106 protein-coding genes, 1 other RNA gene and 1 other annotated feature (2 of these 108 running past the window's edge) are annotated in these 114,978 nt (G+C 55.6%); of the genes, 49 read left to right on the plus strand and 58 right to left on the minus strand.

Features of this window, described 5'->3' with window-relative positions; all coding sequences use genetic code 11:
- The 4 genes from ACOTY5_RS00565 to panE form a co-directional block, all read right to left on the minus strand.
- Positions 1–1,200, minus strand: the 5' portion of a protein-coding gene (locus ACOTY5_RS00565; protein WP_015571289.1) for a 6-phospho-beta-glucosidase. It extends 126 nt beyond the left edge of the window; the window shows 1,200 of its 1,326 coding nt (coding positions 1–1,200); it begins with the start codon at positions 1,198–1,200; its stop codon lies beyond the left edge, outside the window.
- Positions 1,201–1,212: 12 nt separating this feature from the next.
- Complete coding sequence (locus ACOTY5_RS00570; protein WP_062933925.1) at positions 1,213–2,481, minus strand: PTS sugar transporter subunit IIC; 1,269 nt, start codon at positions 2,479–2,481, stop codon at positions 1,213–1,215.
- Positions 2,482–2,781: 300 nt separating this feature from the next.
- Positions 2,782–3,375, minus strand: a complete 594-nt coding sequence (gene yajL, locus ACOTY5_RS00575) for a protein deglycase YajL (RefSeq protein WP_023296019.1) — start codon at positions 3,373–3,375, stop codon at positions 2,782–2,784.
- Entirely contained in the window at positions 3,338–4,249 is a 912-nt protein-coding gene (gene panE / locus ACOTY5_RS00580; protein WP_033486684.1) for a 2-dehydropantoate 2-reductase, read from the minus strand. The genes yajL and panE overlap by 38 nt, the downstream gene beginning before the upstream one ends.
- 125 nt (positions 4,250–4,374) lie before the next feature.
- On the opposite strand from panE, the gene ACOTY5_RS00585 reads away from it, so the two are divergent.
- Positions 4,375–4,866: a YajQ family cyclic di-GMP-binding protein gene (locus ACOTY5_RS00585; RefSeq protein ID WP_017383179.1), complete on the plus strand. Its 492-nt coding sequence runs from the start codon at positions 4,375–4,377 to the stop codon at positions 4,864–4,866.
- Between the two features lie 32 nt (positions 4,867–4,898).
- Here ACOTY5_RS00585 and ACOTY5_RS00590 read toward each other — a convergent pair whose 3' ends face one another.
- The 7 genes from ACOTY5_RS00590 to ACOTY5_RS00620 form a co-directional block, all read right to left on the minus strand.
- Positions 4,899–6,260 (minus strand): MFS transporter, encoded by a 1,362-nt coding sequence (locus ACOTY5_RS00590; protein ID WP_017694418.1) that lies wholly within the window; start codon positions 6,258–6,260, stop codon positions 4,899–4,901.
- Between the two features lie 114 nt (positions 6,261–6,374).
- The gene (gene fucA, locus ACOTY5_RS00595; RefSeq protein WP_017383181.1) at positions 6,375–7,022 is read right to left on the minus strand and encodes an L-fuculose-phosphate aldolase; all 648 of its coding nucleotides are present in this window, start codon (positions 7,020–7,022) and stop codon (positions 6,375–6,377) included.
- A gap of 28 nt (positions 7,023–7,050) precedes the next feature.
- Positions 7,051–8,046 (minus strand): LacI family DNA-binding transcriptional regulator, encoded by a 996-nt coding sequence (locus ACOTY5_RS00600; protein ID WP_015571284.1) that lies wholly within the window; start codon positions 8,044–8,046, stop codon positions 7,051–7,053.
- Between the two features lie 61 nt (positions 8,047–8,107).
- A complete protein-coding gene (locus tag ACOTY5_RS00605; protein WP_017383182.1) occupies positions 8,108–9,697 on the minus strand; it encodes an FGGY-family carbohydrate kinase in 1,590 nt (529 codons plus the stop codon).
- Positions 9,698–9,708: 11 nt separating this feature from the next.
- Entirely contained in the window at positions 9,709–10,659 is a 951-nt protein-coding gene (locus tag ACOTY5_RS00610) for an ABC transporter substrate-binding protein (protein ID WP_000858088.1), read from the minus strand.
- Positions 10,660–10,705: 46 nt separating this feature from the next.
- The gene (locus ACOTY5_RS00615; protein WP_017383183.1) at positions 10,706–11,689 is read right to left on the minus strand and encodes an ABC transporter permease; all 984 of its coding nucleotides are present in this window, start codon (positions 11,687–11,689) and stop codon (positions 10,706–10,708) included.
- Positions 11,690–11,691: 2 nt separating this feature from the next.
- Positions 11,692–13,191 carry a sugar ABC transporter ATP-binding protein gene (locus ACOTY5_RS00620; protein ID WP_045142047.1) on the minus strand — a complete coding sequence of 500 codons (1,500 nt, stop codon included), beginning with the start codon at positions 13,189–13,191 and terminating at the stop codon, positions 11,692–11,694.
- A gap of 407 nt (positions 13,192–13,598) precedes the next feature.
- Here ACOTY5_RS00620 and fucI point away from each other — a divergent pair, with 407 nt between their 5' ends.
- From fucI to fucU, 3 genes are read left to right on the plus strand one after another with little or no spacing between them, the layout of a single operon-like run.
- Positions 13,599–15,377, plus strand: coding sequence for an L-fucose isomerase (fucI, locus tag ACOTY5_RS00625; RefSeq protein ID WP_045142048.1), 1,779 nt, complete (start codon positions 13,599–13,601; stop codon positions 15,375–15,377).
- A gap of 49 nt (positions 15,378–15,426) precedes the next feature.
- Complete coding sequence (gene fucK / locus ACOTY5_RS00630) at positions 15,427–16,830, plus strand: L-fuculokinase (protein ID WP_045142087.1); 1,404 nt, start codon at positions 15,427–15,429, stop codon at positions 16,828–16,830.
- Positions 16,823–17,251, plus strand: coding sequence for an L-fucose mutarotase (gene fucU / locus ACOTY5_RS00635; protein ID WP_022647241.1), 429 nt, complete (start codon positions 16,823–16,825; stop codon positions 17,249–17,251). The genes fucK and fucU overlap by 8 nt, the downstream gene beginning before the upstream one ends.
- 40 nt (positions 17,252–17,291) lie before the next feature.
- Here fucU and cyoE read toward each other — a convergent pair whose 3' ends face one another.
- The 7 genes from cyoE to ACOTY5_RS00670 form a co-directional block, all read right to left on the minus strand.
- On the minus strand, positions 17,292–18,179 hold the full coding sequence (gene cyoE, locus ACOTY5_RS00640; RefSeq protein ID WP_017383188.1) for a heme o synthase: 888 nt from the start codon (positions 18,177–18,179) through the stop codon (positions 17,292–17,294).
- A gap of 11 nt (positions 18,180–18,190) precedes the next feature.
- Positions 18,191–18,517 carry a cytochrome o ubiquinol oxidase subunit IV gene (locus ACOTY5_RS00645; protein WP_006809888.1) on the minus strand — a complete coding sequence of 109 codons (327 nt, stop codon included), beginning with the start codon at positions 18,515–18,517 and terminating at the stop codon, positions 18,191–18,193.
- Positions 18,517–19,131: a cytochrome o ubiquinol oxidase subunit III gene (locus ACOTY5_RS00650; RefSeq protein WP_003859057.1), complete on the minus strand. Its 615-nt coding sequence runs from the start codon at positions 19,129–19,131 to the stop codon at positions 18,517–18,519. The genes ACOTY5_RS00645 and ACOTY5_RS00650 overlap by 1 nt, the downstream gene beginning before the upstream one ends.
- A complete protein-coding gene (cyoB, locus tag ACOTY5_RS00655) occupies positions 19,121–21,112 on the minus strand; it encodes a cytochrome o ubiquinol oxidase subunit I (RefSeq protein WP_017383189.1) in 1,992 nt (663 codons plus the stop codon). Before cyoB ends, ACOTY5_RS00650 begins: the two co-directional genes overlap by 11 nt.
- A 16-nt stretch (positions 21,113–21,128) precedes the next feature.
- Positions 21,129–22,076 carry a cytochrome o ubiquinol oxidase subunit II gene (cyoA, locus tag ACOTY5_RS00660; RefSeq protein WP_006809886.1) on the minus strand — a complete coding sequence of 316 codons (948 nt, stop codon included), beginning with the start codon at positions 22,074–22,076 and terminating at the stop codon, positions 21,129–21,131.
- Positions 22,077–22,554: 478 nt separating this feature from the next.
- Complete coding sequence (gene ampG / locus ACOTY5_RS00665; RefSeq protein WP_017383190.1) at positions 22,555–24,030, minus strand: muropeptide MFS transporter AmpG; 1,476 nt, start codon at positions 24,028–24,030, stop codon at positions 22,555–22,557.
- Positions 24,031–24,075: 45 nt separating this feature from the next.
- Positions 24,076–24,654, minus strand: coding sequence for a lipoprotein (locus ACOTY5_RS00670; protein WP_003859052.1), 579 nt, complete (start codon positions 24,652–24,654; stop codon positions 24,076–24,078).
- A 303-nt stretch (positions 24,655–24,957) separates the two neighbouring features.
- On the opposite strand from ACOTY5_RS00670, the gene bolA reads away from it, so the two are divergent.
- The 9 genes from bolA (at position 24,958) to ACOTY5_RS00715 (ending at position 35,322) form a co-directional block, all read left to right on the plus strand.
- The gene (bolA, locus tag ACOTY5_RS00675) at positions 24,958–25,275 is read left to right on the plus strand and encodes a transcriptional regulator BolA (protein ID WP_003859051.1); all 318 of its coding nucleotides are present in this window, start codon (positions 24,958–24,960) and stop codon (positions 25,273–25,275) included.
- Positions 25,276–25,606: 331 nt separating this feature from the next.
- Positions 25,607–26,905, plus strand: coding sequence for a trigger factor (gene tig, locus ACOTY5_RS00680; protein ID WP_015571277.1), 1,299 nt, complete (start codon positions 25,607–25,609; stop codon positions 26,903–26,905).
- Between the two features lie 260 nt (positions 26,906–27,165).
- On the plus strand, positions 27,166–27,789 hold the full coding sequence (gene clpP / locus ACOTY5_RS00685) for an ATP-dependent Clp endopeptidase proteolytic subunit ClpP (protein WP_006809880.1): 624 nt from the start codon (positions 27,166–27,168) through the stop codon (positions 27,787–27,789).
- Between the two features lie 127 nt (positions 27,790–27,916).
- On the plus strand, positions 27,917–29,191 hold the full coding sequence (gene clpX, locus ACOTY5_RS00690) for an ATP-dependent protease ATP-binding subunit ClpX (protein ID WP_015571275.1): 1,275 nt from the start codon (positions 27,917–27,919) through the stop codon (positions 29,189–29,191).
- 184 nt (positions 29,192–29,375) lie between these two features.
- Positions 29,376–31,730 (plus strand): endopeptidase La, encoded by a 2,355-nt coding sequence (gene lon, locus ACOTY5_RS00695; protein WP_045142050.1) that lies wholly within the window; start codon positions 29,376–29,378, stop codon positions 31,728–31,730.
- A gap of 210 nt (positions 31,731–31,940) precedes the next feature.
- The gene (hupB, locus tag ACOTY5_RS00700; protein ID WP_002444653.1) at positions 31,941–32,213 is read left to right on the plus strand and encodes a nucleoid-associated protein HU-beta; all 273 of its coding nucleotides are present in this window, start codon (positions 31,941–31,943) and stop codon (positions 32,211–32,213) included.
- A gap of 212 nt (positions 32,214–32,425) precedes the next feature.
- Entirely contained in the window at positions 32,426–34,297 is a 1,872-nt protein-coding gene (gene ppiD / locus ACOTY5_RS00705) for a peptidylprolyl isomerase (RefSeq protein ID WP_045142051.1), read from the plus strand.
- A 148-nt stretch (positions 34,298–34,445) separates the two neighbouring features.
- A complete protein-coding gene (locus tag ACOTY5_RS00710; RefSeq protein WP_045142052.1) occupies positions 34,446–34,826 on the plus strand; it encodes a helix-hairpin-helix domain-containing protein in 381 nt (126 codons plus the stop codon).
- A gap of 97 nt (positions 34,827–34,923) precedes the next feature.
- Positions 34,924–35,322: a YbgC/FadM family acyl-CoA thioesterase gene (locus tag ACOTY5_RS00715; RefSeq protein ID WP_017694410.1), complete on the plus strand. Its 399-nt coding sequence runs from the start codon at positions 34,924–34,926 to the stop codon at positions 35,320–35,322.
- Between the two features lie 62 nt (positions 35,323–35,384).
- Here ACOTY5_RS00715 and queC read toward each other — a convergent pair whose 3' ends face one another.
- Together queC and ACOTY5_RS00725 are read right to left on the minus strand one after the other, a co-directional pair.
- Entirely contained in the window at positions 35,385–36,080 is a 696-nt protein-coding gene (gene queC, locus ACOTY5_RS00720) for a 7-cyano-7-deazaguanine synthase QueC (protein ID WP_045142053.1), read from the minus strand.
- Between the two features lie 66 nt (positions 36,081–36,146).
- Entirely contained in the window at positions 36,147–37,847 is a 1,701-nt protein-coding gene (locus tag ACOTY5_RS00725) for an SgrR family transcriptional regulator (protein ID WP_017694409.1), read from the minus strand.
- 100 nt (positions 37,848–37,947) lie between these two features.
- Between ACOTY5_RS00725 and cof the strand changes: the two genes are divergently transcribed.
- Complete coding sequence (gene cof, locus ACOTY5_RS00730; RefSeq protein WP_045142054.1) at positions 37,948–38,766, plus strand: HMP-PP phosphatase; 819 nt, start codon at positions 37,948–37,950, stop codon at positions 38,764–38,766.
- 41 nt (positions 38,767–38,807) lie between these two features.
- On the opposite strand, the gene ACOTY5_RS00735 is transcribed toward cof, so the two are convergent.
- Positions 38,808–39,854, minus strand: coding sequence for a PLP-dependent cysteine synthase family protein (locus tag ACOTY5_RS00735; protein WP_045142055.1), 1,047 nt, complete (start codon positions 39,852–39,854; stop codon positions 38,808–38,810).
- A 115-nt stretch (positions 39,855–39,969) separates the two neighbouring features.
- Here ACOTY5_RS00735 and ACOTY5_RS00740 point away from each other — a divergent pair, with 115 nt between their 5' ends.
- The 5 genes from ACOTY5_RS00740 (at position 39,970) to amtB (ending at position 45,859) form a co-directional block, all read left to right on the plus strand.
- Complete coding sequence (locus ACOTY5_RS00740; RefSeq protein WP_015571267.1) at positions 39,970–40,428, plus strand: Lrp/AsnC family transcriptional regulator; 459 nt, start codon at positions 39,970–39,972, stop codon at positions 40,426–40,428.
- Between the two features lie 30 nt (positions 40,429–40,458).
- The gene (locus ACOTY5_RS00745; protein ID WP_045142056.1) at positions 40,459–42,213 is read left to right on the plus strand and encodes a SmdA family multidrug ABC transporter permease/ATP-binding protein; all 1,755 of its coding nucleotides are present in this window, start codon (positions 40,459–40,461) and stop codon (positions 42,211–42,213) included.
- Positions 42,206–43,987 carry a SmdB family multidrug efflux ABC transporter permease/ATP-binding protein gene (locus tag ACOTY5_RS00750; RefSeq protein WP_045142057.1) on the plus strand — a complete coding sequence of 594 codons (1,782 nt, stop codon included), beginning with the start codon at positions 42,206–42,208 and terminating at the stop codon, positions 43,985–43,987. The genes ACOTY5_RS00745 and ACOTY5_RS00750 overlap by 8 nt, the downstream gene beginning before the upstream one ends.
- A 211-nt stretch (positions 43,988–44,198) precedes the next feature.
- Complete coding sequence (gene glnK, locus ACOTY5_RS00755; protein ID WP_006809867.1) at positions 44,199–44,537, plus strand: P-II family nitrogen regulator; 339 nt, start codon at positions 44,199–44,201, stop codon at positions 44,535–44,537.
- 35 nt (positions 44,538–44,572) lie between these two features.
- Positions 44,573–45,859: an ammonium transporter AmtB gene (amtB, locus tag ACOTY5_RS00760; protein ID WP_022650485.1), complete on the plus strand. Its 1,287-nt coding sequence runs from the start codon at positions 44,573–44,575 to the stop codon at positions 45,857–45,859.
- Positions 45,860–45,955: 96 nt separating this feature from the next.
- Here the strand turns inward: amtB and tesB are convergent, their stop codons facing one another.
- Positions 45,956–46,816, minus strand: coding sequence for an acyl-CoA thioesterase II (gene tesB, locus ACOTY5_RS00765; protein ID WP_015571264.1), 861 nt, complete (start codon positions 46,814–46,816; stop codon positions 45,956–45,958).
- A 203-nt stretch (positions 46,817–47,019) separates the two neighbouring features.
- Between tesB and ACOTY5_RS00770 the strand changes: the two genes are divergently transcribed.
- Positions 47,020–47,547, plus strand: a complete 528-nt coding sequence (locus ACOTY5_RS00770; RefSeq protein WP_023296032.1) for a YbaY family lipoprotein — start codon at positions 47,020–47,022, stop codon at positions 47,545–47,547.
- Positions 47,548–47,584: 37 nt separating this feature from the next.
- Here ACOTY5_RS00770 and ACOTY5_RS00775 read toward each other — a convergent pair whose 3' ends face one another.
- A complete protein-coding gene (locus ACOTY5_RS00775; protein WP_003859016.1) occupies positions 47,585–47,896 on the minus strand; it encodes an MGMT family protein in 312 nt (103 codons plus the stop codon).
- A gap of 170 nt (positions 47,897–48,066) precedes the next feature.
- Between ACOTY5_RS00775 and ffs the strand changes: the two genes are divergently transcribed.
- The 3 genes from ffs (at position 48,067) to ACOTY5_RS00790 (ending at position 48,874) form a co-directional block, all read left to right on the plus strand.
- Positions 48,067–48,163: signal recognition particle sRNA small type (gene ffs, locus ACOTY5_RS00780), an RNA gene on the plus strand.
- 247 nt (positions 48,164–48,410) lie between these two features.
- Positions 48,411–48,662 (plus strand): hypothetical protein, encoded by a 252-nt coding sequence (locus ACOTY5_RS00785; protein ID WP_006809862.1) that lies wholly within the window; start codon positions 48,411–48,413, stop codon positions 48,660–48,662.
- Positions 48,659–48,874, plus strand: coding sequence for a hypothetical protein (locus ACOTY5_RS00790; protein ID WP_015571263.1), 216 nt, complete (start codon positions 48,659–48,661; stop codon positions 48,872–48,874). The genes ACOTY5_RS00785 and ACOTY5_RS00790 overlap by 4 nt, the downstream gene beginning before the upstream one ends.
- A 70-nt stretch (positions 48,875–48,944) precedes the next feature.
- Here ACOTY5_RS00790 and ACOTY5_RS00795 read toward each other — a convergent pair whose 3' ends face one another.
- Positions 48,945–50,366 (minus strand): PLP-dependent aminotransferase family protein, encoded by a 1,422-nt coding sequence (locus ACOTY5_RS00795; RefSeq protein WP_045142058.1) that lies wholly within the window; start codon positions 50,364–50,366, stop codon positions 48,945–48,947.
- Between the two features lie 84 nt (positions 50,367–50,450).
- Between ACOTY5_RS00795 and ACOTY5_RS00800 the strand changes: the two genes are divergently transcribed.
- From ACOTY5_RS00800 to ACOTY5_RS00810, 3 genes are all read left to right on the plus strand, one after another.
- Complete coding sequence (locus ACOTY5_RS00800) at positions 50,451–51,062, plus strand: YczE/YyaS/YitT family protein (RefSeq protein ID WP_045142059.1); 612 nt, start codon at positions 50,451–50,453, stop codon at positions 51,060–51,062.
- Between the two features lie 77 nt (positions 51,063–51,139).
- Complete coding sequence (locus ACOTY5_RS00805; RefSeq protein ID WP_045142060.1) at positions 51,140–52,210, plus strand: LacI family DNA-binding transcriptional regulator; 1,071 nt, start codon at positions 51,140–51,142, stop codon at positions 52,208–52,210.
- A gap of 103 nt (positions 52,211–52,313) precedes the next feature.
- The gene (locus ACOTY5_RS00810) at positions 52,314–55,403 is read left to right on the plus strand and encodes a beta-galactosidase (RefSeq protein ID WP_045142061.1); all 3,090 of its coding nucleotides are present in this window, start codon (positions 52,314–52,316) and stop codon (positions 55,401–55,403) included.
- A gap of 35 nt (positions 55,404–55,438) precedes the next feature.
- On the opposite strand, the gene ACOTY5_RS00815 is transcribed toward ACOTY5_RS00810, so the two are convergent.
- Positions 55,439–56,254, minus strand: coding sequence for a nickel/cobalt efflux protein RcnA (locus ACOTY5_RS00815; RefSeq protein WP_045142062.1), 816 nt, complete (start codon positions 56,252–56,254; stop codon positions 55,439–55,441).
- Positions 56,255–56,388: 134 nt separating this feature from the next.
- Between ACOTY5_RS00815 and ACOTY5_RS00820 the strand changes: the two genes are divergently transcribed.
- Positions 56,389–56,661: a metal-sensing transcriptional repressor gene (locus tag ACOTY5_RS00820; protein WP_015571258.1), complete on the plus strand. Its 273-nt coding sequence runs from the start codon at positions 56,389–56,391 to the stop codon at positions 56,659–56,661.
- On the opposite strand, the gene ACOTY5_RS00825 is transcribed toward ACOTY5_RS00820, so the two are convergent.
- Positions 56,654–58,222 carry an EAL domain-containing protein gene (locus tag ACOTY5_RS00825; RefSeq protein ID WP_015571257.1) on the minus strand — a complete coding sequence of 523 codons (1,569 nt, stop codon included), beginning with the start codon at positions 58,220–58,222 and terminating at the stop codon, positions 56,654–56,656. The two genes, ACOTY5_RS00820 and ACOTY5_RS00825, sit on opposite strands and share 8 nt — an antisense overlap.
- Positions 58,223–58,439: 217 nt before the next feature.
- Here ACOTY5_RS00825 and ACOTY5_RS00830 point away from each other — a divergent pair, with 217 nt between their 5' ends.
- The gene (locus ACOTY5_RS00830) at positions 58,440–58,700 is read left to right on the plus strand and encodes a type B 50S ribosomal protein L31 (protein WP_015571255.1); all 261 of its coding nucleotides are present in this window, start codon (positions 58,440–58,442) and stop codon (positions 58,698–58,700) included.
- A 2-nt stretch (positions 58,701–58,702) separates the two neighbouring features.
- Complete coding sequence (gene ykgO, locus ACOTY5_RS00835) at positions 58,703–58,843, plus strand: type B 50S ribosomal protein L36 (RefSeq protein ID WP_003859006.1); 141 nt, start codon at positions 58,703–58,705, stop codon at positions 58,841–58,843.
- On the opposite strand, the gene ACOTY5_RS00840 is transcribed toward ykgO, so the two are convergent.
- Positions 58,840–59,550 carry a GNAT family N-acetyltransferase gene (locus ACOTY5_RS00840; protein ID WP_032670463.1) on the minus strand — a complete coding sequence of 237 codons (711 nt, stop codon included), beginning with the start codon at positions 59,548–59,550 and terminating at the stop codon, positions 58,840–58,842. The two genes, ykgO and ACOTY5_RS00840, sit on opposite strands and share 4 nt — an antisense overlap.
- A gap of 101 nt (positions 59,551–59,651) precedes the next feature.
- On the opposite strand from ACOTY5_RS00840, the gene ACOTY5_RS00845 reads away from it, so the two are divergent.
- On the plus strand, positions 59,652–61,112 hold the full coding sequence (locus ACOTY5_RS00845) for a PLP-dependent aminotransferase family protein (RefSeq protein WP_045142063.1): 1,461 nt from the start codon (positions 59,652–59,654) through the stop codon (positions 61,110–61,112).
- Here ACOTY5_RS00845 and ACOTY5_RS00850 read toward each other — a convergent pair.
- The 6 genes from ACOTY5_RS00850 to acrA all read right to left on the minus strand — a co-directional run bounded on the left by ACOTY5_RS00850 (position 61,084) and on the right by acrA (position 67,921).
- A complete protein-coding gene (locus ACOTY5_RS00850) occupies positions 61,084–61,551 on the minus strand; it encodes a YlaC family protein (RefSeq protein WP_015571252.1) in 468 nt (155 codons plus the stop codon). The genes ACOTY5_RS00845 and ACOTY5_RS00850 overlap by 29 nt on opposite strands.
- Positions 61,552–61,667: 116 nt before the next feature.
- On the minus strand, positions 61,668–62,219 hold the full coding sequence (gene maa, locus ACOTY5_RS00855) for a maltose O-acetyltransferase (RefSeq protein ID WP_015571251.1): 552 nt from the start codon (positions 62,217–62,219) through the stop codon (positions 61,668–61,670).
- A 208-nt stretch (positions 62,220–62,427) separates the two neighbouring features.
- Entirely contained in the window at positions 62,428–62,646 is a 219-nt protein-coding gene (locus ACOTY5_RS00860) for an HHA domain-containing protein (RefSeq protein WP_015571250.1), read from the minus strand.
- Positions 62,647–62,673: 27 nt separating this feature from the next.
- Positions 62,674–63,048, minus strand: coding sequence for an Hha toxicity modulator TomB (gene tomB / locus ACOTY5_RS00865; protein WP_006809850.1), 375 nt, complete (start codon positions 63,046–63,048; stop codon positions 62,674–62,676).
- A 510-nt stretch (positions 63,049–63,558) separates the two neighbouring features.
- Entirely contained in the window at positions 63,559–66,705 is a 3,147-nt protein-coding gene (gene acrB / locus ACOTY5_RS00870) for a multidrug efflux RND transporter permease subunit AcrB (RefSeq protein WP_015571248.1), read from the minus strand.
- Positions 66,706–66,727: 22 nt separating this feature from the next.
- Positions 66,728–67,921 carry a multidrug efflux RND transporter periplasmic adaptor subunit AcrA gene (gene acrA, locus ACOTY5_RS00875; RefSeq protein ID WP_017694395.1) on the minus strand — a complete coding sequence of 398 codons (1,194 nt, stop codon included), beginning with the start codon at positions 67,919–67,921 and terminating at the stop codon, positions 66,728–66,730.
- A gap of 141 nt (positions 67,922–68,062) precedes the next feature.
- Here acrA and acrR point away from each other — a divergent pair, with 141 nt between their 5' ends.
- On the plus strand, positions 68,063–68,716 hold the full coding sequence (gene acrR / locus ACOTY5_RS00880; RefSeq protein WP_015571247.1) for a multidrug efflux transporter transcriptional repressor AcrR: 654 nt from the start codon (positions 68,063–68,065) through the stop codon (positions 68,714–68,716).
- Positions 68,717–68,829: 113 nt separating this feature from the next.
- Entirely contained in the window at positions 68,830–72,177 is a 3,348-nt protein-coding gene (mscK, locus tag ACOTY5_RS00885) for a mechanosensitive channel MscK (protein WP_045327629.1), read from the plus strand.
- Between the two features lies 1 nt (position 72,178).
- On the opposite strand, the gene rsmS is transcribed toward mscK, so the two are convergent.
- Positions 72,179–72,355 carry a pleiotropic regulatory protein RsmS gene (gene rsmS, locus ACOTY5_RS00890; protein ID WP_017383212.1) on the minus strand — a complete coding sequence of 59 codons (177 nt, stop codon included), beginning with the start codon at positions 72,353–72,355 and terminating at the stop codon, positions 72,179–72,181.
- 12 nt (positions 72,356–72,367) lie between these two features.
- Entirely contained in the window at positions 72,368–72,895 is a 528-nt protein-coding gene (priC, locus tag ACOTY5_RS00895) for a primosomal replication protein N'' (RefSeq protein ID WP_017383213.1), read from the minus strand.
- Positions 72,896–72,945: 50 nt separating this feature from the next.
- Here priC and ACOTY5_RS00900 point away from each other — a divergent pair, with 50 nt between their 5' ends.
- From ACOTY5_RS00900 to ACOTY5_RS00940, 9 genes are all read left to right on the plus strand, one after another.
- Positions 72,946–73,323, plus strand: a complete 378-nt coding sequence (locus ACOTY5_RS00900) for a DUF454 family protein (protein ID WP_015571246.1) — start codon at positions 72,946–72,948, stop codon at positions 73,321–73,323.
- A 151-nt stretch (positions 73,324–73,474) separates the two neighbouring features.
- Positions 73,475–74,026, plus strand: a complete 552-nt coding sequence (apt, locus tag ACOTY5_RS00905; protein WP_000127359.1) for an adenine phosphoribosyltransferase — start codon at positions 73,475–73,477, stop codon at positions 74,024–74,026.
- An 88-nt stretch (positions 74,027–74,114) separates the two neighbouring features.
- Positions 74,115–76,043, plus strand: coding sequence for a DNA polymerase III subunit gamma/tau (gene dnaX / locus ACOTY5_RS00910; RefSeq protein ID WP_017383214.1), 1,929 nt, complete (start codon positions 74,115–74,117; stop codon positions 76,041–76,043).
- Positions 75,373–75,437 (plus strand) — a sequence feature (DnaX frameshifting element). (Overlaps the previous gene by 65 nt.)
- Positions 76,044–76,096: 53 nt before the next feature.
- Positions 76,097–76,429, plus strand: a complete 333-nt coding sequence (locus ACOTY5_RS00915) for a YbaB/EbfC family nucleoid-associated protein (RefSeq protein WP_003858972.1) — start codon at positions 76,097–76,099, stop codon at positions 76,427–76,429.
- Entirely contained in the window at positions 76,429–77,034 is a 606-nt protein-coding gene (gene recR / locus ACOTY5_RS00920; protein ID WP_006809843.1) for a recombination mediator RecR, read from the plus strand. Before ACOTY5_RS00915 ends, recR begins: the two co-directional genes overlap by 1 nt.
- A gap of 110 nt (positions 77,035–77,144) precedes the next feature.
- The gene (gene htpG / locus ACOTY5_RS00925) at positions 77,145–79,019 is read left to right on the plus strand and encodes a molecular chaperone HtpG (protein ID WP_015571245.1); all 1,875 of its coding nucleotides are present in this window, start codon (positions 77,145–77,147) and stop codon (positions 79,017–79,019) included.
- A gap of 218 nt (positions 79,020–79,237) precedes the next feature.
- Positions 79,238–79,882 carry an adenylate kinase gene (gene adk / locus ACOTY5_RS00930; protein WP_006809841.1) on the plus strand — a complete coding sequence of 215 codons (645 nt, stop codon included), beginning with the start codon at positions 79,238–79,240 and terminating at the stop codon, positions 79,880–79,882.
- Between the two features lie 124 nt (positions 79,883–80,006).
- The gene (hemH, locus tag ACOTY5_RS00935; RefSeq protein WP_017383216.1) at positions 80,007–80,969 is read left to right on the plus strand and encodes a ferrochelatase; all 963 of its coding nucleotides are present in this window, start codon (positions 80,007–80,009) and stop codon (positions 80,967–80,969) included.
- A gap of 62 nt (positions 80,970–81,031) precedes the next feature.
- Positions 81,032–82,336 carry an inosine/guanosine kinase gene (locus tag ACOTY5_RS00940; RefSeq protein ID WP_023303206.1) on the plus strand — a complete coding sequence of 435 codons (1,305 nt, stop codon included), beginning with the start codon at positions 81,032–81,034 and terminating at the stop codon, positions 82,334–82,336.
- A gap of 93 nt (positions 82,337–82,429) precedes the next feature.
- Here ACOTY5_RS00940 and ybaL read toward each other — a convergent pair whose 3' ends face one another.
- Entirely contained in the window at positions 82,430–84,106 is a 1,677-nt protein-coding gene (gene ybaL / locus ACOTY5_RS00945; RefSeq protein WP_017383218.1) for a YbaL family putative K(+) efflux transporter, read from the minus strand.
- Between the two features lie 232 nt (positions 84,107–84,338).
- Positions 84,339–85,559, minus strand: coding sequence for an MFS transporter (locus tag ACOTY5_RS00950; RefSeq protein ID WP_015571242.1), 1,221 nt, complete (start codon positions 85,557–85,559; stop codon positions 84,339–84,341).
- 164 nt (positions 85,560–85,723) lie between these two features.
- Between ACOTY5_RS00950 and ushA the strand changes: the two genes are divergently transcribed.
- Positions 85,724–87,376, plus strand: coding sequence for a bifunctional UDP-sugar hydrolase/5'-nucleotidase UshA (gene ushA / locus ACOTY5_RS00955; RefSeq protein WP_032670451.1), 1,653 nt, complete (start codon positions 85,724–85,726; stop codon positions 87,374–87,376).
- Between the two features lie 89 nt (positions 87,377–87,465).
- Here ushA and ybaK read toward each other — a convergent pair whose 3' ends face one another.
- From ybaK to copA, 3 genes are all read right to left on the minus strand, one after another.
- Positions 87,466–87,945 carry a Cys-tRNA(Pro)/Cys-tRNA(Cys) deacylase YbaK gene (gene ybaK / locus ACOTY5_RS00960; protein WP_010428207.1) on the minus strand — a complete coding sequence of 160 codons (480 nt, stop codon included), beginning with the start codon at positions 87,943–87,945 and terminating at the stop codon, positions 87,466–87,468.
- Positions 87,946–88,143: 198 nt separating this feature from the next.
- A complete protein-coding gene (locus ACOTY5_RS00965; protein WP_017383220.1) occupies positions 88,144–88,938 on the minus strand; it encodes a TraB/GumN family protein in 795 nt (264 codons plus the stop codon).
- A gap of 50 nt (positions 88,939–88,988) precedes the next feature.
- Positions 88,989–91,487, minus strand: coding sequence for a copper-exporting P-type ATPase CopA (gene copA / locus ACOTY5_RS00970; protein ID WP_045142065.1), 2,499 nt, complete (start codon positions 91,485–91,487; stop codon positions 88,989–88,991).
- Between the two features lie 108 nt (positions 91,488–91,595).
- Between copA and cueR the strand changes: the two genes are divergently transcribed.
- The gene (cueR, locus tag ACOTY5_RS00975) at positions 91,596–92,006 is read left to right on the plus strand and encodes a Cu(I)-responsive transcriptional regulator (protein ID WP_017383222.1); all 411 of its coding nucleotides are present in this window, start codon (positions 91,596–91,598) and stop codon (positions 92,004–92,006) included.
- Here cueR and ACOTY5_RS00980 read toward each other — a convergent pair.
- From ACOTY5_RS00980 to ACOTY5_RS00990, 3 genes are all read right to left on the minus strand, one after another.
- Positions 92,003–92,455: an NfeD family protein gene (locus tag ACOTY5_RS00980; RefSeq protein WP_015571238.1), complete on the minus strand. Its 453-nt coding sequence runs from the start codon at positions 92,453–92,455 to the stop codon at positions 92,003–92,005. The two genes, cueR and ACOTY5_RS00980, sit on opposite strands and share 4 nt — an antisense overlap.
- On the minus strand, positions 92,452–93,366 hold the full coding sequence (locus tag ACOTY5_RS00985; RefSeq protein WP_003858941.1) for an SPFH domain-containing protein: 915 nt from the start codon (positions 93,364–93,366) through the stop codon (positions 92,452–92,454). Before ACOTY5_RS00985 ends, ACOTY5_RS00980 begins: the two co-directional genes overlap by 4 nt.
- A 154-nt stretch (positions 93,367–93,520) precedes the next feature.
- Positions 93,521–94,375, minus strand: coding sequence for a hypothetical protein (locus tag ACOTY5_RS00990; RefSeq protein WP_015571236.1), 855 nt, complete (start codon positions 94,373–94,375; stop codon positions 93,521–93,523).
- A 142-nt stretch (positions 94,376–94,517) separates the two neighbouring features.
- Between ACOTY5_RS00990 and fetA the strand changes: the two genes are divergently transcribed.
- Positions 94,518–95,189 (plus strand): iron efflux ABC transporter ATP-binding subunit FetA, encoded by a 672-nt coding sequence (gene fetA / locus ACOTY5_RS00995; protein WP_015571235.1) that lies wholly within the window; start codon positions 94,518–94,520, stop codon positions 95,187–95,189.
- Positions 95,182–95,964, plus strand: a complete 783-nt coding sequence (gene fetB / locus ACOTY5_RS01000; RefSeq protein WP_017383223.1) for an iron efflux ABC transporter permease subunit FetB — start codon at positions 95,182–95,184, stop codon at positions 95,962–95,964. The genes fetA and fetB overlap by 8 nt, the downstream gene beginning before the upstream one ends.
- A gap of 51 nt (positions 95,965–96,015) precedes the next feature.
- On the opposite strand, the gene ACOTY5_RS01005 is transcribed toward fetB, so the two are convergent.
- From ACOTY5_RS01005 to tesA, 3 genes are read right to left on the minus strand one after another with little or no spacing between them, the layout of a single operon-like run.
- Positions 96,016–96,870, minus strand: a complete 855-nt coding sequence (locus ACOTY5_RS01005) for a co-chaperone YbbN (protein WP_003858935.1) — start codon at positions 96,868–96,870, stop codon at positions 96,016–96,018.
- Between the two features lie 58 nt (positions 96,871–96,928).
- Entirely contained in the window at positions 96,929–97,738 is an 810-nt protein-coding gene (locus tag ACOTY5_RS01010; RefSeq protein ID WP_006809829.1) for an SDR family oxidoreductase, read from the minus strand.
- Entirely contained in the window at positions 97,719–98,351 is a 633-nt protein-coding gene (gene tesA, locus ACOTY5_RS01015) for a multifunctional acyl-CoA thioesterase I/protease I/lysophospholipase L1 (RefSeq protein WP_003858933.1), read from the minus strand. The genes ACOTY5_RS01010 and tesA overlap by 20 nt, the downstream gene beginning before the upstream one ends.
- Here tesA and ybbA point away from each other — a divergent pair.
- The 3 genes from ybbA to ACOTY5_RS01030 all read left to right on the plus strand — a co-directional run bounded on the left by ybbA (position 98,322) and on the right by ACOTY5_RS01030 (position 102,747).
- A complete protein-coding gene (gene ybbA, locus ACOTY5_RS01020) occupies positions 98,322–99,008 on the plus strand; it encodes a putative ABC transporter ATP-binding protein YbbA (RefSeq protein WP_045142066.1) in 687 nt (228 codons plus the stop codon). The genes tesA and ybbA overlap by 30 nt on opposite strands.
- Entirely contained in the window at positions 99,005–101,419 is a 2,415-nt protein-coding gene (ybbP, locus tag ACOTY5_RS01025; protein WP_045142067.1) for a putative ABC transporter permease subunit YbbP, read from the plus strand. Before ybbA ends, ybbP begins: the two co-directional genes overlap by 4 nt.
- 182 nt (positions 101,420–101,601) lie before the next feature.
- The gene (locus ACOTY5_RS01030) at positions 101,602–102,747 is read left to right on the plus strand and encodes a porin (RefSeq protein WP_045142068.1); all 1,146 of its coding nucleotides are present in this window, start codon (positions 101,602–101,604) and stop codon (positions 102,745–102,747) included.
- An 87-nt stretch (positions 102,748–102,834) separates the two neighbouring features.
- Here ACOTY5_RS01030 and mnmH read toward each other — a convergent pair whose 3' ends face one another.
- From mnmH to ppiB, 5 genes are all read right to left on the minus strand, one after another.
- Positions 102,835–103,905, minus strand: a complete 1,071-nt coding sequence (gene mnmH, locus ACOTY5_RS01035) for a tRNA 2-selenouridine(34) synthase MnmH (RefSeq protein WP_032671351.1) — start codon at positions 103,903–103,905, stop codon at positions 102,835–102,837.
- Between the two features lie 84 nt (positions 103,906–103,989).
- On the minus strand, positions 103,990–105,057 hold the full coding sequence (gene purK / locus ACOTY5_RS01040) for a 5-(carboxyamino)imidazole ribonucleotide synthase (RefSeq protein WP_003858922.1): 1,068 nt from the start codon (positions 105,055–105,057) through the stop codon (positions 103,990–103,992).
- On the minus strand, positions 105,054–105,563 hold the full coding sequence (gene purE / locus ACOTY5_RS01045; RefSeq protein WP_006809824.1) for a 5-(carboxyamino)imidazole ribonucleotide mutase: 510 nt from the start codon (positions 105,561–105,563) through the stop codon (positions 105,054–105,056). Before purE ends, purK begins: the two co-directional genes overlap by 4 nt.
- A gap of 119 nt (positions 105,564–105,682) precedes the next feature.
- Positions 105,683–106,405 (minus strand): UDP-2,3-diacylglucosamine diphosphatase, encoded by a 723-nt coding sequence (gene lpxH, locus ACOTY5_RS01050; protein ID WP_017694382.1) that lies wholly within the window; start codon positions 106,403–106,405, stop codon positions 105,683–105,685.
- 3 nt (positions 106,406–106,408) lie between these two features.
- Positions 106,409–106,903 carry a peptidylprolyl isomerase B gene (gene ppiB / locus ACOTY5_RS01055; RefSeq protein ID WP_000256009.1) on the minus strand — a complete coding sequence of 165 codons (495 nt, stop codon included), beginning with the start codon at positions 106,901–106,903 and terminating at the stop codon, positions 106,409–106,411.
- A 175-nt stretch (positions 106,904–107,078) separates the two neighbouring features.
- Here ppiB and cysS point away from each other — a divergent pair, with 175 nt between their 5' ends.
- Positions 107,079–108,464 (plus strand): cysteine--tRNA ligase, encoded by a 1,386-nt coding sequence (gene cysS / locus ACOTY5_RS01060; protein WP_032647477.1) that lies wholly within the window; start codon positions 107,079–107,081, stop codon positions 108,462–108,464.
- Between the two features lie 119 nt (positions 108,465–108,583).
- Here the strand turns inward: cysS and ACOTY5_RS01065 are convergent, their stop codons facing one another.
- From ACOTY5_RS01065 to folD, 7 genes are all read right to left on the minus strand, one after another.
- Positions 108,584–109,450, minus strand: a complete 867-nt coding sequence (locus ACOTY5_RS01065) for an SIR2 family protein (RefSeq protein WP_045142069.1) — start codon at positions 109,448–109,450, stop codon at positions 108,584–108,586.
- Positions 109,443–110,450, minus strand: coding sequence for a ParA family protein (locus ACOTY5_RS01070; protein ID WP_045142070.1), 1,008 nt, complete (start codon positions 110,448–110,450; stop codon positions 109,443–109,445). Before ACOTY5_RS01070 ends, ACOTY5_RS01065 begins: the two co-directional genes overlap by 8 nt.
- Positions 110,451–110,738: 288 nt before the next feature.
- Positions 110,739–111,260, minus strand: a complete 522-nt coding sequence (locus ACOTY5_RS01075; RefSeq protein WP_015571226.1) for a metal-dependent hydrolase — start codon at positions 111,258–111,260, stop codon at positions 110,739–110,741.
- Positions 111,261–111,333: 73 nt separating this feature from the next.
- Positions 111,334–112,350 carry a Mal regulon transcriptional regulator MalI gene (malI, locus tag ACOTY5_RS01080; RefSeq protein WP_017383234.1) on the minus strand — a complete coding sequence of 339 codons (1,017 nt, stop codon included), beginning with the start codon at positions 112,348–112,350 and terminating at the stop codon, positions 111,334–111,336.
- Between the two features lie 83 nt (positions 112,351–112,433).
- Positions 112,434–113,933: a PTS transporter subunit EIIC gene (locus tag ACOTY5_RS01085; protein WP_003858916.1), complete on the minus strand. Its 1,500-nt coding sequence runs from the start codon at positions 113,931–113,933 to the stop codon at positions 112,434–112,436.
- 282 nt (positions 113,934–114,215) lie between these two features.
- The gene (gene ybcJ, locus ACOTY5_RS01090; protein WP_015571224.1) at positions 114,216–114,428 is read right to left on the minus strand and encodes a ribosome-associated protein YbcJ; all 213 of its coding nucleotides are present in this window, start codon (positions 114,426–114,428) and stop codon (positions 114,216–114,218) included.
- 2 nt (positions 114,429–114,430) lie between these two features.
- Positions 114,431–114,978 carry the 3' portion of a bifunctional methylenetetrahydrofolate dehydrogenase/methenyltetrahydrofolate cyclohydrolase FolD gene (gene folD, locus ACOTY5_RS01095; RefSeq protein ID WP_006809817.1) on the minus strand. It continues 319 nt past the right edge of the window, so the window shows 548 of its 867 coding nt (coding positions 320–867); its start codon lies beyond the right edge, outside the window — the gene reads right to left on this strand; it ends in the stop codon at positions 114,431–114,433.

A 114,978-nucleotide genomic window follows, 5' to 3' on the forward strand; every position in this document is an offset into this window, starting at 1 on the left:
CGCCGTGTCGTAATTTCCAGTGACAGCGGCCTCAACGGTGAGCTCTTCATAGGCCTTCACGCTCTGGATCAGGCCGCGGATCTTCACGGGCAGCCTGCCATAGGCGAGGGGATGCGCGCCGTTTCGGTCGATCATGGCGTTGGTTTCCAGCGTAACGTGATCCGGCAGATCGGGTGTTGTGCCCCTGTTAGGAACATTTACGACGTGGATCTCTTTTTTATCGTTATAAATAGCGCTGATGATCGAGCATGCAGTATCGGAGTACCATGCGCCTCCGCGCTGCTCCAGCTCTTTCGGCTTGTGCGCGAGATGGGGATCCTGATAAAGCGTAAAAAGCCGTTGCTCAATTTCGCGCGTCTGCTCGCCGCGGGTTCCCTTAGTATTTGCATCGCGCAGCGCGGCGTCGGTCATCTCGCGGGTCAAAAAATAGTATTTGAGGTAGGAGATAGGGTACATGTGGAGTGCCCTGGCAAAGCGGGCACTAAACCCAATGTCCGGTATATTTTTCAGGGAGTTATTTGCGCTGCCCTCGGCCAGTTTTTCAATAAAGTCGTCGGTATAATCCTCTCCCTTGAGGAAAATTTGGTCGGCAAAAATAAGATGGTTCAGACCAATAATGCGTGCGTAAACGTCCGACTTCTGCACGCCGTAGGCTTTGGCGATGTCCATCATCATGCTGTTTGCGCCACTGCAAATGCCTATGGTCCGAATGGCCGAGTGGCGGGTGATTGCCTCGGTGACAATCCCGGCCGGGTTGGTGAAGTTAATCAGCCAGCCGTTCGGGCACCATCTTTCCATGTCCTTACAGATATCCAGCAGGACCGGGATCGTGCGTTGAGCTTTCATAAACCCGCCGGGACCTGTCGTCTCTTGCCCCAGAACGCCGTATTTTAGCGGGATTTTTTCATCGTTGATGCGGGCATCAAGAAAGCCGACACGCAGCTGCGTGGTGACAAAATCGGCATCTTTCAGCGCCTCTTCCCGATCGAGCGTCAGGTGGATATTCATTGGGAGCCCGGCTTCAGCTACCATGCGCTGGGCCAGCTTTCCGACAATCTCCAGCTTCTCTTTTCCCTCTTCAATATCCAGCAAATAATAATCGGTGACCGGCAGCTCTGCGTAGCGTTTGATAAAACCGTCGATCAATTCTGGCGTGTAGCTGGAGCCGCCGCCAATAGTGACAACCTTGAGCTTTTTCATCGTGGTTCCTTTTTACAAGATGGGGTCGGAAAGCGTGTCCGCGTTGCGGCGGGCATTCTCTTCGGCCGCTTCGGTTTCAAGTTGTTTGCGCTCGGCCAGTTTGAAAAACGGCAGCCAGACCAGGGCGGAAATAACCAGCGTGCAGACGGACCAGATCACGGCAGGGATATTGCCGCCGGTCACGAACCATGCGGCGAAAATCGGCGGCATGGTCCAGGGGATCTGTAAGACGGGGCGACCAATGATGTCGAAGTACATCAGCGACCAGGTTGAGATGCACAGGATCATCGGCGTCAGGGTAAACGGGATCATCAGCAGTGGGTTGAAGACTATCGGGCAACCGAAAATGACAGGTTCGTTAATACAAAATATCGCGGAGGGCAGGGAGAGCTTGCCCACTGATTTGTACAGCCGACTGCGGGAACGCAGCATGGCAATGACCAGCCCCATGGTCGCGCCCGTTCCGCCCAGGCACATAAAGACGATATAAAACCCGTCGGCGGTAATATGGGGAATGGGCTGATGATGCAGATAGGCCTGAGTATTTTCAGCGATGTATTTCAGGAAAATGGGACTGGTGATGCCGGAAAGCACGTTGTCGCCATGTATGCCGCAGCACCACAGCAGCGAAATCAGAAAAATAAGCACCAGCATGCCCGGCAGCGAACCGAGGCCGGAGACGAGCGGGCTGAGCAGCAGGGTGAAGAAGTGGTTGATATCAAAATTCAGGATGACCCTAATCAGCCAGATCAGAGTGATTGCTACCGCGGCGGGGATCAGGCTCGCAAAAGATTGCGCCACGGCAGGAGGCACGCCCTCCGGCAGGGTGATCACGACGTTGTGCCGGATAAAAAATCGCATGATGTGCACCGTCAAAATCGCCAGGATTATGGCAGAAAACAGCCCCGCCGCACCAAGATTGTCAACGTTGAGCTGATAGCTGTCGTTGAGTTGCGCCAGTAAGAACACCACCAGCGTGACTATGCAGCAGGTGATAGCGTTGAGGTTGTACTCCTTCGCGAGGTTGTAGCTGATACCCACCGCAGAAATCAGCCCTATCGCACCAAAGGTAACGCCCACCGGGGCGCTGAGCTTTTCGGCAAACGGGCCAAGCCATTCACTCCAGCCGGGTATCGGTAGATTGGCGAGAATGAGAAACAGGCTACCGGTGATGGTGAAGGGTAAGGTCAGCGCAATACCGTTGCGCACGGCGACCAGTATTTTATTTTCGCCTACGCGAATCAGTACAGGAATGACTCTGTGCTCAAGAAATGTAATCACATTGCTTACTCCAGAAGAGATTTCTGCTCTCCCGCCGCTGTTGATGTCATCAGGCTTTGCTGGCGGATTTTTAAACTGGTATATACCAGTTGAATGCAGTTTTTCACGGTTCTTTTAGCCTGTCAAACAGGCATGCAATGCGGTGCAGATTTGATTATTTGTCTGAAAATAAAGGGTTTTTGAAAGGGTAAAACGGTGGGGAGACGCTTCAGGGCAGGAAAATGAATCACAGAACTGTGACGCTGGCTGCACTATTTCTGTAGGGCAGACGGGCCAGCGCGTTGCCAGCCCGGGAGGACATCAGGCTTCGTAGAAATTATAAATCCCCGCCGCCATCACCAGCGATGACGCCACTTCGTACGCTTTTTCGCGCCCAACCAGCAGGTCAATTATCTTCAGGCCAAAATCAATGGCAGTGCCCGGCCCCTGGCTGGTGAGCAGGTTAACGCGCGGATCCCAGACCACGCGTTTATCCACCCACTGGTCTTCCGGAATTGTGTCCTTCAGGCCAGGGAAGCCTGTCATATTGCCGATGGGGAAAATGTCGTGCGGAACCAGCACCGTACCCGCGGCCGCACAGATTGCCGCGACGATACGCCCGGAAAGATGAAACTGACGAACGGTTTCAACCAGCAGCGGGCTGTCGCGGAAACACTCTGCACCCTTCAGCCCACCCGGCAAAACGATAATGTCGTAATCACCGTCCGCCACCTGTACAAGCGGTGCATCCGCCAGGATCTTCACCCCACGCGAGCAGGTAATCGCCAGACTTCCGTCGCTGGCGACGCTGGCGGTAGTAACCTTAATACCACCACGCACCATCAAATCAATGGTGGTGACCGCTTCTGTCTCTTCGCTACCAGGGGCGAGGCATACCAGTGCCGATGCGCTCATACTCACTCTCCTTTCGTTTTACTAACTCAAACAGACGACTGTTTTCCGCAACGGTAATACCGTGTGCCCGGGCGCGTTTTAACAGATAACCGGTAATGTAATCAATTTCGGTATGCCGCATAGCCCGGATATCCTGCAACATTGAGGAGATATTTTCTGCCGTACTCTCAATGACCTGGTCGACATAATAACGTAAATCGGACTCTGAGGTGTGGTAGCCTTCGCGTTCAATGACGGCGGCAACTTCCCGGCAAATCAGCGCTACCCGATCGGGATGCTGACGCAGTTCACCGTTAGGGCAATCCAGCAGGGCGGTCAGCGGATTGATCGCGCAGTTCACCGCCAGTTTGCGCCACAGTTCCGCGCGAATGTTATTGTGCCAGGCGACGTCAGGCAGCGTGCTTTGCAGGGTATCCGCAAGATAGCTGTAATCGCCGGTCTGTTCACGCGCAGGACCGATATGGGTGATACCACTGGCAACATGGATAATGACGTTACCGTCGCGACGTGCCGCGTGGGTGGTTGTCCCCATCAGCAGCGGTTGCCGGACAGATTTTAGCTCTTCAATGGTACCCATACCGTTGTGAATCAGCAGGATTGGCGTGCTTTCAGGTAACTGGGCGGCCAGGCTTTTCACCGCATCGGAGACCTGCCAGGCCTTCAGCGTGACCAGCAGCAAATCGCTGGTGGCAAGAAATTCCGGATCGTTTGCCGTCAAAGACTCGTTGAAAATTGAACCGTCTGTACCAATTACGTTCACACTGCAATAGGGCTGGGGAATTCGCAGCCAGCCCTGAACGTCGTGTCCCTGTTTGCATAGCGCTGTAAGCCAGAGTTGGCCAAGGGCTCCGCATCCAAGCACTGTTACTTTCATCGTTCCTCCTCACCTGCAACGGCGCCAGGTGCTATGACGCTAAGTATAGCGCCATCAGCTAAGCTTCTCGTTATGCCTCGTTGCGGGTATTATGCAACGCAACAAAAATGAAGGGAGAAGAAAAGATGCCATCTTTCGATATTGTTTCTGAAGTTGATTTGCAGGAAGCGCGTAACGGCGTAGAAAATGCTGTCCGTGAGGTTGAGTCACGTTTCGATTTTCGTGGCGTTGAGGCGACCATTGAACTGAACGACGCGAACAAGACGATCAAAGTCCTGAGCGAGTCTGATTTCCAGGTCAACCAGCTGCTGGATATCCTGCGCGCCAAGCTGCTCAAGCGCGGCATTGAAGGGACCTCACTCGATGTACCGGAAGATTTTGTTCACAGCGGCAAAACCTGGTTTGTGGAAGCGAAGCTGAAGCAGGGGATTGAGAGCGCGGTACAGAAAAAAATCGTTAAGCTTATCAAAGACAGTAAGCTCAAAGTGCAGGCGCAGATCCAGGGTGAAGAGATCCGCGTGACCGGAAAATCCCGTGATGACCTGCAATCCGTGATGGCGCTGGTGCGTGGCGGCGATCTCGGTCAGCCATTCCAGTTTAAAAACTTCCGCGATTAAGACAATCATGCCCGGCTAAACCGGGCATTTTTTCAGGCCTTCAGCGCCTGCTCCACCTCAAAGCGGTTAGTCACTTTGCTGTCAATTTTGACATACGCACTGCGCTCTTCCGGGACAATCAGCACTTCGCTCACGCCCTCTGTCGCTTCCAGACGCTGTTTTAACGCGTCACCGATTGCCACGTCATCGGGAATTTCTACCCGCAGGCTACTTACATAGCGCGGCTCTTTCATGGTACTGGCAACAAACAGCCAGAGCATCGCCAGCAGCGCACCGGCGAGGAAAACGGTCTGGGAGTCAAACAGACCGTCCACCCAGCCGCCGAGCGACCCGCCGATCGCCACGCCGAGAAACTGGCTGGTGGAGTAAATGCCCATCGCGGTGCCTTTGTATCCTGCCGGAGACTCTTTGCTGATAAGCGACGGCAGCAGGGCTTCCATCAGATTAAACGCCAGGAAGAACAGCTGTACGCCGGCGATCAGTTCCCAGAAATGCGGGCCAGCGCCCCACAGCACAATCTCGGCAATCAGCAATAACGCCACGCAGCCCACGAAGACGCGTTTCATTTTGCGCTTCACTTCGGCGTAAATAATGAAGGGCACAACGGAGACAAACGAGATCAGCATTGTGACCAGATAAATTTTCCAGTGCTCTGCCGCCGGGAAACCTGCTGCGGCAAGTTGACCGGGCAGGGCGACGAAGGTGGACATCAGCAGAATGTGCAGGCACATAATGCCGAAGTTCAGCTTAAGCAGGCGCGGCTCGGCGATGACTTTGCTGAAGCAGCCTTTCACCATCCCGGATTCACGGTTGAGGACGTGGTTTTTACTGTCAGGCACAACCCACAGCGTGAGTGCGATCCCGATGGTCGCCAGCACCGCAATCATCCAGAACAGGGCGTGCAGGCCGAGCGCATGAGTGATGACAGGCCCCAGCACCATGGCAATGGCAAACGTGACGCCGAAGCTGACGCCGATAAACGCCATGGCTTTGGTGCGGTTTTGCTCGCGGGTTAAGTCTGACAGCAGCGCCATCACGGCGGCGGCAATCGCCCCGGAACCTTGCAGGGCGCGCCCAAGAATAATTCCCCAGATGGAGTGGGAGAGGGCGGCGATGATGCTGCCAAGTACAAACACCAGCAGCCCGCCGACAATCAGCGGTTTGCGACCCACGCGGTCGGAGAGCAGGCCAAAGGGGATCTGGAATATCGCCTGCGCCAGGCCGTAGATACCAATCGCCAGACCAATCAGCGCTTCGCTGGCACCCTGTAACGCCATGCCATATGTGGTCAGAACGGGCAGGACCATAAACATGCCAAGCATCCGCAGCGAGAAAACAGTCCCTAAACCCCAGGTCGCACGCAGTTCGCCTGGCGTCATTTTATAATCGTTCATTACCACCTCTACCAAAAAGCAGGCCATAGTTTAGGCGGGGTGATAAGTGCGGTAAATAGGTGTTTGTTTAAGAGATATTACGAGGGTGTGATAAAAGCACCCCCGGACAAAAAATTACGCCTCGACGCGCAATCCGTAGCTTTTGAATTTCTCAAGAACAATGGCAATTTCATCGTCACTGAGTACCGGAACGGGATCTACTATCGCCAGCGTGGCCAGGTAGAGTTTTGCCAGCACCTCTACCTCCTGCGCCAGCCACAGTGCCTTTTCAAGATTTTCTTCGCAGGTTATCAGGCCGTGGTGCTGTAAGAGCGTCGCTTTGCGATCGCGTAATGCGACCGCGACATGCTCTGACAGCGCGCGCGTCCCGAAGGTCGCGTAAGGGGCGCAGGGAATGGAGTTTCCCCCGGCGGCGGCAATCATATAGTGAATAGCAGGAATGGGGCGGTTGAGTATCGAGACGGCGGTACAGTTAACCGCATGGTTATGGACGACGGCGTTAGCATCCGGGCGGGTCTGATACACAACCTGATGAAAACGCCATTCGCTGGAGGGCAGTTTATCTTCTTCGTGTCGCCCCTGTGCATCTACATAGACGATACTCTCTTCGGTCAGATGCTCGTAGGGAATTCCGGTCGGCGTAATCAGCATGCCGTCGCGATAGCGAACGCTGATATTGCCGGCGGTGCCCTGATTTAACCCCATGCGGGTCATCTCAAGGCAGGTGTCGATAATGTCTCTGGCTAATCGGGCTCGTTCCATTTTTTATTCTCCGGGTACAGTTTTATTTTTACTGGCGGGAACGTTTGACCAGCTTCATATCGACTTTCGCCGTCTCGTTAACCGCTTCGCCGTCGATGGCTCGCTGCATCAGTTCAAACGCTTTTTCCGCCCAGGTATCTTCATCCTGCTGCATGGACCAGACGCTGTTAGGCAGGAACCCCAGCATGGGGTGCTCATCGAAGGTGCCGATATTGATGTGTTGGGGCACGGTGCCGGTACGCGTCCGCAGGGCTTCGATTGCCCCTTCCAGAACGGGTAACGATGAGGCGATAAACGCCTGCGGAACACCCTGGCTGTCGATAAGCGAATCCATCAGGGCATATCCGCCCTCCGGCGTATTGTCCGGCCCTTCGATGACCCACTCGCGATGGTGAATACCGGCTGTTTTCAGGGCCTGTAAGTAGCCGTTCAGACGGTCCGTAATACTGGGCAGTGCGGTATCGCCCACAAGGAACCAGAGCGGCGTTTTTCTCTCTGCCAGCATGTTGCGGGCCAGTTCATCCCCCCCGGCCTCGTTATGACTCTCAACCAGCGCGTTGTCAGTAAAGCCAAAATCCCGGTCGAGGAGCACCAGTGGTTTTTGGATCTGCCGCAAATGATGCTGCTGGTTTTCCAGCGTCGAGGGAACGATAAACAAGCCGTCCACGTTGCGCGCCATCAGGGCTTTGACCAGCTTGTTTTCGTAATCCACATCGTTGTAAGTACAGCTGATCATCAGCTGGTAGCCCGAACGGCGGCAGCGCAGTTCGAGTTTCTCGGCGAGCGTTGCAAAGAACACGTTCGAGATGTTGGGTACGATGAGTCCCAGCGTCTCGGTTTTGTTTAGCTTAAGACTGCGCGCCGAATGGTTGAGGGTATAGCCGAAGCGCTCGACGTGTTCATTAATTCGGGACTGTGTTTTCACGCTGATCCGATACTGTTCGGCTTTCCCGCTCAGTACCAGCCGCACGGTGGTGACGGATAAATTCAGATCCTTCGCTATCTGTTCAACTGTTTTGGCCATCGCTACGCCTCAATCCTTAACGTACGTAAAAAACTGTTGATAAAGCATACGCATCCTGCCATTACATTTCCTGCTGCATCAGGAGATTAAGCGCCTGCTGCTGGGTCCACAGCATCAGGTACGCCTCATATTTTTGCCTGTGGAAAGCCGCGGTTTCCGGCCGACGGGTGATGATGTCGCCGGCTTTGACCATTTCCCGGGTGGCATCGGTGAGCGTTGCCCATGCACCGCTCGCCACAGCGCCGCAAATGGCCGCGCCGAGAGTGACGGCATCTTCTTCGGCTAAGAGATGAATATCGCAGCCCGTGGCATCGGCATACTCCCGCAGCCAGAGCCGGTTATGGGTGGCTCCTCCACAAATGACAATGCGCGACAAGGTGTGCCCGTGATGTTTCAGGGTATCCATAATATGTCGTGTGCCATAGGCTATGGCCTGTAGCGTGGCCAGATAGAGCCTCGCCAGCGCACGTTCACCGGTTTCTAATGTCAGACCGACCACGCTGCCCCGCGCATCCGGACGCGAACGCGGCGAGCGGTTGCCGTGGTGATCGGCCAGAATGTGCAGGTTGCGGGTGGGATATTTTTCTTCCTGTTCAAGCGCGGCTACCCAGTCGTTGAGCAGCGCCACCGGATGGCGTTGCGCCGCTTCTGCTTTTGCAAACAGGTCTGCGCTGGCTCCGTGCTCGCGCAACGTCCAGTCGACCAGCGCCCCGGCAGCACTTTGCCCGCCTTCCGTCAGCCAGTAGCCCGGCAGCATGGCGCTCCAGTAAGGCCCCCAGACGCCGGGCGTATGGATCTCCGTCTGACTGGCAAGCATATGGCAGTTCGAGGTTCCGCTAATGAGCGCCAGCGTGCCCTCCGGGTGTGAGCCCGTCAGCGCCACGCCACCCGCGTGGGCATCGATCATGCCGCTTGCCACAACCACCTCTTCGGGCAACCCCAGAGCTTGCGCTGCCTGTGGGCTGAGTTTCCCGACGCATTCAGCGACGTCCAGAATAGTATCGGGAATTTTTGTCAGTAAGGTCTCCAGCCCCACCTCCCTGAGCAGCGATTCGCTGAACTGCGCCTCATGCGCAAGGTAGTTCCATTTGCAGGTGAGGGTGCACAGGCTGGCGGCGTCCTGGCCCGTCGCTTTCCAGACCAGAAAATCGGCAAGGTCGAAAAAGCGCCAGGCCTGATTCCATGTTTCAGGATGATGTCGCTGCAACCACAGCAGTTTTGGCAGTTCCATTTCAATACTCACCTCGCCGCCCACGTAGCACAGGGCCGGATCGCGTGTGGCATTGATGCGAACAGTTTCTTCGTGAGCACGATGATCCATCCACATAATGATGTCCTGCGATGCCGGACTGTCGGGGGACACGCTCAGGCCGTTACCCTCAGCATCCAGCGCGACCAGCGAGCACGTGGCGTCGAAGCCAATCGAACAAATGGCGTCGGGTGAGATCCCAGAGGAGTCGACGGCTTCCCGCACCACCGCGCAAACCTGCTGCCAGATCTCCGCGGAGGACTGTTCCACGCGCGCGTTGCTGGCGTGAAACTGCGAAATCGGACGGGTCGCGAAGCTCAAACGCTCGCCTTGCGCAGAGTAAAGCCCAGCACGAACGCTGGCTGAACCCACATCGACCCCGAGGAAATAGCCGTCACTCATCATAAACTTCCTTATTTTTTACCAAACGGATGTAACAGTTTATCAATTTCAGGGGTGTTGATATTCTGCGCATTGACATATTTCACTGGAATATCAATTTCTTTAGCCACCGTCTGTCCGGAAATTACCGCGTTCAGCGCCTTTATGCCCTGATAACCAATCTGGTACGCGTCCTGCACCACGAAGCCTTGAATCACGCCGTTTTTGAGGAAGTTAATGATGGCTTCGGTGCTGTCAAAACCGATGACTTTCACTTTGCCCTTCAGATTCTGGCTGTCGATAGCGTTCGCAACGCCCAGGGTTGAGCCTTCGTTGGTGGCATAAATACCGGCGATATCCGGGTTGGCCTGAACCATATCAATGGTTTTATCCATCGCCTTTTGCGGGTCGCCATCGCTATATTGCACCGGCAGTACCTGAATATTCGGGTACTTCTCTTTCATTCGCTCGCTGAATCCTTCAGAGCGCTCAATGGCGGACGTCGTTCCGGCTACGTGGGCGATAATACCCACTTTCCCCTTCTGACCTACCTGCTCCGCCAGCGCATCCGCAGCCTGTGCGCCCGCCTTACGGTTATTGGTGGCGACAAAGCTGGCCGGGATATCGGAGTTCACGCCCGAGTCGAAGGTCACCACTTTGATCCCCCGGCTGTTGGCGGTTTCGACCAGCGGGGCAAGGGCGTTTGCATCAAGCGCGGCCAGCAACAGGCCGTTTGGCTTTTGTGCCATGGTGTTTTCGACTAACTGGATCTGCTCGGCGATTTGCGTTTCATCGGCAGGGCCAACGTAGCTGGTTTTGTCACCCAACTCTTTTGCGGCAGCTTCCGTCCCCATTTTGACCGTCTGCCAGAATTCGTGCTGGTAACCTTTACTGACTACCGGCAGGTTCAAATCTTTTGCCAGCGCGCTGCTGGACAGGATGGCAACGAGCGACAGGGCGCTCAGGATATGGCTGGTTTTCATTATTTTGCTCCGTTGTAGGGTTGGCAGGGCTTGTTGTATCGAGTACCTAACGCATTCTTTTACGTAACGTGTCCAGGTAGACGGCGGCAACGACGACCACGCCCATCGCCACCATCTGCCAGAACTGGGACACGCCCATGAGATTGAGGCCGTTTTTCAGCACGCTCATAATGAACGCGCCTATGATGGTGCCGCCAATCGTGCCCACGCCGCCCATCAGACTGGTACCGCCAATCACTACCGCCGCAATGGCTTCCAGCTCATAACCCACGCCTACGGTTGGCTGGCCTGAATTGAGACGAGAGGCGAGGATCACCCCGGCCACGCCGGTTAACAGGCCGCATAAGGCGTAAACGAAAATTTTCACTCGCTGGACTTTGATCCCGGAAAGATGTGCCGCCGTTTCATTGCTGCCGACAGCGTAGATATAGCGGCCCATCACCGTTTTCTTCAGGATCCACATGGCGATCAGTGCCACGATGACCAGGTAGAACACCGGGTAAGGCAGGACGTCGAACAGGCGACCCTGCGCTAGCAGCTTGAACTGCGGGTAGTCAGAAAAATAAATCGCGCGGCCATCGGTCATCACCATATTGATGCCGCGTACCGACATCATTAAGCCGAGGGTGGCAATAAACGGTGGTATGGTCATTTTGGTGACCAGAAACGCGTTCACATAGCCGCAAAGCCCGCCGGCGAGCACGCCTGCCAGAATACAGACCGGCAGCGGCATACCAAACCCGGCGGCGATGCCCACCGCAACCCCTGAGAACGCCACCACCGATCCGAGCGACAGGTCGATCCCGGCGGTAATAATCACAAAGGTTACGCCAATGGCCATGATGCCAATCACCGCCGTTTGCAGGGCGATAGTCATGATATTTTCAGTATTAAAGAAGAACGGTGAGCTGAAGCTGAAAAACAGAACCAGCAATACCAGGCTAAAAAGAGGCGCCAGACGCATCAGGAGCGCTTTATTTATTTTCATCGTATGACTTCCGCTTTGCGGCGATGGAACGGTAACGGACATGATTAATCCTCCAGCGTGGCGTATTGCATGATTTTTTCCTGGGTGGCGTGCTCAGCCTCTATTTCGCCGGCAATGTGGCCGCTGCGCATCACAAGTATGCGGTCGCACATTCCTAATACTTCCGGCAGTTCGGATGAAATCATGATGATCGATTTACCTTTAGCGACAAGGCGGTTCATTAGTTCATAAATTTCCAGCTTGGCGCCAACATCAATTCCCCGGGTTGGCTCATCAAAAATTAAAATATCGGTATCTTTACAGACCCAGCGGGCAATAATGATCTTCTGTTGATTACCGCCGCTTAAATTCAGTGCCGCCTGTTCCAGATGCGGCGTTTTTATTCGCAGCGCATCCACCAGTTTCTGGCTGGACTCCCGGCAGCGTTTTTCATCGACATTACCCGCGGCGCCGGCGTAGTCCGGGTAATTGCCGAGCATAATGTTCATCTCAACGGAAAGGCCGAGGGCGAGTCCCTCTTTTTTGCGGTCTTCTGTTAAATAGCTGATGCCTTTCTCAATGGCGTCAGCCACGTCTTTAATCTGTGTGGGGGTGCCGTTCAGCGTCAGGGTACCGGCGTCGATCGCATCGGCGCCAAACAGGGCCCGGCCCAGTTCCGTTCGGCCTGCGCCCATTAAGCCAGCGAGGCCGAGGATCTCACCGCGCCAGAGGGTAAAGTTGATGTCGTGCAGTACACCATTTCGCGTCAGGCCATTCACCTCCAGCACTTTTTCTCTGCGCTGATGCGGCGGGCGTTTTGGGTAGATGTTATCGAGATTGCGGCCAACCATCATGGCGATAAGCTCGCCGATCTGAACCGTTTCATAATCTACGGTGGCGATGTATTGTCCGTCGCGCATGACGGTCGCGCGATCGGCGATCAGCGCCAATTCTTCCAGGCGGTGCGAGATGTAGACAATCCCCGTGCCCTGAGCCTTGAGCATCCGCGTGACGTCAAACAAACTCTCGATTTCACTTTCGGTCAGCGCGGCGGTGGGTTCATCCATGATTAGCACTTTGGCATTGACCGAAATCGCTTTGGCAATTTCCACCATCTGCTGCTGGGCTACGGTTAATTCACTGACGCGGGCGTCCGGAGCGATTTTTAAATTCAGCGTGTGCAGTATTTTCTCAACCGCCTGTCGCTGGGCGCGTTTATCTAACTGCCAGTGGCTATTTTTGCAGAATTCACGGCCAATAAAGATATTCTCTTCCACGGTTAAATCGGGAAAGAGATTAAATTCCTGATGGATAATCGTAATACCTGCGTGCTGAGCACTTAGCGGATCGCTGAATGATACGGATTGTCCTTCAAAGCGAATTTCACCGGAATCGGGTTGGTAAACACCGGATAATATTTTCATCAGCGTCGATTTGCCGGCACCGTTTTCACCTAACAGGGCATGAACTTCGCCGCGGCGTAAATCGAAATCAACCTGATTCAGCGCCAGCACGCCGGGAAAGCGTTTGGTGATGCGCGTCATCTGAATAAGAGTCTCTGACATTGCAAAATTCCTGTGTTGGAAAGGCAATGAATCACAAGCCACAGTGATTTAGTTATTAAGCTAACTCGACTTAGCTTTCGTCCTTAAAAGCTATTTTAGGGTCATAATTTAGCCAAATCATTTGTATTCAAATTGTGACGTCGTGCAAAGGTATTTTGTTATTTGATTGAATTTAAAAGATATGTTTAGATTTTGCTGAATCGTAATACCTGACACTGATCGAATTTTGACCTCTCATCGTGAAACTGCTCACAGATCCTGCACATTTATCTTGTCTCATTTTTAGTGAGAACCCTAAGCTAATTCGAGTTAGCAAATTTCACCGCTTTCCGTTCACGGTGCTGCCCGGGCGCTTTTTCGCGGCTATGCCCCTGAGACGGATAGGTTAACCAACGTGAGGAAGGGCTATGAAAACGATAAAAGCGTTACCCCGGATTGGCATTCGACCTGTTATTGATGGCCGCCGAATGGGCGTACGCGAGTCTCTGGAAGAGCAGACCATGAACATGGCGAAAGCCACGGCGGCGCTACTCAGTGAAAAATTACGCCACCCCTGCGGTACGCCCGTAGAGTGCGTAATTGCCGACAGCTGCATTGCCGGAATGGCGGAATCCGCCGCTTGCGAAGAGAAGTTCAGCACGTGCCACGTTGGTCTGACGATCACCATCACCCCCTGCTGGTGTTACGGGAGTGAAACCATTGATATGGATCCGCTGCGCCCGAAAGCGATCTGGGGCTTTAATGGCACCGAGCGTCCGGGGGCGGTATACCTCGCAGCGGCGCTGGCAGCGCATAACCAGAAAGGGATCCCGGCGTTTTCCATTTACGGCCACGATGTACAGGATGCGGGCGACGAGACCATCCCGGCAGACGTTGAGGAAAAATTGTTGCGCTTCGCCCGGGCGGGCCTGGCGGTCGCCAGCATGAAGGGGAAAAGTTATCTGTCGGTGGGCGGTGTCTCAATGGGGATTGCGGGCTCGATTGTCGATCACAACTTCTTTGAATCCTGGCTGGGGATGAAGGTGCAGGCGGTGGATATGACCGAACTGCGTCGCCGCATCGATCATAAGATTTACGACGAGCAAGAACTTGAGCTGGCCCTGAGCTGGGCGAAGGCACATTTCCGTTTCGGCGAGGATAAAAACGCAGAGCAGTATCGTCGCAATGAACAGGAAAATGCCGCGATCCTGCGGGAGAGCCTGCTAATGGCGATGTGCATCCGCGACATGATGCAGGGCAACCCTAAACTCGCTGCGATGGGCCGCGTGGAGGAATCGCTGGGCTATAACGCCATTGCGTCCGGTTTCCAGGGGCAGCGCCACTGGACGGATCAGTATCCAAATGGCGATACCGCAGAGGCGCTGCTGAACAGCTCTTTCGACTGGAACGGTATTCGCCAGCCGTTGGTAGTGGCGACGGAAAATGACAGCCTTAACGGGGTAGCGATGCTGTTTGGGCATCTGATGACCGGCACCGCGCAGATTTTTGCTGATGTACGCACCTACTGGTCGCCGGAGTCGGTTGAGCGTGTTACAGGCCAGAAGCTCACTGGACGGGCTGAGCACGGCATTATTCATCTGATCAACTCCGGCTCGGCGGCGCTGGACGGTACAGCGGAGCAGAAAGACGCCGAGGGGAAACCGACCCTGAAACCACACTGGGACATTACTGAGCAGGAAGCCAGCGCGTGCCTGGCCGCAACCCACTGGTGTCCGGCGGTGCATGAATACTTCCGCGGGGGCGGTTTCTCATCAAACTTCCTCACCCGGGGTGGCGTGCCATTTACCATGACCCGCGTAAACCTCATCAAGGGTGTGGGTCCGATATTACAGATAGCGGAAGGCTGGAGTGTTGAGCTGCCGGAACACGTACATGACATTCTGAATAAGCGCACCGATTCAACCTGGCCCACCACCTGGTTTGCCCCACGCCTGACCGGTAAAGGCCCGTTTAGCGACGTCTATTCAGTGATGGCGAACTGGGGCGCTAACCACGGGGTATTAACCGTCGGGCACGTCGGCGCTGATTTCATCACCCTGGCGTCCATGCTACGCATCCCTGTATGCATGCATAACGTACCGGAGGCGCTGATTTATCGGCCGACGGCCTGGGGCGCTCACGGTATGGATCCGGAAGGGCAGGATTACCGCGCCTGTGAAAATTACGGACCGTTATACAAACATTAATCCGGCCTGCCAGCCTGCTCCGGCGGGCTGGCAGCCTGTGGGGACCGCGATGAAAAAATGTTTTCTGGTTCTCGATTGTGGCGCGACGAACGTGCGCGCCATTGCGCTGGATCCCGAAGGGAATATTGTGGCGCGCGCCGCGGTGGCGAACGAAAGCGAAAGCGCCGCTGAAAATCCGGCCTGGCACCAGTGGTCGCTCGACGCCATCATGCAACGGTTTGCCGTCTGTTGTCAGAAAATCAGCGCAGCGCTGAGCGAGCATCAACTGTGCGGAATGAGTGTGACGACCTTTGGCGTGGATGGCGCACTGGTAGATGAGCGGGGAGAACTGCTTTACCCGATCATCAGCTGGAAGTGCCCGCGAACCGTGCCGGTGATGGAAGCGGTTGCCCGTTCATGCTCCCCGGCAGAACTACAGCAGATCACCGGCGTTGGGCAGTTTAGTTTTAACACGTTGTATAAGCTAGGCTGGCTTCAGGACAACCATTCCGATCTGTTACAGCGTGCTCACGCCTGGCTTTTTATCTCCTCGCTAATCAACCATCGCCTGACCGGAAAGATGACGACCGATCTCACGATGGCCGGTACCAGTCAGATGTTCGATCTGCATCAGCAGCGCTTCAGTGAAACGATCTTAAGCAAGATCGGCGTGCCTCATTCCCTTTTCCCGCCGCTGGTTTCCCCCGGAGAAAGGATTGGTGAATTGCGGCCCGACGCTGCATCCAGGCTCGGATTGCCTTGCGGTGTGCCGGTGATCTCCGCCGGGCACGACACGCAGTTTGCCCTTTTTGGCGCCGGGGCGGGAATTAATGAGCCAGTTCTCTCTTCGGGTACCTGGGAGATTTTAATGGCGCGCACCACGCAGGTTGATACCGCTTTGCTGGGGCAATACCCGGGCGCAACCTGCGAACTGGATAGCCGGACGGGGCTCTATAATCCGGGAATGCAATATCTGGCGTCTGGCGTACTGGAGTGGATCCGCGCGCTGTTCTGGTCGCCTGGTACCGACTGGGACACTATTCTGGCTCAGGCGGCGGCAATTCCGAACGGCGCGGATGGCGTCACGATGAATACCCAACTGCTCGATTCTCCACTCGCCGGCTGGCAGGGCGTTACGCTCACCACAACGCCAGCCCATTTTTACCGCGCAGCCCTGGAAGGACTCACGGTGCATCTGCAAGAAAAATGCCTGGCGCTGGAGGCGATCGCGCAATTTAAGGCGCGTGAACTCCTGCTGGTGGGGGGAGGTAGCCGCAATATGCTGTGGAATCAGCTCAAGTCCAATGCGCTTGGGATCCCGGTGAAGGTTCTTGAAGAGGCTGATACGACCGTGCTGGGGGCGTCTTTGTACGGATGGTGGGGCGTCGGAGAAACGGCCAGCGCTGAGGCTGCTCGCGATCGGGTCCACTATCGTTACCGTTATTTCTATCCTGAGGAGCAACCTTGTGCTTAAAACGATATCCCCTCTGATTTCACCCGAGCTGCTGAAAACGCTGGCAGAAATGGGTCATGGTGACGAGATTATTTTTGCAGATGCTCACTTTCCCGCGCACAGCCTGGGGCCAAAGACGATCCGCGCAGATGGCCTGCTCATCAGCGATTTGCTGGCCGCGGTGATACCGCTGTTTGAACTGGACAGCTATGCGCCACCGCTGGTGATGATGGCCCCTGTCGACGGGGATACGCTCGATATACAGGTAGAAGCGCGCTATCGCAACGCACTCTTTGGTGAGGCGGAAGGGGAGGGGATTACGCGTATTGACCGTTATGCGTTTTATGCGCGGGCACAGAAAGCGTACGCCATCGTGGTGACGGGCGAGACCGCGAAATACGGCAATATACTGTTAAAGAAAGGGGTTACGCCGTACCAATAAAAAACGCCGGGCTAAACCCGGCGTTTTTACATCAGTCTTCTTACCAGACGTAAGTCAGCAGGTGTTGTGAATCTGGCACCATGAAGTCTACGGACATCATCACGGACAGGGAGGTGATGGCGACAATCGAGAACACAAACAGCTTGCGTGCCCAGACCTTGTCATCTTCCACTTTATAACCGCGCAGGGCCATGCCGAGCCACCATACGCTCACCGCAGCTGCTACCACCAGATATTTATATCCGGCGTAACCGCCCAGAGAGAGCATCAGCGTTGCCACGGCAAAAGCGATGATGTAGAGCGTGATGTGGTTCTTGGCAACCGAAATGCCTTTCACGACCGGCAGAACCGGAATGTTCGCCGCCTGATAATCCTTAAAGCGGAAAATCGCGATGGCGTAGGAGTGCGGCATCTGCCACAGGCTAAAGATAGCCAGCAAGATGAGCGCACCGCTGTCGAACTCGTTCGTGACGGCGCAGTAGCCAATCACCGGCGGCGCCGCGCCGGAGAGAGAACCAATCAGCGTGCCGTAGACGGAGTGACGTTTCATATACAGGCTGTAGACGCCCACATATACCACGAACCCCATCACCCCCAGCCAGCAGGCCAGCGGGTTAGCACCAAACCACAGCAGCATAAAGCCAGCAATACCCAGCAAGGTGGCGTACACCAGCGAGACGGAAGGAGCAATCAGGCCTTTAACCAGCACCCGATTTTTGGTCCTTTCCATCTTCTTGTCGATATCCATGTCGATGTAGTTGTTAAATACACAACCGGACGCAACCACCAGTGACACACCGACCAGCGTGTAAATAAAGAGGGTGTAATCAATGCTGCCTTTAGAGGCCAGCAGGAACCCTCCGATTACGGAGATCAGGTTGCCAAAGATGATGCCTGGTTTCGTGACTTGCAGGTATTGCTTAAACATACTCGCCGCTCTTAGTGAACCATCATGTTGTAGTTAAGGTTCCACATAATCCAGATGGAACCGACTACCAGGATAGCGATGATAATCACGGTAAAGATAAAGGCCGTCATGTTCCAGCCTTCATCGGACTTGGTGTTCATGTGCAGGAAGCAAACCAGATGCACCAGAATCTGAATCACCGCGGTCACCAGGATTGCGCCCAGGATAACCGGCTTAGATGCAGAACCGTTCATCACCATCCAGAACGGGATCACCGTCAGAATGATCGACAGGATGAAACCTGTCATGTAGGTTTTTACGCTGCCGTGGGAAGCGCCATGATCGTTAGAATGACTCATTACATCGCCCCCATCAGATAGACAACAGAGAACACACAGATCCATACCACGTCCAGGAAGTGCCAGAACAGGCTCAGGCACATAATACGGGTACGGTTAGTACTGGTCAGGCCGCGACGGGAGATCTGGAACATCAGCACCGCCATCCAGATCAGACCCGAGGTCACGTGCAGACCGTGGGTGCCTACCAGCGCGAAGAACGCTGACAGGAAGCCGCTACGATCCGGGCCGAAACCTTCCATGATCAGGTGATGGAATTCATAGATTTCCATCCCGATAAAGCCAGCACCAAACAGCCAGGTCAACGCCAGCCAGGAGACAACCTGGCTCTTGTTGTTTTTGTACATGGCGATAGCCGCCATGCCGTAGGTGATGGAGCTGAATAACAGCAGTGCGGTTTCAACCAGAACGAACGGCAGTTCAAAGATGTCCTTACCGGTCGGGCCGCCCGCTGTGCCGTTCACCAGAACGGCATAGGTTGCGAACAGACAGCAGAACAGGATGCAGTCGCTCATCAGGTAGATCCAGAAACCGAAGACTTTCGTCGGTCCTGTATCATGGTGCGCATGTTCATGCGCGTGGGCAGTTGAGTGCGCCAGAGTATCAGTTGCCATTTTTCAGCCCCGCTTTAGAAATCTCGTCAAAATGCTGGTTTTCCAGCTTTTCAACTTCACGGACTGGTACGTAGTAGTCCACGTCCTCGTCAAAGCTCTTCACAATCCAGCTGATTACGATGCCAGCGAAGCCAACAATCGCCATCCACCAGATGTGCCAGATCATTGCGAAACCAAATACCGTTGCGAAAGCGGCAATGACCATGCCCGCGGCGCTGTTTTTCGGCATATGGATCTCTTCGTAATGCTCAGGTTGCTTGTACGCTTCACCTTTTTCTTTCATTTCCCAGAATGCATCACGCTCGTGAATGTGCGGCACTACGGCAAAGTTATAGAACGGAGGCGGAGAAGAGGTCGCCCACTCCAGCGTACGGCCACCCCATGGGTCACCGGTCAGGTCGCGGTTCAGGTTACGGTCACGGATAGACACGTAGTACTGAATCAGCTGGCACAGAATACCGCAGGCAATCAGCGCTGCGCCGCCCGCTGCAACCATCAGCATTGGGTGGAACTGCGGATCGATCTGCTGGCTCAGACGACGGGTCATCCCCATGAAGCCCAGCACGTACAGCGGCATAAACGCCACGAAGAAGCCGATGATCCAGAACCAGAACGCGCGTTTACCCCATTTTTCGTTCAGGGTGAAACCGAACGCTTTTGGCCACCAGTAGGTCACACCAGCGAAGCAGCCGAAGACCACGCCACCGATGATAACGTTATGGAAGTGCGCAATCAGGAACAGACTGTTGTGCAGAACGAAGTCAGCACCTGGTACCGCCAGCAGTACGCCGGTCATCCCACCTACGGAGAAGGTCACGATGAAGCCGATGGTCCACAGCATAGCTGAGTGGAACACGATACGACCCTGGTACATGGTGAACAGCCAGTTGAAGATCTTAACCCCGGTCGGGATCGCGATAATCATGGTGGTAATACCGAAGAAGGCGTTTACGTTGGCACCCGCACCCATGGTGAAGAAGTGGTGCAGCCAGACGATGAACGACAGGACGGTAATACATACGGTTGCCCACACCAGAGAGGTGTAACCAAACAGGCGTTTGCGCGAGAAGGTTGCCGCGATTTCGGAGAACACACCGAACACCGGCAGAACCAGGATGTACACTTCCGGGTGACCCCAGGCCCAAATCAGGTTGATGTACATCATCATGTTGCCACCCATATCATTCGTGAAGAAATGGGTACCCAGATAGCGATCCAGGGTCAGCAGCGCGATGGTGACGGTCAGAATTGGGAACGACGCGATAATCAGGACGTTGGCGCACAGAGATGCCCAGGTAAATACTGGCATCTTGAACATCGTCATACCTGGTGCACGCATCTTCAGGATGGTCACGAAGAAGTTAATACCGGTCAGGGTGGTACCGACACCGGAGAGCTGAAGCGCCCAAATCCAGTAGTCAACGCCCACGCCCGGACTGTACTCAATTCCCGACAGCGGCGGGTAGGCCAGCCAGCCAGTCTGAGCAAATTCGCCCACACCCAGTGACAGGTTAACCAGGATAACGCCGACAACCGTGAACCAGAAGCTCAGGTTGTTCAGGAACGGGAACGCAACGTCGCGCGCGCCGATTTGCAGCGGAACGACCACGTTCATCAGACCGATTACCAGCGGCATCGCCACGAAGAAGATCATGATAACGCCGTGGGCGGTAAAGATCTGATCGTAGTGGTGCGGTGGCAGGAAGCCGGCTTCGCCCGCAGACGCAAGCGCCTGCTGGCTACGCATCATGATTGCATCCGCAAAGCCACGAATTAACATGACGATACCGACGATGCAGTACATGATACCGAGTTTTTTGTGGTCAACCGAAGTCAGCCACTCATTCCACAGGTAGCTCCACTTACCGAAGTAAGTGATCAGGCCAACTAAGGCCGCGCCACCAATGATAATTGCAGCCACCGTAACCATAATAATCGGTTCATGGTAGGGCACTGCATCCAGTGTCAATTTTCCGAACATTTTCTTCCTCGGCCCCTTAGTGAGCGGTTTCCGCGTGGCTCATGTCCATGCCTTCCATACCCTGGTGCGTATTGTGCTCGCCTTCAGGCTGGGTCATGTCCATGCTCATGCCGTGATCCATAAATTTGCCAATAACATCTTTGAACAGATTCGGTTTCACGTTAGAGAAGTACTCCACCTTGTTGTATTCGCTAGGTGCAGCCACTTTTTCGAACGCCGCCATGTCAGACATGGTGTTTGGAGACTGCTTCGCTTTTGCAACCCACTGGTCGAAAGTCGCGCGGTCTGGCGTAGCGATAGCTTTGAACTTCATACCCGAGAAGCCCGGGCCACTATAGCTGGCGGAGATACCGTCGTAGGTGCCTGCTTCATTCGCGATCAGGTGCAGGTTAGTCTGCATACCGGCCATCGCGTAAATCTGGCTGCCCAGACGTGGGATGAAGAAGGAGTTCATTACGGAGTTGGAGGTCACTTTGAACTGAACCGGAGTGTTCGCCGGGAAGGCGATTTCATTCACGGTAGCAATGCCCTGTTCTGGATAGATGAAGAACCATTTCCAGTCCATGGAGACCACTTCAATGGTAATAGGTTTTTCATCGTGAACCAGCGGTTTGCTCGGCTCAAGTGCGTGAGTGGTTTTCCAGGTCAGTACAGCAAGGAACAGGATGATCAGAATAGGTACCGTCCAGACCACAGCTTCCACTTTATTGGAGTGTGACCAGTTAGGGCTATACTTCGCATCTTTATTGCTCGCACGATACTTCCAGGCGAAACCAACAGCCATCAAGATGGCAGGAATAACCACAATCAACATCAGGCCAAAAGCCGTCAGTATCAATGAACGTTGTTCCAGTCCAATCTGTCCTTTGGGGTCTAGTAGTGCAGAATCGCAGCCACTGAGTAATACAGTGCCTGCGAATAATGACAACCATCCCAAACTTTTATTGTATTTCCTGAGTCTCATTTAACGACCTCAATTCCACGGGAGTCTGGTGGCGTTTAAAGTGTGGGGGCATTTTACGGGAAGGTTACATTACTGTAAACATCATTAGCCCTGTGTCAGGAAGGTGTTACCGGGTTCTGCCGCACATGTCACAAGTGTTGCAAATTATGTCGCGTTTTCCGGGGGAAGCCGCACGGAGCGGGCGTTATAACGAAAGGGTGCCCCAGCATACCGCAAAAGGGACAATTGGTATAACCATTGTGAAAAATACACAAATAATTAACAATTAATTATCAATAAAAAGACAACTAAAAAACGAAAATTCAATCTTTCGAATGCTGAATCGTTTAACGGAAAATAGCGTAGCGAAATAAGCTCCAATAATTTCCGAATGCTATCCCGCACAAAACAACAAATATTTTTTTTGCCGATGGCGGTTATTTCGCCGTTATAATTTCGTGTCGTTATTACAACGGGAAATAACCTTTCGCTTTTTACTTCATGTCATCTGCGTTTTCCGCAATGACATGAAATCCAGCATCCCACCGGTCAGGATACCCACGATGGCGAGTAACACCCCTGCATCAAGCAGCTGGGTTTCAAACGGAAGCGACAAGGTGGTCGTCGCATTCAAGATGAGTACCGCGAGCCACACTACCAGCGCAAGACAACCAGCCATCAGCAGACGCAGGGCAAACCGATAGGCAGCCTGATATTCCGTGCGCGGCATGAAGTGTTCCGTCCGCTGGGTATATTCCAGCGTCTGGCGACAGACCAGCAGCAATAAAATCCCCGGCACCGCCGCCACCACCGAGAAGAGATAAAACGTCGGCCAGCCGTGAGCTTCAACAAACCAGCCCGCGACGGGGCCAACGTATACGCGCCCGACGGCAGAAAGGGCAGACAGTAGCGCAAATTGGGTGGCGGAAAATGACTTATTACACAGCGTCATCAGCAGGGCGACAAATGCCGCAGTGCCCATACCGCCACACAGGTTTTCAAAGAATACCGCCGTCGCCATGCTGATCATATGCTTGTCGGTGATCGACAGCAGCCAGTAACCGGCATTCGATGCGCCCTGAAGGATGCCGAAGATCAGCAGAGCGCGGAACAGCGTCAGGCGCTGCATCAATACACCGCCGTACAGCGCGCCGACGATCGTGGCAAACAGCCCCAGGGTTTTGTTCACCACGCCGACTTCGCCCGCATCAAACCCGACGCCGCGGATCAGGAAGGTGGTGGTCAGACTCATGGCGAAAGCGTCGCCAAGCTTATAAAGGACAATCAGCAGCAGGATCAGCCAGGCATTATTGCGACCAAAGAAATCGCGGAGCGGTGCGGCGACGGCCTGCTCCAGCGAGCGGGGGACCGGAATCACATCGCTCGGTTCAGGCGCGAATAGCGTGGCAATAATGCAGGGGATCAGCAGAGCGGCCATCAGCCAGTACATTCCCTGCCAGCCGAGATAGCGGTCGGCAAGCCAGAGGGCCAGCCCGCCGGAAACAAGCATACCCAGGCGGTAGCCAAGCACGCTGATTGCCGCACCGGCGCCACGCTCTTCTGCTGGCAGGACGTCCGTCTTCCAGGCGTCAAAAACAATGTCCTGCGAAGCGGAGCAGAAGGCGATGACCACCGCAAGCGCGGCCATCCAGCGCAGCTGTGTTGACGGCTCAAGGAAACCCATTGCGGCAATGGCCAGCAACAGCAGCACCTGCGTCATCACTAACCAGCCGCGACGGCGCCCGAGGAACGGTGGGGTATAGCGATCCATCACCGGCGACCACAGGAACTTAAAGACGTAAGCCTGGCCGACGAGCGAGAAGAAACCAATGGTTTTAAGATCGATGTTCTCAACCGTCATCCACGCCTGTAACGTGCCGGAGGTGAGCGCAAGGGGTAAACCGGAGGCGAAACCAAGGATCAGCAGAATAGCTGATTTCGGTTGCTGGAAAATACGTAAGTAGTGACTGGACATGTTCTTATGAACTGACCCGGTGAAGCACCGGGTCAGTCAGCAGGATTAACGGGCGTTCTGCTTGATGAAGTCGTGAATGCTGGTGTCCTGTGCCATGTCGGCAATGGTGTCAGTCAGCACACTGTTAACCGCGTCAGCGATATTTTTGTTGGAGGCCTGGAATGCGCCTTCAACGGAATAGCTTGCACGGTAGTTTTTGTTCATTTTATTGCCGTTCTTCGCGGTAGCAATGATGGCGATATCGGCTTTGGTCGCAATGTTGTAGCGAACGTTACCCTGGGAGACGTCAGCGTACAGGTTGTTCACGATGATTTGCAGATCAACCGCGCCGCTTGGGCCAATCATGTAGCCACGGGAGGTCATCTGTTTTTCCAGCACTTCCTGCAACAGGAAGCGCAGGTCGCGGGAGGCGGTCAGCGTGACCTGCTGGTTGTCGCGAGTCACTTTCGCCAGCGCCTGGTCCTGACGCTGATCGGCGCCATTAATGCTGACTGTGACGCCCATCAGGCTTGGATCCTGCTGAGGCAGGGTAATTTTTGGTGAAACGTCAATGGTCGTCGGCGGAGTCGCGCAGCCGGCGAGCATAAAGAGTGCTACCAACGGAAAGAAGAGTTTTTTTAACATTTTCGGGTTCTCAACGAATCGTAAGCAAAGAGAGAAAAATTGCCGCCATCATAACATCGCTAACGGCCAGGGGAAGTGGTCAACGCATGTAAATTCATCGCCTTGTCCGAAAATTGACCACCTTTCCGCTTTTCTCTCCCTGTAAGTGACAAAACGTATGAACCTCATAGTGAACTTCATTCGTTTGGATGAGAAAATCAGACGAAAGCTAAATATTTGTTGTCAAGGTGTAATGGAACCGGTAAAAGCGGCTAATATTTAAAGGGATGGGTGACACCTTAGCGTTGTCGGAGGAGTGATTTCATGATGATACGTGAACAGATAGAAGAAAAATTAAGGGCAGCGTTCAACCCTGTGTTTCTCGAAGTTGTCGACGAAAGCTATCGTCATAACGTGCCGGCAGGTTCTGAAAGCCACTTTAAAGTGGTTCTGGTCAGCGATCGCTTCACGGGAGAACGTTTCCTGAACCGACACCGCTTGATCTACAGCACCTTGACGGAAGAACTCTCCACAACCGTACATGCGCTGGCGCTGCATACCTACACCATTAAGGAATGGGAAGGGCTACAGGATACGGTATTCGCATCACCGCCTTGTCGGGGTGCAGGCACCATCGCCTGATAAATCGGATTTGCAACCGCCGGAGTTTTTCCAGTATGTTGCTTACAGATTTCGTCAAAACGGCCTTCAGGCCGTTTTGTTTTGTCTGAGTTTTGAGCGGATGGCGCGTTTTTAAGGCTAAAAATAGCCTTAAAGTGTGAAAAAAGCCGCAGCAACATGCTCCAACCGTTCTCGACTCACCTAAGTGATGCCGCTATAATGCCGCGTCTTATTGAATGTCTTCGGGATGATTCTGGCGACAGGGAATGTGAATCTGCACATAAGAGAGCATCCCGGTATAACAGACAGATTCAGAGTTGACCGAGCACTGTGATTTTTTTGAGGTAACAAGATGCAAGTTTCAGTTGAAACCACTCAAGGCCTTGGCCGCCGTGTAACGATTACTATCGCTGCTGACAGCATCGAAACTGCTGTGAAAAGCGAGCTGGTCAACGTAGCAAAAAAAGTACGTATTGACGGCTTCCGCAAGGGCAAAGTACCAATGAATGTTGTTGCTCAGCGTTATGGCGCTTCCGTGCGTCAAGATGTGCTGGGTGAACTGATGAGCCGCAACTTTATCGACGCGATCATCAAAGAAAAAATCAATCCAGCCGGCGCGCCGAACTACGTTCCAGGTGAATACAAGCAGGGCGAAGACTTCACCTACTCCGTAGAGTTCGAAGTGTACCCGGAAGTTGAGCTGAAAGGTCTGGAATCTATCGAAGTTGAAAAACCGATCGTTTCCGTGACTGACGAAGACGTTGACGGCATGCTGGATACCCTGCGCAAGCAGCAGGCGAACTGGAAAGAGAAAGAAGGCGCTGTTGACGCGGAAGACCGCGTAACCATCGACTTCACCGGTTCTGTAGACGGCGAAGAGTTCGAAGGCGGTAAAGCGTCTGACTTCGTACTGGCGATGGGCCAGGGTCGTATGATCCCAGGCTTCGAAGACGGTATCAAAGGCCACAAAGCGGGCGAAGAGTTCACCATTGACGTGACCTTCCCTGAAGAATACCACGCTGAAAACCTGAAAGGTAAAGCAGCGAAGTTCGTTATCAACCTGAAGAAAGTGGAAGAGCGCGAACTGCCAGAACTGACTGAAGAATTCATCAAGCGTTTCGGCGTGGAAGATGGTTCTGTTGCGGGCCTGCGTACCGAAGTGCGTAAAAACATGGAGCGCGAGCTGAACGGCGCTGTACGTAACCGCGTGAAGTCTCAGGCGATTGAAGGTCTGGTGAAAGCGAACGACATCGACGTTCCTGCTGCCCTGATCGACAGCGAAATCGACGTTCTGCGCCGTCAGGCTGCACAGCGCTTCGGTGGCAACCAGCAGCAAGCGATGGAACTGCCACGCGAGCTGTTCGAAGAGCAAGCGAAACGTCGCGTTGTTGTCGGCCTGCTGCTGGGCGAAGTGATTCGTACCCACGAGCTGAAAGCTGACGAAGAGCGTGTGAAAGGCCTGATCGAAGAGATGGCTTCTGCATACGAAGACCCATCAGAAGTGATCGAGTTCTACGGTAAGAACAAAGAGCTGATGGACAACATGCGCAACGTCGCACTGGAAGAGCAGGCTGTTGAAGCGGTACTGGCGAAAGCGAAAGTGACCGAAAAAGAGACCTCTTTCACCGAACTGATGAACCAGCAGGCGTAATTTCGCCCCGACGGTTTAAAGTTTGAACAAAAAACCCGTTGCCCTCCGGCGACGGGTTTTTTTTATCACAGCTTTAGTCCTGGAAGGGTGCTAAAACGCCCTTTCAGTGTTAGCGTTACAACAAAACGTTGTTATGCTTGAAATAGGGCATGACGACCCCCATTAGTATGTAATCACGATGATTGAGACTGGCTGATAATCCGTCCATAAGGTTACAATCAGTACAGCAGGTGTTTTCAATTTTGAACCAGGAGACGGAAATGTCATACAGTGGCGAACGAGATAACTTTGCACCCCATATGGCGCTGGTGCCAATGGTTATTGAACAGACCTCACGCGGTGAGCGTTCTTTCGATATCTATTCCCGTCTGCTCAAGGAACGCGTTATCTTTCTGACCGGCCAGGTGGAAGACCATATGGCTAACCTGATCGTGGCGCAGATGCTGTTCCTGGAAGCGGAAAACCCGGAAAAAGACATTTACCTGTACATCAACTCGCCAGGCGGTGTGATTACGGCGGGCATGTCAATTTATGACACCATGCAATTCATCAAGCCGGATGTCAGTACCATCTGTATGGGGCAGGCGGCATCCATGGGTGCTTTCCTGTTAACCGCAGGGGCGAAAGGTAAGCGTTTCTGCCTGCCTAACTCCCGCGTGATGATTCACCAGCCGCTGGGTGGTTACCAGGGCCAGGCGACGGATATTGAAATCCACGCCCGAGAAATTCTGAAAGTAAAAGCGCGCATGAATGAACTTATGGCGCAGCATACGGGTCAACCTCTCGAGCAGATCGAGCGCGATACCGAGCGCGATCGCTTCCTCTCTGCACCAGAGGCAGTTGAGTACGGCTTAGTCGACTCCATTTTGACCCATCGTAATTGATGCCCGCGACGCGAGTGTGCCGCTATACTAAGGTAGGGCGGAACGTTGCCTGTAAGCAGCTTGCGTCTGAGAATGGCATTTGCGTCGTCATGTGCGGCACATAGAACTTAAAAAGAGGTTTGGACTCATGACAGATAAACGCAAAGATGGTTCGGGCAAACTGCTGTACTGCTCTTTTTGCGGCAAAAGCCAGCATGAAGTGCGTAAACTGATTGCCGGGCCGTCCGTGTATATCTGCGACGAATGCGTCGATTTATGTAACGACATCATTCGCGAAGAGATTAAAGAAGTCGCGCCGCACCGTGAGCGCAGCGCGTTACCAACGCCACACGAGATTCGCCACCACCTGGACGACTATGTCATTGGTCAGGAGCAGGCGAAAAAAGTGCTGGCGGTGGCGGTATACAACCACTACAAACGTCTGCGTAACGGCGATACCAGCAATGGCGTAGAGCTGGGCAAAAGTAACATTCTGCTGATCGGGCCTACGGGTTCTGGTAAAACCCTGCTGGCGGAAACGCTGGCGCGCCTGCTGGATGTTCCGTTCACCATGGCGGATGCCACCACCCTGACCGAAGCCGGTTATGTGGGTGAAGACGTTGAAAATATTATCCAGAAGCTTCTCCAGAAGTGCGATTACGACGTACAGAAAGCCCAGCGCGGGATCGTCTATATCGATGAGATCGACAAAATCTCCCGTAAATCAGACAACCCGTCGATCACCCGTGACGTCTCGGGCGAGGGCGTGCAGCAGGCGCTGCTGAAGCTGATTGAAGGTACGGTTGCGGCTGTTCCACCGCAGGGTGGACGTAAACATCCGCAGCAGGAATTCTTGCAGGTTGATACCTCCAAGATCCTGTTTATCTGTGGTGGTGCGTTTGCAGGCCTGGATAAAGTGATCTCTCACCGTGTGGAAACCGGCTCCGGCATTGGTTTTGGCGCAACGGTGAAAGCCACGTCTGAAAAACCAAACGAAGGCCAGCTGCTGGCGCAGGTTGAACCGGAAGATCTGATCAAATTCGGTTTGATTCCGGAATTTATCGGCCGTCTGCCGGTTGTGGCGACCCTGAACGAACTGAGCGAAGACGCGCTGATTCAGATCCTGAAAGAGCCGAAAAACGCGCTGACCAAGCAGTATCAGGCGCTGTTTAATCTGGAAGGCGTTGAGCTGGAATTCCGTGACGAAGCACTGGACGCGATTGCCAAGAAAGCGATGGCGCGTAAAACCGGTGCCCGTGGCCTGCGTTCTATCGTAGAAGCAGCATTGCTCGACACGATGTACGATCTTCCTTCTATGGAAGACGTTGAAAAAGTCGTGATCGACGAGTCCGTCATTGGTGGCCAGTCCAAGCCGTTACTGATTTACGGTAAACCGGAAGCGCAGCAGGCATCTGGCGAATAATTCACCATTTCATACAATCAGTTAATCAAAAAGGGGGGATTTTATCTCCCCTTTACTTTTTCCGTATTCATGGCGTTGAATGTATGGGAAACATCCCCATATACTGGATTACATGTTAATGGTTGTGTGAAGCACAGTTACATGACCAGTTTACCTGGCGGACACTAAACTAAGAGAGAGCTCTATGAATCCTGAGCGTTCTGAACGCATTGAAATCCCCGTATTGCCGTTGCGCGATGTGGTGGTTTATCCGCACATGGTCATACCCTTATTTGTAGGGCGGGAAAAATCTATCCGTTGCCTCGAAGCCGCCATGGATCATGATAAAAAAATCATGTTGGTCGCGCAGAAGGAAGCATCAACGGATGAGCCGGGTGTAAACGATCTTTTCACCGTCGGGACCGTGGCCTCTATTTTGCAGATGCTGAAGCTGCCAGACGGCACCGTGAAGGTGCTGGTGGAAGGCTTACAGCGTGCGCGTATTACCACTCTGTCAGACGATGGCGAGCACTTCTCTGCGAAGGCAGAGTACCTTGATTCACCGGAACTTGATGAGCGCGAACAGGAAGTGCTGGTACGCACCGCGATCAGCCAGTTCGAAGGCTACATCAAGCTGAATAAGAAAATCCCACCTGAAGTGCTGACGTCGCTGAACAGCATCGACGATCCTGCACGTCTGGCGGATACCATCGCTGCGCACATGCCGCTGAAGCTTGCCGACAAACAGTCCGTGCTGGAAATGTCCGACGTTAATGAACGTCTGGAATACCTGATGGCGATGATGGAGTCTGAGATCGATCTGCTCCAGGTTGAGAAGCGCATTCGCAACCGCGTCAAAAAGCAGATGGAAAAATCGCAGCGTGAGTACTATCTGAACGAGCAAATGAAAGCCATTCAGAAAGAGCTCGGCGAGATGGACGATGCGCCGGATGAAAACGAAGCGCTGAAGCGTAAGATCGACGCGGCGAAGATGCCGAAAGAGGCGAAAGAGAAAGCCGAAGCTGAGTTGCAGAAGCTGAAAATGATGTCTCCGATGTCGGCAGAGGCGACCGTCGTGCGCGGCTATATTGAGTGGATGGTGCAGGTTCCGTGGAATGCCCGCAGCAAGGTCAAAAAAGACCTGCGTCAGGCGCAGGAAATCCTCGATACCGACCACTACGGCCTGGAACGCGTGAAAGACCGCATTCTTGAGTACCTCGCGGTACAGAGCCGTGTGAACAAAATCAAAGGCCCAATTCTGTGCCTGGTAGGGCCTCCAGGCGTGGGTAAAACCTCTCTGGGCCAGTCCATCGCCAAAGCGACCGGACGTAAGTATATCCGTATGGCGCTGGGCGGCGTACGCGATGAAGCGGAAATCCGCGGTCACCGCCGTACCTACATCGGTTCTATGCCGGGCAAGCTGATCCAGAAGATGGCGAAAGTGGGGGTTAAAAACCCGCTGTTCCTGCTCGATGAGATCGACAAAATGTCTTCGGACATGCGTGGCGATCCGGCGTCGGCGCTGCTGGAAGTGCTTGATCCAGAACAGAACGTGGCGTTTAGCGATCACTACCTGGAAGTGGACTACGACCTGAGCGATGTGATGTTCGTGGCGACCTCCAACTCCATGAACATTCCGGCCCCGCTGCTGGACCGTATGGAAGTGATCCGTCTCTCCGGTTATACCGAAGATGAGAAGCTGAACATTGCTAAGCAGCACCTGCTGCCGAAACAGATTGAGCGTAACGCGCTGAAAGCCAACGAGCTGACCGTCGAGGACAGCGCGATTATCGGCATCATTCGCTATTACACCCGTGAAGCGGGCGTGCGTAGCCTTGAGCGTGAAATCTCCAAACTGTGTCGTAAAGCGGTGAAACAACTGCTGCTGGATAAGAGCCTGAAGCACATTGTGATTAACGGCGACAATCTGCATGCGTACCTTGGCGTTCAGCGCTTCGACTACGGTCGTGCAGACAACGAAAACCGCGTTGGTCAGGTGACCGGTCTGGCATGGACGGAAGTGGGCGGCGATCTGCTGACCATCGAAACCGCCTGTGTCCCGGGCAAAGGCAAGCTGACCTACACCGGTTCACTGGGTGAAGTGATGCAGGAGTCCATCCAGGCGGCGCTGACCGTGGTGCGCGCGCGCGCGGAAAAACTGGGTATCAACCCGGATTTCTACGAAAAACGCGACGTTCACGTTCACGTTCCGGAAGGGGCGACGCCGAAAGATGGCCCAAGCGCGGGTATTGCCATGTGTACGGCGCTGGTTTCCTGCCTGACAGGGAACCCGGTTCGTGCTGATGTGGCCATGACCGGTGAAATTACGCTGCGTGGTCAGGTACTGCCTATCGGCGGGTTAAAAGAAAAACTGCTGGCGGCACACCGCGGTGGGATCAAAACCGTATTGATCCCTTACGAAAATAAACGCGATCTGGAAGAGATTCCGGACAACGTTATTGCCGATTTGCAGATCCATCCGGTGAAACGCATTGAGGAAGTTCTGACTCTCGCACTGCAAAATGAACCGTCCGGAATGCAGGTTGTAACCGCAAAATAGTGACCTCGCGCAAAGAGCGCCAATAAAAACAAGGCTGGTAAGTCATTTCGTACTTGCCAGCCTTTTTTTGTATAGCTAATTTAGATTGCTGATTGGGTTAGCCATCAACAACGGGTGTTGTAAGGTCATAGCAGGACTGATATAACTGCTGCGCGGTCGCGCTGTGAAGGATTCAGGTGCGATATAAATTATAAAGAGAGGAAGAGAACAGTGAATAAATCTCAACTGATTGACAAAATTGCTGCGGGTGCTGATATTTCTAAAGCTGCAGCGGGACGTGCTTTAGATGCTTTAATTGCTTCTGTTACTGAATCTCTGCAAGCTGGGGACGACGTTGCACTGGTAGGCTTCGGTACTTTTGCGGTTAAAGAGCGTGCAGCCCGTACTGGCCGCAACCCTCAGACCGGCAAAGAGATCACCATTGCTGCCGCTAAAGTGCCGGGTTTCCGTGCAGGTAAAGCGCTGAAAGACGCAGTAAACTGATTGCTTTCCCGCTCCAGGGAAGCTGAAAAGTACAAGGGCGCATCGTTTGATGTGCCTTTTTTGTTTGTCCAGACCTGATTTGTGCGAGTTTATGCGAGTTGTGGGCTGACAATTGCCCTGTTTTCTTGTCACAATACGCCTTTACGCGCGACGGTCAGGATTTTCCGTCAGCGTCAGGTAACCAGTCACCTACAGCGGAGTGTTGTTACACCATGATGGACAGCTTACGCACGGCTGCTAACAGTCTCGTGCTCAAGATTATTTTCGGTATCATTATCGTGTCGTTCATATTGACCGGTGTGAGTAGTTACCTCATCGGCGGTGGCGCGAACTACGCCGCAAAAGTGAATGGCCAGGAAATTAGCCGTGGGCAGTTCGAGAACGCTTTTGCTGGTGAACGTAACCGCATGCAGCAGCAACTGGGCGACCAATACTCTGAACTTGCAGCCAACGAAGGCTATATGAAAAACCTGCGTCAGCAGACGCTGAACCGCCTTATTGACGAGGCGCTGCTGGATCAGTACGCGAAAAGCCTCGGTCTGGGCATCAGCGATGAGCAGGTTAAAAAAGCCATCTTCTCAACGCAGGCTTTCCAGTCTAATGGGAAGTTCGACAACGCGCGTTACAACAGCATTGTTAACCAGATGGGTATGACGGCTGACCAGTACGCTCAGGCGCTGCGTAACCAGTTGACCACGCAACAGCTGATCAACGCGGTGGTGGGCACCGATTTCATGCTGAAAGGTGAAACTGAAGAGCTGGCGGCACTGGTGGCGCAGCAACGCGTGGTGCGTGAAGCGACAATTGATGTCAACGCACTGGCAGCGAAACAGCAGGTTAGCGACGCTGAAGTTAATGCTTACTACGAGCAAAACAAGAACAACTTCATCTCTCCGGAACAGTTCCGCGTAAGCTATATCAAGCTGGATGCAGCTGCGATGCAGGAAAACGCGACTGACGCCGAGATCCAGTCTTATTACGACCAGCATCAGGATCAGTTCACTCAGCCGCAGCGTAACCGTTACAGCGTGATCCAGACCAAAACGGAAGCAGAAGCGAAAGCCGTGCTGGACGAGCTGAACAAAGGCGCTGATTTCGCCACCTTAGCGAAAGCAAAATCCACCGATATTATTTCTGCCAAAAACGGCGGTGATATGGGCTGGCTGGAAGAGTCCACTACCCCGGATGAGCTGAAAAATGCAGGCCTGAAAGAGAAAGGCCAACTGTCTGGTGTAATCAAATCCTCCGTTGGTTTCCTGGTGGCGCGTCTGGACGATGTTGTGGCGGCGAAAACCAAGCCGCTGGCTGACGTTCGTGATGATATCGCTGCGAAAGTGAAGCAGGAGAAAGCGCTGGACGCCTTCTATGCTCTGCAACAGAAAGTGAGCGATGCCGCAAGCAACGACAACGAATCACTGGCGGGCGCTGAGCAGGCTGCTGGCGTGAAGGCGGTTGAGACGGGCTGGTTCAGCCATGAAAACCTGCCGGAAGAACTGAACTTCAAACCGGTTTCAGATGCTATTTTCAATGGTGGTCTGGTCGGTGAGAACGGTACGCCGGGCAGCAACTCAGACATCATTACCGTTGACGGTGACCGTGCGTTCGTACTGCGCGTCAGCGAGCACAAAGCTGAGGCAGTGAAGCCCCTGGCGGAAGTGAAAGATCAGGTGGTGGCGCTGGTCAAACATAACAAAGCGGCACAGCAGGCAAAACTGGATGCAGAGAAAATTCTGGCCGACCTGAAAGCCGGTAAGAACGATGCGCTGAAAGCGGCTGGCCTGAGCTTTGGCGAAGCAAAAACGCTGAGCCGTACCGGTCAGGATCCTGTCAGCCAGGCGGCGTTTGGCCTGAGCCTGCCGGCGAAAGACAAACCTGTCTTTGGCACCACGACCGATATGCAGGGTAACGTGGTGGTTCTGGCCCTGGATGAAGTGAAAGCCGGCACGCTGCCAGACGCGCAGAAGAAGGCCATGGTTCAGGGAATTACCCAGAACAATGCCCAGATTGCTTTCGAAGCGTTGATGAGCAACCTGCGTAAAGAAGCCAAAATCAAGCTGGGTGATGTGGTCACTCAGGAGCAATAATTACGTATCTGCTCGCAGATTTTCGTAACGCTCTGCAAAAACTAAAGGCCGCTTTCGCGGCCTTTTCCATTTCTGCAATCTGCTGTTTGTCCCTGTTTTCCCGCGCGGTTATCGTGGCGTGGCTGTCAACAAACAAGGAGAAAACAGCATGAAATGTGGAATCAAAGCACTGTTAATTACCCTGGCGATTGCCACTTCCGGGATGAGTGCGGGCGCGCTGGCGGCGTCCCCTTCGGCTAAAGCCCAGGCTGCACAAACTCAGGCCGATGCAACGTCACAAGGTCAGGTTAAAGCCAACGCGACGGCCAGCACGAAAGCCATTGAGGGCGAGGATACGCGGGTCAGTATCAATACTGCCTCTGCGGACGTTCTTGCCCGCGTAATGAATGGCGTGGGCCTCAAAAAAGCGCAGGCCATCGTCAGCTATCGTGAAGAGTATGGTCCTTTCAAAACCCTTGACGATCTCAAGCAGGTGCCGGGTATGGGCAGCGCGCTGGTTGAGCGCAATCTCGCACACCTGACGCTGTAATCGCGTAATCACTTGCACTGCGGCAAAAATTTGCCAGGATAAAGAGGTCATACCAGTTATGACCTCTGAACCTATAACAACGAAAGGCTATTGCGCTATGCAGACACAAATCAAAGTCCGTGGTTATCACCTCGATGTTTACCAGCACGTCAATAACGCCCGCTACCTTGAATTTCTTGAAGAGGCGCGCTGGGACGGCCTGGAGAACAGCGAAAGCTTCCAGTGGCTGACCGCACACAACATCGCGTTTGTGGTCGTCAATATCAACATTAACTACCGCCGCCCGGCTGTGCTGGGGGATGTGCTCACCGTGACCAGTGAGGTCCAACAACTGAATGGCAAAAGTGGTGTATTGAGCCAGGTCGTTACGCTGGAGCCAGAAGGGCAGGTGGTGGCCGATGCGCTGATCACCTTTGTCTGTATCGATCTCAAAACCCAGAAAGCGTTGCCGCTGGAAGGGGAGTTGCGCGAAAAGCTGGAGCTGATGATCGCGTAAGAAATGTTCAGGAATAACTGTGCTGTCGACACTTACCGTTCGACAGCACGGTCAGGTAGCCCTTATTTCAGCCCGGTCTTTTTCTGCATCGCGGCCATCACGCCCGCTTTATCCGCAAGGTAATGATTCAGACCGTTCGCGCGCAGGTTACAGGCGGCACACTGCCCGCAGCCGTCCCCTTTAATGCCGTTGTAGCAGGTCAGGGTCTCGTTGCGAACAACATCCAGCTTGCCCCAGTAGTCGGCCAGGGCCCAGGTTTCAGCCTTATCCAGCCACATCAGCGGCGTTTCGAAGCGGGTCTCTTTTGCCATTCCCAGATCGACGGCGTGATTGAGTGCTTTCACGAATTCATCCCGGCAGTCCGGGTAGCCAGAGAAGTCGGTCTCACATACGCCCGTGATCACCGCTTCGGCTTTCACCTGGTAGGCATAGATCGCCGTCAGGGTCAGGAAGAGAATGTTGCGGCCCGGTACGAAGGTGTTCGGAATGCCGCTGGCATCCGGTTCGTAATCAGGCACCGGAATGCTGTCGCGGGTGAGGCTGCTGACGGCCAGTTCATTTAACAGCGTCACGTCCAGCACTTTATGAGCGCGGGCGCCCAGTTTGAGGGCCAGTTCACGAGCGACATCGATTTCAGCGCGATGACGCTGACCATAATCAAAAGTGACGCAGTGCACTTCATCATACTGGTGAAGCGCCTGAATCAGGCAGGTTGTGGAATCTTGTCCTCCGCTGAACACGACGACGGCACGTTTCATAGATCATCTCGACAGTTACAGTAAAAGCGTCATGTTAACGCCTGGCTAAAGCGGCGACCAGCTTCTTCACGCGTTTGGGGGAGGAAGCCAGGCTTCGGTGAAGTCAAACCAGCCGCGAGTGTTAAGGCGTATGCCGTTGACGCCCGGAGGCGCGCTGATTTGATACTGGTAGTTAAAGAGTGGCGTCAGGACGGCTGTCTCCATTAACCGGCTGAAGATAGCCTGAAGTCCTGCGTGTCGGTCACGTTCGTCGGCCTGCGTCTGCACCGCATCCAGCGTGGCCTGCAAATGGGCGTATGCCGGTGCGCTCAGCAGATGCGGCCAGAGCGCATCGCAGCGGAGCCACTGCTCAAGCGTGTACGCTGGCGCTTCGCCAATCAGTCTGTCTCCCATCATGATGTCTGCATCGGCAAGCTGCTGGCACCCGTCCCACGTTTTGGCGTCGTGAAAGATGACGGTCAGTTCACAACCCTGCCGCGCAAGGTATGCTTTTAACTGGCTGGCCATGGTGTGAAGCTCAACCGGCAGGTGGTAGACGAGCGTCAATGCCTCTGGCAGCGCAACGTCGGTTAAATCAGGCCATTGGGGGATCGCCCAGCCGGGAAGCAGTTCCTCGGTAGGGGTGATGAGCCCTTCGTTCAGGGGAAGCGTGTGCAGCAGCGTTGAGAGATGAATGATATTAATCAGCCGCTTTGCCTGAAGTTCGCTCAGACGTGGGCTCTGTTTCAGCGTGAGGTAGCAGAAACCCAGACTGGTGCTGTTACTCACCAGCCGCAGGCTGGCCAGCTCGTCGGCCTCGCCAATGGCGATTTGCACCGGGTGGCGACAGCTGGTGCCCAGACTGTAGTCAAAAAGCTGGGGCGTGATCCAGTACTCGATAGCCTTAAGCAACGGATGGCCAAGGTGATACTGCTCGTGGCTTTCCAGACGCACCAGTTCAGGCTCAAAAACGCTCAGTCGAAAGGGACCGCTGCCCACCACGGGGTAATCGGGATGCGCCAGACGGCTACAGTAGGTTGCCAGCCTGTGCGCCAGCCAGTAGTCAGGTTGATGGAGAATAAACGTCAGGCACTGCGGATGCGTGGTTTCGATACGTAAGACGCTGCGGAAAAGCGTGCCCATGCCGGGCTGCGATAACAGCGCCGTCAGGCTTTTCCGGAGCTGTGCCGTCTCTATTTTATCGCCGTTATGCCAGTGCAGGGTGGAGCGAATGTAGAAATGCCAGCGCAGGCCGTCAGCGGAGATTTCCCAGTGATGCGCCAGATCGCCCGTGGGTTCACTGCTGGTACCATTAAAACGCGTCAAACCTGAGAATACCTGTCCCGCCAGATGCTGCTCCGCCCGGCCAGGGAGAAACCCCGGCTGAAGCGGCTCCAGCGAGCGATAGTAGGGAATACGCAGCGTCGGCGTATCGTTCTGCCACTGCCCGCCCATAAACGGATGCAGCAGCGATCGCAAATCTTCAGGCGCGAGCTGGGCCAGCTCCAGCGCGTTGTGCTGCTGTCCACTTTTCAGGGCCTCTTCCATCATCGTATTACGCAACGAGTCCGGGGTGACGTGAAAGCGTAATTCCCCACGCTTACCTCGTCCGGAGCGGGCGTGCCAGCTTAGCCAGCCCGCCTCCTGCGCCTGGCGCAGCAGGGTGCGAACATGTCGCTCGCTGCAAAAGCAGCGGCTGGCAAGTTCACTGATGGTAACCTGCTGCGGTGCGCCGGCGGAGGGGTGCCACAGACGCTGATACTGGTTAAGACGATTAAGCTGGCGCATGAAAACCCGGAACAATAATTATCATCTATTCACTATTACTTCCGTATATCTCACGTAATACTGATGCACAAGTTAACCGCATCACATTTCGGGAGTAATTATGGCTCGGCTCGCTGCATTTGATATGGACGGCACGCTGTTAATGCCGGATCACCGTTTAGGGGAGAAAACCCTGAACACACTTAAGCGCCTGCGCGAGCGTGAAGTAACCCTGACGTTTGCCACTGGTCGTCATGTTCTCGAGATGCGCCATCTGCTGGGAACATTTGCCCTCGATGCGTTCCTGATCACCGGCAACGGGACGCGCATTCACTCCGTCGACGGCGATGTGCTGCACCGTCAGGATCTGAACCCGGAAGTGGCGGACATTGTCCTGCACAGCACCTGGGATACGCAGGCCAGCGTGCATGTTTTCAACGATGAAGGCTGGTTTACCGGGCGTGAGATCCCGGCCTTGCTGCACGCACACGTTTACAGCGGCTTTAAATATCAGCTTATCGATTTGCGCCGCATTCCGGCACACAAGGTGACCAAGATCTGCTTCTGTGGCGATCACGACGATCTCTGCCGTCTGCGCATTCAGCTTAACGAGGCGCTGGGCGACCGGGCGCACCTGACCTTCTCGGCGGTGGACTGCCTTGAAGTGCTGCCGGTGGGCTGTAACAAAGGATCTGCGCTGGCGGTGCTGAGCGATCATCTGGGGCTGACGATGCAGGACTGTATGGCCTTTGGTGACGCCATGAACGACCACGAGATGCTGAGCAGCGTGGGTCGTGGGCTGATTATGGGGAACGCGATGCCGCAACTTATCGCCGCGCTCCCGCATTTACCGGTTATCGGACACTGTCGTAACGAAGCGGTGTCCCATTTTTTGACGCATTGGCTGGACAAAAATAACCTCCCATATTCCCCCGAATAGTGAGACCCTTCCAGCAAGCCAGGCTAAAGCCTGGCTTTTTTTTATTTCACCAGCTGCGAAATCTGCGCTTTCCACGGTTCGACATCGCCAATATTGGCCTGTACCCATTCTGCGTTGTAATAGGTGTCCAGGTAGCGCTCCCCGCTGTCGCACAGCAGCGTGACGACAGAGCCGGTACGGCCTTCGTCGCGCATCCTCGCGGCCAGCTGTAGCGCGCCCCACATATTGGTGCCGGTAGAGGCCCCGACTTTACGACCAAGCTGTGTCTCCAGCCAGTGCGCCGTCGCGACGCTGGCGGCGTCCGGCACGCGGAGCATCTCATCCACAACGTCCGGAATGAACGAGGGTTCGACGCGCGGGCGACCAATCCCTTCGATCTTGCTCCCCACGGGGCTGCGCAGGCTGGCATCGCGGGATTGCCAGTAATCGAGGAACACCGAGTTTTGCGGGTCAACCACCATCAGCTGCGTATCATAACCCTGACAGCGGATATAACGTCCGATGGTGGCGGAGGTTCCGCCCGTGCCCGCGCTCATGACAATGTAAGAGGGGACAGGATGCGGCTCGTGGGTCATCTGGCGGTAAATGCTGTCCGCAATGTTATTATTGCCGCGCCAGTCGGTGGCGCGCTCGGCGAAGGTAAACTGGTCCATATAGTGACCATTTAGTTCGCGAGCCAGCATTTCGGAGGCCGCATAGATTTCGCAGGCGCTTTCCACAAAGTGGCAGCGTCCGCCGTAAAATTCGATCTGTTCGACTTTACGTTTCGCCGTGCAGGAAGGCATCACGGCGATAAACGGCAGACCCAACAGGCGGGCAAAGTAGGCTTCGGAGACGGCAGTTGATCCGGACGACGATTCAATAATCGTGGTGCCTTCTTTAATCCAGCCGTTACATAAACCGTATAAAAAGAGTGAACGCGCCAGGCGATGCTTCAGGCTGCCGGTAGGATGGGTGCTTTCATCCTTCAGGTAAAGCTGAATGCCGGGAAATCCGGGCAGAGGCAGGCGGATCAAGTGGGTGTCTGCCGAGCGCTGATAGTCGGCATTTATTTCGCTGATGGCATGTTTAACCCAGGTGCTATTCATCGTAGTTATCCGTTTGTCATTTTGTGCCCAGCATAGCGAAAAGCACAGAAAAAATTGTTGCTATCTGACCTTTAAAATAGAATGTAAGGAGAATAATTTTCTCTTCGAGGTGGCTATGTTAGATAAAATTGACCGTAAGCTGCTTTCTTTGCTGCAAAGCGACTGCACCCTCTCTTTGCAGGCGCTGGCAGATGCCGTTAATCTGACCACCACACCGTGCTGGAAGCGCCTCAAGAAGCTGGAAGATGATGGCATTCTGCTGGGACGTGTGGCGTTGCTGGATCCCGAAAAACTGGGGCTTGGACTGACCGCCTTCGTCCTGATAAAAACGCAGCATCACAGTAGCGAATGGTACTGCCGCTTCGTCACGCAGGTTTCCGACATGCCTGAGGTGCTCGGCTTCTGGCGCATGGCGGGGGAATACGACTATCTGATGCGCGTTCAGGTGGCAGATATGAAGCGCTACGATGATTTTTACAAGCGGCTGGTCAATAGCGTACCGGGCTTGTCCGATGTCACCTCCAGTTTCGCCATGGAACAGATTAAATACACCACAGCGTTACCCATTGAATAACTTCTTAAAATACCTTCAGGAAAAGACCGCGTGCGATTATTTGCCCAATTAAGCTGGTACTTTCGTCGGGAGTGGCAACGCTACCTCGGCGCGGTGGCCCTGCTTATTATCATTGCCATTCTGCAACTGATCCCGCCCAAAGTGGTGGGCTACGTCGTGGATGGCGTTACGGAACAACATTACACCGCCGCACGGGTGATGATGTGGGTCGGTACGCTGGTGCTGACGGCCGTGGTGGTTTACCTGCTGCGTTATGTCTGGCGCGTGCTGCTGTTCGGCGCGTCCTATCAGCTTGCCGTTGAGTTGCGCGAGGACTTTTATCGCCAGCTGAGCCGCCAGCACCCTGAGTTTTATCTGCGTCACCGTACCGGGGATCTCATCGCCCGCGCCACTAACGATGTAGACCGCGTGGTGTTTGCCGCCGGTGAAGGGGTGTTAACGCTGGTGGATTCCCTGGTGATGGGCTGTGCAGTATTGATTGTGATGTCTACGCAAATTAGCTGGGAGCTCACGCTGCTGGCGCTGCTGCCGATGCCGCTGATGGCGCTGGCAATTAACCGCTACGGCGAGCAGCTCCATGAACGCTTCAAGCTGGCGCAGGCGGCGTTCTCGTCGCTGAACGATCGCACCCAGGAGAGCATGACCAGCATCCGCATGATCAAAGCGTTTGGTCTGGAAGACCGCCAGTCCGCGCTGTTTGCCGCCGACGCCGCCGATACCGGCGCGAAAAACATGCGCGTGGCGCGTATTGATGCCCGTTTCGATCCAACAATTTATGTTGCGATTGGCATGGCGAACCTGCTGGCGGTGGGCGGCGGCAGCTGGATGGTGGTGCAAGGCACGATGACTCTCGGGCAGTTAACCAGCTTTGCGATGTACCTTGGGCTGATGATCTGGCCGATGCTGGCGCTGGCCTGGATGTTTAATATCGTTGAACGCGGGAGCGCCGCTTACAGCCGTATCCGCGCCATGCTGGCGGAAGTGCCGGTCGTGAACGATGGCAGCGAGCCGGTACCGGAAGGTCCGGGCATTCTGAAGGCGGATATCCGCGCCTTTATCTACCCGCAAACGGAACATCCGGTGCTTGAGAACGTCAGTTTCACGCTGCGTCCCGGTCAGATGCTGGGCATCTGCGGCCCGACGGGTTCCGGTAAAAGCACCATTCTGTCACTGATTCAGCGCCATTTTGACGTGAGCGAAGGCGATATCCGTTTCCACGACGTCCCTCTGCCGCGTCTGCTGCTGGATGACTGGCGCAGCCGCCTGGCGGTTGTCAGCCAGACGCCGTTTTTGTTTTCAGACACCATTGCCAACAATATCGCGCTCGGGTGCCCGACGGCGACACAGGACCAGATCGAGCACGTGGCGCGCCTGGCCAGCGTCCACGAGGATATTTTACGCCTGCCGCAGGGCTACGACACGGAAGTGGGGGAGCGGGGCGTTATGCTCTCCGGCGGACAAAAACAGCGTATCTCTATTGCCCGCGCGCTGCTGCTGGACGCTGAGATCCTGATACTGGATGATGCGCTGTCCGCGGTTGACGGGCGTACTGAACATCAAATTTTGCATAACCTTCGCCAGTGGGGAGAGGGGCGCACGGTCATCATCAGCGCACACCGTCTGTCGGCCCTTACCGAAGCCAGCGAAATTCTGGTGCTTCAGCATGGGCATATTGCCCAGCGTGGTCAGCATGAGCAGCTTGCCGGGCAGACCGGATGGTATCGGGATATGTACCGCTATCAACAGCTGGAAGCCGCGCTGGATGAGGAGGTCGCCGATGCGTAAGTTTGGACAGATGTGGCCGACGTTAAAACGGCTGCTGGCCTATGGCTCACCGTGGCGCAAACCGCTTTCCATCGCCGTGCTGTTGCTGTGGATCGCCGCGATTGCGGAGGTGATCGGTCCGCTGCTTATCAGCTATTTCATCGATAACATGGTGGCGAAAAGCTATCTGCCGCTGGGGCTGGTGGCGGGACTGGGCGTGGCGTATGTCGGGCTACAGCTGACGGCGGCGGGGCTGCACTATGCGCAGTCGCTGCTGTTTAACCGGGCCGCCGTGGGCGTGGTCCAGCAGCTTCGCACGGATGTGATGGATGCCGCGCTGCGCCAGCCGCTGAGCGAGTTTGATACTCAGCCGGTCGGGCAGGTTATTTCGCGCGTCACCAATGACACCGAGGTGATCCGCGACCTCTATGTAACCGTTGTCGCAACGGTTCTGCGCAGTGCCGCGTTGATTGGCGCGATGCTGGTGGCGATGTTCAGCCTGGACTGGCGTATGGCGCTGGTGGCGATCGCTATTTTCCCGGCGGTGCTGATTGTGATGGTCATTTACCAGCGCTACAGCACGCCGATTGTTCGTCGCGTGCGCGCTTACCTCGCAGATATCAATGATGGCTTCAACGAAGTGATCAACGGCATGAGCGTTATTCAGCAGTTTCGCCAGCAGGCGCGTTTTGGCGAGCGAATGGGGGAAGCCAGCCGCTCGCACTATATGGCGCGGATGCAGACGTTACGGCTGGATGGCTTCCTGTTACGCCCGCTGTTGAGCCTCTTCTCAGCGCTGGTACTGTGCGGGCTGTTGATGCTGTTTGGCCTGACGACGCGCGGAACCATCGAGGTGGGGGTGCTGTACGCATTTATCAGCTACCTTGGACGCCTTAACGAACCGCTGATTGAACTCACCACGCAGCAATCGATGCTGCAACAGGCGGTGGTTGCGGGCGAGCGTGTGTTCGAGCTGATGGACAGGCCGCGTCAGACCTATGGCGATGACGAACGCCCGCTGGAAAGTGGATCCATAGCGTTTGATCATGTCTCGTTTGCCTACCGCGACGACCAGCTTGTCTTGCAGGATATCAACCTCGAGGTACCGTCGCGCGGTTTTGTCGCCCTGGTTGGGCATACCGGCAGCGGCAAAAGCACGCTCGCCAGTTTGCTGATGGGCTACTATCCGTTGACGCAAGGGGAGATCCGTCTGGACGGACGGCCGCTTGCCGCGCTTAGCCACAACGCGTTACGTAAGGGCGTCGCGATGGTGCAGCAGGATCCGGTGGTACTGGCGGATACCTTTTATGCCAACGTGACGCTGGGACGACCTTTCACGCCTGAGCAGGTATGGGAGGTGCTGGAAACGGTGCAGCTTGCGGATCTGGCGCGCGGGTTAAGCGAGGGGATCCATACCCGGCTGGGTGAGCAGGGCAATAATCTCTCGGTCGGGCAAAAGCAACTTCTTGCGCTGGCGCGCGTGCTGATTGAGACGCCACAGGTGTTAATTCTGGATGAAGCGACAGCAAGCATTGACTCCGGTACCGAGCAGGCGATCCAGCAGGCGCTGGCTGCCGTGCGGGATCGCACTACGCTGGTGGTGATCGCCCACCGCCTGTCAACGATCGTCGATGCCGATACCATTCTGGTGCTGCACCGTGGTCAGGCCGTTGAACGGGGGACGCACAGAGCGCTGCTTGAGGCAAAAGGACGCTACTGGCAGATGTATCAGTTGCAGCTGGCAGGCGACGAGCTGGCCGCCAGCGTGCGCGAGGAAGAGTCACTCAGCGCCTGATGCACCATAACAAGGCAATGCGCTAACAGTCTTAACCGTTGGTGCAAAACTGAAACGCACCCTGCACTGCCATGGTGCGTTTTTTTTCACCTCTTCCCGGCGCATGCGCGTCGCGGCGCTTTCCTCCTCACCTTTCACTTCTGGCACACCCTTTGCAATATCCCTCTCGTGTTAGCTGCGGCCATTACCGAATTCTGACTGGAGGGGATATATGAAGCTGGTTACGGTGGTAATCAAACCATTCAAACTCGAAGACGTGCGTGAAGCGCTGTCTTCCATGGGTATTCAGGGACTGACTGTCACCGAAGTGAAAGGCTTTGGGCGTCAGAAAGGTCATGCCGAGCTTTATCGCGGGGCGGAATACAGCGTTAACTTCCTGCCAAAAGTGAAGATTGATGTGGCGATTGCCGACGATCAGCTTGATGAGGTGATTGATGTCGTCAGCAAAGCAGCCTACACCGGAAAAATTGGCGACGGCAAAATTTTCGTTGCTGAACTACAGCGCGTCATTCGCATCCGTACCGGCGAATCTGACGAAGCGGCGTTGTAAGTAACTCCTGGCACACAGTGATAGGGATCGAGAAAATGAAGAAAGCAACAATGAAAACAGGTCTGGGTTCGCTGGCACTGCTGCCGGGCCTGGCAATGGCTGCACCTGCTGTGGCAGACAAAGCCGATAACGCCTTTATGATGATTTGCACCGCGCTGGTGCTGTTCATGACGATTCCGGGGATCGCGCTGTTTTACGGCGGCCTGATCCGCGGCAAGAACGTACTCTCCATGCTGACGCAGGTTGCCGTCACGTTCGCGCTGGTGTGTGTGCTGTGGGTGGTTTACGGTTACTCGCTGGCCTTCGGGGAGGGCAACGCCTTCTTCGGCAACGTTAATTGGGCGATGCTGAAAAATATCGAACTGACCGCGGTGATGGGCAGCTTTTATCAGTATATTCATGTCGCGTTCCAGGGCTCATTCGCCTGCATCACCGTGGGGCTGATTGTGGGCGCGCTGGCTGAGCGTATCCGCTTCTCTGCGGTACTGATTTTCGTGGTGGTCTGGCTGACGCTCTCCTATATCCCGATTGCGCATATGGTCTGGGGCGGTGGTCTATTGGCTTCCCATGGCGCGCTGGACTTTGCGGGCGGTACCGTTGTGCACATCAACGCCGCGGTAGCAGGCCTGGTAGGCGCCTACCTGATTGGCAAGCGCGTGGGCTTCGGGAAGGAAGCATTCAAGCCGCACAACCTGCCGATGGTCTTTACCGGCACCGCCATCCTCTATTTTGGCTGGTTCGGCTTCAACGCAGGTTCAGCCAGCGCCGCTAACGAAATCGCCGCGCTGGCCTTCGTGAATACCGTTGTGGCAACCGCCGGCGCTATCCTCTCATGGGTATTTGGCGAGTGGGCCGTTCGCGGCAAGCCATCACTGCTGGGTGCCTGTTCCGGCGCGATTGCCGGTCTGGTAGGTATTACACCAGCGTGCGGTTATGTGGGCGTAGGCGGTGCGCTGCTGATCGGTATCGTCGCAGGTCTGGCGGGGCTGTGGGGCGTTACCGCACTGAAACGTGTTCTGCGCGTTGACGATCCCTGTGACGTATTCGGCGTGCACGGTGTGTGCGGCATCGTCGGCTGTATCATGACCGGTATCTTTGCTGCCCAATCTCTGGGCGGTGTGGGTTACGCAGAAGGCGTGACCATGGGACATCAGGTGCTGGTGCAGCTGGAAAGTATCGCGATCACCGTTGTCTGGTCGGGCGTTGTGGCCTTTATCGGCTACAAGCTGGCCGATATGACCGTTGGACTGCGCGTACCGGAAGAGCAGGAGCGCGAAGGTCTGGACGTCAACAGCCACGGCGAGAATGCGTACAACGCATAATTTGAGTGCTTTTGCCGGGCGGCGGCTTCGCCTTACCCGGCCTGAAAAAGCATAATTCGCAGGCCCGGTAAGCGCAGCGCTACCGGGCTTTTTACATCACCCGCGATTGCGCATCACACCTTCCTGAACGGTAGAAGCCACCAGCACGCCATCCTGAGTGTAAAACTCCCCGCGTACAAAGCCGCGCGCGCTGGACGCAGAGGTACTTTCCACGCTGTAAAGCAGCCATTCATTCATATCGAACGGACGGTGGAACCACATGGAATGGTCAATTGTGGCTACCTGCATCCCTTTTTCGAGGAAGCCCACACCGTGCGGCTGTAGCGCAACCGGCAGGAAGTTGAAATCCGACGCATACCCCAGCAGGTACTGATGCACGCGTAAATCTGCGGGTACGCTGCCGTTGGCGCGGATCCACACCTGGCGGGCGGGCTCAGCGGTATGCCCCTTCATTGGGTTATGAAATTCGACCGGGCGGATCTCCAGCGGTTTATCGCACAGAAACTTCTCTTTTACCTGCGGCGGCAGCAGATGCGCGAGAGCGCGGGCAATTTCGGTTTCCGATTTCAGATCGTCCGGCGACGGGGCAGACGGCATCTTTTTTTGATGCTCATAGCCCGGCTCTGGCGCCTGGAACGAGGCGGTCATGTAGAAGATGGGTTTGCCATGCTGGATGGCCGCCACGCGACGGGCGCTGAAGCTTTGACCGTCACGCAGAACTTCCACGTCGTAAACAATCGGTTTAGCGCTGTCACCGGGGCGTAAAAAGTAGCTGTGAAACGAGTGCACCAGACGGTCTGCCGGGACGGTCTCCTTGGCGGCATACAGCGCTTGCCCCACGACCTGGCCGCCAAAAACCTGGCGTAAGCCTAAATCTTCGCTCTGTCCGCGAAATAGCCCTTCTTCTATTTTTTCCAGGTTCAGTAATGTCAGCAGATTGTTCAGTGCCTGACTCATAGTGGTCCTCAATAAACGCCGTGGCGAAAGATACGCTGAGTATAACCCAGAAATGAAAGTGGTCCGATGGGTAGAATAATCTTAATATCCGGACGAAATTAGGCATAAATCCGTGATTTGTGCCACACTTGTATTCGTTATGTGAATAAAACGACATCAGATGGGATCGATCCCGCTGGTGCATTGATGATAAGGAGACTTCAATGAAACTCGTGCCTATGCTCAGTGGTGTAGCAATTGCGGTAGCGTTGTCCGCCTGTGCTGGTAAGAGTGCCGATGTACCGGTGCCAACAGCAAGCGCAAACGGGATTAACACCCTTTCACAGCAAGCTATTCAGCAGCCAAATGTTTCCGGTACGATCTGGATCAAACAGAAGGTTGCGCTGCCGCCGGATGCGGTTTTAACGGTCACGCTGTCTGATGCTTCCCTGGCGGATGCGCCGTCTAAAGTGCTTGCGCAGCGCGCGGTTCGTACAGAGGGTAAACAGGCGCCGTTCAGCTTTGTGCTGCCGTACAACCCGTCTGACGTGCAACCCAATGCGCGTATCCTCCTGAGCGCGGCGGTAACGATCAACGATAAGCTGGTCTTTATCACCGATACCGTGCAGGAAGCGGTCAACAAAGGCGGCACCAAAATCGACCTGACCCTGGTACCGGTGCAGCAAACTGAAGTACCTGTTGCAACGCAGACCAATCAGCCGACTCTGCCTACACCGCCAACACAGCTGTAATTCTCTTTCGCCCTCTCCATGTTGAAGGGAGAGGGCGTCAGTACTCCCAGCGATACTTCTGCATATCAATTTGTCCTGCCCCGGACACCTGCACCCCTTCTGAAAGTAATGCCTGACGCTGGCGCTGCAAGTCTGGCCCGGTGAGGGAAATGGCGCCATGGCGATTGACGACCCGGTGCCACGGTAACGTGCTTCCTTCTGGTAGCCTCCTTAGCACGCCGCCTACCTGACGCGCCGCGCGCGGAGAACCCGCCAGCCGGGCGACTTCCCCATAGGTCGTGACACAGCCTTCCGGGATCGAGGCTACGATTTGCCACACTCGCTGTGGGAAAGTGTCATGTTCGTCCATTGTTACTCCTGCGGGAAATCAGCGAAGGGTAATGTTATACGAAGATAAAGAAGATTGTCGGGGCAGTTTGCGCAATAATCCAGCATCCGGTTGCCAGCGGCTTGCAATTGAGGTGCTCCACAGGGATAATGCGCCAGCGCGTTGGTTATCAACGCTCTCAATGGGGGCTCTGTTGGTTCTCCCGCAACGCTACTCTGTTCACCAGGTCAGGTCCGGAAGGAAGCAGCCAGGGCAGACGACGTGGGTGCCGGGATGTAGCTGGCAGGGCCCCCACCCATTTGTGCTCCTCTCCAGTCGTTCCCCTGAATAAACCTTCTAAATTATGTGACTATTGTATTTTTTGTAATGCAACCTTCATTTAACTGAAATAATAATGTCATAAACCTGTAATAATAGACTGTCATTTTATTTTTCGATGCCTTTATTCTGTCATAAGCTAAAAAATATATATCTGGATAACAAACTTATCTTCGTGTATTAAATTAAACACGTGTTCCGAAAGGATGTGACAATCATGGTTACTGCGGTTTTAAACGTTAAAATTGATGAAGCGCTAAAAGAAAGACTTCGCCACTATGCGGAAGACAATAATGAGAATTTAAGCGTGACCACAGAGAAACTGCTGCTGCTGGCATTTGAAGCAGTAGAAGAGGCGGGAGTATCGGAAGAGGATGTTGATAATCAGCATACGGAAGAAGAGAGCGTAACTCCATTTACTCCTAAAGAAATCAAAGCACTACGTAAACTTCTGAAGAAGAGAAAATGAAACAACAACTATCGACTGCCAGTGACTACAACGAGGCCTGCAATCTGTTACGTTCCGGCTACGTGAAACATGTTCGTCTTGGCTGGAATGTAGGAAGTGATGAGTTCTTTCGTATTGCGTCTGACTGGTGTGATACCGGTGCAAAAATAAAGAAAGAAGGGGATAATTTCATTATTTCGCTGAAAGGCTTCCCGATTCCACCTCAACATTAAGTTGTTCTTCATGAAAACTGCTGACTGCATGCGATACAGTCAGCAGTTTTTATTGTTTCTGGCGAATAATTTACACCAGGCTCCGTTTTACTGACGCTACACTTTTATTTAATGCATGCCACAGCGGTTTGATCCGCAATAATGCCTCTTCAAGTTCTGGTGAACTGAGTGAGAAGGGCATACGCAGGTAGCGGTCAAACGCGCCTGATAGTCCAAAACGCGTGCCGGTGCCCATAATGATGCCTGTCGTTTCGGCGCGTGCCGCCAGCTGTGTCGCCAGCATGCCGGGTAATTCAATCCAGTATGAAAGCCCTCCCTCCGCTTCCTGAAACCGCCATTCGGGGAAATGTTCCCGCAGCATCTGGCCGCAGCGGTCGCGCCGTTCTGCCAGCATTTGCCGCCGGGCAGGCAGGAAGGTTGCACTGTTTTCGATAAGCCACAGCGTGGCCAGCTGTTCCAGCACCGGAGAGCCCAGATCCAGCGTGTCGCGCGTTTGCGCGAGGGTGGCGATAGTGCGTGACGAGGCGCGGATCCAGCCGAGACGCAGCCCACCCCAGAAGCTTTTACCTGCGGAACCCAGCGTCATCACCGTGGCCTCCGGGTTAAAGGCGGCCAGCGGCGGCGGCGGGGGAACATCGAACCAGAGATCGACCATGGTTTCATCCACCACCAGCGTGGTGCGGGTTTGCGCGGCGATGTCGGTTATGGTCTGGCGCGTCGCGGCATCCATGCAACGTCCGGTCGGATTATGAAAATCCGGCATCAGATAGGCCAGACGCGGGGCTGTCTGGGCAAGCGTTGCGGCAAAACCGTCGGTATCCCAGCCCGTTTCAGGCAGCGAGACGCCCACGGGCCGGCATAGCGCCCCCTGAATAGCGGCTATCGCCAGCGGGTAGGTGGGATGATCCACCACCACGCGATCCCCGGGACCGGTCATCATTCTTAAGATCAGGGCGAAGCCGCTGACGGCGCCGTTCACCACCATCACTTCGTCTGCCCGGGTGGGCAGACCGCGTGCGGTGTAGCGGGCGGCGATAGCTTCACGCAGCGCCGGAAGCCCAAGCTGATCGTACCCGGTCAGCGCCAGATTCGGCGTGATGGCCGTCAGCGCGTGGGCGTAGGCCTGGTGGATCTCTGGTCCCGCGTTGAGTGCGGCGGTTGAGAGATCCAGCGCCGCGCTGGCAGTAGAAAGCGTGGGCACGGCGCGGCGGTCTGGCAGGATCGCCCGCGAACCGCTGCCGTGACGGCTCTCCAGATAACCCTCTTCCCGCAGATGCGCCAGCGCGCTGCTGATGGTGGTGCGGCTTACGCTCAGAGCGGCGGCCAGTTCCCGCTCTCCGGGCAGGCGCGTGTTTAACGCCAGCCTGCCATCCAGAATTAACAGGCGTAACGCGTCAGCCAGCTGGCGCCACAGCGGGGTGCGGGAAGAGGCTTGCTGCCAGTGCCCTAACAGGCGTACCAGAGACTGGCTTCCAAAACGACGTGATGACATATGCAGTCCACTATTTGAAAACTGGACATTAATCATAGTGCCATTTTCACCGAAGATGGAACCTGGTTCTTCGGAGAAGAGAAAATGGTACGTCGTCTGGTACAACTTTATGTCGGTTTAGGCCTGTACGGGCTTTCAACCGCGATGTTTATTCGTTCGGATCTGGGTGTCGACCCGTGGGATGTCTTTCACCTTGGCGTCGCCATCCAGATCGGGATGAGCATCGGCACGGTGATTATTTTAACCGGGGCCGCGGTGCTGCTGCTGTGGATCCCGCTGCGTCAGCTGCCGGGACTGGGTACTATCAGTAATGTGATTTGTATTGGTCTGGCGGCCGATGCGTCAATGGCGCTGATCCCTGAGCTCACCTCGCTGCCCGTGCGCATCACCCTGCTGGTTTCCGGCATTGTGGTTAACGCCCTTGCCACCGGGATGTATATCGGCGCGGGTTTTGGCGCAGGCCCGCGCGACGGTCTGATGACCGGCATACATGCCCGGCTGGGCTGGTCGATCCGCAGCGTGCGTACCGCGATCGAGGTGACCGTGTTGATCGTCGGCTACCTCCTCGGGGGAGCGTTTGGCGTTGGAACCGTACTGTATGCATTAACCATCGGCCCGCTGATCCAGCTCTGTTTGCCGTGGTTTCGTCAGGGACCGCGCATTCAGAAAGCCGCGCGGCCGGAGCGGATTGTTTAATTTTGCGAAGCGCTCACAGGCTATGATGGCGTAACTGTGTCAGAATAGAGACTTCTCTTTTTACGACGCCAGAATGTATGAAAGCGATCACTCTTTATGACGTTGCCCGCGTGGCGGGCGTTTCTTATCAGACCGTTTCTCGGGTGATTAACGACGCGGAACACGTTTCTGCCCGTACGCGGGAAAAGGTCCGGCAGGCCATGGCGGCGCTACACTATGTGCCCAACCGTGGCGCGCAGCAGCTGGCCGGGAAACGTACCCGCACGCTGGGGCTGATGACCAGCGATCTGGCGCTGCATGCGCCGTCGCAAATCGCCTCAGCTGTAAAATCCCGGGCAGTGGAGCAGGGGGCTGGCGTACTCATCTCCATGGTGGAGCATCCCGCGCAGTGTCAGGCTGCTTTGCAGGAGTTACTGGCGCAGCGCGTGGAGGCGCTGCTGGTGAACGTTCCGCTGGAAGATACCCAGGCAGAAATGCTTCAGGAAATGGCCTCGCCGACCCCGGTTCTTTTTCTCGATGTTTCCCCCACAGCTCGGGTTAACAGCCTTGTTTTCGATGCCGAACAGGGCGCTGGCCTGGGGGCAGAGCATCTGCTTTCGCTGGGGCACCAGCGAATTGCGCTGCTCGCCGGGCCGGAAAGTTCTGTCTCTGCCCGGGCTCGTCTGGCGGGATGGAAAACCACGCTGGCTCAGGCCGGTGTGGAGGCGTTTGCGGTGGCGCAGGGCGACTGGAGCGCAGCTTCGGGTTATGAGAAAGGGCATCAGCTCCTGGCGGGCGCGCAGCTGCCGGAGGCGATCCTCGTCGCTAACGATCAGATGGCGCTTGGCGTTTTACGCGCCTGTGCGGAAAAAGGCGTTGCGGTACCGGGGCAGATCTCGGTTGTCGGGTTTGATGATACGGCTGACAGCGCGTGGTTTTCACCTCCGCTCACCACCGTTCGGCAGGCGTTCCGCGAGGCCGGTGAGCGCAGCGTGGAGCGGCTGATGGCACCTGCCCATCACGACGAATGCTGGCAGGAACAACTTCCCGTTACGTTGATCGTGCGTCATTCCACCGCGCCGCGCGCCGCACAGCAGGCCTATCGTGAAGATCTGGCGCAACAGCTCAGAACTCTGGCGCTGCTGGCGGAGAAGCTGGCGCGCAGCTAGCACTTTTGTGATCGTGCTCGCCTGGTGACGATCAAAGTCTTTACCGCCACCGTTTACCAGGGCATGTTGGCTAAAATTGTGAGCGCTTCGCAAAGAGGTTGATATGTCTTCTACATTGCCGCTGACCCTCAGCGCACTTCTGGCGCGTCGTGACTGGGAAAACCCGGGCGTGACGCAGTGGAATCGTCTGGCCGCACACGCGCCTTTTCATAGCTGGCGCGATGATACCTTCGCCCGCGAGGATAAGCCTTCGCTGAGCAAGCGTCTGCTTAACGGCGTCTGGCGATTCAGCTTTTTCCCGGCGCCAGAGCAGGTTCCCGATACATGGTTAACGGACGATCTGGCTGACGCCGTTGAGATGCCCGTGCCGTCGAACTGGCAGATGGAGGGATTTGATACTCCCATCTATACCAACGTCACCTATCCGATAAATGTGAACCCGCCGTATGTTCCGGCTGAAAACCCAACCGGTTGTTACTCGCTCACATTTGATATGGATGACGCCTGGCTGTGCAGCGGGCAAACCCGCATTATTTTTGACGGGGTGAATTCAGCTTTTCATCTGTGGTGTAACGGCCAGTGGGTGGGTTATTCGCAGGACAGCCGTCTGCCTGCGGAGTTCGATCTCAGCGCGGTGCTGCGACCGGGGCAGAACCGTCTGGCGGTGATGGTGTTACGCTGGTGCGACGGAAGCTACTTGGAAGATCAGGACATGTGGCGGATGAGCGGCATTTTCCGCGACGTCTCGCTGCTGCACAAGCCGGAAACGCGAATTGCCGATTATCAGATCGTGACCGATCTGAATGCCGAATGCGATCGGGCGATACTCCGGGTTGACGTTGCGCTGGAAGGCTCACGCTACGCCGAATGCGAGGTGGCGTTTACCCTGTGGCGTAACGGCGAAGCCTGCGCGCAAACCACGCAGCAGCCCGGATCGGCCATCGTGGACGAACGCGGCAGTTGGGCAGAACGGCTCACGGTGGCGATCCCCGTGAACGCTCCCGCGCTGTGGAGCGCTGAAACACCGGAATGCTATCGGCTGACAATGTCGCTTCGGGATGCGCAGGGTAACGTGCTGGAGACTGAAGCCTGCGATGTCGGTTTCAGACGCGTCGAAATCAGCAACGGCCTGCTGAAGCTTAACGGCAAACCGCTGCTGATCCGCGGCGTGAACCGTCACGAACATCATCCTGAGAAGGGGCAGGTGATGGATGAGGCGACCATGCGCCGCGACATCGAACTGATGAAGCAGCATAACTTCAACGCTGTGCGCTGCTCGCATTATCCGAACCATCCTCTGTGGTACACGCTTTGCGATCGCTACGGCCTGTACGTGGTCGATGAGGCGAATATTGAAACCCATGGCATGGTGCCGATGAGCCGCCTGGCGGACGATCCGCGCTGGCTGCCTGCCATGAGCGAACGCGTTACGCGTATGGTGCAGCGGGACCGGAATCATCCGTCCATCATCATCTGGTCCCTGGGGAATGAGTCCGGGCATGGGGCGAACCACGATGCGCTGTACCGCTGGCTGAAAACCACCGATCCCACGCGGCCGGTGCAGTACGAAGGCGGCGGCGCCAGTACAGCCGCTACCGATATTGTCTGCCCGATGTACGCCCGCGTCGATCAGGATCAGCCGTTCCCGGCGGTGCCAAAGTGGTCGATTAAAAAGTGGATCGGCATGCCGGACGAAACCCGTCCGTTGATCCTCTGCGAGTATGCCCACGCGATGGGCAACAGCTTTGGCGGCTTTGCCAGCTACTGGCAGGCATTCCGCAGCCATCCCCGGTTACAGGGCGGCTTTGTCTGGGACTGGGTCGATCAGGCGCTGACGAAAAAAGCGGAAGACGGCACGGCATACTGGGCCTACGGCGGCGATTTTGGCGATAAGCCCAACGACCGTCAGTTCTGCCTCAACGGGCTGGTGTTTCCCGATCGCACTCCGCATCCCGCCCTTTACGAGGCGCAGCGTGCCCAGCAGTTCTTTACCTTTACGCTGGTGAGCACCGCTCCGCTGGTCGTCGAGATCCAGAGCGATTATCTGTTCCGTCATACTGACAACGAATATCTGCGATGGTCGGTGGCGCGTGACGGTGCGGTGTTGGCTTCCGGCGAAACACCCCTTTCTGTTGCGCCTCAGGAGACGCAGCGCGTTGAGATCCCGCTGCCAGAGCTTGACGCTGAGCCGGGCGAGGTCTGGCTCAACGTGGAGATCGTTCAGCCGCAGGCCACGCCGTGGTCGCCGCCCGGCCACCGTTGTGCCTGGGATCAGTGGCCACTCCCGGCTCCGCTGTACCTTGCGCCACCGAAAGCAGGCGGAACCCCTCCGCAGCTAACGGTGCAGGACGAGGCGCTGGACATTACTCATCAGCAGCAGCGCTGGCAGTTCAGCCGTCTCACCGGAAACCTGGCCCAGTGGTGGAACGAGGGCGCTGAAACGCTCCGTTCCCCGCTAACGGATAACTTCACCCGCGCGCCGCTGGACAATGACATTGGCGTCAGCGAGGCGACCCGCATCGATCCGAACGCGTGGGTGGAACGCTGGAAAGCGGCAGGGATGTATGGGATGTCCGCGCGCCTCCTCCAGTGTGAAGCGGAGCAGCATGCCCGTGAGGTGGTGGTGACCACGCAGCACGTGTGGGAGCATCAGGGTAAAGCGCTGTTTATCAGCTGCAAGCTCTGGCGGATTGATGACCACGGGGTGCTGCACGGTGATGTGCAGGTGACGGTGGCGTCTGACATTCCTGAGCCCGCTCGCGTGGGCCTGAGCGTTATGCTGGCGGATATCCCGGAAACGGTGCGCTGGCTGGGGCTAGGCCCGCTGGAGAACTATCCGGACAGAAAACTGGCGGCGCAGCAGGGGCGCTGGGCGTTACCGCTGGAAGAGATGCAGACGCCGTATATCTTCCCGACGGAGAACGGTTTGCGCTGCGACACCCGCGAGCTGACGTTTGGCTCCCATCAGTTGCAGGGACAGTTCCATTTCTCCCTGAGCCGTTATAGCCAGCGGCAGCTGCATGAGACAACGCATCAGCATTTGCTGCGGGAAGAGGCTGGCTGCTGGTTGAATCTTGATGCGTTTCACATGGGCGTAGGGGGGGACGACTCATGGAGCCCGAGCGTAGCCCCGGCCTTCATTCTGCAAAACCGCCGGCTGCGCTACACGTTTAGCTGGCAGCAGAACGGCTGAGCCGACACGTGCGGCCACTGCCGTGGCCGCAATGCTTATCTCAGGATCCCGCTTACGCCGTGAATGCTCATATAAATTCCGACTACCGCGATCAGTGCCGCTGAGATCCACGGTGCCTTGCGCGAAAAGGCGCTAAAGCCGGGCCAGCGCTTCGCCGCATGTTTCATGCTTAATGCGGCAATTGCGCCAGAGGCGACGAGAGTGAGCGCCAGTCCGATACTGAAACTGAACACCAGCGTGGCGCCGAGCGCGAAATGTTTCAGTTGCAGGCAGATCAGCAGCACCGTAATGGAGGCCGGACAGGGGATAAGCCCACCGGTCAGGCCGAATAGCGCGATTTGCCCGGTGGTGACCTCTTTACCGTTGAAGCGTCGGTTAATGTCCTGGGCGTGTGCGCGCTGGTGGGCATCCTGCCACTCCTCTTCAACCAGAGGAGACATGTGGTCGTGATGATGCGCGTGGTCGTGATGATCATGATGGTGATGATGATCATCATGGTGGTGATGCGGCTGGCTCTCATGCCAGGTTCGCCACGCCATCCACAGGGCGATCAACACGATCAGAACCCCGGAAATCAACTGAAACCAGGGCTCAGAAGTATCTGCATCCCATCCCCGACCAAACCATAATCCCGCCATCGCAATGATCCAGACGACCGCCGTATGAGACAGCGTTGCGGACAACCCAAGCAACACAGCCTGTTTCAGCGTACCGCGGATCGCCACAATGAAAGCCGCCATCATTGTTTTTGAATGGCCTGGCTCAAGGCCATGGAGCGCGCCAAGCAGGATGGCGCTGGGGACAAACAGCCAGGCGTTACCCTGCTGTAGAAGAGAAGAAAAATCGTTCATTGAACATTCCGGGGTGGAAAACATGCCGAGAATACTACTCCCCCCCAGTAGTATAATACTACCCCCCAGTAGAAAAATACCCAGGGGGAGTAGAGCGTGATATGCTTTTTACGCCACCAAAGAGGAGCTAAGCGATGTCACACACAGTTCGTGATAAAAAGAAGTTATTGACCCGCCTGAAAAAAATTCAGGGGCAGAGCGCTGCGCTGGAAAAAATGCTTAACAGCGATCATGAATGCGCCGAGGTGTTACAGCAGCTGGCGGCGATCAGGGGTGCGGTAAATGGCATGATGATGCAAGTGATTGAGGGACATTTAACCGATCACGTGGTGAAAGAGCCAGAGGAAGCGCAGCGCGAGGCCGATCTCGGGGTCGTGATGCAGGTGATCAAATCGTACCTTAAGTAATGTGCTTCTCCAGATTGTGCCCGGCCCAGAGAATGAAATCCTCTTTAGGCAGCGCCTTGCTGAAATACCAGCCCTGGCCGTACTGCACGCCGTGGCGATGCAACCATTCGATCTGCCCTTCAGTTTCAATGCCTTCTGCGACCATCGCCAGTTTAAGCGATTTGGCCATTTCGATGATGTGGGGAGTCACGTTCTTGTACTCCAGCGCATCCACAAAGGATTTATCAATCTTCAGGGTATCGACATCCAGATCCTGCAAATAGCTCAGGCTGGAGTAACCCGTACCAAAATCATCAATGTAGATAGCGTGCCCGGCGCGGCGAAACGCAGCGATGGCAGGCACGCTGACGGCGGGATCGGCAAAGCCGCGCTCGGTTAATTCAAGGGCGATCTGGCGCGGGTGGACGCCCCATTTGTTGAGCAACTGACTCAGCTGGCGAGGCAGCTCGGGGGACGTTAAATCCGATGGCGCAAGGTTGACAGAAATGTGCAGTTCCGGGTGATGATGCAGCCAGGCGCCTAAATCCTCAAACACCTTATTTACCACCAGCTGCGTCAGCGTTGAAATAAGCCCCGTCTGCTCAGCCAGCGGCACAAAGAGATTGGGCGACAGGTGACTGCCATCTGGCTGCGGCCAGCGCATCAGCGCTTCAGCACCCACCAGTTTTCCACTGCACAGCGCCACGATGGGCTGATAGTAAACCTCGATCTCCCGGTTGTTGATTGCGTCGATCAGGCGGTTACGCGGGGATAACAAACGGCGGAGGATGCGCAGGACAATAAGGGCAGCAGCCAGGCTTAGCAAGATGCCAGCCGGTAGCCAGATGATCAGCTGCTGGTGCCAGGATTCCGCCAGCGGTTTTAACGACGCCCACGCGATCACCGTAAACCCCAGTTCGGGTACAGGTTTCAACACGTACATCGAGCCGTTGTATTGTACGCGCGTAACGTCCTGCTGCTCCTTAACGACAGAAAGAATATACGGGTCGACAATATTGCTTCTGGCAAATATCCGATGGGTTTCACTGCCCACCAGGGCGGCATCCATCGAAATTTCACCAAACGGGACAACATCCACAAGCGAGGCAGGATCAACCATCACCAGATAATGTCCTTTCCCCAGAACGGCCATATAGCGGTGAATGCCGAGGTCGTTTTGCGAGGTGAGCCACGCGCTATACCCGTCTGCGGTGATCCGCATCGGGGGCGGTAAGATCGCCGTATTACTGGATTGTTCAAGGGATGAGCAGAGCGGCTTCAGGTTATCGATATACATCACTTCCTGAATATAGCGCCATGAGAATTCAACCCGACGCATTTCGCGTAAATGCGGGGGAGTGCAGGGTGGGGCGTGGAATGTCTGTAGGTGCGTGAGCGCCTGTTTTGCCTGCGCAACGACTCTGTCGGTACGGATCAGGACGCGCGAGGCATAGCTGTCCAGAGCGTCCACAAATTTATCCTCTGCCTGACGATGCGCCAGCCAGATACTGAGGCACACAGGGACCAGCACAGAGAAGATCAGTATGCCTGTTACCAGGCTGACCAGATGTCGGGTTCGCATGCTGCTTTATCCTTTCCATATGCCCACCTTGGGCCTGGAGTTTGCGCGCCAGAAGAAAAAGTTTTTTATCGCTAAATGATATAGTTATAGCATGTGACAGTCTCAGGCAGGTATCTGAATCAACCTTTCAAAAACAGGCTGTGCGTGACAGGGGTTGTTTTTGCAGCAAAGCTCAGATAGTATTTTGTTATGTTATAACAATACATGAAGGCCAGAGATGAAACCGAATATCCATCCAACCTATCGCACCGTTGTGTTTCACGACACCACGGCTAATGAATACTTTAAAGTCGGCTCAACAATTAAGACAGACCGTGAAATTGAGCTGGAGGGGAAAACGTATCCCTACGTTACCCTTGATGTCTCCTCTAAATCACATCCGTTTTATACAGGGAAACAGAAGACCTTCTCGACGGATGGCAGCGCGGCACGCTTCCGCAAGCGTTTTGGTGGCTTTCTTGATGCGAAGCGAGGCTAATCATGCAGGTGCTGAACTCATTGCGCAGTGCAAAACAGCGTCACCCGGATTGCCAGATAGTCAAACGCAAGGGACGCTTATACGTGATCTGCAAATCTAACCCGCGCTTTAAGGCGGTGCAGGGACGTAAAAAAAGACGCTAAACGCGCGTCTCTCGCCAGCTTTCCAGGGAGCTTTTCTGTTTGCCATCGGCGGTAAAATTGTCGGTGGCAAGCCAGCTTTCAAACGCGCTCGCCAGCGCTGGCCACTCTTTGTCGAGAATTGAAAACCAGTCGGTGTCCCGGTTTCGGCCTTTAATGACCAGCGCCTGGCGAAAACGCCCTTCAAACTGAAAGCCCAGACGCAGAGCCGCTTTGCGGGATGGTTCGTTCAGGCTGTTGCACTTCCATTCATAACGCCGGTAGCCCAGGGTATCGAACACGTACCGCATCAGCAGATACTGCGCTTCTGTCGACATGGGCGTCCGGCTTAACAGTGACGAGAAGTGAACATGTCCCACTTCCACAACGCCGTTTTTAGGATCGATCCGCATCAGGGACAGCGTCCCGACAGGAGACTGGGTCTGGTTATCGATAACGGTAAAGTGGATGGGATCGGCTAATTCGCTCACGCTCGCCACCCATTCGGCAAACTCCTCTGCGGTGGCATCTGGTTCACGCAGCAGCCACGTCCAGCTTCGGGTATCTCCGGCCAGGGAATACGCAGAGAACAACGCCGGGGCATGCTCCACGCGCAGCGGCTCAAGCCGACAATAGCGACCCTGAAGTATCACCCGGGACGGGTGCGGGCGAGGCTGCCAGTCGAAAAGGCTTTCGCCTACAGGTTGTCCAAACTCATTGAATGTATTCATCTTTATTCCCGTCAAATTGAAAAGATCTCCAGATTAATGAATTGCTGGTTCCTTAAAAAGAACCACCAGGCTATGTTTTTCTGGTACCACGAGGAGGAAAGATGAATATACCGGGTGATGAGCTTTACACCTTGCTCCATGCTGCGCTGAAAAAACGTGGGGAAGAGACGCTCCAGCGTGCGCTCTATCTTGCTTTGCGGGAGGCCATACTGTGCGGAAGGCTTCGATCCGGCAGCCATTTGCCCGGCTCACGAACGCTGGCGCAGCAGATCTCTGTGTCCCGAAATACCGTCAACGCGGCGCTGGACCAGCTCACGCTCGAAGGTTATTTGCTGCGTAGCCGCCAGGGCACGCGGGTGGGGCAATTCGCTCCTCGGACGATTGCCCGGACATTACCGGACCCGGACGTCAGGCTGACAAAACGTGTCGCCCTGCTGCCCGCGCCTGTGCCGCGCGACACTCCGGTGATGGCGTTTACGCCGGGAACGCCTGCCATCAACTATTTCCCCTTGCCGCTGTGGCGGCGGTTGTACGATCGCGTCCTGCGCGAGGAGGGAAGCGCCCTGTTAGGGTATGGCGACCCGGCCGGCGAGCCGACGCTGCGGGCCGCCATTGCCCGCCATCTTGCGCTCTCCCGCGGCATTGACTGCGATGCCAGCCAGATTGTGATAACCGAAGGGGCGCTGGAGGGCGTCAATCTGTGCACGATGCTGTTAAGCGAGCCGGGGGATGTTGCCTGGGTGGAAAATCCCGGCTATAGCGGCGCCAAAAGCGCTTTCGTCAAAACCGGCCTGGCGATGTCCGGCATACCGGTGGATGACGAGGGGATGTGCTGGGAAGGGCTGTCTGCGCCTTCACCCACGCTGATTTTTACCTCGCCATCGCATCAGTTCCCTTGCGGAAGCGTGCTCAGCGCGCGGCGGCGTCTGGCGCTGCTGGAACTGGCCCGGCAGCACAGCGCGTGGATCATTGAGGATGATTACGACAGCGAATTTCGTTATACCGGTGAGCCCGTCCCGGCGATGCTCGGAATGGTCAACAATGCGCCCGTTGTGTATCTGGGGACGTTCAGCAAAACGCTGTTTCCATCGCTCCGGATGGGGTTCATGGTGTTACCGCCAGCGCTGGCGAAGGCGGCGCGTCCGGCCATCGGCTCGCTGCTGCGCGGCGGGCATCGCGCTGAACAGCGCACCCTGGCGCTGTTTATTGAGGAAGGCCACTATGCACGACATCTTGCCGCCATGCGCCGCCTTTATCGTAAGCGTTACCGCCAGCTGCGGGAGGTGCTGAGCGCAGAGCTTCATACGCCGCATCGTGTTCTTGCCGGGGAAGGGGGAATGCACCTGACGCTGGCGATTGACGGTATCGACGACCAGCGGCTGGTGGAGCAGGCGAGAGCGTTTCAGCTGGCACCCGCTGCGCTGAGCGGGTATTACCTTGAGACGAAGCAGGGGCAAACCGGTCTGGTTTTAGGTTACGGTAATACCTCTGCTTCGCAGTTTGCGCCGGGTATCCGACGTCTTCATGCGCTCATTACACAGCAGTGGGGCGGGAAAGGGTAAAGACATCATAAAAAGAGAGCTGGCCCTTAGTGATGACCATTTTCTGCAACTTCTCTTTTTGCCCGGCTTCGACGGCCGGCGAGTGCAGGATGCTGTCGATCAGCTCCTTCGGCACGTAACGCGTGTTGTACCACTCCCCGTTGTAGCACACGCGGAAATCGAGTACGTCGATATCTTCATACCGGTAACGCGGATTGACGTCGAAAAAGAAAAACGCGTTAAACACCACGAACAGCACAACCAGTAGCCAGACGGAATCGACCAGTGTTTCAGACTTCAGCATGACGATAAGCGTTGCCAGCCAGGCGGCGTACATGGCGACGAACAATCCGGGGTGTTTGCGAATAAAGCTGATGCTAAAACGCGGGCGATTGTCGCGCTTTTCGCGGGTATTGAGATCGTCGATGGTGGCGGTAAGCAGGCGCTGTATCTCTGTCATTTTTTGCCTTTATGATTGTTAAAAATACAGGTGATCTGCCTATTTTATGAGAGGGGTTTATGCGATGAAAGTAACAGTTATGCCAGGAAAAAGCATAACAGTTACTCAGGATGCGCTTAGATCATTTTAATGATTTTCGCCGGATTCCCGCCCACTACCGCATTGGCCGGCACGTCTTTGGTCACTACCGCGCCGGAAGCGATAACCGCATTATCGCCAATGGTCACGCCTGGATTAATCACCGCGCGTCCGCCGATCCAGACATTATCACCAATGGTGACCGGTTTACCGTACTCCAGCCCGCTGTTACGTTCGGTCGCATCCAGAGGATGCGTGGCCGTATAAATGTGCACTCCCGGCGCAAGCATACAGTTATCGCCAATGCGGACAGGGCAGACGTCCAGCATGACGCAATCGAAGTTAGCGTAAAAATTGTTGCCCAGATAGATGTTATACCCGTAGTCGCAGCGGAAGCTTGGCTCTATATAGGCACCTTCGCTTTGACCCAGCAGGTCAGCTAATAAGGCGCGACGTTCGGCCTTCTCATCGGGTGCGGTATGGTTATAGCGGTGAACAAGATGACGCGCGCGTAAACGGTCAGCCCTCAGCGTGTCATCGCCAGGGCGGTAATATTCACCTGCAATCATCTTCTGTTTTTCTTCACTCATGGGAACCTCTCTGGAATCGTTTTACGCAGCGTAAAGAGGATTAACCAGAAAGGGAACGTTCCCTAAAAGTGGCTGTGACGGGAGTCACAACATTCTTGCGCATAAATACGTTTTATACGGGAACCTGGCGTTTGCATTTGAAGCGTAATTCGAAAGGTAAATTCAGCTTAACAACGGGCGTAATGCCTTTACAGTCTCTCTTCAACGATTAACGAACAAATTTCCACACCGAAGAGGGGATCTTGTCATACAGTTTATTCATGGTCAGCTCAGCAAGACGATGGTCGGCAGCTGAATAAAATACCGCCAGTTCATTATCAGACAGCTCGTATTTATTTTTCTCAATAACACGTTCGAGAGTGTCAATTGACTGGCAGCGTCGCAGGCGCATCAAATAATCGACTTTTGTTAATGGTTTATCAGACATAAATTCACCTTAGTAATTGTAATAATTTTAACAGGAAAGACTAACCGGATTAGCTCTGCTGACATTAGTGAAGCAGCGAAATAGACGGTTTCCTGATTTACGCCATTTCTGCAAATCCTGTGCGTTAATGCCGTAGCTGCTGAACAACATAAAGGTGTCGTCCAGGTATTCATCAATTTGCTCTATCAACTTATTATCTTCATTGTACTTAATTTTATAATTAAGTGCGAAGGTGGCGATATGCTCGATCAGCTCGTTAAGCTGTAAATTGATAGCAGACGTTGGATCGTTCACCCAGCCATGGTTACTTTCTTCAAGATTGGCAAGGCAGTCATGGTACAAGGATTCGCAGAGAAATTTCAACTGCGCGATATCATGCCTTTTTGGCGAGTACTCGTCCATAGCGCATCCCCTTCTGAGTGATTTTTTACTCACCGAACATCATGTCGGGATGGATACAACTTGCTTAGCCACACGGGAGCTGTGTTCCTGATAACTCTAACTATAAGCCACTCTGATCAAGATTTCACCGCGCTATTACGAAAAATTACAATTAAATCGTTACTGTTCGAGCCTTTACGCAAATCTACCTTTTGCAGCGAACGCGTTAATCAATAAAAAAGACGATTTTTATCGGTTCCTTAGAATTCATTGAGTTAGCGCAAAGTTTCATGTGAAGTCCGAAACCAGATATCTTCAGATATTTTCCATTGCTTAGGAATAGTCCGAATAATTTACGTCACGAAATGATAATAAAAGAATGCTGAGTTCCTGGTGTAAGTTATCGGCCTATTATGATAGGCCTTATTAAAAAAGAGGAAAATAAATAGAAAGGCAATAGGTCTATTTTATGATTTTTTCTGAAAAAGAAAAAGGCCGCAAATGCGGCCTTTTTATCATGTGAAACCGGTATCAGTGATGTTCTACCGAATGATTGTGCTCAACGTCTTCATTCTTACGGCTGAAGCGGCGGCGAACCACCACGAAGAACACCGGTACGAAGAAGATCGCAAGAACGGTCGCGGTTACCATCCCACCCATTACGCCGGTACCTACTGCGTTCTGTGCGCCGGAGCCCGCGCCGGAGCTGATAACCAGCGGCATAACGCCGAGGATAAATGCCAGGGACGTCATCAGGATTGGACGCAAACGCATACGAACGGCTTCCAGCGTTGCTTCAATCAGGCCTTTTCCTTCTTTCTCCATCAGATCTTTGGCGAATTCGACGATTAGTATCGCGTTCTTCGCCGACAAGCCAATGGTTGTCAGCAGGCCCACCTGGAAGTAAACGTCGTTGGTCAGCCCACGGAACGTTGCGGCAAGCAGCGCACCGATAACCCCCAGCGGAACCACCAGCATAACGGAGAATGGAATCGACCAGCTCTCATACAATGCCGCCAGACACAGGAACACCACAATCAGTGAAATGGCGTACAGGGCAGGGGCCTGGTTACCGGACAGACGTTCCTGATAGGACATGCCGGTCCAGTCGTAGCCGACACCCGCAGGCAGTTTGCTGGCCAGTTCTTCCATCAGGTTCATGGCTTCACCGGTGCTTCGGCCCGGGGCTGCCTGACCGAGGATTTCCATCGATGGCAAGCCGTTATAACGCTCCAGACGCGGTGAACCGTATTCCCAGCGCGAGGTTGAGAAGGCGGAGAACGGCACCATCTGGCCATCGCTGCCGCGAACATACCAGTTGTTGATATCGTTCGGCAGCATACGGTATTGCGCTTCGGACATCACGTAGACTTTCTTCACGCGACCACGGTCGATGAAGTCGTTGACGTAGCTGCCACCCCAGGCTGCACCCAGCGTGGTATTAATGTCGCTGATGGAAACACCCAGCGCCTGCGCTTTTTCCTGGTCGATATCGATCTTGTACTGCGGCGTATCTTCCAGACCGTTAGGACGTACGCCCACCAGCAGGTCAGGGTGTTTTGCCACCTCGCCAAACAGCTGGTTACGCGCCTGAGTCAGTTTTTCGTGGCCCAGACCGCCCTGGTCAATCAGCTGGAAGTCGAAGCCGGTCGCCGTACCCAGTTCAACAATCGCTGGCAGGTTAAAGGCGAAGACCATCGCATCTTTAATCTGTGAGAAGGTGCCCATCGCGCGGCCGGTAATGGCTTCTACCTTGTTCTCTGCGCCCGGACGTTCAGACCAGTCTTTCAGAGAAACGAAGGCGATACCGGTGTTCTGACCACGACCCGCGAAGCCAAAGCCGTTAACCGCAAACACGGATTCGACGTTGTCTTTCTCTTTGGTCAGGAAGTAGTCGGTCATCTCATCCAGCACCTTTTGCGTACGCTCTTGCGTCGCACCGGCCGGAAGCTGCGCCATACTCAGGAACACGCCCTGGTCTTCATCTGGCAGGAACGAGCTTGGCAGACGAACGAACAGGAAAGCCATCCCCACCACGATGATGATATAGAGCAGCAGGTAACGACCGGTGCTGCGCAGGATGTTACCCACGCTGTCGGTGTAGTGGTGCGTACTCTTATCAAACATGCGGTTGAACCAGCCGAAGAAGCCCTTATGCTCGCCGTGACCGCCTTTCTGAATCGGCTTCAGCATCGTCGCGCACAGGGCTGGCGTCAGGATCAGTGCAACCAGTACCGACAGCGCCATCGCCGAAACAATGGTGATGGAGAACTGACGGTAAATCGCACCGGTAGAGCCGCCAAAGAAGGCCATCGGGATAAATACCGCAGACAGTACCATCGCGATACCGACCAGCGCGCCCTGGATCTGGCCCATTGATTTACGGGTTGCTTCCTTCGGCGGCAGGCCTTCTTCCGCCATGACACGCTCGACGTTTTCGACCACCACGATGGCGTCATCCACCAGCAAGCCGATGGCGAGCACCATCCCGAACATCGTCAGGGTGTTTATCGAGTAGCCAAATATCGCCAGCACCGCAAAGGTCCCGAGCAGTACAACCGGCACGGCGATGGTTGGGATCAGCGTTGCGCGGAAGTTTTGCAGGAACAGGTACATCACCAGGAAGACGAGAATGATCGCCTCAACCAGGGTTTTCACCACTTCGTGAATCGAAATTTTAACGAATGGCGTGGTGTCATACGGATAAACGATTTTCAGACCTGACGGGAAGAACGGTTCCATCTTCTTCAGTTCTGCACGGATAGCCGTCGCGGTGTCCAGGGCGTTCGCGCCCGTCGCCAGTTTGATACCCAGACCGGAAGCCGGTTTACCGTTGAACTTCGCAATGATGTCGTAGTTCTCACCGCCCAGCTCAACCTTCGCCACGTCACGCAGGCGAACCTGCGAACCGTCCTGATTCACCTTCAGCAGAATTTTGCTGAACTCATCGGCGGAGGTCAGACGCGTTTGCGCGATGATCGACGCGTTAAGCTGCTGGCCTTTCACCGGCGGTGTACCACCCAACTGACCGGCGGCAACCTGGGCGTTCTGCGCTTTAATTGCGCTGATCACGTCAACCGGCGTCAGCTGGAAGTTGTTCAGTTTATTCGGATCCATCCAGATACGCATCGCGTACTGGGAACCGAACAGCTGAACGTCACCCACACCAGACGTACGGCTGATGGCGTCCTTCATGTTGGCGCCCACGTAGTCGGAAATATCCTCCTGCGTCATGGTGCCGTTGGTGTTGATCACGCCGACAACCATCAGGAAGCTACTGGACGATTTCTCGACGCTCACGCCCTGCTGTTGTACTTCCTGCGGCAGCAGAGGCATCGCCAGCTGCAATTTGTTCTGCACCTGAACCTGTGCAATGTCCGCATCCGTACCGGATTCAAAGGTCAGGGTGATCTGAACCGTACCGGTTGAGTCACTGTTTGAGGACATGTACATCAGGTTATCGATACCGTTCATGTTCTGTTCGATAACCTGCGTAACGGTATCCTGCACCGTTTTGGCATCAGCGCCCGGATAGGTTGCGGAGATCGTCACTGCCGGCGGCGCAATCGTTGGATATTGCGCGACAGGCAGCTTCAGGATCGCAAGTCCCCCGGCCAGCATGATGATTATGGCGATCACCCACGCAAATATGGGGCGATCGATAAAGAAATTAGGCATGTCTTAACGGCTCCTGTTTAAGTTAAGACTTGGTTTGTTCTGACTGGCCAGCGGCCGACGCTTGTTGTTTGTCGTCAGATTTCACTTCCTGAGCTTTGACCTGCGCACCAGGACGAACTTTTTGCAAACCAGTAATAATTACGCGATCGCCATCTTTCAGACCTTCCGTTACCAGCCACTTGTCGCCAATCGCCTGCGTTGCAGTGATATTGCGTGTTTCGACTTTGTTATCGGCACCCACAACCAGTGCGCTCGCATCACCGCGTGGCGTACGGGTCACACCTTGCTGAGGAACCAGAATGGCGCTTGGGTTAGTCCCTTCCTCAAGACGGGCGCGTACGAACATACCGGGCAGCAGGGTTTTATCCGGATTGGGGAAAATGGCCCGGATGGTGATAGAGCCGGTGGTCTGATCGACGGTCACATCAGAAAATTCCAGTGTGCCAGTCTGTGAGAACTTGATACCGTCGTTGGTAACCAGTTCCACTTTGGCTTTACCGTTTTCCTGTTTCAGGGTGCCGTTAGCCAGCTCCTGTTTGAGACGCAGGAAATCGTTGCTGGACTGGGTGACGTCAACGTAGATCGGGTCGAGCTGCTGCACGGTGGCCAGCGCGTTGGTTTGACCGTTCTGCACCAGCGCACCTTCGGTGACGGCTGATTTACCAATGCGACCGCTGATAGGGGAGGTCACTTTGGTGTAGGCCAGGTTAATACGCGCGGTTTCTACCGCCGCTTTCGCCGCCACAACGGCTGCGTTGGCTTGCTGTGCATCGGCTAGGGCAGAATCGTAATCCTGTTGGCTGATGTACTGCGTGCCGAGCAGTTTCTTGTAACGATTCAACGTCAGCTGCGAGATTTTGGCTGCCGCTTCGGCTTTAGCCAGATCGCCCTTAGCGCTCTCATAAGACGCCTGATAGGTTGCTGGATCAATCTGATACAGAGACTCGCCTGCCTTGACATCACCGCCTTCGGTGAAGTTACGTTTCAGGATGATACCGCTCACCTGCGGACGCACTTCCGCAATGCGGTAGGCGCTGGTGCGGCCCGGTAGTTCTGTTGTCATCTGGAGAGGTTCGGATTTGAGCGTCACGACGCCAACTTCTGGCACCTGCTGAGCTCCTTGTTGAGCCTGTTTGTCGTCACATCCTGTAAGCGCTAAGCTGCCTGAGAGCATCAGAACGACCGCCAGAGGCGTTAACCCTCTGTTTTTGTTCATATGTAAACCTCGAGTGTCCGATTTCAAATTGATCAAGGGTCCTGAGTCTAAAAACCCATTGCTGCGTTTATATTATCGTCATGCTATGGTACATACATTCATAAATGTATGTAAATCTGACTCCTGTAAATTCATCAACGTATGGCACGAAAAACCAAACAACAAGCGCTGGAAACCCGACAACACATTCTGGATGTGGCAATGCGTTTGTTCTCACAGCAGGGTGTTTCGGCAACCTCGCTGGCACAGATTGCTCAGGCCGCGGGCGTCACGCGGGGAGCGATTTACTGGCATTTCAAAGACAAGTCCGATCTGTTTGGTGAAATCTGGGAGCTTTCAGAGTCCAGCATTAGCGATCTTGAGAGTGAGTATCGGGCAAAATTCCCTCACGATCCACTCTCAGTGTTAAGAGAAATTCTAGTATATATCCTTGAAGCGACGGTTGTTGAAGAGCGTCGTCGTCTGATGATGGAAATCATCTTCCATAAATGTGAGTTCGTTGGTGAAATGGCGGTGGTTCAACAGGCGCAGCGCGACCTGTGTCTGGAAAGCTACGATCGCATCGAACAGGTCCTCACGGAGTGCATGCAGGCCAAAATGCTTCCTGCCACATTACTCACCCGCCGGGCGGCGATCCTGATGCGCAGCTATATTTCCGGCCTGATGGAAAACTGGCTTTTTGCTCCGGAGTCGTTCGATCTCAGATCAGAGGCGCGCAGCTACGTCGAAATTTTTCTTGAGATGTGCCAGCTCTGTCCGACCCTTCAAAGTAAACTTAGCCCGCGCTCTGCCTGATCGGGCATGGGAAAAATCGTAGACCCTTTCCGTCGTACTATTCTGCTTCAGCCGGGCGTGATATCCTTCATGCCCGACTATTTCCGGTCATTTCTCACATCACATTCACAACTATGCTGCACATCAATCGCTCGCAACATCCTGTTCTGGCCCTGTTTTTGATCCTGCTGTTTTACTTTGCAGCCGCGCCGCTTTCATGGGCCCGTGCAGACAACGGCAGTGACATTCCCACGCGTGCTGATGTTCAGTCGCAACTCGACACCCTGAATAAGCAAAAAGATCTCTCCGCCCAGGAAAAACTCGTTCAGCAGGATCTGACGGAAACCCTGGAAACGCTGGACAAGATCGATCGCATCAAAGCCGAAACGGCCCAGCTACGGCAGAAGGTCGCTCAGGCGCCGGAGAACATGCGTAAGGCAACGGAGGCGCTGAGTGCGCTCAGCGACGTCGATAACGACGATGAAACCCGAAAAACGCTTGCCACGCTGTCGTTGCGCCAGCTTGAGTCGCGCGTGGCGCAGCTGCTGGACGATCTGCAAACGGCGCAGTCCGATCTCTCAACCTACAACAGCCAGCTGGTTTCGCTGCAAACCCAGCCTGAGCGCGTGCAGAACGCCATGTACTCGGCGTCGCAACAGCTACAGCAGATACGTAACCGTCTGAATGGCATCACCGTGGGGGAAGGGGCGCTTCGTCCCACCCAGCAAACGCTGCTGAACATCCAACAGACGCTGCTAAACGCGGAGATTGAACAGCAGCGTAAGAGCCTGGAAGGCAACACGGTGCTACAGGATGCGCTGCAAAAACAGCGTGACTACGTGACCGCGAATATCAACCGGCTTGAGCATCAGCTTCAGCTGTTGCAGGAAGCGGTGAACAGCAAGCGCCTGACGCTGACTGAAAAAACGGCGCAGGAAGCGGTTTCGCCAGACGAGACGGCCCGTATTCAGGCCAACCCGCTGGTGAAGCAGGAGCTGGAGATTAACCACCAGCTGAGCGAGCGTCTGATTCAGGCGACTGAAAGCGGCAGCGCGCTGGTGCAGCAGAATATTAAGGTCAAAAACTGGCTGGATCGCGCTTTGCAGGCCGAGCGCAACGTCAAGGAGCAGATTGCCGTCCTGAAGGGCAGCCTGCTGCTGTCGCGCATTCTCTACCAGCAACAGCAGACGCTGCCGTCCGCCGACGAGCTGGAAGACATGACCAACCGCATTGCGGATTTGCGTCTTGAACAGTTTGACGTTAACCAGCAGCGCGATGCGCTATTTCAGAGCGATACCTTCGTTGCCAAAGTGGAAGAGAGCCATTCAGATGAAGTGAACGCTGAAGTTCACGACGCGCTGTTGCAGGTGGTGGACATGCGCCGCGAATTGCTCGATCAGCTTAACAAGCAGCTGGGCAACCAGCTGATGATGGCGATTAACCTGCAAATCAACCAGCAGCAGCTGGTGAGCGTTTCTAAAAGCCTCCAGGAGATCCTGACCCAGCAGATTTTCTGGGTGAACAGCAATAAACCCATGGACTGGGACTGGTTTAAATCTTTCCCGGAAACGCTGAAATCCCAGATCAAAAGCATGAAAATTACCGTGAACTGGGAGAAAGCCTGGCCTGCGGTGATGATTGCCTTCCTGACGGGGCTGCCTTTGCTGCTCATCGCTGGCGTCATACGCTGGCGTTTGAAATGGCTGAAACAGTACCAGGCGAAGCTGGCCTCGGAAGTGGGGCAACTGCGTAACGACAGCCAGCTGCACACCCCGAAAGCGATCCTGATCGATCTGATCCGTGCTCTGCCGGTCTGCCTGTTGATACTCGCCGTGGGCCTGATCCTGCTGACCATGCAGCTGAATATCAGCGATCTGCTGTGGGCGTTCAGCAAGAAGCTGGCGCTGTTCTGGCTGGTGTTTGGTCTGTGCTGGAAAGTGCTGGAAAAAGATGGCGTCGCCGTCCGCCACTTCAACATGCCGGAAAAACTCACCAGCCACTGGCGTCGCCAGATTGTGCGCATCAGCCTCGCGCTGCTGCCGCTGCACTTCTGGTCAGTTGTGGCGGAGCTTTCCCCGCTGCACCTGATGGATGACGTGCTGGGGCAACTGGTGATTATGCTGAACCTGCTGCTGATTGCCGTTCTGATGTGGCCAATGTGCCGCGACAGCTGGCGGGATAAAGAGTCCCACAATCTTCGTCTGGCTACCGTAACGGTACTGGCGATCATTCCTCTGGCGCTGATGGTGCTGACGGCGACGGGTTACTTCTATACCACGCTGCGTCTGTCCGGTCGCTGGATCGAAACGGTTTATCTGGTGATTGTATGGAACCTGCTGTTCCAGACCGTGCTGCGTGGTTTGAGCGTGGCGGCGCGCCGCATTGCTTATCGTCGTGCTGTTGCCCGTCGGCAGCATCAGGTGAAAGAGGGGGCTGAAGGGGCAGAGCCGCAGGAAGAGCCGACCATTGCTCTGGAGCAGGTTAACCAGCAAACGATGCGTATTACCATGCTGGTGATGATCGCCCTGTTTGCGGTGATGTTCTGGGCCATCTGGTCTGATTTAATTACCGTCTTCGCCTACCTCGACAGTATCACGCTCTGGCAATACAACGGTACCGAAGCGGGCGCTGCGGTAATGAAAAGCGTCACCATGGGCAGCCTGCTCTTTGCGCTGGTGTCGTCAGTGGTTGCCTGGGCGTTGATCCGCAACCTGCCGGGTCTGCTGGAAGTGCTGGTGCTCTCAAGGCTGAACCTGCGTCAGGGGGCGTCGTACGCTATTACCACCATCCTGAACTATGTCATTATTATTGTCGGGGCGATGACGGTATTCGGCTCGCTGGGCGTCTCGTGGGATAAACTCCAGTGGCTGGCGGCGGCGTTGTCGGTGGGTCTGGGCTTCGGCTTGCAGGAGATCTTCGGTAACTTTGTCTCTGGCCTGATTATCCTGTTCGAACGTCCGGTGCGTATCGGCGATACCGTCACCATCGGTACTTTCTCCGGGACCGTCAGCAAGATCCGCATTCGTGCGACCACCATTACCGACTTCGATCGTAAAGAGGTGATCATCCCGAACAAAGCGTTTGTGACCGAGCGTCTGATCAACTGGTCGCTCTCGGATACCACCACTCGCGTGGTGATCCGACTCGGGGTGGCCTATGGCTCGGATCTGGACAAGGTGAAAGAGGTACTGCTGAAGGCGGCAGCTGACCATCCAAAAGTGATGCACGATCCTGCGCCAGCGGTATTCTTCACCACCTTCGGGCCGAGCACTTTGGATCATGAGCTGCGCCTGTACGTACGCGAACTGCGCGATCGCAGCTACACCGTCGATGAGCTGAACCGCACCATTGACCGTCTGTGTCGTGAAAACGATATTAATATCGCCTTTAACCAGCTTGAGGTTCATCTGCGCAACGAGAAAGGCGATGAGCATACGGAAGTGAAGCGCGAGATTAAGGGGGACGACCCTACTCCCGCCTAATCTATTTCCCTCTCTCCTCTGGGGAGAGGGTAGGGTGAGGGGGAAGTTTCCCCTCAAAATCTCGTCGCACAATCTCCAGCGCTTTCAGCACCGTCTCCGCCGGGATCTCGTGATTCTCCAGCAGCATAATTAAATCGACGGCCAGCTTGACCTCGTCGGGGGCATTTTCCAGTGACATCAGTGGCTCCTGTTAACGGGTCAGGCGTTCAATGACGCGTTCAATCTCATCCAGCGCCTGACGGCAGCGGACGATACGGCCTTCCAGCGCGCTGATTTCACGCATTAATAACTGCTGCTCTTCCAGCGTTTCGCTGGTGTTCAGGCGGGCTTCGCGCTCGCGCTTCATCTCAAACAGACGGCGCTCAAACTCCTGGTTCTCCAGCCGCTTGCGCTGCCATTTACCGAGCCCCGGCGAGGCGCTGTCCCACGCCCGTAACGGCCAGGCGGCGATTTCCCGGTGCAGGGCGGTGATCTGCTCGGTAAGATGCTCCGCAAGCCACGCGACCTGTTCCTGCTGTTCACTCTCAACCGCGTGACGAAGCTCGTCGAGATTGGTCTGCGCTTCAGCAAGATAATCCTCAATGACGGTGCTGCGGGTGCGGAAGAGCTGTCGGTCAAAGCGCGGTTTCAGCGTGGCGTGGCCCATCAACGGCGTGGCCTGCGCCCGCAGCGCGATCAGCTGATTTTGCAGCCTCTCAAGAAGCAGTGCTGTTTTCAAGGCGCTCTCCAGTGGTAAAGTAGCCGTTCAGTTTGATAACGATTCGCATTATGCAGCGTACTATTTTAATCATCATTGGCTGGCTCGCGGTAGTGCTGGGCACGCTGGGTGTGGTTTTACCCTTGCTGCCGACCACCCCGTTTATCCTGTTGGCCGCCTGGTGCTTCGCCCGCTCGTCGCCGCGTTTTCACCACTGGCTTCTGTACCGCTCGTGGTTTGGCGGCTACCTGCGGCACTGGCAAAAACACCGGGCCATGCCGCCCGGGGCTAAGCCGCGCGCCATTGCCTTCATCCTGATCACCTTCGCCGTCTCGTTATGGCTGGTGAAAATGATGTGGGTGCGCATTCTGCTGCTGGCGATCCTGGTTTGCCTGCTGATCTTTATGTGGCGGATCCCCGTGGTTGATGAAAAGCAACAAAAGCACTGAAGCCTCATCATGGCGGTTGCAATTATGGCGCACAGCCAGTAAATTCGACCGTTTTCGAGCACAGGTGCGCCTGGTCAAAGGTTAAACAACTGTTACTTTGACCGACTCGTCGCGCGCCGTGAGTAACACTGTTTCATTTAGGCACAAACCGATGACCGCAACTGCACAGCAGCTTGAATATCTGAAAAATAGCATCAAAAGTATCCAGGACTATCCAAAACCTGGCATTCTTTTCCGCGATGTCACCAGCTTGCTGGAAGACCCGAAAGCGTACGCCCTCAGCATTGAACTGCTGGTTGAGCGTTATAAAAACGCCGGGATCACCAAAGTAGTAGGTACTGAAGCCCGTGGCTTCCTGTTTGGCGCACCGGTTGCGCTGGCGATGGGCGTGGGTTTTGTGCCGGTGCGTAAGCCGCGCAAACTGCCGCGTGAAACCATTGCTGAGAGCTATGAGCTGGAATACGGCACCGATCAGCTGGAAATTCACGTTGATGCCATCAAGCCAGGCGACAAAGTGCTGGTGGTGGACGATCTGCTGGCAACCGGCGGCACCATCGAAGCGACCGTGAAGCTGATCCGTCGTCTGGGCGGGGAAGTGACCGACGCGGCATTCATCATCAACCTGTTCGATCTCGGCGGCGAGCAGCGCCTGGAAAAACAGGGTATTACCAGCTACAGCCTGGTGCCATTCCCGGGACATTAATCCCGTATCTCACAACCTCGCTCAATGGGTGAGGTTGTGATAGCATTCCCCTCCATTAATTCACCTTCCAGCGTTGCAGAGCCTGCCCATGAGTTATCAGGTGTTAGCCCGTAAATGGCGACCACAAACCTTTGCTGACGTTGTCGGTCAGGAACATGTGCTGACGGCCCTGGCGAACGGCTTGTCGCTAGGTCGCATCCATCACGCCTATCTTTTTTCCGGCACCCGCGGCGTCGGTAAAACCTCTATTGCCCGTCTGCTGGCAAAAGGTCTGAACTGCGAAACCGGGATCACCGCCACCCCGTGCGGCGTGTGCGACAACTGTCGTGAGATCGAGCAGGGGCGTTTTGTCGATCTGATTGAGATCGACGCCGCCTCGCGCACCAAAGTGGAAGACACCCGCGATCTGCTCGACAACGTGCAGTACGCCCCGGCGCGCGGCCGCTTCAAGGTCTATCTGATCGATGAAGTGCACATGCTGTCGCGCCACAGCTTCAACGCCCTGCTGAAAACGCTGGAAGAGCCGCCTGCGCATGTCAAATTCCTGCTGGCGACCACCGATCCGCAAAAGCTGCCGGTCACGATCCTCTCGCGCTGCCTGCAATTCCATCTGAAGGCGCTCGACGTTGAGCAGATCCGCGCTCAGCTTGAGCATATCCTCGATGAAGAGAACATTGTCCACGAGCCGCGTGCGCTGCAACTGCTGGCCCGTGCCGCGGACGGCAGCCTGCGCGATGCGTTGAGCCTGACCGATCAGGCGATTGCCAGCGGTGACGGTAAACTCTCCACCGACGCGGTCAGTACCATGCTCGGCACGCTGGATGACGATCAGGCGCTGTCGCTTATTGAAGCGATGATTGCCGCCAACGGTGAGCGGGTAATGACCCTCGTCAACGACGCCGCTGCCCGTGGCATTGAGTGGGAAGCGCTGCTGGTCGAGATGCTCAGCCTGCTGCACCGCGTGGCGATGCTGCAACTGTCTCCGTCGGCTATTGGCGCGGACATGGCGACCATTGAACAGCGGATGCGTGAACTTGCGCGCACCGTGCCGCCAGCTGACGTTCAGCTTTATTATCAGACGCTGCTGATTGGCCGCAAAGAGCTGCCGTTTGCACCGGATCGCCGGATGGGCGTTGAAATGACGCTGCTGCGCGCGCTGGCCTTCCATCCGCGCAAGCCATTACCGGAGCCGGAAACGCCCCGGCAGTCCTTTGCGCCGGTTGCGCCGACCGCGGTGATGTCACCGCAGCAGGTGCCACCGCAACCGGCATCGCCGCCGCCGCAAAACGTGCCGCTGTCGGATGCCACCAGTTCGGTGCTTGCCGCACGAAGCCAGTTGCAACGTGCGCAGGGAGCAACCAAACCAAAAAAGAGTGAACCGGCAGCGCCTGCAAGAGCGCGGCCGGTGAACAACGCCGCGCTTGAACGACTGGCCTCGGTAACGGAGCGCGTGCAGTCGCGTCCGGCACCGTCCGCGCTCGAGCAAAAAGCCCCGGCGAAAGAAGAGGCATACCGCTGGAAGGCGACCACCGTTGTTGAAACGGTCAAGGAAGTGGTCGCCACGCCAAAAGCGCTGAAAAAGGCGCTGGAGCATGAAAAAACGCCGGAGCTATCCGCGAAGCTCGCGGAAGAATCCATTGAGCGCGATGCCTGGGCCGCCGAGGTCAGCAAACTGCAACTGCCGAAGCTGGTGGAGCAGGTCGCGCTGAACGCCTGGAAAGAGCAGGACGGTAATCAGGTGCGTCTGCACCTGCGCCCTGGCCAGCGGCACCTCAACTCCCCTGGCGCGCAAAAGGCGCTGGCCGAGGCGCTTACCGCATTACAGGGTGTACCGGTTGAATTGACTATCATTGAAGATGATAATCCGGCGGTGAAAACGCCGCTCGAGTGGCGTCAGGCCATTTATGAAGAGAAGCTCGCGCAGGCGCGCGAGGCGATAATTGCGGATAATAACATCCAGACCCTGCGTCGGTTCTTCGACGCCGATTTGGATGAAGAGAGTATTCGCCCCATTTGATCGTGAGTCTGACTTACGGTTGTAATCCTTAACGTGAAAGAAGAGAGAAGCCTATGTTTGGTGGAAAAGGCGGTCTGGGTGGTCTGATGAAGCAGGCTCAGCAGATGCAGGAAAAAATGCAGAAGATGCAGGAAGAGATCGCTCAGCTGGAAGTCACGGGTGAATCCGGTGCCGGTCTGGTCAAGGTGACCATCAACGGTGCGCATAACTGCCGTCGCGTTGAAATCGACCCGAGCCTGCTCGAAGACGACAAAGAGATGCTGGAAGATCTGGTTGCAGCCGCGTTTAACGATGCCGCTCGCCGTATCGACGAAACCCAGAAAGAGAAAATGGCCTCTGTTTCCAGCGGTATGCAACTGCCGCCGGGCTTTAAGATGCCATTTTGATGCAAACCAGTCCGCTGCTCACGCAGTTAATGGAAGCACTGCGCTGCCTGCCGGGCGTTGGCCCGAAGTCGGCGCAGCGTATGGCGTTTACGCTATTGCAGCGCGACCGCAGCGGCGGGATGCGCCTGGCGCAGGCTCTGACCCGCGCCATGTCAGAAATTGGCCACTGTGCGGATTGCCGGACCTTTACCGAGCAGGACGTATGTAACATCTGCACGAACCCGCGTCGTCAGGAAAACGGTCAGATTTGCGTGGTGGAGAGTCCGGCGGACATCTACGCCATCGAACAAACCGGGCAGTTTTCCGGCCGCTATTTCGTGCTGATGGGGCATCTCTCCCCGCTGGATGGCATCGGCCCGGACGATATCGGTCTCGATCGCCTGGAGCAGCGCCTGGAGTCGGAAACCATCAAAGAGGTGATCCTCGCCACCAACCCGACGGTGGAAGGGGAGGCAACCGCCAACTACATCGCCGAACTGTGCGCGCAGTACGGCGTTGACGCCAGCCGCATCGCCCACGGCGTGCCGGTCGGCGGTGAGCTGGAGATGGTCGACGGCACCACGCTGTCACACTCGCTGGCCGGACGTCACAAGATTATTTTCTGACCAAACGGAGGCTGCGCGCGCGGCCTCCGCTTGAAAATTCCTCCCCTTATCCCCATCTCTCACTCAACGTTTTACAACCCCATTAAATGGCATTGTTGAGGTCGACTTAGATGAAAGGACAAGAAACCCGTGGTTTCCAGTCAGAAGTAAAACAGCTTCTGCACCTGATGATCCATTCCCTGTATTCCAACAAAGAAATCTTCCTGCGTGAGCTGATTTCCAACGCCTCTGATGCGGCGGACAAGCTGCGCTTCCGCGCGCTGTCTAACCCGGATCTGTATGAAGGCGACGGCGAGCTGCGCGTGCGCGTCTCGTTTAATAAAGAGAACCGCACCCTGACCATCGCCGATAACGGCATCGGGATGAACCGCGACGAGGTGATTGACCACCTCGGAACCATCGCCAAATCCGGCACCAAAGCGTTCCTTGAGTCCATGGGCTCTGACCAGGCGAAAGACAGCCAGCTGATCGGTCAGTTCGGCGTAGGCTTCTACTCGGCGTTCATCGTGGCGGACAAAGTCACCGTGCGCACCCGCGCCGCGGGCGACAGCGCCGAGAACGGCGTGCTGTGGGAGTCTAAAGGTGAAGGCGAGTACACCGTTGATGACATCACCAAAGCGGATCGCGGCACCGAAATCACCCTGCACCTGCGTGAAGGCGAAGACGATTTCCTGAACGACTGGCGCGTACGCTCCATCATCAGCAAATATTCCGACCATATCGCGCTGCCGGTAGAGATTGAAAAACAGGAAGAGAAAGACGGCGAAACCGTGGTTTCTTGGGAGAAAATCAACAAGGCGCAGGCGCTGTGGACGCGTAATAAAGCTGAAATTAAAGACGACGAGTACAACGAGTTTTACAAGCACATCGCCCACGACTTCACCGATCCGCTGACCTGGAGCCACAACCGTGTGGAAGGGAAACAGGAGTACACCAGCCTGCTGTACATTCCGGCGCAGGCGCCGTGGGACATGTGGAACCGCGATCACAAGCACGGCCTGAAGCTGTACGTGCAGCGCGTCTTCATCATGGACGACGCCGAGCAGTTCATGCCGAACTACCTGCGCTTTGTGCGTGGCCTGATAGACTCCAACGATCTGCCGCTGAACGTCTCCCGTGAAATTCTTCAGGACAGCACCGTCACCCGTAACCTGCGCAACGCCCTGACCAAACGTGCGTTGCAGATGCTGGAAAAACTGGCGAAGGACGATGCGGAAAAATACCAGACCTTCTGGAAACAGTTTGGCCTGGTGCTGAAAGAAGGTCCGGCGGAAGATACTGCGAACGTGGAAGCTATCGCTAAACTGCTGCGCTTCGCCTCTACGCACAACGACTCCTCCGCCCAGACCGTGTCGCTGGAAGAGTACGTCTCCCGCATGAAAGAAGGGCAGGAGAAGATCTACTACATCACCGCCGACAGCTATGCGGCAGCGAAGAGCAGCCCGCATCTGGAACTGCTGCGTAAGAAAGGCATCGAAGTGCTGCTGCTGTCTGACCGCATCGACGAGTGGATGATGAACTACCTGACCGAGTTCGACGGTAAATCCTTCCAGTCCGTTGCCAAAGCCGACGAGTCTATCGATAAGCTGGCGGATGAAGTGGACGACAGCGCGAAAGAAGCCGAGAAGGCGCTGGAGCCGTTCGTTGAGCGCGTTAAAACGCTGCTGGGCGACCGCGTGAAAGAGGTGCGCTTCACGCACCGTCTGACCGATACGCCAGCCATTGTCACCACCGATGCGGACGAAATGAGCACCCAGATGGCGAAACTGTTCGCTGCGGCGGGCCAGGCCGTGCCGGAAGTGAAATATATCTTTGAGCTTAATCCGGATCACCCGCTGGTGAAACGCGCGGCGGATACCCAGGACGACGCCCGCTTTGCGGAGTGGGTTGAACTGCTGCTGGATCAGTCCCTGCTGGCCGAGCGCGGTACGCTGGAAGATCCTAACCTGTTCATTAAACGTGTGAATGCGCTGCTGCTGGCGTAATCTTCCCTCACCCCGGCCCTCTCCCACAGGGAGAGGGTGAAAGAGTTCCCTCTCCCTGTGGGAGAGGGTTAGGGTGAGGGCACCAGACCGCACGAAGCCAAATTATCTCCCCCCGTTAACCGTTTCAGCCTTCCCGCCTTCCTTGAGCCATACCCGTTCTGGTGGTATTGTTTAGCGCTTTTTGAAAAATTGAATCGACTTTTGAGGGGATTTTCGCAATGCGTATTATTCTGCTTGGCGCTCCGGGCGCGGGTAAAGGAACTCAGGCTCAGTTCATCATGGAGAAATACGGTATTCCGCAAATCTCCACCGGTGACATGCTGCGCGCCGCTGTTAAATCTGGCTCCGAGCTGGGTAAACAAGCGAAAGACATCATGGACGCAGGCAAACTGGTGACCGACGAACTGGTTATCGCGCTGGTTAAAGAGCGCATTGCTCAGGAAGACTGCCGTAACGGTTTCCTGCTGGACGGCTTCCCGCGCACCATTCCTCAGGCTGACGCCATGAAAGAAGCGGGCATCAACGTGGATTACGTGCTGGAGTTCGACGTACCAGACGAGCTGATCGTTGACCGTATCGTTGGCCGTCGCGTACACGCTGCTTCTGGCCGCGTTTACCACATCAAATTCAACCCACCTAAGGTTGAAGGCAAAGACGACGTGACCGGCGAAGAGCTGACCACCCGTAAAGACGATCAGGAAGAAACCGTGCGTAAACGCCTGGTGGAATATCATCAGATGACCGCACCGCTGATCGGCTACTACACCAAAGAAGCGCAGGCGGGTAACACCAAATACGCGAAAGTGGACGGCACCAAAGCCGTGGCTGACGTACGTGCAGAGCTGGAAAAAATCCTCGGCTAAGCGCACCTCTCTCACCCGGAGCCCCGGGTGAGAAAAATTCTCATCTTACCTATTACAGCAATGGGTTTCGTTTAAACGCATTTCCGCTACAATTGACAGCCTATCAAATGGTTAAGAGGCGTGAATGAGTCAGGCGAAAACCGGCATCCTGCTTGCCAATCTGGGCACCCCAGAAGCACCTACTCCAGCGGCGGTCAAACGCTACCTGCGACAATTTTTAAGCGACACGCGCGTCGTGGATACCCCAAGACTGCTGTGGTGGCCACTGCTGCGTGGCGTCATTCTGCCGATTCGTTCCCCGCGTGTGGCAAAGCTCTATCAGTCCGTTTGGATGGAAGAGGGCTCGCCGCTGATGGTCTACAGCCGTCGTCAGGAGAAGGCGCTGGCCGCCCGTCTGCCGGACATGCCCGTTGCGCTCGGCATGAGCTACGGTAAGCCCTCCCTGGAAAGCGCCGTCGACTCTCTGCTGGCGCAGGGCGTTGAACACATTGTGGTGCTGGCCCTTTATCCGCAGTATTCGTGCTCCACGGTAGCTGCCGTCTGGGACGAACTGGCGCGCATTCTGGCGACCCGCCGCCGTATACCGGGTATCACCTTTATCCGCGACTACGCCGATAACGAGCTGTACATTCAGGCGCTTGCCAGCAGCGCGCGCGCGTCGTTTGAAAAACACGGCGAGCCGGATCTGTTGCTGCTCTCCTATCACGGTATTCCGCAGCGTTTCGCGAACGAAGGGGATGATTACCCCCAGCGTTGCCGCGATACCACCCGCGAGCTAGTCTCCGCCCTCGGCCTGCCGCCTGAGAAGGTGATGATGACCTTCCAGTCGCGCTTCGGCCGTGAACCGTGGCTCACCCCGTATACTGATGAAACGCTTAAGATGCTGGGCGAGAAGGGCGTGAAGCACATTCAGGTGATGTCGCCGGGCTTCTCGGCGGACTGTCTGGAAACGCTGGAAGAGATTGCTGTCCAGAACAAAGAGTTCTTTATGGAGGCGGGCGGAACGAAATACGAATACATTCCTGCGCTTAACGACTCCCCTGAACACATCGACATGATGGTGTCACTGGTCACCACCCGCCGCTGATCGCGTTACGGGCCGGGTTTGTGCTACCATTCCCGGCCCGTATTCTTTGCACAGTTCAGACCATGAAATTTCCCGGTAAACGTAAGTCCAAACACTATTTCCCCGTCGATGCCCGCGATCCGCTGTTACAGCAAATTCAGCAGGAAAGCGAAACCAGCGCTGCCTGGGTGGTCGGTATCGATCAGACGCTGGTGGACATTGAAGCCAAAGTGGATGATGCGTTTGTCGCACGTTACGGTCTGAGCGCCGGGCACTCGCTGGTGATTGAGGATGACGTTGCTGAAGTGCTGTATCAGGAGCTGGTGCGCGAAAATCTTATCACCCACCAGTTTGCCGGCGGTACCATCGGCAACACCATGCACAACTACTCCGTACTGGCAGACGACCGCTCGGTGCTGCTTGGCGTGATGTGCAGCAATATCGAAATCGGTGGCTATGCCTACCGCTACCTGTGCAATACCTCCAGCCGCACCGATCTGAACTATTTGCAGGGCGTTGACGGGCCGATTGGCCGCTGCTTTACGCTGATAAGCGATTCCGGCGAGCGTACCTTTGCCATCAGCCCCGGCCATATGAACAAGCTGCGCGCTGAAAGTATCCCGGAAGAGGTGATCGCGGGCGCGTCTGCTCTGGTACTGACCTCCTATCTGGTGCGCTGCAAGCCGGGCGAACCAATGCCGGACGCAACCATGAAGGCAATTGAGTACGCGAAGAAATACAACGTGCCTGTGGTTCTGACGCTGGGCACCAAATTCGTCATTGCCGACAACCCGGAGTGGTGGCAGGCCTTCCTGAAAGAACACGTCTCGATTCTGGCGATGAATGAAGAAGAAGCCGAAGCGCTGACCGGCGAAAGCGATCCGCTGCTGGCGTCTGATAAGGCGCTGGACTGGGTAGATCTGGTGCTCTGCACCGCCGGGCCGGTCGGGCTGTATATGGCGGGCTTCACGGAAGAAGAGAGCAAGCGGAAAACCCAGCACCCGCTGCTGCCGGGCGCAATCGCCGAATTTAACCAGTACGAGTTCAGCCGCGCCATGCGTCATAAAGACTGCATCAACCCGCTGCGTATCTTCTCCCACATCGCACCGTATATGGGTGGCCCCGAGAAGATCATGAACACCAACGGCGCGGGCGACGGCGCGCTGGCCGCGCTGCTGCACGACATTACCGCCAACGCCTACCACAAAACCAATGTGCCGAATTCCAGCAAACATACCTTCAACTGGCTGACCTACTCCTCGCTGGCGCAGGTGTGCAAGTACGCGAACCGCGTGAGTTATCAGGTGCTGAACCAGCATTCACCGCGCTTAACGCGGGGGCTGCCGGAACGGGAAGACAGCCTCGAAGAGGCGTATTGGGACAGGTAAAAGCAAAACGGCAACCTGTGGTTGCCGTTTTTAGTGTTTGTTCCCTCTCCCTGTGGGAGAGGGCCAGGGTGAGGGCATCAGGCCGCACAAAACTTAACCCGTCACCGCCTCTTCAACTGGCGGTTTTGTCAGCATTGTCAGCATTGTATTCGCAATCTCACGCTCACCCATCACCACCTGATTCGCGCCGCGCTCGGTGATGTACTCCACTTCGTCATCATAATGGGCGCGGGCAATGATTTCGATATGTGGGCATTTTTCACGGGCTGTGGCGACAATCTCGCCAGCCTCGTAACCGTTCGGGATAGTGAGCAGCAGCCAGCGAGCGCAGTCCAGATGCGCCAGATTCATAATCTCTTCGTTAGCCGCGTTGCCCAGCACCGCGCGGATGCCGCGCTCGCGAAGCTCGTCGACGCGAGTGCGGGAGGTTTCAATCACTACCAGGGGGATCCCCTGGGCCATCAGCTTCTCACCGAGCAGGCTGCCGACGCGGCCAAAACCGACCAGCAGCGCGTGGTTGCAGATATCTACGGGGATCTGTTTCTCCTCCTCAATCGCTTCTTCCAGGGTTTGCTCTTCGAGGGTTTCGGTCTTCTCGAGATATTTCTCCAGCAGGGCAAACAATACCGGGTTTAGCATGATGGAGAGGATCGCCCCCGCCAGCACCAGATTTTGCCCCGCCTGTGGCAGCAGGTTCAGGGCCATCCCCAGACCGGCAAGAATAAAGGCGAACTCGCCAATCTGCGCCAGGCTGGCGGCGATGGTCAGCGCCGTGCGCGGCGAATGGCCGAACATCCGTACCAGGAAGAAGGCGGCAACGGACTTACCAAAGATGATGATTGCCAGCGTACCCAGCACGGCCAGCGGCTGCTGAATGAGGATCAGCGGGTCGAACAGCATCCCGACGGAGACAAAGAACAGCACCGCGAATGCATCACGTAGCGGCAGGGTATCGTGCGCGGCACGGTGGCTCAGCTCGGACTCGTTCAGCACCATCCCGGCGAAGAACGCGCCCAGCGCAAAGGAGACGTCAAACAGCTCGACGGCGCCAAAGGCAATGCCCAGCGCCAGCGCAAGGACCGAAAGCGTGAACAGTTCACGCGAGCCCGTGGCGGCGCTGCGGGACATGATCCACGGCACCAGACGGCGGCCCACCAGCATCATGATGGCGATAAACGCCACGACTTTACCGATGGTAATGCTCATATCCAGCGCCAGCGAGGCGAAGCCGATATTCTCTTTTTCCATCATCCCGGCAACGGCAGGCAGCAGAACCAGCGTCAACACCATTACCAGATCTTCAACAATCAGCCAGCCTATCGCGATTTGTCCGCGCTGGCTGTCTATCAGCTGTCTCTCTTCAAGCGCGCGCAGCAGCACCACGGTACTGGCGGTTGAAAGACACAGCCCAAATACGATACCGGTCATGATTGACCAGCCCAGCACCGCCGAAAGCGCCATGCCCAGCAGCGTCGCCACCCCTATCTGGGCGATCGCTCCCGGTATGGCGATCGACTTTACCGCCATCAGATCCTTCAGGGAAAAATGCAGTCCGACGCCAAACATCAGCAGGATCACGCCCAATTCCGCCAGCTCAGGCGCCAGTTTGGTATCAGCGACAAAACCCGGCGTAAAGGGCCCTGCCAGCACGCCCGCCAGTAAATAGCCTACCAGGGGCGAAATACGCAATTTATTGGCAATCATGCCGAGAATAAAAGCGAGCACAAGTCCACCAACAATGGTGGTGATAAGCGGTGTGGCGTGGTGCATTCCGTCTCCTTTCGCGATGGGTGATCCATTTTTGGTGCAAATACCAAAAAGCCGATTAATAGTTTATGACAATTTTTAGGCTTATGTTTATGAATAATTGTTGAAATCACAATAAAAAGGCAATAAGCATGAAAAAAGGCAGATTTTGATAAATTTGCTGAGGGGAGGGAGAGGAAAGCCTTATGGCATCAGGTTATCCGGCTGCCAAAGTTTAACTTTGGCAGCCGTGAAGTCACGCTTTATGACGATTGTCAGGCAGGAATATGGTCAACATCCCCAGAAGTGGCAGGAAAGCGCAGATTTTATAGACCAGGAAGATGCTGGTGTGGTCTGCAACCATCCCCAACACGGCTGCGCCAAGGCCGCCCATGCCAAAGGCAAAACCGAAAAAGAGACCGGAAACCATACCGATACGTCCCGGCAGCAGCTCCTGCGCGTAGACCAGGATGGCTGAAAATGCCGATGCGAGAATAAAACCAATAATCACCGTCAATATTCCGGTCCATTCCAGCGTTGCGTACGGTAAAACAAGCGTAAACGGCGCGACGCCGAGTATAGAGCCCCAAATCACATATTTACGTCCAATTTTATCCCCCACAGGGCCGCCTATCACCGTGCCTGCCGCCACCGCAAACAGGAAGGCAAAGAGGTGGAACTGGGCGTTTTGTACTGATAATCCGAATTTTTGCATCAGATAGAAGGTGTAATAGCTGCTAATGCTCGCCATATAGAAATATTTCGAGAAAATCAGCACCAGCAGCACGCTGACGGCAAGGATCACCTTATTGCGCGGAAGGGGATTGGTTATCTTCGCGGCAGGTTTTCCCTTATTTACGCGATGCTGCGCGGCATACCAGCGGCTGATTTGCGCCAGGACGACAATCGCCAGCAGCGCGGCCAGCACAAACCACGCCACGTTGCCTTTGCCGTAAGGCGCGATAATTACCGCCGCCAGCAGAGGACCGAGGGAGCTACCAAAGTTACCCCCCACCTGGAACAGAGACTGCGCCAGCCCGTGACGTCCGCCTGAGGCCATACGTGCCACGCGGGACGATTCCGGATGGAACACCGATGAACCGGTTCCCACCAGCGCCGCGGCAACCAGTACCGCCTCAAAGCTGCCCGCCATGGCCAGCAGCACCAGCCCGCTCAGGGTGAAGCACATGCCAATGGGCAGCGACCATGGCATCGGGTATTTGTCCGTCCAGTAGCCCACCACCGGCTGTAGCAGCGAAGAGGCCAGCTGGAAGGTCAGGGTGATCATCCCGATCTGCACGAAGGTTAATGAGAACTCAGACTGCAACAGCGGGTAGATCGCCAGAATCAGCGACTGGATCATATCGTTGAGCAGATGAGAGAGACTGATTGCGCCTAATACTTTAAAGGAAGTGCGCGATTTCGGCGGCGACGCCGGAGCGCCCTGGACGGGCTGGGTTGATTCACTGATTGCCATAAATACCACGTCGATTTGTTATTAGAGATGCAGGGAGTAATTATTATCCGACTAACATACCCGTCCGTGACATTTGAAGAAAGTCGCAATTCTGAAAACTTATTTGTCTATTCTTGTGAGTCACTGTAATTTTTGCGTTTGTCTATGGGTCAGGGAGAGAGAAGATGAAGTTAATGAAGCGTGGCGTCGCGCTGGCGCTCATCGCCGCATGGGGGCTAACAAGCCTGCCCGCGCAGGCGTATGAAAAAGATAAAACCTATAAAATTACCATTCTGCATACTAACGATCATCACGGCCATTTCTGGCGCAGCGAATACGGTGAATATGGCCTGGCGGCGCAAAAAACGCTGGTGGACGGCATTCGTAAAGAGGTCGCGGCCCAGGGCGGCAGCGTACTGCTGCTGTCGGGCGGGGATATTAATACCGGGGTACCGGAATCTGATTTGCAGGATGCCGAGCCTGATTTTCGCGGCATGAATTTAATTGGTTACGACGCGATGGCAGTCGGAAACCACGAGTTTGATAATCCGCTGAGCGTGTTGCGCCAGCAGGAGAAGTGGTCCAAATTCCCGTTCCTTTCCGCCAATATTTATCAGAAAAGCACCGGCGAGCGCCTGTTTAAACCGTGGGCGCTGTTTAAGCGTCAGGATCTGAAGATCGCGGTCATCGGCTTAACCACCGACGATACGGCCAAAATTGGCAACCCTGAATTTTTCACCGACATTGAATTCCGTAAACCGGCGGACGAAGCGAAGCTGGTGATACAGGAGTTGCAGCAGAATGAAAAACCGGATGTGATTATCGCGACCACCCACATGGGGCATTACGATAACGGTCAGCATGGCTCTAACGCGCCGGGCGACGTGGAGATGGCGCGCAGCCTTCCAGCGGGCTCGCTGGCGATGATTGTGGGCGGTCACTCACAGGATCCGGTCTGCATGGCCTCTGAGAATAAAAAGCAGGCAGATTATGTGCCCGGCACGCCGTGTGCGCCGGATCGTCAGAACGGGATCTGGATTGTACAGGCCCACGAGTGGGGTAAATACGTTGGCCGCGCGGATTTCGAATTCCGTAACGGCGAGATGAAGCTGGTGCACTATCAGCTCATCCCGGTCAACCTGAAGAAGAAAGTGACCTACCCGGACGGCAAAAGCGAGCGGGTACTCTACACGCCAGAGATCGCTGAAAACCAGCAGATGCTCTCTCTGCTGACGCCGTTCCAGAGCAAAGGGAAAGCGCAGCTGGACGTGAAGATTGGCACGCTTAACGGACGACTGGAAGGGGACCGCAGCAAAGTCCGCTTTGTACAGACCAACATGGGGCGTCTGGTGCTGGCCGCGCAGATGGCGCGCACGAATGCGGATTTCGGCGTGATGAGCGGCGGCGGTATTCGTGATTCCATTGAAGGCGGAGACATCACCTATAAAGACGTGCTCAAAGTGCAGCCGTTTGGCAACGTGGTGGTCTATGCGGACATGAGCGGGAAGGAGGTGATTGACTACCTGACCGCCGTGGCGCAGATGAAGCCGGATTCCGGGGCGTATCCGCAGTTTGCTAACGTCAGCTTCGTCGCGAAGGACGGCAAGCTTAACGATCTCAAAATCAAAGGCGAACCGGTTGATCCGGCGAAAACCTACCGCCTGGCAACGTTAAGCTTTAACGCCACCGGCGGCGACGGCTATCCGCATATCGATAACAAACCGGGCTATGTAAATACCGGGTTTATTGATGCGGAAGTGTTGAAGCAGTTTATCCAGCAAAATTCACCGATTGACGTGAACACGTATGAGCCGAAGGGCGAGGTGAGCTGGCAGTAGTGCGTTTTTTTGCCGGGTGGCGGCTTCGCCTTACCCGGCCTACATTCGAATCGTAGGCCCGGTAAGCGCAGCGCCACCGGGCAATTTTCTCAATCCCGGCGCGCAATATCCGCAAATTTCGCGTCCAGCATTTTCGCCAGATCGCCTGCGGCCAGTTCGATATCCAGCCCGCGTTTGCCGCCAGAAATATAGATCGTCTCAAATTCCTGCGAAGGCGCATCGATCAGCGTCGGCAGACGCTTTTTCTGGCCGAGCGGGCTGATCCCGCCGACCAGATAACCCGTTGTGCGTTGCGCAACCATCGGGTCTGCCATATCGACCTTTTTCGCTCCCAGCGCCTTGGCCACTTTCTTCAGATCAAGCTGCCCGGCGACGGGCGTCACTGCCACGGCGAGGTGCTTCATATCGCCGTTCACCGCGACCAGCAGCGTTTTGTAGACCTGGTCCGCGTTCAGCCCCAGCTTGCGCACCACTTCATCACCAAAGTTGGTTTCGTTCGGATCGTGATCGTAGGTGTGGATCCGGAAAGAAATTTTGTTTTTTTCGAGTAATTTAACGGCGGGAGTCATGGCTATCCTTCTTACGACAGACGATTCATACCAGCAGCATACGCCTGACGTTTGTCTAAAAAATAGCACCATCTTGCGCAATAGTATTGGCAGTGATGGTTACTTTGAGCGACAATCGGCGTAGCCGAAGGTCACTTCGGTATAATAAAAACGATGAAATTCCTCTTTGACGGGCCAATAGAGATATTGGCCATTTTTTTATTTCAGCAGCGACGGCAAATTCCCTTCTCCGTACAAATGCAACGCGCCAACCGCGACAACATAACGACCGGCAGGCAGGGCATATAGTGTCTCCCGCCACGCCTGGTTGCGCGCGTTCATCAGCACATCATACAACGATTCACTGAACGTCGACGGTAACGCCAGCTTACCGTCTGCGGGCGGCGCATCCAGCCACCAGCCAATCATCGTTTGCAGCAGACGCGCGTTGGTGTGCCAGTGGGTTAGGGTATCATCCAGCAGCATCAGGCCGTCATCGGGAAGCTGGCGAAGAAGCGCAATCTGGCTGTCCGTGCCTTCCAGTTCAATGACGGACAGGTTGCGCGCCCTTGCCGCATTCAGCAGTTGATAATCGATACCGTAATCGCCGCGCAGCCCCAGGCGCTGCGCCTGGGTGGCCTGTAGCACCATGGCAATTTGCCACAGGGGCAGAGTGTCGAGCATTGAGAGCGAGACGCCGGTCTCATCCGCAAGACGGGTAAGCTCAGCCAGCTGCGTCCCGTTAAGACGTTCCGCCAGGGGGCGATCGCTTTCCAGCCCGGCAAACGGCGATTCATGGCCGGAGATGTCGGCTTCGACGATCAGCGCGTCGGCGCGCTTCAGCAGTTTAATCAGGCCGGAGGGCAGGGGGGACATGTCCTGCGTGCCCATATGAATGCTTCCCACCAGGTGCAGATGCTGCCCGCCCGGAAGCGAAATATCCATACCGGGCCAGGCATAACGGCGGGGAAAAAGGGCGCGAAACGATGTTTTTAGACGATTAAACAGACCCATACGCGCTCCATGATCGGAAAGGTTCATGCTAGCGCGTACGGGTACAAGGTTCAATCCTTCGGTTTAAACCGCAGCAGACGGTTAGCGTTGCTCACCACGGTAATTGACGAGAGCGCCATCGCCGCACCCGCAACAACCGGGTTCAGCAGGGTACCGGTCAGCGGCCACAAAATCCCGGCGGCAATCGGAATGCCGAGCGAGTTATAGACGAAGGCCCCCAGCAGGTTCTGCTTCATGTTGCGCAACGTGGCTTTCGAAATCGCCAGCGCATCCGCCACCCCCATCAGGCTGTGGCGCATCAGGGTGATCGCCGCGGTTTCAATGGCGACATCGCTCCCGCCGCCCATCGCAATGCCTACGTCAGCCTGCGCCAGCGCCGGGGCGTCGTTGATGCCGTCGCCCACCATCGCCACCTGGCGACCCTGACTTTGCAGGTTCTTGATGGCGTCCGCTTTGCCGTCCGGCAGCACGCCCGCGATCACCTCATCAATACCGGCTTCTTTCGCAATGGCGTTGGCGGTGGTCGGGTTGTCCCCGGTCAGCATCACCAGACGATAGCCCGCGCGGTGCAGGCGCTGTAAGGCATCTACGCTGTCCTGGCGTAACGGATCGCGCACGGCCAGCAGCGCCGCCACCTGACCATCCCTCGCCAGCAGAACCGGCGTCGCGCCCTGAGAGGCCTGCGCGTTTAGCTCTGCGTCCAGCGCGGACGTATCAACGCCGTGTTCAGTCAGCAGTGCCTGGTTGCCCAGCAGCAGCGTATGGCCTTCGGCTTCACCGCTGACCCCTAAACCGCGCAGGGTGCGGAAGTTGCTGACCTGCGGCAGACGGCCATCATCGGCTTTCTCCAGGATGGCGCGCGCCAGCGGGTGGCTGGAACCTTGTTCCAGCGCGGCGGCAAGGCGCAGGGCGTCCGTCTCCGTACAGCCAACGGTACTGACGGCCACCACCTGCGGTTTGCCCTCGGTGAGCGTGCCGGTTTTATCAAAGACAAGGGTGTCCAGCGTGCTTGCCCGTTGCAGGGCGTCAGCATCACGGACCAGTACGCCAAATTCGGCGGCGCGTCCGACGCCAGAGATAATCGACATCGGCGTGGCCAGGCCAAGGGCACAAGGGCAGGCGATGATCAGCACCGTGGTGGCGATCACCAGGGTGTAGACAATCTGCGGCGCCGGGCCGAAGAAATACCAGATCGCCGCGCTCAGCAGGGCAATACCGACGACCACCGGCACAAAAATGGCGGAGATTTTATCGGCAAGCTGACCAATCTCCGGCTTACTGCTCTGCGCCTGGCGGACCATGCGAATGATGCGTGACAGCGTGGTATGGCTCCCGACCGCGCTGGCGCGGAACAGTACGCTGCCGTCCTGTACCACCGTACCCGCATGCACCGCATCGCCCTGAGATTTCTGCTGGGGTATCGGCTCGCCGGTCAGCATCGCTTCATCCAGCCAGGCATCGCCCTGGGTGATTTCACCGTCGACGGGCACGCGGTCGCCGGTGGTCAGGCGCAGCGTCATTCCCGGCTGTACCTCTGAGAGCGGAACGCTTTTTTCCCCGTCGTCCGTGACCACGCGGGCCGTCGGCGGGGTTAAATCGAGTAATCTTTCCAGCGCTTTCGACGAGCGCTGACGCGCTCGGGCTTCGAGCATATGGCCTAAGTTAATCAGACCGATAATCATCGCACTCGCTTCATAATAGAGATGGCGCGCCTCCATCGGGAACCACTGCGGCCAGACGTTCACGCTCATCGAATACAGCCACGCCGCGCCGGTACCGAGCGCGACCAGCGTGTCCATCGTCGCGGTGCGGTTTTTCAGGCTCTTCCAGGCGCTGGTATAGAAATGTCCGCCAGCAAACACCATCACCGCAAGGGTAATCAGACCAATCACCAGCCACAGGGTGCGGTTGTCAGCGGTGACCATCATGTTGTCACCCATCATGCCCCACACCATCACCGGAATACCGACCAGCAGGGCGACAATCGCCTGCCAGCGGAAACGCTTCATAGTGGCGACAGCCGTTTCCTGCTGGCGCTCGCGGCGCTCGGCATCATCTTCGATGGCCTCCGCCCCGTAGCCCGCTTTCTCCACGGCCTGCACTAACTCTGCGGCGGAGGCGCTGCCCATCACCAGCGCAGTACGCTCCGCCAGGTTTACCCGTGCCTGTGCGACGCCCGGTACCGCCTGTAAGGCGTTTTGTACCCGGGAGACGCAGCTGGCGCAGCTCATGCCGTTGATCAGCAGCTGTTGGCTGTCATCAATGTCATCAGCTACCGGAAGCTCAGGAGTGGCCGCTGTCAGTGCTTCCGACGGGGATGATGACTCTGCCAGCGGTTTAGCCTTTGGGTGGCTTAACTCCGCCCCGTAACCGGCCTGTTTAATGGTATCAATCAGCGCGTCGGCGCTGGCGCTGCCGGTCACGGCGGCATGATCGATAGTCACCTCAGCGCTTTCCACGTCAGGACGCTGCTCCAGGCTTTCTTTAACGCGTTTGACACAGTGGCCGCAGGAGAGGCCGTCCAGTGTCAGGTCAATAGTGTGAGACATAACAAAACTCCCGTATAATGTTCTGGTCAATTGTTGACCTTCACTCTGCTTTTCGCTAACTGTTATGAAGGTTAAACCTTCCATCAAGGGGAAGGTCAAGGGGGAAATGTGAATATCAGCGATGTTGCGAAAAAAACCGGCTTAACCAGCAAAGCGATTCGCTTTTATGAGGAAAAAGGGCTGGTAACGCCACCGTTGCGCAGTGAGAACGGCTACCGCAGCTATACGCAGCTGCATCTTGATGAACTGACGTTACTGCGCCAGGCAAGACAGGTAGGATTTAACCTTGAAGAGTGCGGCGAGCTGGTTAACCTGTTTAACGATCCGAAACGCCACAGTGCCGACGTGAAAAAACGTACGCTGGAAAAAGTGGCGGAGATCGAACGCCATATCATCGAATTACAGGCGATGCGTGAGCAACTGTTACAGCTGGCAGAATCCTGCCCGGGAGATGACAGCGCCGAGTGCCCGATTATCGACAATCTTTCCGGCTGCTGCCACCGTAAAACCCACGCCTAACAGGCTTTAACCCGCAGGGTAATGCCTTCCACCGCAATGACCTCAACCCGCGTGCCGGCGCTGAGGTCATCGTCGGCCACCACCGGCCACGAACTGTCCCCCACGCGCATATGACCGCGTCCGTTGATCAGCGCGTTATCAAGCGTAAAGCGTCTACCCACGATCTGCTGCCCACGCTGGTTGAGGTGCGCGTCGACCGGCTTCTGCGCCTTCACCCGTTTGTTCAGCCAGCGCCACCACAGCCAGGCGGCCAGCAGCGTCAGCACGGCAAACAGCGCGCCCTGCCACTCCCAGCCGACAGGCAGCAGCCAGACGACCAGCCCGGTAATCACCGCGGCAACCCCGCTCCACAGCAGATAACCGTTGCCGCCAAGCATCTCGGCGGCCAGCAGTAAACCGCCAAGGCTTAGCCAGAACGCATGAGGATGTGCAACGATGAGCTCAATCATTTTTTACGCTCGTTTCCGCCGTCTTTGATCAACTCGGCAATTCCGGCGATAGATCCCATCAGACTGCTGGCATCCAGCGGCATCATTACCACCTTGCTGTTGTTCGCGGAGCCGATCTCCTTCAGCGCATCGGTATATTTTTGCGCGACGAAGTAGTTCACGGCCTGGATATCCCCGGCGGCAATCGCCTCGGAGACCATTTGCGTCGCGCGGGCTTCCGCTTCTGCCGAACGTTCACGCGCTTCCGCCTGGAGGAAGGCAGACTGACGGTCGCCCTCGGCTTTCAGGATCTGCGACTGTTTTTCCCCTTCCGCTTTCAGGATTTCAGCCTGACGCACCCCTTCGGCTTCAAGAATATAGGCACGCTTGGTACGCTCGGCCTTCATCTGCGCGTTCATGGAAGCAATCAGCTCTGCCGGTGGGCGCACGTCGCGGATCTCAATGCGGGTCACTTTGATCCCCCACGGATTGGTGGCTTCATCCACAATGTGCAGCAGGCGGGTATTAATGCTGTCGCGCTGGGAGAGCATTTCGTCCAGCTCCATTGAGCCAAGCACGGTACGGATGTTGGTCATGGTCAGGTTGACGATCGCCAGCTCCAGGTTGCTCACCTCATAGGCCGCTTTCGGCGCATCAATCACCTGAATAAAGCACACCGCATCGATGGTGACGTTGGCGTTATCCTTGGAGATGACTTCCTGGGAAGGGATATCCAGCACCTGTTCCATCATATTGATCTTACGCCCAATTCTGTCCATGAACGGGACGATCAGGCTTAAACCCGGCTGAAGAGTATTGGTGTAGCGACCGAAGCGTTCGACGGTCCACTGGTAACCCTGCGGGACAATTTTGACTCCTGCGCCCACGATAACCAGCGCAACGAATATAAGGACAGGAACAACGATGAGCATAAAAACCTCCTGTTTTGCATGCCGTAACGAGAAAAACTGCGTATTTGTTGAACGTAAGTATATCGGCTAACGAACAGGATTTCGCCCCTGTAAAGAGGTGGGAACCGGACTGGCAGAAATAAAACGCCCCGTTCGGAATGCGGGGCGCAAAACGTTACTTTTCAGACCAGGTATAGCTGAAGTCAGTGATAAACCCATCCCCGGCGTCAGCGATGGCTTTTGATAATCCCTGATAGTATTTTTCCAGGCCGATGGCCTCTATCTGCTGGATCTGCTCGCGAACGGGAGCGCAGAACAATACCGCATTGCCCGCCCCGACACGTTTGTTGTTCGGCGGCAGATCGCCGGTAATCGCCTTAAACCAGGTTCTGATCCCTTGCTTTAAGCTGTGCGGCGCTTTTGTAAGATCCTCCTGGCCGGTCAGCACCTGTAGGGTAGGGAATTCATTAGCATTGACGGCGGTTTTCATACGCGCAAAGAACGCGGTAAAAAGCTCAAAAGAGCCGAGATCCGTGACGCGAGGCTTGGTGGTTTTTCCGTTTTTATTGCCCATTTTTCCGGCAGGGGCTGTAGGCGCCGGAACCACATTGACCTTATGCAGATCCAGACCAAACAGCAGATTGCAGTGCGCCCGGCGCTCTTTAAGCGGATAGGACATCAGCACGTCAATAAACGCCGTCGCCTTCACATCGGCCAGATCATGGTTAATCAGCCATTGCGAGCGGGCAAATTCCGCAGGGGAAACGAACCAGTCCGGCACCTCAGTAAAGCGTCTGGATTTACCCTTGCCGTCAAACTCGAGAAAGTACGCTCCATCATCGAAAGCAAAATAGCAGTTTTTAAAGCTACCGATTGTGGTGTTAACGATGAGCGCCTTCTTAACAAAATCGACCACCTCTGCACCCATGACAAAACGCGTGAGTTCAGAAGAATTGATGACTTCCATTAATGTTTCCACATCAGGAACACCAGGCTTCAGGGAAGAGAACTCATAAAAGATATGTGTCATGTTGCTGACTTCCTGTAGTTATAGAGGTGACAATTAGCGAGCAAAAAGTTTAACACTTGCTATAGGTTAAGGCTATTCGCGCTGCGTAGCGGAAAGGATTATGCTAAAGGCTGTTCTTATTACAGCGGTTAATGGAATCGGAATGAATAATAAAAAAAATCTTCTGGATATCAGGGATGTTGGCTTTCGTGTGGGTGATAACACCATCCTTCAGCACGTTGATTTTTGTCTCTCTCCGGGCGAATTTAAACTGATAACTGGCCCCTCCGGCTGCGGCAAAAGCACCCTCCTGAAAATCGTGGCTTCGCTACTGAGCCCAACGGAGGGAACCATCCTGTTTGCAGGAAAAGATATCGCCACGCTTTCACCGGAAAGCTATCGCCAGCAGGTGTCATACTGCGTGCAAACGCCGTCCCTGTTTGGCGACACGGTGTACGACAATCTGGTTTTCCCCTGGCACATCCGCAACCAAACGCCTGATCCGAAAAAGTTTACCGACGATCTGACCCGGTTCGGGCTTTCGCCGGAGACGCTGACCAAATCGATCGCCGAACTGTCGGGAGGGGAAAAGCAGCGCGTCTCGCTGATCCGTAACCTGCAATTCTTGCCGAAGGCGCTGTTGCTGGACGAAATCACCAGCGCGCTGGATGACGCTAACAAGCGCAACGTCAATGACATTATCCATCGCTACGCCCGGGAGCAGAATATTGCCGTGCTGTGGGTGACGCATGATTCAAATGAAATTACCCATGCGGATGATGTCATCACGCTCAGGCCGCAGGGCGGGAAAATGGAGGAGGCTCATCGTGGGTGAACATAACATAACCAACGAATCGCTGGCGCTGTCGATGGTCCTGGTGCTGGTGGCGATTGTGGTCAGCTACCGGGAAAAGCTGGGGCTGGAAAAAGATATTCTTTGGAGTATCGCCCGCGCGGTCATTCAGCTCATCATCGTCGGCTATGTGCTGAAATACATCTTCAACGTCAATCATGCCGTGCTGACCCTGTTGATGGTGCTGTTTATCTGCTTTAACGCGGCATGGAACGCGCAGAAACGCAGTAAATACATCGATAAAGCGTTCATTTCGTCGTTGATCGCCATCACTACCGGGACCGCGTTAACGCTGGCGGTACTGGTACTCTCCGGCTCGATAGAATTTACGCCGATGCAGGTGATCCCCATTTCCGGGATGATTGCGGGCAATGCGATGGTGGCGGTCGGGTTGTGCTACAACAATCTGGGGCAACGGTTCAGCAGTGAACAGCAGCAGCTTCAGGAGAAGCTAAGCCTGGGCGCGACGCCGAAGGTGGCCTCGGCGCGGTTGATCCGCGACAGCATTCGCTCTTCGCTGATCCCAACGGTGGATTCCGCCAAAACGGTGGGTCTGGTGAGCCTGCCGGGCATGATGTCGGGGCTGATTTTTGCCGGTATCGATCCGGTAAAAGCGATTAAGTACCAGATTATGGTGACGTTTATGCTGCTCTCTACGGCGAGCCTGTCCACCATCATTGCCTGCTACCTGACCTATCGGAAGTTTTACAACGCGCGCCACCAGCTGGTGGTGACGCAGTTGAAAAAGACGGGGTAATATCGGCTTTTGTAGTCCCGGTAAGCGTTAGCGCCACCGGGCATTTTTTTGCTAGTAGAGCAACGCGTACAGCTGACGACGATATTTCGACGCCAGCGCGTCACCGGTACCCAGCGCGGCCAGGATCTCCTGGAACATCTTCCGCGCCTGTCCGTCTGCGGCGCCCAGGTCCTTCTGAAGATGGCTAAACAGCAGCTCCAGCGCCTCTTCGTTACGCCCCACCTGATGAAGCTGAAGCGCCAGCTGGCTTGCCAGCGCGGCATCCTGCGGGTTGTCCGCAACCTGCTGCTGAAGCTGTTGAATTTCAGGGGTATCGGCCGCCTGTTTCAGCAGGTCAATCTGCGCCACCAGACCCTGATAACGGGTATCCTGATCCTGCATCGGCACCGTTTTCAGCACGGCTTCCGCGTCTTCAGGGCGGTGCAGCGCAATCTGGGTCTCTGCCAGCAGCAGACCAATCTGGCTGTTCTGGTTCGACAGCTGCCACGCGTCTTTTAACAGCGGCAGCGCCTCGTCGTACTTGCCTTCCTGCATCAGCGCCATGGCTTCCTGCGCTTTCAGCTCTTCTTCGCGCGGCAGAACTTTATCCAGCAGGGCGCGGATCGCCTCTTCCGGCTGCGGCCCCTGGAAGCCATCCACCGGCTGACCGTTCTGGAACAGGTAGACGGTTGGGATCGCGCGCAGGCCAAACTGGGAAGCCACCATTGGTTCGGCGTCACAATCCAGCTTCGCCAGAATGAACTGACCGTTGTACTGCGCGGCAAGGCTTTCCAGGACCGGCGTCAGTTGCAGGCAGTGTTGGCTGCGTTCAGACCAGAAGTAGAACAGCACCGGTTTAGTCATTGACTGTTCGAGCGTCTGTTGCAGGTTAGCTTCAGTTATGTTGACGATATTCTGTACGGACATGCGGCATTCTCTTTTATCGGTTTACTGTTTACATGGGGGTAAGCGTCGTCGCTTCAACTCAACCCTGCAAAATTTTGTCCATCATCCGCCCCGGCAGCAGGCGTTTCAACCAGCCGACGGCATGGGTTACCAGCGTGACCGGATAGCGCATTTTAGGGGTATCGCTCTCAAACGCGTGGCGCACTTTGGCAACGACGGCTTCTGGCCCAAGCGTAAAACGCGCCGCGATGCCGGGGTTTTCGACCGGTTTGTCCGCCTGCGTCTGGTTAACGTTTTCCGTAAAGCGGGTGCGGATCGGGCCCGGTTCAATCAGGCTGACCTTGATACCGCTGTGGCGCAGCTCCATGCGCAACGCATCGGACCAGGCTTCAAGCGCATATTTACTGGCGGCGTAAGCCCCGCGCCCCGGCGTGGAGATCAGGCCCATGACCGAGGAGGTCATCACGATGCGCCCTTCGCCGTGCGGCAGCATGGCGGGGAGAAGGCGCATGGTAAGCTGATGCGCCCCGAAAAAGTTTGCGGAGAACTGCTGCTCCAGCTGTTCCCGTGAGAGAGTCTGTAGCGGGCCGTACACGCCGTAGCCCGCATTGTTGAACAGACCGTAAAGACGGTTGTTGGTCAGGGCGATAACCTCATCGGCGGCCTGCTCTACGCTCTCTGGCGAATCGAGATCCAGCAGAATACCGGTAAATCCCAGCCCTCGCATGCGTTCGACATCCTCGGGTTTACGGCAGGCTGCCAGTACCCAAAACCCCTGGCGTTTCAGTTCAAGGGCGCTTTCAAGGCCAATTCCGCTGGAACATCCTGTTATTAAGACCGATTTTTGCATAACTTTACCTGTCAGGTTCTCAGCTGTTTGACGAGTCATGTTTTACTAAAGGAGCCAGCCGGGTTGCCATCCAGTCGGCAATGAACGGCTGGGCATCGCGATTGGGGTGAATGCCATCATCCTGCATCCACTGGGGTTTCAGATAGACCTCTTCCATGAAAAATGGCAGCAGCGGAATATCAAACTCTTTGGCAAGCTTAGGATAGATCGCGCTAAACGCCTCATTATACCGACGGCCGTAGTTGGCGGGCAGGCGAATTTGCATCAGCAGCGGCTGGGCATTGGCGGCCTTAATGGTCTGCAAAATGGTCCGCAGCGTTTGCTCCGTTTGCTGAGGCTGGAAGCCGCGCAAACCATCATTACCGCCCAGTTCAACCAGCACCCAACGCGGTTGATGCTGCTTAAGCAGGGCAGGCAGGCGCGATAAGCCTTGCTGCGACGTATCGCCGCTGATGCTGCCGTTCACGACAGACGCCCGGGACTGCCATTTATCATTGAGCAGGGCGGGCCAGGCCGCACTGGCGGCCATACGATAGCCCGCGCTCAGGCTGTCGCCCAGAATCAATAACGTGTCCGCAGCCGCCGCGCGGAAGGTCATCAGCATCAAAAACAGGAAGGGCAAATGCCAGCGGAAAACATTGTTGAAGTTCATCGTCTTAAGAAGTCCGTCGGTCAGGGAGAACACGAGCTTTCCATCCTCACCGGAGTTGAACTCGTTGTCAAACGTGCCGAAACCATCGCCCTGATTGGTGAATCCGGTTCCGGTAAGTCCACGCTGCTGGCCATTCTCGCCGGTCTGGACGATGGCAGCAGTGGGGAAGTGAACCTGGTCGGCCAGCCCCTCCACGCGCTTGATGAAGAGGCCCGCGCCGCGCTGCGTGCCCGGCATATCGGGTTTGTCTTTCAGTCATTCATGCTGATCCCGACGCTGAACGCGCTGGAAAACGTTGAGCTGCCCGGCCTGCTGCGCGGTGACAATAGCCGTGAAAGCCGCGATCACGCCAAGGCGTTGCTGGAACAGCTGGGGCTGGGAAAACGTCTCGACCATCTTCCGGCACAGCTTTCCGGCGGTGAGCAGCAGCGCGTGGCGCTGGCGCGGGCGTTTAACGGGCGCCCTGAAGTGCTGTTTGCCGATGAACCCACTGGTAACCTTGACCGTAAAACCGGAGACAAGATTGCCGATCTGCTGTTTTCCCTCAACCGCGAGCACGGCACCACGCTGATTCTGGTTACCCACGATCCGCAGCTGGCCGCCCGCTGCGACCGCCGCCTGCGGCTGGTGAACGGTATTCTTCAGGAGGAAGCATGATTGCCCGCTGGTTCTGGCGCGAGTGGCGCTCGCCCTCGCTGCTGATTGTCTGGCTGGCGTTGAGCCTGGCGGTGGCCTGCGTGCTGGCGCTCGGTAGCGTCAGCGATCGTATGGAGAAAGGGCTTAGCCAGCAGAGTCGGGAATTTATGGCCGGGGACCGGGCTCTGCAAAGTTCTCGCCCCGTGCCGCCGGGCTGGATTGAGGAAGCGCGCAAAGAGGGGCTGAAGGTAGGGGAGCAGATCACCTTTCAGACTATGACCTTTGCGGGCGACACGCCGCAGCTTGCCAGCGTAAAAGCCGTGGATGACATCTACCCGATGTACGGTGACTTACAAACCAGCCCGCCGGGGCTAAAACCGACGGCCGGTACGGTCCTGCTGGCATCGCGACTGATGGCGCTGCTGAACCTGAAACCCGGCGACAGTATCGACGTCGGCGACGCGACACTCAAAATTGCCGGGGAAGTAGTGCAGGAGCCCGACTCTGGATTTAATCCGTTCCAGCTTGCGCCGCGCCTGCTGATGAACACCGCTGATGTGGCGAAAACCAACGCCGTCCAGCCGGGAAGCCGTGTCACCTGGCGGTATAAGTTTGGCGGGACGCCTGCGCAGCTGGAGACGTACGAAAAATGGCTCCTGCCGCAGCTCAAGCCGGAACACCGCTGGTACGGGCTGGAGCAGGATGACGGGGCGCTCGGCAAATCCCTCGAACGTTCCCAGCAGTTCCTGCTGCTGTCGGCGCTGTTAACTCTGCTGCTTGCCATTGCGGCGGTTGCCGTGGCGATGGGGCACTACTGCCGCAGCCGTTACGATCTGGTGGCGATCCTCAAAACCCTCGGCGCGGGCCGCGCGCAGCTGCGCAAGCTGATTGTCGGCCAGTGGCTGATGGTGCTGGCGCTGTCGGCTCTGACCGGCGGGGCGATAGGGCTGCTGTTTGAAAAGCTGCTGATGGTGCTGCTCAAACCGGTCTTGCCCGCCGCATTACCGCCTGCCAGCCTCTGGCCGTGGCTGTGGGCCATCGGCGCGATGACGACGATCTCCCTGCTGGTGGGGTTACGCCCGTACCGGCTGCTGCTCGCCACCCAGCCGCTGCGCGTGCTGCGCCGCGATGTGGTGGCCAGCGTCTGGCCGCTGAAGTTCTATCTGCCGGTGATTATTGCGGTGGCGGTCGGGCTGTTGGCCTGGCTGATGGGCGGCAGTACGCTGCTGTGGGCGGTGCTGGCGGGCGCGGTGGTGCTGGCGCTGCTGTGCGGCGTAGTGGGCTGGATACTGCTTAATGTCCTGAGAAAGCTGACAGTTAAATCACTCCCCATACGGTTAGCGGTTAACCGCCTGCTGCACCAGCCGTGGTCTACCCTTAGCCAGCTCTCGGCATTTTCGCTGTCGTTTATGCTGCTGGCGCTTCTGCTGGTGCTGCGCGGGGATCTGCTGGATCGCTGGCAGCAGCAGCTTCCGCCGGAAAGCCCGAACTATTTCCTGATCAACATTGCTCCCGAACAGGTGACGCCGCTGAAGGGTTTCCTGTCTGAGCATCACATTATTCCGGAATCGTTCTATCCGATCGTGCGCGCCCGCCTGACGCAGATCAACGGCCAGTCCACGGAGGGTAATAAGGATGAATCGCTCAATCGCGAACTCAACCTGACCTGGCAGGCGAAACGTCCGGACCATAACCCGATCGTTGCCGGCACCTGGCCGCCGAAAGCGGGGGAAGTGTCGATGGAGGAGGGGCTGGCGACACGCCTGAACGTGAAGCTCGGCGATAGCGTGACCTTCACCGGAGATACCCAGGATTTCACCGCCAAAGTCACCAGCCTGCGCAAAGTGGACTGGGAAAGCCTGCGACCAAACTTCTTCTTCATCTTCCCGCCGGGTGCGCTGGACGGACAGCCGCAGAGCTGGCTCACCAGCTTCCGCTGGGAAAACGGCAACGGCATGCTGACGCAGCTTAACCGGGAATTTCCGACCGTGAGCCTGCTGGATATCGGCGCGATCCTCAAACAGGTCGGGCAGGTGCTGGAGCAGGTGAGCCGCGCGCTGGAGGTGATGGTAGTGCTGGTGACCGTCTGCGGCGTGCTGTTGCTGCTGGCGCAGGTGCAGGTGGGCATGCGTCAGCGTCATCAGGAGCTGGTGGTCTACCGCACGCTGGGAGCCAGTAAACGGCTGCTGCGCGCCACGCTGTGGAGCGAATTTGCCCTGCTCGGTCTGGTGGCGGGACTGGTGGCGGCCATCGGGGCGGAAACCGCGCTGGCGGTACTCCAGAGCAAGGTCTTCGACTTCCCGTGGGAGCCCGACTGGCGGCTGTGGCTCACGCTGCCCGTCTGCGGCGCCGTGCTGCTGTCCCTGTGCGGCGGCTGGCTCGGAACCCGGCTGTTGAAAGGTAAAGCGCTATTCCGCCAGTTTGTCAGCTAGTTTACTAATGTGATGATGACGCACCGGCATTTCTGCTGATACGTCATCGCTTAACGGCACAAATCGTTAATGCCCATGCATTTAGTAGCACAAAACATTAAAAACCCGCCCACACAGCCCGAATTTTTCCGGTTAATATTCACCAGCTAAATATTTAGCAGCGTGTCTATCAAGGAAAAAGAATGACTATAAGAAAAACAGCGCTGGCGACAACGATCGGCGCAGCAGTGGCATTGGCTTCATTCGCATCTCAGGCGGAAATCACCCTTCTGAAACAGGATCCGCAGGCGGGTAACCCGCTGAGCCGCCTGAACTTTACCGTTGGCGGCAGTATTCGTCCTCAGTTTCAGAATATGACCGGTGATGACGGCAAAAACAGCTACAAGCGCAACGGCTTTGACGGCGGCACCCGCTTCCGTTTCGCTGCGGATTACTACCTGTTCGATGACATCAGCTGGATCAGCTACTACGAGCTGGGTGTGAACATTCCGGCGCAGTTCAACTGGGATCATCACTACGCCGACGGCGCGCACGACACCTCTCGTCGTATGCTCTACACCGGTCTGAAGAGCGACACCTGGGGTTCGCTGACCTTCGGCCAGCAGAACAGCGTGTACTATGACGTAGTGGGCGCAAAAACCGATATCTGGGACTACGACATGATTGGTCAGGCGCCAGGTAACGGGATCAACGGCGACTATGACGGCTCTTACCGTTCACGCCAGATGCTGAAGTACAAGAAAACCGTGGGCGATGCTGACATCTACGCCTCTTACCTGTTTGAAGACAGCGAATACCTGCCGGGCAACGGCCTGCGTTACAAACGTAAAGGCGGCGGTTCACTGGGTATCGATTATCACCTGACTACCGATCTGACCTGGGGCGCAGCGTGGAACTACACCCGCGCGGACATGCGTAACCCGGACAACGGCGACAGCAAATCCTACGACCAGAACATCCTTGGTACCGCCCTGAGCTGGACGCCGGATAACTGGACCTTCTCCGCAGGCGGCGGCTGGTATCAGAACTTCCTGACCACCAAAAAAGTGTCCGTTAACGACTACTTCGCCGGTGATGCATGGGGTATTGAATACTTTGCGGGTTACAAGTTCCCGGTTGGTCAGTATGCGGTGAAATCCATCCAGCCGTACTTCATGGGCGACCGTATTGAGTACGTGAATGGCCGTAACTACCAGCGCATCGACAACGGTGTGGGTATCAGCTTCCAGCTGGATTACGGTTTCCGCGTGGATTACGAACACGTGTTCACCTCCAGCACCGACAACCTGGGCGATATGAACCTGGTGCGTCTGCGTTACGACTTCTAAGTGGTTTGTTCCCCGGTGGCGCTGCGCTTACCGGGCCTACAAAAGTACGCGTAGGCCGGGTAAGGCGTAGCCGCCACCCGGCTTTTTTCAGCGATCGAGCCACTCAGCAATTTCTTCGTACGTCCCGCGATACACAATCTTCTCCGCCTTTTTCTCCAGCTGATAGCCGTACATCGGGTCGTAATAGTCCTTCAGCAACGGCACAAGCCAGCTGAAGTGCGCGTCAGTGCTGCCAGTACGCTGTTGCTCGACAAGCGCGGCATCCAGCAGGGCGGTAAATTCCGCAAAGCGTTGCAGCCCCAGACGGCGACGAATGGCGTACAGGCCGTGATGCAGATATTCGCTGTACGCTTTCCAGCCCGCCTCTTCACCGTAGGCGGCAGAAAAGTCGGCCCACATGTGGACGAAATACTCTTCGCGCAGGCGCTCAAGACGGATCTCAAACGGATCCTCGACCACTACGACAGGCGCTTCAGCCATGCGGTCGCGCAGGCACTCCGGCAGGTGGTTAGAGCCAATCATCCGGCCCTCGTCTTCAAGCACCCAGCGCGCGGCGTCTTTTTTCAATAGCTCAACCGCAAGGTGATTCTCGAAGCTCGCCTGAGAAAGCTGCGGGGTGAGCGTGCGGCCAAACGACGAGCCGCGATGGTGCGCCAGCCCTTCCAGATCGATGCCCTGCGCATGCTGCTTCACCAGCAGCGTTTTCCCGTTACCGGTGCAGCCGCCGATAAGCACCATCGGCTTTTGTGACTGCTCAATGGTCACCTGAATCGCCGTCTGACGCAGGGCCTTATAGCCGCCGCGGATCAGCGGGTAGTCGATGCCCGCCTCTTTCAGCCAGGCCTGGGAGATGTGTGAGCGCTGGCCACCGCGCGCGCAGCAAAGGTAGCCCTCAGGATGGGCAAGGCTGGCTTCCCGCCAGGCGCTGATGCGCGCCTCGCGCGTCTCGCCGTTGACCAGGCTATGGCCGAGCGCCAGCGCGGCGTCCGGACCCTGGCGTTTATAGCAGGTGCCGACGGCGGCACGCTCGTCGTCGTTCATTAAGGGCAGGTTGAGTGCGGCGGGCATCGCACCCTGGGCAAATTCGATCGGCGCGCGAACGTCGATTAAAGGGGTATCGGACGCGAGGATCGCGCGATAGTCCGTTCCATCGTTCATGGTGGTTCCAGAAGAAAACTGAGCAGCAATGGGCGGGGATTGTACGCCGGGGAAGGGGAAGGTCAACTCCCCGGCGAGGGATACTTACTTCAGTTTTGACTGCGCCCAGACAATACCGCTCGCATATTCTGGCGGCAGCAGGGGAACAATCGCTTCCAGCGTGGCGCTCAGGCGGTCCGTGTCGGTATCGTTCAGGTTCAGATGGCCGACCTTACGCCCCGGACGCACCTCTTTGTCGTACCAGTGCAGGTGCACCAGCGGCAGCTTCAGCCAGTTGTAGTTCAGATCGGTGCCGATCAGGTTGATCATCACCGACGGGCTGGTCACCACCGGCTGCGGCAGCGGCAGATCGGTGATGGCGCGCAGGTGCAGCTCGAACTGGCTGATGGAGGCGCCGTTTTGCGTCCAGTGGCCGCTGTTGTGCACGCGCGGCGCAAGTTCGTTGATCAGCAGACCCGACGGCGTGACGAAACACTCCATCGCCATCACGCCCACATAGCCCAGTTCATGCATGATGGCAGAGAGCATCTCTTCCGCCTGCGCCTGCTGGTCAGCATTGGCCTGCGGGAAGGCGACGCTGGTGCGCAGAATCCCGTCCTGATGCAGGTTATGCGTTAGCGGGTAAAAAACGGTGTGCCCGTCATGCCCGCGCGCGCCAACCAGCGACACTTCACCGCTAAAGTTAATGCCCTGCTCAACAATGCACTCGCCGTAGCAGTCGTCCGGCAGCTCGGCGGTGTCGTTCGCGCGCAGGCGCCACTGCCCGCGGCCGTCGTAGCCGCCGACGCGACGCTTCACAATCGCCAGGTCTCCCAGCATCGCAAACACGTCATCCCACTCGCGCTTATCGGAAAGCAGCTGCCACGGCGCGGTCGCGAGGCCGAGCTTGTCGAAAAGCTGTTTTTGCGTGAGACGGTCGGCAATGATCGGGAAGACGTCGCGGTTCACAAAGGCGTTATGGCGCGCCAGCTCGCGGGTCAGGGCGGTTTCCGGCCAGCGTTCAATTTCGGCGGTGATCACGCTCTGATGGAACGGCACGGCTTCCGGCTCGGCATCCAGCCCGACGGGCCAGACGGCAATACCCAGCGGCTCACCGGCCTGACGTAGCATCCGGCCAAGCTGACCATTACCAAGAACGCAAACCTGCTTCATGCTGCACCCCGCGGATCCGGGTTATCCAGCACCTCATCGGTCTGGGCTTTACGCCACTCCGCCAGACGCTGGTGCAAATCTTTATCATGCGTCGCCAGGATCTGCGCGGCCAGCAGGGCGGCATTTGCCGCACCTGCTTTACCAATCGCCAGGGTACCGACAGGAATACCGCGCGGCATCTGGACGATAGAGTAAAGGCTATCCACCCCGCTTAACGCGGCGCTTTGCACGGGAACACCCAGTACCGGCACCAGCGTTTTGGCGGCAATCATGCCCGGCAGATGTGCTGCGCCGCCCGCACCGGCAATGATCACCTCGTAACCGTTCTCTTCGGCGCTTTCGGCGAAGCTGAACAGTTTATCCGGCGTACGGTGCGCGGAAACCACTTCGACGTGGTGCGGAACATTCAGGATTTCAAAGATTTCGGCGGCGAACTGCATGGTAGCCCAGTCGCTTTTGGACCCCATCACGATGGCGACACGCGCCGGATTATTGCGGGAAGACATGCGTCTTAAAACTCCTGTGGTGCGGAACACACTGCTTTCGAGGGCACAGAGAATAGCATGTAATACCGGCAAGGAAAACGGTTGCGTGGTCGGGAAATGAGCGAAAAGACGGGGAGGCGTTAAAACGGGAAGGCGATCAGTTCGACACCTTCCGGCGTAACTTTGACCATCGATCCTTCGCTGTGCCAGGCGCCTAAAACCACGCGATGGGCGGGCTCGCCGTTGGCGATAAGGGAATGCACATCGGGACGATGGGTATGGCCGTGGATCAGCCACTGAACGCGATGCTTCTCCATCACCTTCACCACCGCCTGCGGATTGACGTCCATGATGGTCATCGATTTGCTGCTGTTGGCGGCCTTGCTGCCCGCGCGCATTCTGGCGGCGATGCGGTTGCGGATAAACAGCGGCAGGGCGAGGAACACTTTCTGGATCCACGGGGTGTGAACTTTGGCGCGAAACGCCAGGTAGCCGGTATCGTCAGTGCAGAGCGTGTCGCCGTGCATGATCAGAATATTGCGGCCATAGAGGTTGAGCACCTGCTCTTCCGGCAGCAGCGTCATACCGCTCTCGCGGGCGTAGCGCTGGCCGATCAGGAAATCACGGTTGCCGTGAATGAAATAGCAGGGGACGCCGGAATCCACCAGCACTTTAATGGCCGCAGCTATCTCACGGTGCAGCGGGTTCGGATCGTCGTCGCCTATCCAGGCCTCAAACAGGTCGCCCAGAATGTACAGCGCGTCGGCGCTTTTCGCTTCACCGCGTAAAAAACGCAGAAAACCGGCGGTTATCGCCGGTTCTTCTGTTTGCAGATGCAGATCCGCAATAAAGAGTGTCGCCACGAATTACTCGCTGACGGTCACGCTTGTGATCACAACGTCTTCTTTAGGAACGTCCTGGTGCATACCGCTGCGGCCAGTAGAAACGGCTTTGATCTTGTCGACCACGTCCATTCCTTCAACCACTTCTGCGAATACGCAGTAGCCCCAGCCTTGCAGACTTTCGCCAGAGAAGTTCAGGAAGTCGTTGTCCGCTACGTTGATGAAGAACTGTGCGGTCGCAGAGTGTGGCGCCTGAGTACGGGCCATTGCCAGCGTACCACGGGTGTTTTTCAGGCCGTTGTTCGCTTCGTTTTTGATCGCTTCTTTCGTCTCTTTCTGGCGCATGCCAGGCTCGAAACCGCCGCCCTGGATCATAAAGCCGTTGATCACACGGTGGAAAATGGTGTTGTTGTAGAAACCTTCGCGGCAGTAGTCCAGGAAGTTTTTAACTGTTTCAGGCGCTTTGTCATCAAAGGTTTTGATTACGATATCGCCATGATTAGTGTGGAAAGTAACCATTTTTGCATCCTGTTCCGTTATTGTGGTGCGTCGACCCGTGCTCGGGTCACATATAGGGGCTTGTTATAGCATAACCACAGGACACGATCACCTTGCATTGTGTGCTGACCGTACTCCGAATTATGGGTATTATAAGGAACAAACAATCCACACACGTGTTTACATGGAATCTTCGATGTTAAAAATCTTTAATACAATGACGCGCCAAAAAGAGGAATTTAAACCTATCCATGCCGGGGAAGTCGGCATGTACGTGTGTGGTATTACGGTTTACGATCTCTGTCATATCGGCCATGGCCGTACCTTTGTCGCGTTCGACGTGGTGTCACGCTACCTGCGCTTCCTGGGCTATAACCTGAAGTACGTGCGCAACATCACCGACATCGACGACAAAATCATTAAACGTGCTAATGAAAATGGCGAAAGCTTTGTCGCGCTGGTGGATCGCATGATCGCCGAAATGCACAAGGATTTTGATGCCTTAAATATTCTGCGCCCGGACAGCGAGCCGCGTGCGACCCACCATATCCATGAAATCATTGATATCACCCAAACGCTGATCGAGCGCGGTCACGCCTATGTGGCGGACAACGGCGACGTGATGTTCTCGGTGCCGACGGACCCAACCTACGGTGCGCTTTCCCGCCAGGATCTGGACCAGCTCCAGGCCGGTGCGCGCGTGGACGTGGTTGACGTGAAGCGTAATCCGATGGACTTCGTGCTGTGGAAGATGTCCAAAGCGGGCGAACCGAGCTGGCCATCCCCGTGGGGCGAAGGGCGTCCGGGCTGGCACATTGAATGTTCCGCGATGAACTGCAAACAGCTGGGTAACCATTTCGACATCCACGGCGGCGGTTCGGATCTGATGTTCCCGCACCACGAAAACGAAATCGCGCAGTCCACCTGCGCTCACGGCGGCGAGTACGTGAACTACTGGATGCACTCCGGGATGGTGATGGTTGACCGCGAGAAGATGTCGAAATCGCTGGGCAACTTCTTTACCGTGCGCGACGTGCTGAAGTATTACGACGCGGAAACCGTGCGCTACTTCCTGATGTCCGGCCACTATCGCAGCCAGCTGAACTACAGCGAAGAGAACCTGAAGCAGGCGCGCGCTGCGCTGGAGCGTCTGTATACCGCACTGCGCGGCACCGATAAATCGGTTCCGGCCGCAGGCGGTGAGGCGTTCGAAGCCCGCTTTGTTGAGGTGATGAACGACGACTTCAACACCCCGGAAGCCTACTCCGTGCTGTTCGACATGGCGCGTGAGGTGAACCGCCTGAAGTCAGAAGATATGGCGGCGGCCAATGCGCTGGCGTCTCATCTGCGTAAGCTCTCTTCCGTGCTCGGCCTGCTGGAGCAGGAGCCGGACCTGTTCCTGCAAAGCGGCGCGCAGGCGGACGACGGTGAAGTGGCGGAAATTGAAGCACTGATCAAAGCACGTCTCGAAGCGCGTCAGGCGAAAGACTGGGCGGCGGCGGATGCGGCGCGTAACCGTCTGACCGAGATGGGCATTATTCTGGAAGATGGCCCGCAGGGAACCACCTGGCGTCGTAAGTAGGTCCGTAATGCCCGGTGGCGCTAACGCTTACCGGGCCAACAATTCGATATTGCGCCTCATGATATTTTTTACATTTTAAATATATTGTCATCCATTTATTATTATCTAACCGAATTGTTTTACCAGTTCATTGTTTGTTTGATTTCTAATCTTTTTTGCTCAACTAGTTTAAGCAACTCATTAATACTTTTAATCAACTCTCCATGACTTTTACGAATTTCTTTATAAGTAAGAATATTTACATTTAATGTTTCCTCTATGATAGGTACTAGCTCAGAGTTAATGCTCTTATCAGATGAAACCAAGTAATGAGGTTTTGTGGAGTTATGTTTAAAGAAAGAATCCTCGAGTAATAGTCTTATATCAGGATCATTAATCCCGCATCCTATAAAAAGAAAAGTATGAGTTAGGCTAAGCGCATTTAAAATCTCATAAAAATCTCTATGGGAAGAACGTGCTTTTGCATAGTCTTTTCGTGAAAATATTAAGTTCTTAGTGTTGTCTATTGTTCCGTGGATCTTTAAAATTACACGGCCATTCTCTCTTATTACAGAAGCTATATCGTCATCATAATAGGTTTTAACAATTGCGGTTCCTTCAGTTGCTTTTGAAACATACGTTTCATAAATTTTATCAAAATTGGGTGTAACAACAATTCTGCAGTCAAGTTTAAAAAGGAGTTCATGAATCTCAGCCTTGATATACTTAGGTGCTAAAAACTCTTCTTTTAATAATGAGTCAAATTGACCTCGCTGTAATTTTGATCTTATAATCTCGCAAGCTGTGAGAAAATCTTCGTTATTAATTAGTTTCCTGATTTGTTGGGGCTTATCAATACTATCAAGACAGTGCGTCAAAAATTCTTTCCAACTTGGAGGAATTTTTCCGTCATTACCTACACTATTCATTGATACGCCAGCACCGAGAAAAAGAATACAACGGCGGCGGGCTAAATCATCGACTAAAGAGTTGTGCCATTTAATCATTTAACAACCCTATGTTTTTAAGAAGTTTACGGCATATTTCGCCATAAAGCGCCCTAGCATCGCTCACCTTTGTAAAATGAGAGCCAACTACACCATCTTTACCTTTTAAAGAGAATATAGGGGAGTTTGCCAGTTGAGAAAGAGGTATTAAGCTATTCATATTTTCAATCTGACCGAGATCAAATGTAGATATTTTTTTATTCGCAAAGATATCAATGATCTCATTTTTCATTATCTTAGGCACTCTTTTCGCAATTTTTTCATATGCATTGACCTTTACTTTTTCTCCTCGGACAGTTTTACCTTTGTATTGTTGCATTGCGTAACCAATGAATTCTAACTTCCAGGTTGCTTTATTTTTTAAGACACAGTAATCCTCGCCTTCATCATGTTTATATGCAGCGAGACCGGTTTCAATACCTTTTTTCCAATTTTCTAAAGATTGATGAATGTTATTTAAGGCTAATAAGCTGAACATATCAACTGACATTGGTATTAAGAAATAATCACATGAGATAAGTACTGACCTGTTGAGTGCACCGAGTGATGGACCTACATCAAAAAGGACATAATCATACTCAGAATACATACTCGCTAATTGAGCGAAAACAAATGTTGTTTGCAAACCCCGTGGCTTTCCTCCTGTTGCAGGATCCCAATCGCTAGCCAATAAATCTTCACTTAATGCTAATTTAGGGTCACCAGGAAGCAGATCAAAACCAAAACGATCTGTTTTGATTGGCTCTACGCGTTCAAGCAAATAACCCTTACCTTTACGGACTGGACTCATAAAATTTTCTACAGTATTACGTTTATCTAACGAGTACAGTTTTTCGAGTTTGGTATCGCCTAAACAATAACTAGTAGAGTTACATTGAGGATCCGCATCAACAACAAGCACTTTCTTACCCATTTCAAGTGATAAATAAGCACCAATGTTGCATAATAAGGTGGTTTTACCAACACCACCTTTGTTGTTAAAGAATACTATGCTTTTCATTCCATTCTCGTCTAAAAGAGTTTTTATTCTTATAAATGATTGAATAATCAGCGATAGTGCTTTGGATCACATTACACAAAAGTCAAGTTATATTAACGTGATTTACCTTGGTCGCAGATATAATAGTTATTATTATTTGATACAAGCAGGAAATAAGAGATACAAAAATTTCAGTTAAAGTGTTTATTGGTCCAATGGGCTTCGATGCCCGGTGGCGCTAACGCTTACCGGGCCTACAAAATCACGACCGCAGGCCGGGTAAGGCGTAGCCGCCACCCGGCTTTTCTTTTACCTCCGCCTCCACCACAGCAACCCCATCAGCACCATCCCCGGCAGCCACACCCACAGCAGTTCTGAAATGATTACCTGATGCCCGTACGGCGTGGTATAGCGCGACAGCGCAAACGGCGCGACCTTGATCACCTGCCACGGCGCAAAGAAGCGTTCATCAGACCATGGCCACAGCCAGCCGACGCCTTTCCCGCCTGTCGTTATTGAATCCAGCAGGCTGTGCGACAGCAATGACACGGTTAAAAACAGCCAGCAGCGCGTCAGGCTGGCCCTGAACCAACGTCGGCCTGCCAGCACGCAGAGTATCGGCACCACCAGGGCAAACAGTAGCGAATGAGTGAAACCGCGGTGGCCGAAAATATTCCCGTAGGCGACACCGAATTTAAACGCCAGTACGTCGGCATCGGGCAGCATGGCGAGGACGATCCCGGCAAACAGCAGGCGGGGTGGGATGACTTTGGTTCCGAGCCCTAAGCCCAGACACAGAGGTACGGCAGCGTGGGTGATAACGGTAGGCATTGCATTTATCCATGGCAAATCATGGGAATATAGCAGCAGATCCGCCGCAGCAAACCTGTGCTAAATTCTGATTTTACGCCGATTCCCGCGCGATAAGCTGCCCGGAGAGGGTAATGCGCTGCGTTTGCAGATCCGGCTCTTTCAGCCTGCGGATCATCAGCCCTGCCGCCTGGCGGCCGGTCTCTTCGCTGGCAGACGAAACGTAAGTCAGTGACGGCGACGTGAGATTAATGTGGAGCATATCTTCAAAACCAATCAGCGCCACCTGCTGGGTTAAAAACACGTCTTTACCCACCGTGCGCCCCACCTGGTGAATACCTGAGATTGAACCGATCATCGCGTCCGGTGAATGGCAGAGCAGGGCGGTAATCGTGTTGTTCTTCTCCAGCAGCTGACGAGTCGCCATGGCCGCCGCCTGCGTGTCATCGGTGCAGGCGGGAGAATATTCCTCACGCCAGACCAGGCCGCTTTGCGTCATCGCGCTGCGAAAACCAAGCAGGCGCTGCTCGCGGATACGGCACCCGTCGCGCCCGCCAATGTAGGCGATGTTACGGTGCCCGCGCTCGATAAGATAACGCGCGGCCAGGTTCGCCGCCTGGCGATTATCGCGCATCACCAGGTTGCATTTCTCTTCCAGCAACGACTGCGAAACCGCCACAAGCGGCAGCGGGCAGTGACGAATGTGTTCCGGAAGAGAGGCGGCGCGGGTGTCCGACGCCAGGTAGATGACGCCCGCCACGCCCTGCTGCTTAAATGAGAGCAGGGTACGCTCAAGATGTTCGCCGTCGTTCAGCGGCTGACCGAGAAAAACCATATAACCCTGCTTCTCCAGCTCCTGAACGATGCTCGCCATCACCTTGATGGAAAAGCTGTCGCTGAAGTCGCGCAGGATCAGGCCGATTAAGTTGGAGGTGTTGGCGCGAAGGTTGGCAGCGGCGACGTTATGAACATAGCCCAGCGTTGTGATGGCGGCATTGACCTTCCCGATCGTCGCCTCTGAGATCTTCCCTTTCTGGCGCAGCACCAGCGAAACGGTAGAAACCGACACGCCCGCATGCTTTGCGACATCAATGATGCTGACTTTCTTCAAAACCGCTCCCTGAAATTTCCCGATTATCAGCCAGATAAGAGGCGTCCCCCAGCGTACAGGAGACGCCTCCTTCAGGCATCTTATTATTTGCCAATCATCGTGGACATGGTCTGGGCGATAAACTGTGCTCTGGCCCCGAAAATCACCTGTATTCCGTTATCGCCAACGAACACCACGCCGCGCGCGCCAAGCCCGTTCAGCCCGTCCCGGTCCACCGCTTCGCTCTTCGCCACTTCCAGACGCAGACGCGTGATGCAGGAGCCGACGGAATCAATGTTCTGCGCACCGCCCAGCAGGCCGATGATTTCGGTGGCAAGTTCGGAATCGGACTTGTCATTCGCGCTGGCGGTCACTTCGGTGCGGCCCGGCGTTTTCACGTCGAAGCGACGGATCACGAAGCGGAAGGTGAAGTAGTAGATCAATGCCATCGGAATGCCGATGATAATGGCGCTCAGGAAGTTGGTCTGATAGCCGTTAAACGACGGCAGGATCCCGAACGACAGGTAGTCGATAAAGCCCGCCGAGAACGACTTGGCGATGTGCGCATGCAGCAGGTACATGGTCATGTACGCCAGGCCCGCCATGATGGCGTTGAAGACGTAAAGGATCGGCGCCACGAAGATAAAGGTGAACTCTACCGGCTCGGTGATGCCCGTCAGGAAGCAGGTGAGGGCCGCAGAGAACAGAATACCGGCCGCGATTTTCTTATTCTTCGTGTGCGCTTCGTGGTACATCGCCAGACACGCTGCGGGCAGTGCGAACAGCATCAGCGGGAACTCGCCCTGCATGAATTTCCCGGCGTTCTGGTAGGTGTCGCTGCTGAAGGATTTCACTCCCTCTTCCAGCATCTTGAACCAGATGGTCTGGTCACCGTGGATCACCTGACCCGCCTGGGTAGTGTAATCCCCGAAGGAATACCAGAAGGAGGGATACCAGATATGGTGCAGGCCGAGCGGGATCAACGCGCGCTCCACCAGCCCGAAGATAAAGGTCGAGGCCGCCTGGTTATCTCCATTCACCACCACGGACAGGGCGTCGATCCCGGATTGAATATGCTGCCAGACGTACGGCAGCAGCAGGCCGAGCAGGAACGACAGAAACGCCGTCGCAATCGCCACAAAGCGCTTGCCGGAGAAGAAGCCGAGGAACTCCGGCAGCTGCATGGTGTGGAAGCGGTTGTAACACCAGGCCGCAAGAATACCGCAGATCAGGCCGCCAAAGACGCCCATCTGCAACGTCGGAATGCCAACGACCATGGCGTATTTGCCGCCCTGAGAGGCCATTTCCGGCGTGATGCTCAGCACGGTGCTGATGGTGATGTTGGTGACAAACACGGAGACCGCCGCAGAGAGTGCGGCAATGCCGGATTCCGAAGCCAGTCCAACGGCAGAGCCGATGGCGAACAGCATCGGCAGGTTATCAAAGATAACCCCGCCGGCGTTCATCATCAGCGGCAGATGGAACTTATCGCCGAAGGCCAGCAGCAGGCCCGCAGCGGGAAGCAGTGAAATTGGCAGCATTAAGGCGCGACCAATCATCGATAACTTAGACAGCGATTTAACAAACCCTGATATCAGGCTCATGCTGATTTCCCCCGAGTAGCGCTTTTTTCACGCTGTTATTGTAAGTAGAACGTTTTAGTAGAACGTTCTACTTATCGTGGGGAAAGTCTGAAAATCGCGCAACTTAATTTTCACATTTCGCCAGAGGGAATAGTGATTATTTGAAGTTGATCGATAATTAACCGTGATGGGTGTGAGGGGATTGTGAGAGAAATTGCCGGGTGGCGGCTTCGCCTTACCCGGCCTACAAACGGAGACAGTACGTAGGCCCGGTAAGCGCAGCGCCACCGGGCATCAGACAGCTCAGGCCGTCACGGTCACGCTTTGTCCTGCGAAGCTCACGGTCTGACCCGCGACAATTTTGCAGCGCTTGCGGGTTTCCACCGAGCCGTCTACTTTTACCTGCCCGTCGGCGATGACGATCTTCGCCTGCGCGCCGCTTTCGCTCCAGCCTTCCAGCTTCAGCAGATCGCACAGCTCAACGTGCGGGTGTTTACCTAAAGAAAAAGTTGCCATGATTACGCGTCCTCTACGTCGTGATACTCCTCGCACGCCTGCAAGGTATTCTGAATCAGTGTTGCTACCGTCATCGGGCCTACGCCGCCCGGGACCGGAGTGATATAGGATGCGCGCGCTGCGGCATCTTCATACACCACGTCGCCGACCACTTTGCCGTTTTCCAGACGGTTAATACCCACGTCCACGACGATTGCGCCCTCTTTGATCCACTCGCCCGGAATAAAGCCCGGCTTGCCGACCGCAACGATCAGCAGATCGGCGTTTTCGACGTGGTGACGCAGGTTTTTAGTGAAGCGGTGGGTAACGGTGGTGGTACAGCCCGCCAGCAGCAGCTCCATGCTCATCGGGCGGCCCACGATGTTGGAGGCGCCAATCACCACGGCGTTGAGGCCATAGGTATCGATGTTATAACGCTCCAGCAGCGTCACGATGCCGCGCGGGGTGCACGGACGCAGGCGCGGCGCGCGCTGGCACAGTCGGCCTACGTTATACGGATGGAAACCGTCAACATCTTTGTCTGGCGCGATGCGCTCCAGCACCTTCACGT

Source organism: Enterobacter cloacae complex sp. SHL018 (assembly GCF_049237905.1).
GTDB classification, from domain to species: Bacteria; Pseudomonadota; Gammaproteobacteria; order Enterobacterales; family Enterobacteriaceae; genus Enterobacter; species Enterobacter hormaechei_C.

Excerpts from the sequence above, each read along its gene's own strand:
- yajL (WP_023296019.1), bottom strand. The coding sequence starts at position 3,375 with ATGAGCGCATCGGCACTGGTATGCCTCGCCCCTGGTAGCGAAGAGACA.
- panE (WP_033486684.1), bottom strand. The coding sequence starts at position 4,249 with ATGAAAGTAACAGTGCTTGGATGCGGAGCCCTTGGCCAACTCTGGCTT.
- ACOTY5_RS00585 (WP_017383179.1), top strand. The coding sequence starts at position 4,375 with ATGCCATCTTTCGATATTGTTTCTGAAGTTGATTTGCAGGAAGCGCGT.
- ACOTY5_RS00590 (WP_017694418.1), bottom strand. The coding sequence starts at position 6,260 with ATGAACGATTATAAAATGACGCCAGGCGAACTGCGTGCGACCTGGGGT.
- fucA (WP_017383181.1), bottom strand. The coding sequence starts at position 7,022 with ATGGAACGAGCCCGATTAGCCAGAGACATTATCGACACCTGCCTTGAG.
- ACOTY5_RS00600 (WP_015571284.1), bottom strand. The coding sequence starts at position 8,046 with ATGGCCAAAACAGTTGAACAGATAGCGAAGGATCTGAATTTATCCGTC.
- ACOTY5_RS00605 (WP_017383182.1), bottom strand. The coding sequence starts at position 9,697 with ATGAGTGACGGCTATTTCCTCGGGGTCGATGTGGGTTCAGCCAGCGTT.
- ACOTY5_RS00610 (WP_000858088.1), bottom strand. The coding sequence starts at position 10,659 with ATGAAAACCAGCCATATCCTGAGCGCCCTGTCGCTCGTTGCCATCCTG.
- ACOTY5_RS00615 (WP_017383183.1), bottom strand. The coding sequence starts at position 11,689 with ATGTCCGTTACCGTTCCATCGCCGCAAAGCGGAAGTCATACGATGAAA.
- ACOTY5_RS00620 (WP_045142047.1), bottom strand. The coding sequence starts at position 13,191 with ATGTCAGAGACTCTTATTCAGATGACGCGCATCACCAAACGCTTTCCC.
- fucI (WP_045142048.1), top strand. The coding sequence starts at position 13,599 with ATGAAAACGATAAAAGCGTTACCCCGGATTGGCATTCGACCTGTTATT.
- fucK (WP_045142087.1), top strand. The coding sequence starts at position 15,427 with ATGAAAAAATGTTTTCTGGTTCTCGATTGTGGCGCGACGAACGTGCGC.
- cyoE (WP_017383188.1), bottom strand. The coding sequence starts at position 18,179 with ATGTTTAAGCAATACCTGCAAGTCACGAAACCAGGCATCATCTTTGGC.
- ACOTY5_RS00645 (WP_006809888.1), bottom strand. The coding sequence starts at position 18,517 with ATGAGTCATTCTAACGATCATGGCGCTTCCCACGGCAGCGTAAAAACC.
- ACOTY5_RS00650 (WP_003859057.1), bottom strand. The coding sequence starts at position 19,131 with ATGGCAACTGATACTCTGGCGCACTCAACTGCCCACGCGCATGAACAT.
- cyoB (WP_017383189.1), bottom strand. The coding sequence starts at position 21,112 with ATGTTCGGAAAATTGACACTGGATGCAGTGCCCTACCATGAACCGATT.
- cyoA (WP_006809886.1), bottom strand. The coding sequence starts at position 22,076 with ATGAGACTCAGGAAATACAATAAAAGTTTGGGATGGTTGTCATTATTC.
- ampG (WP_017383190.1), bottom strand. The coding sequence starts at position 24,030 with ATGTCCAGTCACTACTTACGTATTTTCCAGCAACCGAAATCAGCTATT.
- ACOTY5_RS00670 (WP_003859052.1), bottom strand. The coding sequence starts at position 24,654 with ATGTTAAAAAAACTCTTCTTTCCGTTGGTAGCACTCTTTATGCTCGCC.
- bolA (WP_003859051.1), top strand. The coding sequence starts at position 24,958 with ATGATGATACGTGAACAGATAGAAGAAAAATTAAGGGCAGCGTTCAAC.
- tig (WP_015571277.1), top strand. The coding sequence starts at position 25,607 with ATGCAAGTTTCAGTTGAAACCACTCAAGGCCTTGGCCGCCGTGTAACG.
- clpP (WP_006809880.1), top strand. The coding sequence starts at position 27,166 with ATGTCATACAGTGGCGAACGAGATAACTTTGCACCCCATATGGCGCTG.
- clpX (WP_015571275.1), top strand. The coding sequence starts at position 27,917 with ATGACAGATAAACGCAAAGATGGTTCGGGCAAACTGCTGTACTGCTCT.
- lon (WP_045142050.1), top strand. The coding sequence starts at position 29,376 with ATGAATCCTGAGCGTTCTGAACGCATTGAAATCCCCGTATTGCCGTTG.
- ppiD (WP_045142051.1), top strand. The coding sequence starts at position 32,426 with ATGATGGACAGCTTACGCACGGCTGCTAACAGTCTCGTGCTCAAGATT.
- ACOTY5_RS00710 (WP_045142052.1), top strand. The coding sequence starts at position 34,446 with ATGAAATGTGGAATCAAAGCACTGTTAATTACCCTGGCGATTGCCACT.
- ACOTY5_RS00715 (WP_017694410.1), top strand. The coding sequence starts at position 34,924 with ATGCAGACACAAATCAAAGTCCGTGGTTATCACCTCGATGTTTACCAG.
- queC (WP_045142053.1), bottom strand. The coding sequence starts at position 36,080 with ATGAAACGTGCCGTCGTCGTGTTCAGCGGAGGACAAGATTCCACAACC.
- ACOTY5_RS00725 (WP_017694409.1), bottom strand. The coding sequence starts at position 37,847 with ATGCGCCAGCTTAATCGTCTTAACCAGTATCAGCGTCTGTGGCACCCC.
- cof (WP_045142054.1), top strand. The coding sequence starts at position 37,948 with ATGGCTCGGCTCGCTGCATTTGATATGGACGGCACGCTGTTAATGCCG.
- ACOTY5_RS00735 (WP_045142055.1), bottom strand. The coding sequence starts at position 39,854 with ATGAATAGCACCTGGGTTAAACATGCCATCAGCGAAATAAATGCCGAC.
- ACOTY5_RS00740 (WP_015571267.1), top strand. The coding sequence starts at position 39,970 with ATGTTAGATAAAATTGACCGTAAGCTGCTTTCTTTGCTGCAAAGCGAC.
- ACOTY5_RS00750 (WP_045142057.1), top strand. The coding sequence starts at position 42,206 with ATGCGTAAGTTTGGACAGATGTGGCCGACGTTAAAACGGCTGCTGGCC.
- glnK (WP_006809867.1), top strand. The coding sequence starts at position 44,199 with ATGAAGCTGGTTACGGTGGTAATCAAACCATTCAAACTCGAAGACGTG.
- amtB (WP_022650485.1), top strand. The coding sequence starts at position 44,573 with ATGAAGAAAGCAACAATGAAAACAGGTCTGGGTTCGCTGGCACTGCTG.
- tesB (WP_015571264.1), bottom strand. The coding sequence starts at position 46,816 with ATGAGTCAGGCACTGAACAATCTGCTGACATTACTGAACCTGGAAAAA.
- ACOTY5_RS00770 (WP_023296032.1), top strand. The coding sequence starts at position 47,020 with ATGAAACTCGTGCCTATGCTCAGTGGTGTAGCAATTGCGGTAGCGTTG.
- ACOTY5_RS00775 (WP_003859016.1), bottom strand. The coding sequence starts at position 47,896 with ATGGACGAACATGACACTTTCCCACAGCGAGTGTGGCAAATCGTAGCC.
- ACOTY5_RS00785 (WP_006809862.1), top strand. The coding sequence starts at position 48,411 with ATGGTTACTGCGGTTTTAAACGTTAAAATTGATGAAGCGCTAAAAGAA.
- ACOTY5_RS00790 (WP_015571263.1), top strand. The coding sequence starts at position 48,659 with ATGAAACAACAACTATCGACTGCCAGTGACTACAACGAGGCCTGCAAT.
- ACOTY5_RS00795 (WP_045142058.1), bottom strand. The coding sequence starts at position 50,366 with ATGTCATCACGTCGTTTTGGAAGCCAGTCTCTGGTACGCCTGTTAGGG.
- ACOTY5_RS00800 (WP_045142059.1), top strand. The coding sequence starts at position 50,451 with ATGGTACGTCGTCTGGTACAACTTTATGTCGGTTTAGGCCTGTACGGG.
- ACOTY5_RS00805 (WP_045142060.1), top strand. The coding sequence starts at position 51,140 with ATGAAAGCGATCACTCTTTATGACGTTGCCCGCGTGGCGGGCGTTTCT.
- ACOTY5_RS00810 (WP_045142061.1), top strand. The coding sequence starts at position 52,314 with ATGTCTTCTACATTGCCGCTGACCCTCAGCGCACTTCTGGCGCGTCGT.
- ACOTY5_RS00815 (WP_045142062.1), bottom strand. The coding sequence starts at position 56,254 with ATGAACGATTTTTCTTCTCTTCTACAGCAGGGTAACGCCTGGCTGTTT.
- ACOTY5_RS00820 (WP_015571258.1), top strand. The coding sequence starts at position 56,389 with ATGTCACACACAGTTCGTGATAAAAAGAAGTTATTGACCCGCCTGAAA.
- ACOTY5_RS00825 (WP_015571257.1), bottom strand. The coding sequence starts at position 58,222 with ATGCGAACCCGACATCTGGTCAGCCTGGTAACAGGCATACTGATCTTC.
- ACOTY5_RS00830 (WP_015571255.1), top strand. The coding sequence starts at position 58,440 with ATGAAACCGAATATCCATCCAACCTATCGCACCGTTGTGTTTCACGAC.
- ykgO (WP_003859006.1), top strand. The coding sequence starts at position 58,703 with ATGCAGGTGCTGAACTCATTGCGCAGTGCAAAACAGCGTCACCCGGAT.
- ACOTY5_RS00840 (WP_032670463.1), bottom strand. The coding sequence starts at position 59,550 with ATGAATACATTCAATGAGTTTGGACAACCTGTAGGCGAAAGCCTTTTC.
- ACOTY5_RS00845 (WP_045142063.1), top strand. The coding sequence starts at position 59,652 with ATGAATATACCGGGTGATGAGCTTTACACCTTGCTCCATGCTGCGCTG.
- ACOTY5_RS00850 (WP_015571252.1), bottom strand. The coding sequence starts at position 61,551 with ATGACAGAGATACAGCGCCTGCTTACCGCCACCATCGACGATCTCAAT.
- maa (WP_015571251.1), bottom strand. The coding sequence starts at position 62,219 with ATGAGTGAAGAAAAACAGAAGATGATTGCAGGTGAATATTACCGCCCT.
- ACOTY5_RS00860 (WP_015571250.1), bottom strand. The coding sequence starts at position 62,646 with ATGTCTGATAAACCATTAACAAAAGTCGATTATTTGATGCGCCTGCGA.
- tomB (WP_006809850.1), bottom strand. The coding sequence starts at position 63,048 with ATGGACGAGTACTCGCCAAAAAGGCATGATATCGCGCAGTTGAAATTT.
- acrB (WP_015571248.1), bottom strand. The coding sequence starts at position 66,705 with ATGCCTAATTTCTTTATCGATCGCCCCATATTTGCGTGGGTGATCGCC.
- acrA (WP_017694395.1), bottom strand. The coding sequence starts at position 67,921 with ATGAACAAAAACAGAGGGTTAACGCCTCTGGCGGTCGTTCTGATGCTC.
- acrR (WP_015571247.1), top strand. The coding sequence starts at position 68,063 with ATGGCACGAAAAACCAAACAACAAGCGCTGGAAACCCGACAACACATT.
- mscK (WP_045327629.1), top strand. The coding sequence starts at position 68,830 with ATGCTGCACATCAATCGCTCGCAACATCCTGTTCTGGCCCTGTTTTTG.
- rsmS (WP_017383212.1), bottom strand. The coding sequence starts at position 72,355 with ATGTCACTGGAAAATGCCCCCGACGAGGTCAAGCTGGCCGTCGATTTA.
- ACOTY5_RS00900 (WP_015571246.1), top strand. The coding sequence starts at position 72,946 with ATGCAGCGTACTATTTTAATCATCATTGGCTGGCTCGCGGTAGTGCTG.
- apt (WP_000127359.1), top strand. The coding sequence starts at position 73,475 with ATGACCGCAACTGCACAGCAGCTTGAATATCTGAAAAATAGCATCAAA.
- dnaX (WP_017383214.1), top strand. The coding sequence starts at position 74,115 with ATGAGTTATCAGGTGTTAGCCCGTAAATGGCGACCACAAACCTTTGCT.
- ACOTY5_RS00915 (WP_003858972.1), top strand. The coding sequence starts at position 76,097 with ATGTTTGGTGGAAAAGGCGGTCTGGGTGGTCTGATGAAGCAGGCTCAG.
- recR (WP_006809843.1), top strand. The coding sequence starts at position 76,429 with ATGCAAACCAGTCCGCTGCTCACGCAGTTAATGGAAGCACTGCGCTGC.
- htpG (WP_015571245.1), top strand. The coding sequence starts at position 77,145 with ATGAAAGGACAAGAAACCCGTGGTTTCCAGTCAGAAGTAAAACAGCTT.
- adk (WP_006809841.1), top strand. The coding sequence starts at position 79,238 with ATGCGTATTATTCTGCTTGGCGCTCCGGGCGCGGGTAAAGGAACTCAG.
- hemH (WP_017383216.1), top strand. The coding sequence starts at position 80,007 with ATGAGTCAGGCGAAAACCGGCATCCTGCTTGCCAATCTGGGCACCCCA.
- ACOTY5_RS00940 (WP_023303206.1), top strand. The coding sequence starts at position 81,032 with ATGAAATTTCCCGGTAAACGTAAGTCCAAACACTATTTCCCCGTCGAT.
- ybaL (WP_017383218.1), bottom strand. The coding sequence starts at position 84,106 with ATGCACCACGCCACACCGCTTATCACCACCATTGTTGGTGGACTTGTG.
- ACOTY5_RS00950 (WP_015571242.1), bottom strand. The coding sequence starts at position 85,559 with ATGGCAATCAGTGAATCAACCCAGCCCGTCCAGGGCGCTCCGGCGTCG.
- ushA (WP_032670451.1), top strand. The coding sequence starts at position 85,724 with ATGAAGTTAATGAAGCGTGGCGTCGCGCTGGCGCTCATCGCCGCATGG.
- ybaK (WP_010428207.1), bottom strand. The coding sequence starts at position 87,945 with ATGACTCCCGCCGTTAAATTACTCGAAAAAAACAAAATTTCTTTCCGG.
- ACOTY5_RS00965 (WP_017383220.1), bottom strand. The coding sequence starts at position 88,938 with ATGGGTCTGTTTAATCGTCTAAAAACATCGTTTCGCGCCCTTTTTCCC.
- copA (WP_045142065.1), bottom strand. The coding sequence starts at position 91,487 with ATGTCTCACACTATTGACCTGACACTGGACGGCCTCTCCTGCGGCCAC.
- ACOTY5_RS00980 (WP_015571238.1), bottom strand. The coding sequence starts at position 92,455 with ATGATTGAGCTCATCGTTGCACATCCTCATGCGTTCTGGCTAAGCCTT.
- ACOTY5_RS00985 (WP_003858941.1), bottom strand. The coding sequence starts at position 93,366 with ATGCTCATCGTTGTTCCTGTCCTTATATTCGTTGCGCTGGTTATCGTG.
- ACOTY5_RS00990 (WP_015571236.1), bottom strand. The coding sequence starts at position 94,375 with ATGACACATATCTTTTATGAGTTCTCTTCCCTGAAGCCTGGTGTTCCT.
- fetA (WP_015571235.1), top strand. The coding sequence starts at position 94,518 with ATGAATAATAAAAAAAATCTTCTGGATATCAGGGATGTTGGCTTTCGT.
- ACOTY5_RS01005 (WP_003858935.1), bottom strand. The coding sequence starts at position 96,870 with ATGTCCGTACAGAATATCGTCAACATAACTGAAGCTAACCTGCAACAG.
- ACOTY5_RS01010 (WP_006809829.1), bottom strand. The coding sequence starts at position 97,738 with ATGACTCGTCAAACAGCTGAGAACCTGACAGGTAAAGTTATGCAAAAA.
- ybbA (WP_045142066.1), top strand. The coding sequence starts at position 98,322 with ATGCCAGCGGAAAACATTGTTGAAGTTCATCGTCTTAAGAAGTCCGTC.
- tesA (WP_003858933.1), bottom strand. The coding sequence starts at position 98,351 with ATGAACTTCAACAATGTTTTCCGCTGGCATTTGCCCTTCCTGTTTTTG.
- ybbP (WP_045142067.1), top strand. The coding sequence starts at position 99,005 with ATGATTGCCCGCTGGTTCTGGCGCGAGTGGCGCTCGCCCTCGCTGCTG.
- ACOTY5_RS01030 (WP_045142068.1), top strand. The coding sequence starts at position 101,602 with ATGACTATAAGAAAAACAGCGCTGGCGACAACGATCGGCGCAGCAGTG.
- mnmH (WP_032671351.1), bottom strand. The coding sequence starts at position 103,905 with ATGAACGATGGAACGGACTATCGCGCGATCCTCGCGTCCGATACCCCT.
- purK (WP_003858922.1), bottom strand. The coding sequence starts at position 105,057 with ATGAAGCAGGTTTGCGTTCTTGGTAATGGTCAGCTTGGCCGGATGCTA.
- purE (WP_006809824.1), bottom strand. The coding sequence starts at position 105,563 with ATGTCTTCCCGCAATAATCCGGCGCGTGTCGCCATCGTGATGGGGTCC.
- ppiB (WP_000256009.1), bottom strand. The coding sequence starts at position 106,903 with ATGGTTACTTTCCACACTAATCATGGCGATATCGTAATCAAAACCTTT.
- cysS (WP_032647477.1), top strand. The coding sequence starts at position 107,079 with ATGTTAAAAATCTTTAATACAATGACGCGCCAAAAAGAGGAATTTAAA.
- ACOTY5_RS01065 (WP_045142069.1), bottom strand. The coding sequence starts at position 109,450 with ATGATTAAATGGCACAACTCTTTAGTCGATGATTTAGCCCGCCGCCGT.
- ACOTY5_RS01070 (WP_045142070.1), bottom strand. The coding sequence starts at position 110,450 with ATGAAAAGCATAGTATTCTTTAACAACAAAGGTGGTGTTGGTAAAACC.
- ACOTY5_RS01075 (WP_015571226.1), bottom strand. The coding sequence starts at position 111,260 with ATGCCTACCGTTATCACCCACGCTGCCGTACCTCTGTGTCTGGGCTTA.
- ACOTY5_RS01085 (WP_003858916.1), bottom strand. The coding sequence starts at position 113,933 with ATGAGCCTGATATCAGGGTTTGTTAAATCGCTGTCTAAGTTATCGATG.
- ybcJ (WP_015571224.1), bottom strand. The coding sequence starts at position 114,428 with ATGGCAACTTTTTCTTTAGGTAAACACCCGCACGTTGAGCTGTGCGAT.